The sequence below is a fragment of the Corallincola spongiicola genome, assembly GCF_004284785.1.
Lineage (GTDB): Bacteria > Pseudomonadota > Gammaproteobacteria > Enterobacterales > Neiellaceae > Corallincola > Corallincola holothuriorum.
Genome location: NZ_SHLY01000002.1, coordinates 403,701 through 519,043, shown reverse-complemented (window position 1 = coordinate 519,043; position 115,343 = coordinate 403,701). Strand labels below are relative to the sequence as shown.

Below are 115,343 nucleotides of genomic sequence, written 5' to 3'. Positions count from 1 at the left end.
ACTGGTGGGCTGCTGCGCCCCAAGCCGACACCAGCTGGCCAGGCGTCACCATGGAACATGTCATTGAAAACTGGTACCAGTTCAAGTTCGACGACGGCGTCACCAGCGCCAATATGATCTTCAACGATGGTGCAGGTCAGCAAACCACAGATCTCTACCGTGAAGGCGATGGCTGTTACACCATTGATGCCGGTTGGCAAGACAGCTGCGATCTACCAGAGCCAGGGATCACCCTTTACTTCAAGCAGCCTGATGGCTGGGCCGATACCATAAACCTCTATTATTGGAACGCTGCCCCTGCGGATGACGCCAGCTGGCCTGGCGTTGCCATGGAGCTCATCGGCGAAGGTTGGTACAAATACCAACTGCCTACCGATGTCGCCATGGCCAACATGATCTTTAACGATGGTAGTGGTAATCAGACCGGCGATCTCTATCACGAAGGAGACGGCTGTTACGAAAATGACGCCTGGATCGTCGACTGCGAGCCACCCCAAGCAGGCATAAAACTCTACTTTAAAAAGCCTATCGACTGGACCGATGGCATTAATCTCTACTACTGGGATGCAGCCCCTGCGCCAGCGGTTGACTGGCCTGGCGTTGCGATGACTGATGAGGGCAACGACTGGTACAGCTACCAGATGCCGTTAAACGTGACCATGGCTAACATGATCTTCAACGATGGCAGCGGCAATCAAACCAGCGATCTATACCGAGATGCTGACGGCTGCTACGAAAACAGTGAGTGGATAGACAGCTGCGATATTACAGGTTCAGAGCCTGGCTTCACTGTCTATGTTCGCCGCCCATTAAGCTGGAACGTACCCAATATCTATTTCTGGGGCACAGCCAACGATCCCGCATGGCCCGGCGCCGAGATGACAGCCATTGGTGATGATTGGTATAGCTACCAGTTTGCCGACGGTGTGTCAGCTGTCAATGTGATCTTCAATGACCTCACCGGCAATCAAACCACCGACCTCTATCGTGATGCTGATGGCTGCTACGACATCGAAACCAACGAGTGGAGCGACAGCTGTGCTATTCCAGGTTTTACTGCCTACCTAGAGAAGCCAGACGTCTGGGCAGCACCCAACCTCTATTTCTGGAGTCCTGGGCCAACAAATGCACCGAATGTTGGCTGGCCAGGTGACGCCATGACCGATCTAGGCAGCAACTGGTTTAGTTACCAGTTTCCTGCGGGCGTGCAATACGCCAACCTGATCTTCAATGACGGCACAGGTCAACAAACATCGGATCTATTCCGCGAAGGTGACGGCTGCTACAGCGTTGCAGATGGCGATTGGACTGATAGCTGTGACTATCCAAAGCCGGGGCTAAAGCTCTACTTCAAAAAGCCCGGCGATTGGGGTGGCGACGTCAACCTCTACTATTGGGAAGCGGATCCCGCTCCTGCAGTTGACTGGCCAGGAGCGGCCATGACCAGCCTTGGCGATGACTGGTACCTGTTTGAGTTCCCACAAGGTGTGGACAGCGCTAATCTGATTTTCAATGATGGCGCAGGTAATCAAACAACCGATCTGTTCCGCGACGGTGATGGCTGTTTCGGTGAGTTCAGCGAAGATTGGCGCAACAGCTGTATCACGCCAGACTCAAGTACAGACGTTGAGATCCAGAATGCTTCGGCCCACTGGGTGGCGCTGAACAGTCTTCTCTGGACTCCATCGGACAGCCGCTGGGCTCGAGTCGAGCTGGTTTCCGCGCAATCTCAATCCATTGTTGTGGTTGATAACCAACTGCAAAATGTAGAGACCTCTGTCACTCTGAGTGCAGGCGCATCCATTCCTGCAGATATTGCAGAAAAAGCACCGCACCTGACCGGACTAGATGCTTGGTCAATCGACGCTATCGATGCGACAGTCGCAGACCAGTTGCTTAAAGGTCACCTGCTGTTGGCGGCGTATGACAGCAATGACTTCCTACTGGAAGTCACCCGCGTACAAACACCTTGGGTATTGGATCAGCTCTACGCATACGACGGCCAATTAGGTCTCTACTTTGAGCAAGGACAACCCCATATTTCAGTATGGGCGCCGACGGCGCAAAATGTTCAGCTGATCCCCTCTAGCGATGCAGTTTCTGATGGCACAGCGATTACCGCATCATCAGTCGCTAACGGGGTCTGGCACTTTGTAGGCGACGCCAGTTGGGACCTGATGTACTACCAGTTTGAAGTCAGTGTGTTCCATCACCTGAGTGATCAACTGGAGACCTTCCGCGTCACCGACCCTTACTCCGTCAGCCTGAGCACAGACAGTCGTTACAGCCAGGTGGTCAACCTTAACGATGCCAGCCTCAAGCCTGCCGGCTGGGATGGTATTCAAAAAGCGCTGCCACCCCACAGTGATATCACTGTGTATGAAGGCCATGTTCGCGATTTCAGTGCGTTTGACACGGCAGTACCCGCAGCACATCGCGGTAAATACTTGGCGTTCACCTACAATGGCGTTGACAGCGCACCACTGTCAGCGGGTATGGCCCATCTGCAAGCGCTGCAAGCTGCAGGCCTGAGCCACTTCCATCTGTTGCCGGTGAATGATCTAGGCTCGATCAGAGAAGACGGCACCATGCGTGCAGATCTCGATGACCCCTACAGCAAGCTATGTGCGCTGGTAACCACACCTGCGGTACAAGCACGCTGTGGCGATTTCGACGGACTGACACTTGGCGAAGCCCTAACGCAGTTAAAAGACGCAGATCCACTCAATGCTGAGATCCAGGCGATCTTGTACGAGCCTCGTAGCGATGCAGCGGTATCAGTAGATGGCTTCAACTGGGGTTACGATCCCTATCACTTCAACGCGCTGGAAGGCAGTTACGCCACCGATCCGCAAGGCACGGCACGTATTGTTGAGTTCCGTGAGCTAGTGAAGGCTCTGGACGAAGTCGACCTGAATGTGGTCGTTGATGTGGTCTACAACCACACCTTCGCTTCGGGTCTGTCTAACCAGTCAGTTCTGGATAAAGTGGTTCCGGGCTATTACCACCGTCGTAACCCATTCAGTGGCGATGTCGAAATGAGCACCTGCTGCGACAACACCGCCACCGAGCATGAAATGATGGGTAAATTGCTCACCGACACCTTGGTTCACTGGGCTAAGCACTACAAGATTGATGCGTTCCGCTTCGATCTGATGGGCCACATCCCTAAAGCGGTGATGGTAGAAGCACAAGCCACACTGCAAACCCTCACCCTAGCCACTGACGGTGTCGATGGCGCCAATATCTACCTGTATGGCGAAGGCTGGGACTTCGGCGAAGTGTCTGGCGACCAACGCTTTGAACAAGCCACCCAGTTCAACATGGCAGGCACGGGCATTGGTACTTTCAACGACCGTTTGCGTGATGCGGTACGTGGTGGCAACTTCACTGACCGCGGCGCAGCACAAGGGTTTGCCAACGGCAATGAGCTATTCTGGAATGGCCGTGCCCCCGGCGCTTCCAGCTTAGTTGACCAAGCTGACCGCATCCGTATCGGCATGGCTGGTAACCTGCAAACCTACCCGTTTGTTGACAACACAGGCACCACCACCGATGGCCTGAGCTACAGCGGTGTCGGCTACAACCTGGATCCACAGGAAGCGGTCAACTACGTCGACAAACATGACAACGAGACCCTTTGGGATAACACCCAGGCGAAACTGCCAGACGATATCAGTATCGCTGAACGTGTCCGTGTTCAGGCGCTGAGCCAGTCATTTGTCAATCTGGGCCAAGGTATTCCTTTCCATCAAATGGCGTCCGACTTAGCGCGCTCTAAATCGATGGATCGTAACTCGTTTGATTCCGGCGACTGGTTCAACAAAATCGACTTCACCAAACAAAGCAATAACTGGGCTGTCGGTCTGCCACCAGCAGAAGCTAACGAAGTACGTTGGACGCGTATGGCTGAGATCATGAGCAACAGCAACACCGTCGCTCAGGCTTCTCACATCGACATGGCCACCAGTCTGTTCCAGCAACAGCTGCAACTGCGCTACGACAGTAAACTGTTCCGCTTAGACACAGCAGAACAGGTGGAACAGCGCCTTGCTTACTGGAACACCGGTCCAGATCAGGCCGCAGGTATCATTGCCATGAGCGTCAGCGACGGTGTCTGTTCAGGTAACGACCTCGACCCAAGCTATGACGGCATTCTGGTGCTGTTTAATGCCGACCGCGTGAACCGCGACATCACACTGAATGAACTGCCAGGACTAACCCTGCATAGCATCCAGCAAAATGGCGCAGACGCGGTAGTAAAAACAGCCTCAGTAGACGGCGCGACATACAGCCTACCGGCGTTAACTGCCGCCGTTTTTGTTCAAGAGCAAAGCGCGGCGCAAGGCGAATTCCCTTGTAACCCCAGCTATGGCGCAGTCACCGAGCCAGGCTTCACGGTTTACTTTAAAAAGCCTGCGACCTGGGCGGATCCCAACATTTATTACTGGGATACGGCACCTGAGTCATACAGTGTCGACTGGCCTGGCGCGGCGATGCTGCCACTGGGTGATGACTGGTTTAGCTTCGAGATGCCTGCTGGTGTCGAAAGCGCCAATATGATCTTTAATGACGGCGCGGGTAACCAAACGGGTGATCTCTACCGCGAAGGAGAAGGCTGCTACGAAGCTGACACCTGGAGCGACAGCTGCACCCTGCCCGGTCTCAGCTTCTGGTTCGAAAAGCCAGCTGACTGGACGGATGAAGTGTACCTCTACTTCTGGGGCGCATCTGTCGATGGGCCAGGCTGGCCTGGTATTCAGATGACAGATCTGGGCAACGGCTGGTTCTTCTTCCAACTGCCAGAAGGCGCCCGCTCAACCAACCTGATCTTTAATGATGCTAACGGTTCGGGCAACCAGACCAGTGATCTGTTCCGCACCGCCAATGGCTGTTACAGCACAGTGAGTGGCTGGAGCGATAGCTGCGATTTGCCTTAACCAACAGGCAGTTATTCAGTTAAAAAAGGCCGCATCTGCGGCCTTTTTCGCATACAACCTAATCTCACAACGCAAGCGCTTAGATTAAGGGGGATGACAAGAGCACATCAGAAACCCTAAGTATCGGCAATCAGTGTTGTAAGAGCTCTTTCTACTCTCTGCATCGTTAGAAAAGACCACGCACAAACACTCGCTAATTTATTAATAAAACCAAAGCAAATTTAGCCAAAGCTTTATATAAAACAATAGCTTAACCTCAAAGGAAGAATGCATTAACATCGCGGTTACAACACCAAAACCAAGATCCATCATGTCGATAAAAAGAATACTGTTATCTCTTACTCTTTGTTTTATGAGTCTCACCACCTCTCTCTCCGCTGCTGCTCAAAGCCGTCACATCACCCTTGAGCTTTTTAATAAGCAGGCAGGTGTACAGCAACGAACCAATGCGCCAATCAGCAGCCGAACCATTGACAATAAGGTGAGTGACGCGACGCCACGAACCAGCAGTCAATTGACCAATGAGGAATCTCAGTTGCTCGTTGTCGCGGTAAATAAAAGTGGCGACGCACTGTCTGAAACCGTCATTCAAAATCCATTGCGCAAAAACGTGGAATCATTCAATCCAGACACGGGGGAAATAGAACACGCCCAAGTCGTTGAACTCCCCAAAGGCGTTGTTGATATCACCTTGCCTGAATCTGCAGATATCGAGCAGTTGATCATCTATCAACAAAGCGAAGGTAAGCTGGTTGAGATCGACCGGATCACCGTGGGAAAGTCCACCATTAAGGCACAGAGCCGTGTGGCAGCGATGAGCGATGATGTATTTCCGGTGCTGTATAACGGCGATTCAGACAACCGTTCTGATCTTATCATTGTCGCCGACGGCTATACCGCCAGCGAGCAAGGTAAATTTGAACAGGACGTTCAGCGGGTTGTTGAAGGCTACTTTAAAGAAGTGCCCTATAACGAATACAAGAAGTTTTATAACGTCTGGGGCGTAAAAGCGGTGAGCGCCGTGTCCGGTGCAGGCGTCAATGGCCAGCAGATCAATAACGCTTTTGGTGGCCATTTTGGCTGCTACGGTATTGACCGACTGCTGTGTGTCGATGAATCGAAAGTTCAGAGCTACGTGCGCGCGCGTATGGATGCCAATGCACGTGACCAGATTTTGGTGGTCGTCAATACCACCAAATATGGCGGTGCTGGCGGCACCGTGGCCACCATGTCTCTGGCCAGTGCCGCGATTGATCTGGCTTTGCACGAAATTGGTCACTCATACGGTGGTCTGGCTGACGAATACGACTACGGCACTTGTTACGGTGGCGAGCCCAGCGAGCCAAACTCAACTTCCCGTCGTGGTCAGAAGTGGGATTATTGGAGCGATATCAGCAGAGTCGATTGGTTTGAAGGCTCAAGCTACTGTGCCACCGGGAAATATCGCCCCACCAACAACTCGATGATGCGCTCGCTTGGTCAGCCATTTGAAGAGATTAACAACGAAGTTTTAGTTCTAAAGACTTATCAATACGCCGATGCCATTGATAGCTTCAGCCCCACACAAACCTCTTTGTCTGTTGATGGCAGTCAACGGTTCGAGCTTGAAACCGTTGACCCCGCGCTGAGTACACAACAGATAACCTGGTACGTGGATGGCAGTGAGGTGGCAAACGGTAGCCAGTTTACGTTATCAAAAAATAACTATAGCGATGGCAGCTATCTAGTCAAAGCGGTTGTGCAAGACAGCACCAACCGCGTACGCCGCGATCCAAGCAACCTGTTGAGTGACTCGATCAGCTGGACGGTCACACTCAGTGGTGACGACACACAGTGCCCAGAGCTCACCGATGCCCCTAGCGGTTTAACCGCAACGCAAATAACGACAAACGCTTTCACCGCAACATGGGAGCCATTGGCAGATGCCAAGCAATATCAAATTGACCTGTTCAGCAACGATGTATGGGAAAGTTTCAGTACCTCAGCAACCAGCTATCAATTCACCGGCCTCGCTGAAGGCAGCGACGCTCAGGTGCGTATCAAAGCCAGCAACGCCTGCAGTAGCACAGGTTTCAGTGCCGCTGTCGCGATTAAACTGGACGACAGTCAAGATTGCGACGTTCCCCAAGTGGTTGGCCAATTGGCGATCAGTGCCGTCACTGAAACCTCTTTCAATGTCAGCTGGGACGCAACGCAGAGCAGCAGTTCATACCTGATTCAGTTATGGGATGAAGGCGCGAAGAAGTGGGTTGATCACGGCACCACCCAAGCCACCGAGCTGACAATCACCAATCTGCCTTCAGGCACCACCCAGTATGTTCAAGTCATTGCGCTCAATGCCTGTGGCGATCAAGCGAGTCCGTCTGCTTGGGTAACCATCGAACTGTTAACCGAGACTCAACCCTGTGAGGCGCTAGCCGCCCCAGAAAAACCTTGGGCAACCGATATCACAGCCACAGGATTTACTGGTCAATGGAACGCGCTGGCTGGCGCTGCGTCCTACGAACTGCAACTATGGGATGAAGCCAACCGCCGTTGGTACGCTTACACCACCACCACAGACAATCAGGTGCAGGTCACCGGACAATCAGGTACCAGCTACTTCTTAATCAGAGGGGTCAATGCCTGCGGTGAGCCTGGTGAGTATTCACCATGGACAGAAGTCAAACTAACGTCTCAGTGTACTTCTGCGCCAGCGGCTCCCAGCATGGCAGTACAGGGAGCTACAGTCTCTTGGACTAAGATCTCTGGCGCCACCAGCTATGAGCTAAAGCGATGGACAGGCAGTGCCTGGGTTGATTACATGGAAACAGCCGCAACATCGCTGCAGGTAACCGCTTCAACCCCCACTTACTTGATCGTTCGAGCCACCAACAGTTGCGGAAAGAGTGGATACAGTAACTGGGTAAAAGCCCGCTAATCTATACCGCACTCAGCCTTCCCTAAGGCATTGAAAAAAGGCTGATATACCAAGGTATATCGGCCTTTTTTATGGGAACCAAATACTAGCAAAACATTAAAAAGGGCCTACATAGGCCCTTCATAGATCTGGCTTTTACTGGCGAGGATGAACTATCTACCTTGCACCATGATTAGTCGTGCTAGTTTGACTGGCTCATAGCTTTTTCAGCGTTAGATCGCCATTAACAGAAGTAAACTCGATCTTACCTGCGCCAGCACCCAGCTTGGTTGTGAGACTGCTACCTGAGCCATACTCTTCTTCAATCGCACGGTCATCGCTGATTTGGTTGTCTATATCCCCTCCCGCCACGGCACTGGCACGCACTCGGGCGCTGGTATTGGCGGGTAAATACAGCTCGGCATCCCCATTGACCGTAGCTATGGTCACTTCAGGCGCTTCACCGTTGCGAATTTTGGCTTCGACATCACCATTGACGACATTCATAAATATTTGTTGCGCCTGCTGAATATCCGCTGTGATATCGCCGCTGACCGCTTCAAACTTGACGCTTGTAGCCTGAGTATCTGACTCAATATCACCGCTGACCACTTGCAGCGCCAGTTTGCCAGCAGACTGCTTATCTTCAATATCACCGCTTACGGTGGTTAGACTAATGTCACCGTCACAACGCATGCAAGTGAGATCTCCACTCACGGATTCAATCTTCAGTTCACCCATCACTTGAGTAGCAACCACATCCCCGCTGACGGTGTTGATCCGGCTGCGGTTAGTAAAGCCACTAATATCGACATCAAATGAAGTACCGGCAATAGACAACACACTGCCATTGGGAAGCGATATTGTAAGTACCGAGCCGGGGTCGTTAACGCTGTACTCGCCAGACTTCGATTGCTTGATGACAAACGTAGTCACGCCATTTTCTGATGCAAAATCATAGCCATCAGCCTTCGGATCGATCGTGCCCGAAATAACCACTTTGTTATCGTCGCTGGCGCGTATCTCGGCCTTGCCAGCAGGCACCACTATTTCAATTTTTTCATTGCCAGTGACCTCTCGCTCGATACTGATTGGCTCGGCGCAGACCGACCAAGCAAACAGGCTGGTGACTGCGATCGCTAGCCATTGGTGAGTCAGTTTCATTGTTGTTCTCCCTCTATTCCGTCGATCTGCCCTGCCATTTAGGCAGTAAATCGAATCAATGTGTTTAGTAACTGGATCTGCTTGTTATTCAGGTCTCGCAACATGCTCAAAAGCTTCTGGTTGTCGGGCTGCAGCGTCAGGGCTTTCTGAAGATCTTGCTCTGCGCTGTCCATCAGTATCAACTCCGTTTGCCAAGGGGAGATATCCAAACCCACGGCAGCAATGGTTTTCAGCAACGCATTCTTTTGCAGGCTGAAGTTAGCCACAATTTGCTCTGCCGCCGTGCGCTCGATATTGATGACGATTTCAATATCAGGATCATCGCTGGGCTTAAACATAAAATTCCAGCTACTAAAGGTCAACAAAGCCAAGGCCGCCACAGCCAGCCAGCGACGCTTTTCCGCAGGGGTCACTTCCGTCTCTGGGTCAACCAACTGGTCTTCAATATCAGGCCATAGATCCCGTTGTGGTTGCTGTTCTGTTGGCAACTGCGCCAGCAGTGCATCAAGTTGTTTATCATTCATCTTTTAACCACTCCTTGAGCAACTGTCTTGCTCGATGGAACTGGGCTTTGCTGCTACCTTCTGCGATCTCAAGCATCTCTGCGACTTGTCGATGGCCAAATCCTTCAATGGCGTACAAAACGAATACCGAACGGGCTTGCGCAGGCAGTCGTTGGATCGCTTGCTCTAATGCCAATGTCAGGTGGTTTTGTGGGTCATTGCCACGGTTGAGTTCGCCTTCGTGCAATTCACCGACTAAGTGCCAGTTTTTGTGTTTGCGGCAATGATCGCTGATCCGAGCCGTCGCGATGCTGTAGAGCCAGGTACTGAATTTACTTTCGCCACGAAAGTGAGCCAGCTGTTTCCATGCGCTGATAAACACCTCTTGCGTTACGTCTTCCGCTTGTGAGCGATTACCCAGCATACGCAACGCCAGCGCATACACACGCCCGACATTGTCGTCATATAGCGCTTTAAATGCTGCCTTATCGCCATGTTGAGCTTGCTGAACCAATGGCTCTCTCAAAGCTGTCCCTTCGTTGCGTAGATTATGTTTCTGCTGGGTTAGTCGTTACAGATGATGAAAAGGTTTAAATCGTTTTCTGTTTTTTCTCAAAAATTTTCTTATATAAGAAGAGAAGATAGGCGGGTAGTTCTCTCTTCGTCACAAAATAAGCATCGGGGGTAATACGGTCCTTCAAAAACAAAAAAGCTTCCCAGAGGAAGCTTTTCACAGACAGAAGTGATGAACTCTGGTTATCCGTTCACAACTTGGGGCTCATCTTTGGTTGCGGTCGCTAGTTTAAGCTCTGGCTTAGCCGCTTGTTCTGACTTTGCCTGTTCGGCCTCATCGGCGCTAGGTGTATCTAGTGGCACATCAGGCTTGGCATGTCGCTCATGGAGGAAGCGCAGCACTTCCGCGCGATAGTGGTTGTAAGTCGGATCATCGGCCAGCGCCAAACGCTCACGAGGGCGTGGCAGATCGATATCGAGGATCTGACCTACCGTCGCTTCAGGACCATTGGTCATCATCACAATACGGTCTGACAGCAATACCGCCTCATCCACGTCGTGGGTGATCATAATGACGGTGTTGTTGAGTTCGTTCTGGATCTCCATCAGCGAGTCTTGCAAATGGGCACGAGTTAGCGCGTCCAGTGCACCAAACGGCTCATCCATCAGCAACACTTTTGGCTGCATTGCCAGCGCGCGGGCAATACCGACACGTTGCTTCATACCGCCGGAGATCTCATCTGGACGCTTGTGCATGGCGTGGTCCATGTGCACCAGTTTCAAATGATGCTCGATCCAGTCACGCATCTCCGCTTTGCTCATGGTTTTGTTAAACACGGTCTTAACCGCCAGTTCAACATTTTGGTAAGCGGTGAGCCAAGGCAGCAGTGAATGGTTCTGGAACACGACTGCACGCTCGGGGCCGGGTTCATCAACCTCTTTACCGTCCAAAATAACGCCGCCATCGGTGGCCTGATAAAGACCCGCGACAATATTCAATACGGTGGATTTACCGCAACCGGAGTGACCAATCAGGGAGATAAACTCGCCTTTGTTAATTTTCAAATCAACCGAGTCCAACGCCTTAAATGGGCCGTTGGGCGTGGGGAACTCAATCGATACCCCTTCAATGCTTAAGTATGAGCTGCTCATAATTCTGTTCCTCAATAAAAGTGGCACTTCCGTGTGCCGCCATCGTCCCTGAGGGGGCTTGGCATCTTATTCTGCTGTTTTACAAACCACAGCAGGGCTTAACGAAGGACCGCGGACTTGTCCCAGGAGATCCAGCGTTGCAGCGCCAGCATGCCGCGGTCCAAAATGAAACCAATAAAGCCGATGGTAAATACAGCGACCATGATCCGACCAAGGGAGTTGGAACTGCCATTCTGGAATTCGTCCCAAACAAACTTGCCTAAGCCAGGGTTCTGCGCCAGCATCTCTGCGGCGATCAATACCATCCAGCCCACACCAAGGGATAACCGCAAACCGGTGAAGATCATTGGGATAGCACTGGGTAAAACGATCTTACGGATCTGAGTAAACCAGCTCAGGCGTAGTACTTTAGAGACGTTAATCAGGTCTTTGTCGATACCCGATACGCCAACGGTCGTGTTCAGCAGGGTTGGCCATAAGCAACACAGAGTCACTGTAATGGCTGAGGTAACAAAGGATTTGGCAAACATCGGGTCGCTGGAAACATACACCGCAGACACCACCATGGTGACAATAGGCAACCAGGCTAAAGGTGACACCGGTTTAAAGATCTGAATAAGTGGATTGAGCGCGATATAGAGTGTTTGATTCAGGCCACAAAGAATACCAATCGGAATAGCGATGATCGATGCAATCAGGAAGCCAGTGAACACGGTCACTAAACTGGTCCAGATCTGATCAATATAGGTAGGGCGACCATTATAGGTACGCCACTTAACCTTGGCATCAGGATCTTTGGCTAACTTAGCGGCGTTGCGTTTTTCCTGACGTTCGTAAAATGCGACCGCTTTTTCACGTTCCGCTTTATGCTCCTGCCATAAGCCACTCGCCTGCTCTATCACTTGCGAAGGACCAGGCAGTTGCCCCAGGCTGGTTTGTACCTTGCCCGCCGCCCACGACCACAACAACAAGAACACCAAAAAGGCGAGGATCGGAACCCCAATATTGCGGAAGATAGTGTTAATTTGTGCCAACGGCTGGTCGCCTCGGCACAGCTTTACCAATGGCGTGATCCCGCCAATAGATTCGAGTTTATCTAATACTGCTGTTGCCATCATTGCCCCCTTGCAATTCCTTGTGGGTGGCCTCGCGTATGAAACCTCAAGGCACACCCACTGGCTTAGATAACGCGCCGTGTTACAGCTGCGTCTTACCCTTCAGACCAATTGCGAACTTGTTCAAGTAAGCGTTAGGCTGAGTACCGTCATAAACGATATTGTCGATAAAACCTTTCTGTGGTGGCTTGAAGCCATCTTCATCCAGTGCTGGGAAGTCAGACGCTTTCGCTTTACCCTCTTTAATCAGCTCTTGCGCAGCAGCCATGTAGATATCAGGGCGATACACCTCTTTCGCGACATCCATGTACCAACTGTCTGGCTTCTCTTCCGAGATCTGGCCCCAACGACGCATCTGTGTCAGGTACCAGATAGCATCGGAGTAGAACGGGTAAGTGGCGTTGTAACGGAAGAACACGTTGAAATCAGGCACATCACGCTTATCGCCTTTTTCATACTCAAAGGTGCCGGTCATGGAGTTAGCGATCACGTCATAGTCAGCACCAACATAGTGAGACTGAGATAAGATCTTCACCGCTTCTGGACGGTTGGCGTTATCATTTTCATCCAACCACATCGCTGCGCGGATCATCGCTTTTACGACACGCTTATGGGTTTCAGGGTATTTTTCAGCCCAGGCTTTGGACACACCGAACACTTTTTCTGGGTTGTTTTTCCAGATCTCGTAGTCAGTGATAACCGGTACACCGATACCTTTAAACACTGCCTGTTGGTTCCAAGGTTCACCAACGCAGTAACCGTAAATAGTGCCCGCTTCTAGCGTTGAAGGCATCTGCGGTGGTGGTGTCACTGACAACAGGGCTTCAGCATCAATCTGGCCTGAGGTGTCACCTTTATGTGGTGCATAGTAACCAGGGTGAATACCGCCAGCCGCTAGCCAATAACGTAACTCGTAGTTATGCGTTGATACCGGAAAGACCATGCCCATGTTGAATGGCTTACCTTCATCTGCATATTTTTCGACAACAGGTTTCAGCGCATCAGCCTTAATCGGATGCACTGGCTTGCCATCAGCCTGCATAGGAATATGTTTTTTCATCTCCTTCCAGACATCGTTGGAAACGGTAATACCGTTACCGTTCAGGTCCATGGAAAATGCAGTGACGATATGCGCCTTGGTACCGTAGCCAATGGTTGCACCCAACGGCTGACCCGCCAACATGTGCGAGCCATCCAGTTCACCGGTAATGGTACGATCCAGTAACACCTTCCAGTTTGCCTGTGCTTCCAGCTCTACAAACAAGCCCTCATCTTCAAAGAAGCCCTTTTCTTTTGCGACAGCCAATGGCGCCATGTCGGTCAATTTAATAAAGCCGAACTTAAGATCTTCTTTCTCTGGCTCAGCCGCGAACGCGCTGGTGGCTAATGCGCTGGACACTAGGGTCGCCACGCTAAGTTTTGCAAACCACTTTTGTTTTGACATGAATCTCTCCCAAAGCTGTTGTGATGCGTAAAAGTGCGAACTGTTTCTGGGTAGAGGTAGTACACAATGCGTACCAACTTTTTATAAAAACAATTAACTCATTGTTAACAAAGGAATAAACACAAGTTTCAGGGGGTAACAAAGGCACCCCTAAAGGGGTATGAAATAGAAAGCGAGGCGAACCACGAATGCTCAAATAGGGATAGAAGCTGGACTTGAATGGTGCGACACATAGATCAAATGAAAGAAAAAGTGCCCCGCCTAGGGATCAATAAAAATAGAAATTTGACGAAAAGTCATACGTTAATTGCAGCAAGAATAGAACCTAAAAAAAGCAAAAACCGCGCTATTAAACGCGGCTTTGTCATTCAGAACCCTTAAAACTATATCGCAGCTATAATGGTAACGCCTGACCATTCAATTGCAGCTGACCTTGTTGCAGCTCCGCTTCAGTACGGTATTGCTCCGTGGTTTCATCAAAACCGATATAGCCCAATGCAACCATCTGCTGAATGAAATCGGGGGGTATTGGTAGCAATTGCAATAAACGGTGATCAACAACAAGCTTGCCATCACCTGTTAGCTCTTCTTTCAACAGTGGAAGTTGCGAAAACTCCGTTAACTGGTTAGGCGGGAGCTTGAGATGCAGTTGCGCGGTTAGGTTCGCATCCTGCAAATTAAGCTTCAACGCATTGATGTCAATTGCCAGTCCTTTTTGCAACAGTGCTAATAACAACTGTTGTGCATCTTCAGCACTGAGCTCGGCTTGCTGCGATGCGTTTTTGGCATTCATCCAAGCGCCTTTGTCGAGGCCGCTAACACTCATCTTCAGGTGACTCTGCGCTGAATGATAAAGCCCCATCCCCGGATTAATGGAGATCGCCTGCCACCCCAGATTAATACGTTGTTCAAGTCGATCGGCCTGCTCGGTTAATCCGTTTTCAACGGCGAACTCCTTCAGCGACAGCTGCATCGTATCGTCTGAGGCATCAAAGCTGGTGATAAACAGATTACTTGAGCCGGTATAAAAACCGCCTCCCAAAGGCACAGCGTCTACTTCGAGTCTCAGCCCGGCCAAACGCGCTTCACCCGCTAAGCCATTGATGCTGAATCCATCCCAGTTCAGATCCAACAACAGCGCTTCAACTCCCCCCTGATAGCTCATCAACGCTGGTTGAAACTGTACCACGCCCAGCATTGGGTCTTCGATCAACCAGTTGTCCATCGTCACTTCGCCGTTAATCTCACCCAGGAAATTAACTTCGGTAATGGCTTGGATTGGCAAGCGCTCGTTATCGAGCTGGCTTTGCCAGGCCGCAGGGGCGACTAGCTCTGTGGTGATCTCGACCTTGTGTGGCCAATAAACGGCACTGTTTACAAATTCTAGTGGTGATGAGGCTACTGGCGTAGCTTGTTCCTCTTCAGGCATCTGCAGGTGATAGCGATGTTCACTACCAAACAGTGAAAACTGCTTCGAAACCAAGCGCAGTTCGGCATTGACACTGTCCGTCATCCGAACCAACTGCTGATGTTGAAGATTGAGGTAATACTGTCCATGGATGAAAGTAGCACCTAGCAACAAGGCACCACCGGTGACCAACAGCGCAAACAGACTAATTAGCGCTTTTTTCAACATACCGACTCCCGAAATAGTCATCACATCCTGTTAGCTACAGCCCGTCACGTTATGCGTTCGCCATACTGGAAACAAGCATCAAACACACAGTTTTGAATACCGCTGCTGAAAAAAACTACAGAAAGGCGATCTCTTGCCGATTTGGATCATAAGGAGTAAACATAATATATGAATAAGCCATTATTATGGTTGGCTTTGCTCTGCCTTGTTTCTGCCGAGATCCACGGCAAGCAGATATCTGCCCAACAGCAATACACAGACACGGCACTTAACCTGAGTTTCAGTTGGCTTGACCGGCAGAAGAACACCCAGTCGCTTGCGTTCGCCATCAGTAATAAAGCATTACAGGATCAACAAGAGAAAGTACGCGCCTATCGTCCACAGATTGCCGATAGAAACACCTTCATTGCCCTGCAAAAAGCGGCCGCAAACTACGACTATAAGCAGGTGCAAATTAATATTACCCAACAGCCTCACCAATTAAGCTGGCGGGTAAAAGCCGACGATCCCGAACTACGCAGCAAGGTGAAAGCGGAGCTGGCGCAAGCCGCAAAAGAAGCGCAACAAGCCTACTATAAAAGCAACCATTACAAGCTATATACCAGCCCTTGGGGGGAAGAAGGTGTGATCCCGGATCACGCCTATTACATGGAGCTGAGCATGGAAGCGATGAAACCCTTAGGGCGTTTACTCAAGGAGAAATTTCCAACGATATCCGCCAGACAGATGGCTGATTTCATTTTGCCCTTTGTCCAGTCGATCCCCTATGTCACCCAGGATTCTCGGATCACATCGGCAGGGTTAGGTTACTTACCCCCACTCAGGGTGTTAGCTGAAAATAGAGGGGATTGTGATAGCAAAGCGGTATTGATGGCGGCGATCTTAAAGGCTGTCTATCCGCAGCTAAATGCCGTAATGATCTATATGCCTAACCACGCCATGCTGGGCTTACGTATGCCCTATTTGGAATCAGATATAAAGATCACCGCCGATGGCATCAATTACTTGGTGGCGGAAGTGGCTGGCCCTGGATTATTTCCCCTGGCAGAGGCGAGCGATTCGAGTAAAAACGCGATAGCAAATAATCACTTTAGTGTGCTCGAACTGCCCTAACGTCTGCCTCTATGCCTCTGGCCAAAGGCTATCATCAGCCACTAACACTGGGTAGAAACCACCCGATTACGTCCCGCTTGCTTTGCCTTATACAATGCCTCATCAGCCGTCTGAATAAGCTGCTCAGGCGTGCGTTCCAGAGAAGGTACCGTCGCAGCGACTCCGACGCTTAGCGTCACCACGGAAGCGACCTCTGAATACTCGTGGGGCACCTGTAGTGCTTCGACTGCGGCACGCATCTTTTCCGCCAAAGCCACCGCTGCGTCTTCGGTTGCCTCTGGCACAATCGCCACGAACTCCTCACCACCATAACGGGCAACAAAATCCGCCGGACGTCGCAACGCATTAGCTAACGCTGCAGCCGTCGCTCGTAAGCAGTCATCACCTTCGGTATGACCATAGTTGTCATTAAACAGCTTAAAACTGTCTATATCCATCAACAGCACGGCGATAGGTGTGCTGTTACGACGAGCTCTAAGCCACTCAGCCTCTAACAGCTCATCAAAGCGACGACGATTGGGGATCTCTGTCAGGCCATCAATAAACACCAACTGCTCAAGCAGGTCATTCTTCTTTTTCAGCGCAATATGGTTCTTCACCCGCGCCATCACGATAGGCAGATTGAATGGCTTGGTAATATAGTCAACCGCGCCCAACTCTAGCCCTCTGGCTTCGTCTTCACTGCTATTTTTACCTGTGATAAACACCACCGGCGTATTTTTGGAGCGCGCATCCTGCTTTAACTGTCGGCATACCTCATAGCCATCCATCTCTGGCATCAACACATCCAGCAGGATCAGATCGGGCGGATCGTCAGAAATAGCGATCTGTAGCGCTTTTTCACCACTGGTGGAGGTTTTAACCCGATACCGTGGAGATAGCGCCTGCGCCAACAACTTAATATTAATCGGCTCATCATCAACGATCAGTACCGTTGTTTTAGTGATTAAACTACTCATTCACTGACACCTTCAGCTTCTCGTGGCTGTTGTTTTAAATATTCTAAAAGTAACAATGCCTTAGCAATGGCCTCATCATTATCAAACGCATTAAGTGCTTGCGAAAGGGCGTTGACGAACGCCAAACCATCCCCAGTAAGTTCCTCTTTTAGTGGCTGCAATGCTTGCTCATCAACATACTCGCTAGACTCCAACGCACCAATCATCTGTTCTACCATCAGAACCGCTTGCGAGCCAAACGCCTCATCGACCACGGATGCTTTCCGCGGAGAAACTGAGGGCGACAACCCAGTAGCGGCAACACTGTCGTCTGTGGCAATAAGTTTTTCCATCGCGGCAATGGCATCTGCTAGCGCTTGCCCCAACGCAGACAATGGAACCTGCTGCTCATCGGCGGCCTGTTCCCAGCTAACACATTGCTCTGCCAATATAGTTGCTCCCAGATTACCTGCCACACCTTTTAGTGTATGCACATCGCGCTTGAGCTGGTCGCTTTCCAACGTCTCTGCCGACACCATCTGCGCGGCAAGCGCTCGGTAGCGATCGCAGAACTGCGTTAGCGCGCTCAATAGCGCAGTCTCGTTGCCACTGAACTGACGCAGCGCAAACACTCTATCCAGCACCACTTTAGGTTTAATAACGGCAGGCTCTATAGGCTCGCCATCGGAGGCAAGCTCTTCGCTAAGTAACCAACGCTTTAACACCTGATCAATCGCCTCTGGGCTAATCGGCTTGGTGATATGGTCATTCATCCCAGCGTTAATGCTCTTCTCTCTGTCTCCTGCCATGGCATGAGCCGTCATCGCTACAATCGGCAAATCACCCATTTTGGGTAAGGCGCGTATGGTTTCGGTCGCCGTCAAACCGTCCATAACTGGCATTTGGATATCCATCAATACTAGGTCAAATGATTTTTGTTGCACCATGGTCACTGCTTTCGCGCCATCATTGACTACATCGATCTCTAATTGATAATCCCCCAACAGACTCAGCGCGACATCCTGATTTAGCGGGTTATCTTCCACCAGCAGCACACGTTTTCCTTGCAGATTACGCAGCGTTGTCGCATCAGACTCACTGCTTTCAATCTCTCCACGGGATAAACGAGATAACTGGCGATGTAATCGATTGGGTAACAGAGGCCGCAGCAATAGCTCCGCTTTGCCTTTTAACACATCAGGTAGCAACAAATGGGAGTAACTACCCAAGACCAAAAGTAGCCAGTTTTTTTCCTGCTCCAACAGCTTAATCAGGCCAGCGTCATCAAGGTGAGACTGTTCCACAAACAGCAACACAGGCTCTGAGGATTGTCGCAACGCATCCGCCAGCCCCAAATGACCTAACACCGTCTTGGCATCGATACCCAGCAGCCCCAGCATCGTCCGTAAACGCGCTTGCTCTTCATGGTCTTCAAGCCACATCAAGGCGGTAGAATAGGGTAAGGCTGGACGCGTTACTTCCACTTTCTCTGGCGCAACAAAGATCGCATCAAAACTAAACGTGCTGCCATGACCTGGGGTACTTTCAACCTGAATTGTGCCAGCCATTAGTTCCACTAACTGACGACAGATAGATAAGCCTAAACCGGTACCACCGAAGCGACGGGTCATTGAACCATCCGCTTGACGAAATGCATCGAACAGGTGCTCCTGTACCGCAGGATCGATACCGATCCCGGTATCCGCCAGGCAGACATTCAGCCTCACCTTGTTTCCGCCGATCTGCTCGCCGCTAAGGGTTAATCGAATCTCCCCCTGCTCGGTAAACTTGAGTGCATTACTTAACAAGTTGTTGAGTACCTGACCAAAACGCAGCGGGTCGCCTATCAATATGCCTGGTAGCGACGGTGCCAAATCGACAAGCAGCTTGACCTGTTTCTGCTCCGCTCGCACCACCACATGACTAAGCGCCAGTTCAATCACCTCTTCTAACTGAAACTGGATCTGTTCCAGATCCATACGCCCAGCTTCAATTTTGGAGAAGTCTAAAATGTCATTAATAATCCCGAGTAAACCATCGGCAGCACCGCGCGCCTTCTCCAAGTAGGTCGACAATGGCGGTTCAGGGTGGTTTTTCAAACTAAGCCGCAACATACCGATAATCGCGTTCATTGGCGTACGGATTTCATGGCTCATATTGGCCAGGAATTCACTTTTATAGCGACTCGCCATCTCAGCGTCTTGCTTGGCTTTAACTAACTGCTGCTCAAACTGTTTACGTTGTGAAATGTCACTGTGGGTTCCCAACATACGCACCGGCGCACCATTTTCGTCCCACTCAACTACGCTACCACGCACACGCACCCAAACTGGCTGTCCCTCTTTACCAATCAACTCATACTCAAAGTCAAAGCGTTGGCTAGACCCCTGCATCGATCCCAACAGATACTCTTTCAACCTATCACTGAACTCGATACGATGACGCTCGCTTACCAACCCCAGCCAAGCATTACGCGTGAATGGCAGATCCCCCGGCTCATACCCCAACATGGTCCAAAAGCGGTCACTGGCAAACAGTGCGGTACCATCAACCTGAAAGTCCCACAAACCATCGGCCACCGCTTCCAATGCCGTACGGAAGCGCCGTTCGCTGGCATGGAGTTTCTGCTCCGCTTCATACTGTGCGCTCATATCCCTGGCGATACAGATCAACCCGAGGAAATCGCCGTTACTGTCGAAAAACGGGATCCGTAACGTATCCAACAGCATTTCAGAGTCATCGGACAACTGATACCAATCGCGTTTACTGACCTGCTCGCGACGCCGATAGACTCGGGCATCTTCGGCGGTATCATCACCGTTAACAGGATTTAATTGCGGCTCAAGAGCCCCCACCAAATCAACTTCCGCGACCCCGAGGGCCTGTTCATAAGCGCGGTTAGCCCCGAGATAACGCCCCTGTTCATCCTTGAAGTAGATAAGGTCAGGAATAGAGTCAATCAACGAACGCAGCAAGCTGTACTCTTTCTCGCGCTGCTCGCTGCGCAACCGCAGCTCCTTTGTCCGCTCCGCAACCTGCTTATCCAGATGGACATTCTGCTCTTCTAGCGCCCGAAGCAGCGCTCGTTTTTGCGCAAAGGTTTCACTAACAACATCAAACCACGCATTCCACCCCGTCGGCGATGGATAATCACGTTGAATATTTCCTTCGGAACAATTTTCGATGTGATGCAACAGTTCCGTTGCCGGCTGTACAAAGGTTAACTTAGATAAATGGTTGGTCACCGACACCAGCACAGATAAACCGGCAAACAGCAGAAACAGATTAAGTGCAAATTCGGTCTGCATTGGCGCGAGTAACTGCTCTTCTGGTGTCACATAAACCAGATGCCAAGGGGCATTCGGCAACCCCATTACTTTCAGATGATACCCTGCGACAACCTCACCGGAGATAAATAACTTTAACTCCTCCAGACTATACTGTTGTAACGCTTCCGGTAGGCCGGTACGCCAGTTATAAATCGTCAGCTCATTTTGCTTAACTAATTTTTCATGCGCCAACACGTTACCCTTAGCATCCACCAACATCGCACTGCCCGGCAACGCCTTCTGCTGATTCAGGTAATCGGTTAACAGAGCCAGCGGCAGCTCCATCGCCACCCGCCCACGTCGGTCATCGGTGATCTGAATCACCTCAGACAAGGTCACTACCAACTGACGCAGTACCTGTGACACATGGGGCTCTGACCAGCTCGCGTTTTGCTGCGCACAACTACGCACATTGTTGAGCAGAGTCGCCGCAACCGTTTCATATTTAGGTGACCAGGGGAACATGTTAACGAAGCCGCTATCTGAGCAGTAATACATCGCCCCAACTTGTGGTACCGCCATCTCTAACATCAGTAGGCCAGTATCAAGATCGGTGACCATCATCAGCTCACGATAAAACCACTCGTCCCGTCCCAACATGGAACCACGGCCAAGAATGCGGCCAAAATGCACCCCGGAAACCCGCCGATAACTGGATTCAGTGATCTCCTGGTAATGCAGCTCCAACTCATTGGTTTCAAAGTGACTTAACAGGTAGGGACGATTGATCAGTAATGGCTGGCTAAGGTGGTCAGCAGCAAACTGTGCTAACCCCCCCATGGCGCGGGCACTATTGCCCAACAGCTTGTCGACATATTCAGCGTAATCTTCAATGCCCGCATTATGGCGAGCAAAAGCTTCGTCGCTATGCAGACGATAGAGTACCAAAGACGCTATTAACGCCACCAAGAGAACGCCAAGATAGGCGAGTCGAATGGTGCGCGTATAGCGCTTTAGTATCCCCTGCTTCAAAAGCCTTCACGCTCCTCTGTCAGCGGTGGGGACTGCTGTGCTGGTTGCGTGATGACCCGTAACTCATGGTCTTGATGGTACCAATCAATAAAGAGTTCTCCCGGCATTGGATGGGCAAACTCAAAGCCTTGCCCCATCTCACAGCCCAAAAACAGCAGCAAATCACGTTGTTGCTGGGATTCTATCCCTTCAGCAACCACCCGCTTATCAAGTGACTGAGCAAACTGGATCAAGCTTTTTACCAACAGGCGCATGTCACTGTTGTCACAGGCTTGGGCAACAAAACGTCTATCAATCTTAATGGCGGACAAGGGCATTCGGATCAAGGTGCTGAGGTCCGAGCGACCAAAACCAAAATCATCCAGGATGATCTCCGCACCGGCACGGCGCAGCGATGACAATTGCTCTAGCTTGCGCTCCGTTGAGGTAAACAGCATCGACTCAGTGATCTCAAACTGCAGTTGATGCATATCCAGTTCGTGCGCTTCAACAACTGAGTGAACCCGATTGAGGAAGTCGACAGTGTCGAGCTGGAAGTTTGATAAGTTGATAGCAATCGATAATTGGATCCCCGCCTGCTGCCAGCACACTAAGGTCTGACATACCTGGTTAAGAATGTATTCACCCAGCTGCTCACCAAGACCTGCGGCATCAATCACGGGTAAAAAGTCGCCAGGTGAGATCAACCCCAACTCAGGCTCTTCCCAGCGCAGCAATGCTTCTGCACTGACAACTTTGGATGCCAAAAGATCAACAACAGGCTGGTAATACATAACCAACTGCTGCTCAGCGAGTGCGGTAGGTAAGCGTTGTTCCAGGGTTTGGCGATAATCAGAATCTTCCGCCATAAAGCGAGAATAGAGCATGACATCACCAACGCCACGGCTCTTCGCATGAAACATCGCAATATCGGCATGTTTCAATAGTAGCTCGGCGCTGTCACCATGCTCAGGGTAGATACTGATCCCCACGCTGGCACCTAAGGTAATGCGTCGCCCCTGCACTTCGAAAGGTTGCTCTAACACGCTAATCAGCCGTATCGCTAACTGCCGCGCCAAAGTCTCAGATGAGGCATCAGCCGGCAACAAGACCACAAACTCGTCCCCTCCATAGCGACACAATAGATGATCTTCAGGGATCTCCTGCGCCATCTGTATTGCCACTTCACGCAGCAATAGGTCACCAAAACTGTGTCCGTGCAGATCGTTAACGGCTTTGAAAAACTCCAAATCGACAAACATCAAAGCAAACGGCAACCCTTGCTGCTGGGCACTCTGCAACTGCAGCTGTAGCTGAGCCGTTAAACTTCGGCGATTAGGTAACTGCGTCAATGGATCAACCGTGCCTTGAGCCACGATCAATTGCCAAAGCCCTGACAATCGCTGCTGGAGTAACTCATTGGAAAGAGGCAGCGTTAAAACATCGACCGCACCGGCTTTTAATAACTCGGTTTGCTCATCGGGATCACTATGTTCAGTCACCACGACCACGCCAAAGCCAAGGCGTTTCCAGTGACCAATCGCAGCCGTGTCAGCCATAGCGCTATCAACCAACAATAAACTGACTGATCGCGGTGTCGCTGCGTCAACTTGCGCAACAGAATTCAGTGGATTCCACTGGCAATCGATCTCATTTAATTGCTGATCCCAGCCATTAGATGATTGCGAACATAGGGTTACAACTTCTGGCAGAATACTCATGACGGCCTTCATTATCTGTAGCGGGCGCGCAATAATTCCAGCAGTTGAGACAAATAGTTCAATGCGGCTTCCTGATCTAAGGAGATCAAACTAAGGCTCAACTGCTCAAATAACGCACTATCTTCACCAGCCCTAAAGCTGGCCTTTAATCTAGCGATCTCCTGATCATCAATATACTCACCGTCCTGAATCCGGACGCGAAGCGCTTCCAAGCGCCCCAATAACGCATCCCTTGGCACTGGCACGATACGTGACACAGGATCGGCGTTGTCATCTAAATAACTTTTTACTGATTGGATAGTCTGTTGAAACAGAGCACGGAAGTCGGTGACCCATCCCTCATATTCATCATCATAGTTACTCTGTTCGCACAGCTGTTGCCCCTGAGCCAAACTCGCTGACAACGGCTGCATCCCTAGGTTACCCGCGCTACCTTTGAGGCGATGCAACAAAGCAACAAGTTCCTCGCCCTGGCGGTTACGATGGAACTCGGCTATCGCCTCCATTGATTTTGCCGCTTCGCCAACAAAACTACGCAAGCTATTGCCCAGCAACACTTTATTGTCTGAACACTGACGGAGGGCAAAATCGCCATTGAAAATTTGTGATTCCTGTTGCTGCTTTTCTTGTGACTGAGACAGCCCCAGCCAGTGCGCGATGACAGAGAATAGATGGTCGGCGTCAATCGGTTTAGTGACGTGGTCATTCATCCCCGCAGCCAAGCTTTTCTCTTTATCTTCATTCATCGCATGTGCAGTCATCGCGATAATTGGCGTGTCGACGCCACGGTCACGCAGCTGCCGCGCCGCTTCGAGACCGTCCATCTCAGGCATCTGAATATCCATCAAGATCAGATCAAACTGCTCTTTAGCCTGCATTGACAACGCTTGCACGCCGCTGCTCGCTATCGACACATCAGCACCACGACTGAGCAACAGCTCGGCGGCCACCTGCTGGTTGATTGGATTATCTTCCACCAGTAACAATCGACAGCCAGTCAAATCGATATAGCACTCGCCCTGATGCTCATCGACCAAGGGTTGAACCTGGAACAACTCACAGAGCTGATCGAATAGTGCCGAGGGAGTAAACGGTTTATAAAGCGTGCGACTGGATAGCATATGGTGCTGACGGGCAAAATCATCTTCATAACCAAACGCCGTCATCATGAGCACCCGCGGCATGGCAAATACCGGGTTTTCATGTTGCATCTCAAGCAGGTGGTCGAGCAACTGCAGACCATCCATCTTCGGCATTTTCCAATCCACCAATAGCAATTGAAACGGCGTATTTGCCCTTGCCCGCTTCATAATCTCAGCTAACGCCACCTCTCCGTCCTGCGCCTCAACCACCTCCACACCAAAGCTTTGCAGCATATTGGCGTAGATGTTTCGAGCACCGGCGCTATCATCCACCACCAAAGCCAACTTGCCTTGCAACGCACGACTTAGCGAAATTGGTGCATCTTTCTCCAGGGTCACGAAATTCAAACAGAAGCTGAAACTGGTGCCTTTCCCAACATCGCTGTTGACCGAGATGTCACCACCCATCAGCTCAACTAAGCGCTTGCAGATTGACAGTCCCAAGCCGGTGCCACCAAACTGCCGAGTGGTCGAGCCATCGGCCTGCTCAAAGGGTGAAAACAGCGACTCTAAACGTTCAGCTTCAATACCAATACCGGAATCTATGACTTTAAATTCCAGGTTTGCGTTGCCCCGCTGCTCTTCAATACAACGCACTTGCAGGGTGATCTCTCCGTGGGGAGTAAACTTGCTGGCGTTACTTAATAGATTCGTCAGCACCTGTGTTAAACGCAGTGGATCACCAAGCAGCTGAGTCGGTACATCAGGATCTAGCGCTAACAACAGCTCGACATTCTTACCTACCAATTTATGGGAAGTTAAACTAACCGCTTGATCCAGCACCTTATCCAAGGAAAATTCAATCTTCTCTAGGGCCAGTTTGCCCGCCTCGATTTTAGAAAAATCGAGTATGTCATTGATGATCTGCAATAGAGATTTGGCTGAAAGCTGTGCCTTGTCGACGTAATCTTTCTGTTGCGCAGTCAGTGGGGTATTCAGCAGCAACTGCACCATCCCCAACACCGCATTCATCGGCGTGCGGATCTCATGGCTCATGTTGGCTAAAAACTCACTTTTCGCTTTATTCGCCTGGATCGCTTCTAGTGTTCGTTGTGCGACCCGCTGCTCCAACTCATCATTCAACTGGCGTAGCGCTTCGCGCAACGATGCCTCTTCGGTGACATCAATGGCAATAGCGCACAGCGCTTCAATACGACCTTCCAGATCGAGCAAAGGAAAGCGTATGGTGCGCAATACTTCTTGCTCATCAGCGAGGTGAAATGTTTCCTCAAACAGCTGCACCTGCGTTGTATCTAGCACCTCTTGATCATGTTTTCTCACTAAGCGCGCTTCAGGGAGCGAAAGAAACTGCTCAACCGTGCCACCCACAATGTTCTTTTTGTCCCGCCCATAGCGACTCGCTAACGCATCATTGACCAACAGATAACGCCCTTCCAGATCTTTAATAGACAACTGTATGGGGGCGCGATTAATCAGCTCGGTGAGCAATCGATCCTGCTTTTGAAAGCGGCGTCGATGGCGGATCATGATGATGGCAAAAGCCAAGGTGCCGGTAGCTAACAGGACAGTCCAACCAATCGCAGAAAAAATCCCCTGACGGGACAAGGTAAATGCTTCGGTGGCGTCCATCTCTACGGCAATACCAAAGCCTAACTTATCATCCCACTGCCATGCGCCAACCACTTCCACGCCACGGTAATCACGGTAGCCATCGACATCGATGCCTTGCTCCTGTTTAAGCGCCTGCTGCACCAAAAATGTCAGAGGCTGATTAGCCCCGACGGCGGCTTTTTGCTTTACAGTTAATGCTCTGCCAGGATCTGCCAGCTTAAGGTTTAAAGCGCTGCGCTGATCAGCATCCAGCAACCCCAGCGCGCGGAGCTGTTTTTCAAATCGACTATTGGACAGCATTAGCCCGTCACTGGTGAAAGCAAATGCTTCACCGCTCTTACCTTGGCGCGCCCGCTGTAATATTTGACCTAATCCCTGCTCTGCATCTTGCTGGATCAATAACGCCGCAAAAGGTTGATCGGCGCCGTCAAACAACGGTGTCGCCACATACTGATGGTACGAGAGATTGTCCCCGCGAGTTTTCAGCGGCAGGCTAATCAAGGCTTCACCACGCCAAAGACGAGAAACCAGTTCAGATTGCGCAAGCATAGGGGTGGCTTGACCAATCGCATCGAGCTCGTTGCTAGATAGCACCAGACCATCGCGATCTATCAGCTGGTAGCCTGTATAGCGCATCCGCGTCAGCATCGGCATAATCTGCATACTCAACGTCAGATGCGCTGGCGACGCTCGGAGCAATTCGGGCTCTGCTGGTAGCAGGTCCAGCTGATTGGCCAACGGCCGATAAATGGGGTTGTTTATCATCGCGGTCAGGGTATTGACCTGCTGCTCATACCAAGACAGCAACGCTTGATGGGTAATACGTAAAACGGTTTGTAACGACGCAACCTGCTGTTGCTTCGATATCTGAATATTATGTTCCGTCAGTCGCCAAACGGTCACAGACACCAACAAGATAAAAAATGCGGTGACTAAGTAAACACTGCGAGCGGTGCGAAAAAGGCTACTCATACTGACAACGGTGATCAATCCAAAGACCTAAACTAGCTCTAACCTTAGTCTAGTATTCAATGATTTATAAGCCATTCGGGCGACATTTAGACAACAAAAAGGCCGCTTCGCGACCTTATTTGTTTAAAACGTGAAAAGTAACCTATAAATGCTCTTCCGCGAAAGAGGCTAAGCGGCTTCTCACCACGCCATTTAGATACACATTGGCGCTACCTTCAAAATCTTTAAATCGCTCCACTATGTAAGTTAACCCGGATGTAACCGCAGTCAGATAGTTACTATCAATTTGCGACAAATTGCCGGAACAAACCAATTTAGTGCCCTCACCACAACGGGTGATAATGGTCTTGATCTGCGAAGCAGTTAAGTTCTGGCACTCATCAAGAATAACGAATGAGTTTTGAATGCTGCGGCCACGCATAAAGTTTATCGACTTAAACTGAATATTGGCCTTCTCCATGATGTAATGCATGCTGCCTTCAAAGTTTTCATCGCTCTTGTGCAGCACTTCCAAGGTATCGGTGATTGCTGCCAACCATGGCGCCATTTTTTCCTCTTCTGTGCCGGGCAGAAAGCCGATAGATTCGGCAATTTCCGGGGTGTTTCGGGTCACGATGACCTTGTCATACACCCCTGTTTCTACCACCTGTTCCAGCGCACAGGCCAGCGCTAGCAGTGTTTTGCCGCAACCGGCCGGCCCGGTCAGGATCACCAGATCAATCGCCGGATCCAATAACGCATTCAAGGCCATGCCTTGATAGATGTTTTTTGGCGAGACCCCCCAGGCGGTTCAGCTCATCAAACGCTCGCGCCCCAAATCGTGAAACTGCAAGCGTTCACCATCCGAACCGATGACACGACCACAAAATTGATCACTTTCATCCAGTAAATACTGGTTTGGGTAGGTGTTAGCAATTTCCGGTGCGGTCACTTCCTGCACCGTATCTCGGCCATCGGAGCGGGTTTCGCAGTCACTGACCTGCTCCCAAAAATTGCCGCCTAACTCTTGGAAACCTTTGGCTAACATGCTGACATCACTGATCAGCTGGTCAGTCCGGTAATCCTCTACATGGGTTAAACCGGCGCCTTTGGCCTTAAGGCGCATATTGATATCTTTGGTAACCAGCACCACTTTTTGTGGTTTGCGCTCCTCCTGCAGATAAAGCGCGGTATTAATAATCAGGTTGTCATTGGCACTGGTAGGCAAATGTTCCTGAACTTTCGGCAAAGCGTGATCAGCATAAATCGACAGGTGCCCACTGGCACTGCCTGCTTCAACGTTTGCGGTAGGTAGCGGTACGCCTTCAGTGATCTCTTCGGGTGAAGCATCACGCAATGCATCATCGATAGCGCGGATCGCAATCCGCGCATCCCGGCTGACATCTTTTTTGCGATCTTTAATATTGTCGAGTTCTTCCAAAACCGTCATGGGAACCATGACGTCATGCTCCTGGAAGTTGTAGATAGCTAGCGGCTCATGAAGCAGCACATTGGTGTCGAGGATATATAGAATCTTTTCTTCCTGTCCCATAGGCGGCTCTCCTTGGTGGCTTTAGCAAGCAGCAATTCAGCGGTTGATTGCCGTCATTTCCTAGCCTACTAAGCTCCGAGAAAAAATAAAACCGACTGATCGCACAATTCTTGGGCTGCGTGACGACTACACTTCGATTAACATAGCGCCCCTTTTGCCCCCCGCTTGGAAAAGACGACATGCCATTTGCACTTGGTCAACGCTGGATCAGTGATAGTGAAAGCGAACTTGGATTAGGGACACTGGTAGCAATAGATGCTCGCCAGATAACATTAATGTTCACCGCCAGCGGTGAACAGCGCCACTACGCCAAGCAAGATGCGCCGGTTACCCGCGTACGCTTTAATCCAGGCGACACCATAGAAAGTGGTGAAGGCTGGCAACTAACGGTTGCCAGCATCGAAGAGACTGCCGGCCTGATAACCTATCTAGGCAGTCGCGTTGACACGGGCGAAAGCACAGAATTAAGAGAAACCCTGCTGAGCCACGAGCTGCGCTTCAACAAACCACAAGACAAACTGTTTGCAGGCCAAATTGATAAGAGCGATCGTTTCGCCACCCGTTATCAATGTTGGCAAACGCAACTAAAGTGGCAACGCTCGCCATTACGCGGCTTGGTCGGCGCTCGTATCGGTTTGGTACCGCACCAACTGCATATTGCCCATGAGGCAGGAAAACGCCATGCCCCAAGGCTGCTACTAGCCGATGAAGTGGGACTGGGTAAAACCATTGAAGCTGGTCTAATCATCCATCAGCAGCTGCTCACCGGCCGTGCTCAGCGGATTATTGCTGTTGTACCTGAGGCCCTGCTCTACCAGTGGCTAGTCGAGATGCTGCGGCGATTCAATCTACGCTTCTCTATCTTCGACGCTGAGCGTTGCGAACAAGCCTATGACGAAGCCATTAACCCATTCGAAACCGAACAATTGATTCTCTGTACGCCCAAACTACTGCGCAAAAAACAGTGGTTAGAGCAAGCGGTTGAGGCGGGCTGGGATACCTTAGTGGTTGATGAAGCCCACCACCTGGCATGGGCGGAAGATAACCCCAGTCGCGACTATCAAGTGGTCGAAACCCTGGCCCAAGTGACCCCTAGCGTTTTGCTGTTGACTGCCACCCCCGACCAACTGGGACACGAGAGTCATTTCGCCCGTTTACGGTTACTCGATCCCGACCGCTTCTACAGCTATGACGCCTTTGTGTCACAAGAGAAAGGCTATCGTGAGGTCGCTGACGCGGCAGATGCCCTGCTTAACGAAGATGGCATGAGCAAAGCGCAGCAGGCACAACTGGCAGAGTTACTTACCGAGCAAGATATTGAGCCACAACTAAAATGCCTAAACGCTGACGTTAGTGCAGGTGAACAGGCCAGTGCCCGCAATGAACTACTATCGGCACTGTTAGATCGCCATGGCACCAGTCGCGTGATGTTCCGCAACAGCCGCTCGGCCATCAGCGGATTTCCCGGACGTCAGTTATGTCGTCACACCTTAACGATGCCGGAACAGTACCAAACCGCGATCAAGGTGATCAGCGCACTCAGTAAAAAAGCAGCCAGTGAGGTGCCCGATAGTCTCTATCCAGAGCGGGTATTCCAGCAGTTTGAGGGGGACGATGCCAGCTGGTGGCAGTTTGATCCCCGCGTTAGCTGGCTACTGGAACAGCTCAAAGGCGAACTGAAGCAGGAAAAAGTACTGATTATCTGCAGTCGCAAGCAAACAGCTGAGCAGTTGGAAACCGCCCTGCGACAAAAAGAGGGGATACGGACCGGCGTCTTCCACGAAGATATGAGTATTCTCGAACGCGATCGCGCAGCCGCCTATTTCGCCGATATGGAGGAAGGTGCACAGGTGCTGGTCTGTTCCGAAATTGGTAGCGAAGGTCGTAACTTCCAGTTTGCTGCACACCTTGTGCTATTTGATCTGCCTGCACATCCCGATCTGTTAGAGCAGCGTATTGGTCGCTTGGATCGAATTGGCCAAACCCGCACCATCAATGTTCATGCCCCCTATTTTGCTGACAGCAGTCAGGCTCGCCTGCTTGATTGGTATGATCAAGGCTTGCAGGCCTTCGAACAGATCAACCCTTGTGGCGACGCCCTGTATCGTGAGTTTGAAGAGCGTCTCTGGCCTGCGGCCTCACAAAGTGATGAAGCGGCGTGGACAACGTTACTGAAAGAGACAACGCAACGCTGCCAAATCCTTAAGGGACAACTGGAACAGGGACGGGATCGTTTGTTGGAACTGCACTCATCCGGCCACGGTTTAGCAGAACAGCTGGCTGATGCGGTTAAAGTCGAAGATATGAAAACCGACTTGCCCAGCTTCATGTTTTCCCTGTTTGATACCTTGGGGATCCACCAGGAAGATGGCAGCCAAAATGTGATGATCCTGCGTCCCAGCGAACATATGCTGCTGCCCCATGTTCCGGGTTTGCCCGACGACGGCGTGCAGATCACCTTCGATCGCCAAACCGCACTATCGCGGGAGGATGTGCAACTGATGACCTGGGATCACCCTATGGTCAGCGGTATTCTGGAACAGATCCTGACTGGCGACACCGGCAGCGTCACCGTCTCGATCCTCGCCAACAAGGCGCTACCCGCTGGGACCGTGTTAGTTGAGCTGATCTATGTGGCTGAAGCCATTGCGCCCAAGCATTTTCAGATGGGACGCTTTCTACCACCGACACCAATCCGCTTACTGTTAGATAAGAACGGTAAGGATCTGGCGGCCAATGTGCCGTTCGACGGCTTACAGAAGCAGCTTAGCCGCGTCAATCGTCATACAGGTTCTAAGCTGGCGATGACCGCACAAAGCGTGGTGCATCCACTGCTCGCGGGAGCAGAAACAACGGCACAACAGGAGATGGTTCAGATAACTAACGCAGCGAGACAACAGATCAACGATGTATTAGATTTGGAACAGGATCGCCTCCTGGCGCTCAAAGCGGTTAATCCGGCCATTCGTGACGATGAGATCGCCTTTGTGCAGGAACAAAAGCAATCTTTGCTTAATGCGGTAGACAAAGCACAGGTAAAACTAGATGCCATCCGCTTGATTGTAGTCAGTCACAACGGATAGCAGTCAGCCTGAGCCTATTGTATGCTGTCAGCCACGTTCGCCGTCGGCTGACAGCTCAATTTTGAGGGTTAACTTGCTCAGACGCCTTTTTGCCATGACTTCTAGCTCCGACCTTGCACCCAGGTTGGCCTGGTTGTTATTACCCGCACTACTGGTGCTCTCTCAGATCGCCAGCGCTTCGCATCTTATGCTCGCGGTTGGCGAAGACCGCCCTCCTTACATCATGGCTGGCGGCAAGCGCGGACTTGAGCTAGCAGTTCTCAAAGAAGCCTTTGCTTACAAAGGCCATACCTTTGAATCATTTCAGGTCTCTAGTCGACGCCTTAATCAGGTGCTAATTGGTGACGGTACTGACGCTGCAGCAGGCGTACAGGAAAGTCCTAATGGCGCTTACTACTCATTACCCTTTATCGCTTATCGCTATGTCGCGCTATCCAAACAGAAACAGCAACTAACCATCAACAAAATGGACGAGCTGCTCGCCATCAGCGTGGTCACCAGTCAAAATACCTATCAACAGTTAGGGGTTGATTTCGCCTCACTTTACGCACCTGCAAGGCGCCAGAACGACCCGATACCGGCCCGCTATTTAGAGCTGCCCAATCCGATCCAAGCCGTAAAAATGTTTTGGCAAGACAGGGCCGATGTGATCATCATTGAACTTAACGTATTTAAAGCGCTTACGAGTGAGTTAGATAACAATTTCAATACGAGCGATGCTTTGGTTGTACACCCGATTTTTCCTGCCGCCGCTCAATTCCAAGTGAGCTTCAAGGATGAACAGCTACGTAACGATTTTAATGCTGGACTAGCCATACTTCATAGCTCTGGTCGCTATCGAGAGTTAGTCTCACGTTATCTTAAATAAGGTTTAATCCCCTATGGTAGATCGTTCGCATCCCAAGCAGTCGATGGCAACCCAAGTCATCAAGATGATTTTTGGCGCTTATCTAGCAGTAGCCGCCATAACCATCTCTATCCAATTGACGGTTTCCCATGCCAGCACCACCGACCGCCTCGAAGAGCTAGTCAGCGGTATTCTCGAGAGCTTCGGTCCAGGTATTGCTAAGTCCCTCTGGACCTACGATGAAGCCTTGATGAACGCCCAGCTCGTCGGGCTCTATAATCTGCCCTATGTTGAAGGGGTAGAAGTGATCGATTTTGACGGCCACCGTATCGCCGAGGTCGGTGAAACCTCCTACTCCACGTCACAACAACTAGCAACATTGACGCCGCGGACGCTACCTCTCTATTTTAATCAGCAGCGACAAGACACGCCGCTGGGTCACCTGGTGATTTATGCTGATGATGAGTGGGTATCGGAGTTAATCCTCGAACGTGCCAGCTATGTGATCACTAACTCGATCATCAGCCTGCTGCTGATCCTCACCGTAGCACTATTAGTCATCAAGACACGCCTACATAAGCCACTGAAAGCTTTTACCGAACATGTCGCCCGCTTAAGCCAGCGCCAAGATCATCAAGATCTGCCCAACCAACTGCAACAATTGCAAGGCAACCTTGAGCTTAGCCAACTTGCACAAGCGTTTAATCGCCTGATTCATCGTATCGATATCCAAGTAAGCCAACTGGAAGAAGCGAGAGACACGGCACGCGCCGAAGTCACAGCCAGACAAAGCGCCGAAGATGCCCTACGCGACCTTAACGAGGATCTGGAAGCCAGAGTAACCCAGCGCACTGTTGAGTTAGAACAAACCAACCAGCTGCTTCACAGCGCCAAAGATGAAGCAGAACAAGCGAGTTTAGCCAAAGGGGAGTTCCTGGCTAACATGAGCCATGAGATCCGAACACCGATGAACGCAATTATTGGATTAACGGATCTGGCACTACGCACCGAGTTGGATGAAAAGCAGTTCGACTACCTTAAAAAAGTGAAGGTTTCCGCCTCGACGTTACTCGGCATCCTGAACGATATTCTCGATTTCTCTAAAATCGAGGCGGGTAAACTGGACATGGAGACCATCCCCTTTGAGGTGATCGACATATTGGACAACCTTTCCAACATGGTCTCCCTGATCGCAGAACAGAAAGGGCTCGAATTGATATTTCGTTGCCACCCCAACGTGCCACAGGCACTTGTTGGCGATCCATTACGACTAGGGCAAATACTAATAAACCTGTGTAATAACGCTGTGAAGTTCACTTCAGAGGGCGAGATCGAGGTTGTCATTCAATGTGACAACTGCGACCAAGAGATCGCGCAACTTCATTTCTCTGTACGCGATACCGGTATCGGCCTCACCCAACAACAACAGAAAAAGCTGTTCGATACCTTTTCCCAAGCAGACAACTCTACCACCCGAAAGTTTGGCGGAACGGGGCTAGGATTAGCGATCAGCCGCCGCTTGGTTGAAATGATGGGTGGAGAAATCTGGGTAGAAAGTGAATTTGGCCAAGGTAGTTGCTTCCACTTTACCGCCACTTTCCCGTTACCCATGCAGGGGCAACATCAACTCGAGCCACCAAAAGTACTGAACGCGCTGAATGTATTGGTAGTCGATGACAACGATGCTGCTCGGATCACACTGACTGAGATGTTAGCAAGCTTAAAGATGAGAGCGTATGCCTTGGATAGTGCCGAGGCCGCCCTTTCTCACTTAAAACTCAGTGACCAGCAGTACGATCTGATCTTGATGGATTATAAAATGCCCGGCATGGATGGTATCCAAGCCTGTGCCGAGATCCAGCAGATGGCAACTCATAAGCTAACGCCGACAGTGGTTTTAGTGACCGCCTATGGCCGAGAAGGTTTACAGGAAAAAGCGATACAGGCAGGCGCAGCGGCTACCTTGGTTAAGCCACTCAACACATCCTCCCTATTTGACACATTGATGGAGCTGAAAGGGGCTAAAATAGTCGCCCCAAACGCCATCGCGAACAGCAATGGTAACCAGATCGAGCAGCCGGATCTGCGCGGTTACAACCTACTATTGGCGGAAGACAATCCGATCAATCAGCAAGTGGCGCGGGAGCTTCTGGCTTGCTGTGGTGCCGATGTTGCGGTTGCCAATAACGGTACTGAAGCCGTCTGTATGGTACAAAACCATCACTTCGATGCCGTGCTAATGGATATTCAGATGCCAGAGATGGATGGTTACGAGGCAACTCGCGCCATTCGCAGTGATAGCCAACACCGCAAACTCCCCATCTTGGCGATGACAGCGAATGCGATGAAAGGTGATCGAGAAAAATGTCTAGCCGCAGGCATGGATGACCACATCGCTAAGCCGATCTGCCAGCGCCAGCTATTCACCACCCTCAGCCGCTGGCTTCCGGCAAAGTCGAACATAACCAGTACCAGCGACGAACAGTCGACAACACAAGCACCGCCATCATCCACCACGGCCAATGAGCCTGCCTTCGATGAAGCTCTGCTCAACAGCCAGGATGGTTTGGCCACACTGTTAGGCAATAAAACGGTGTACCTGCAAGCGTTACAGATGTTTCTCGATCATTACAGCTCGCTTGCAGAACAGGTTAACGAACTCTTGCGCTGTGGTGATAACGATGGCGCAAGAAAGCAGATGCATGCAATTAAAGGTGTCGCCGGCAATCTTGGATTAACTGCGCTTTATGAGCTGTGTAGAGACTTTGAACAAGACCTAAAGCAAATCGGCGAGGAGCAAAAAATAGCGTTGCAACGGGAGCGACTCGAACAGTTAATGCCCGATCAGCTCAGTGCCATCTCGCAATATTTAGCGTCGGAGTCGGTACAAACTGATGATTAACCCATCAATCAACAGCAAGCAAAGTAACCCTCCGGTCGCGTTAGTCACCGGTTGCGGCAGAAGATTAGGGCTGTTTATCGCGAAGCAGCTATTACAGCAGGGCTATCGGGTATTAGGGCACTACCGCAGTCGTTCAGCAGAACTTGAACAACTAGAGCGCGACGGCGCAGAGCTTTTTCAAGCAGACTTTACACAACCGGCTCAAATCAGCGCTTTGTCAGAGTGGGTCAACGCACGTTGCTCAATGCTCAGTTTACTATTACACAACGCATCTTCGTTTGCTGAAACTGCCTGCACAGCAAAAGAGATGGCCACACAGTTTACCGAGTTCTATCACGTGCATATGCTTGCGCCAGCACTACTCACAGAGCAGCTCAAAGCACTGTTAGTTAAAGCGGATAATCCGTCTATCGTCGCCATCACTGATATCTATATTCATCACCCCAACCCTGCGCTTGCGACCTACTGCGCGACCAAAGCTGGGCTAGATAACCTCTGCCAATCTTACGCCCGCAGTTTAGCTCCCCAGATCAGGGTCAATACCATTGAGCCTGGGCCTATCATGTTTCTCGATAGCCATGATGATGAGTATAAACAGCGTATATTAGCCAAAACACCACTGGCGCAAGAGGGCGGATTTGAGCCTATCTGGCAAGCACTGGCAATGTTAATCGCTAATCGATATATGACGGGTAGTCGGATCCAGGTCGACGGCGGTCGCTCGGTTGCCGAGCTTTAAACCGGCAACGTTCAACTCGGCAAACTCCACCCCTACTGGCAGCGCTTGGTCTGCAAATAGGCTCTGCACAATGGGTTGCAAGTAGCTTTCTGATGGTGCCTCAAACTGAGGCGTTGCAGACACCGCGATAATATCTAAGTCTAAGGTTCGGTCTTTAACACTGCGCTCTGAATCAGAGCGGTCACGACCGTGACTCTTTTCCAATGCATTAAACTGGGCTTTGACCGCTCCCTCGGGCTGTGCGGTATTAAACCAAAACAACGCATTCAGGAAGCGGCGCTGGCTTGCGATCCCTACAGGGTCGGTATAGATAAACGGGCTAAGGGTGACACGCCCAAAGCGTGTCACCAACTCAGTGATTACCTGCTCGACATGTAACTCTGGATCAATGTTGCTACCGATGCTACATAGGTAATAACTCGACACCGATTATCTGTCCAAAGCAATCGTTGGCGCCCACTTCAGCCAAGCTTCATCGGCTTCGGCACGCAACATAAAACTATCGCCATCCGCGGCTTGCTTACCAGGCTGCTCAGGTGTCGCAAACGCGATACCCCCAGCCAGAATGCTTTCCAACGATTCTGTCTGGATCTTAACGCCACTAAAAATACCGGCATCGACATTAATACCTGATGCGCTCCAAAACACCGAGTTATCACGCACCAAAGCTTGGTAACGGGGACGAATATTTACAAACACCCGCACATGATCAGCGGTATCTGCCAACTCGTATCCCATGACTTCACCAACTTCCACTTGACGATAGAGCACAGGATCACCGCGTTTCATCGAGTTCAGGCGCGGCGTTTTGATCACAACATTCAGACCTTCAGCAGTAAGTGTTCGCTGCGGCGCCCTTTGCAACCCTTCAAAGCTCAATCGTTGCTCACCGTCACCCGGTATCGTCTGCACATATACACCGCTAATCAGCGTATCTAAATTGGAGGTTTCAACCAGCCCGAGGTGCGGTTGCACGATCCAAAACTGGCTGCCATGACGGGCAATCTGCTCGGCGTATTTTTCTACCAACACCACAGCGTTAATACCTGATAGGGAATCATCCAGTGTGACCTTTTTAACCCGACCAATCACCATCCCCTCAAGCTTGAGCTCTGATCCGGCTTTAAGACCGACACCGTCGGCAAACTTAATACTGATCTCTAGTCCTTTTTCATGAGCAGCTTTGTAGCTATCAGCCAGCAGGTAGGTGGCTCCATTTTTCGCCAATGCCGACTGTAGATGCTCTTTTGGTGTATCAAAACTAACCCCCCCCAGAACCAGCGCAGCCAATGAAGGCGTACGAAGCGTAATGCCGTTTAAATCGCCAGAGACATCAATACCGCCACTACGCCAAAAATGACTGCCCTCACGAACCAGATGTGCAAAGCGCGGCTCAATCCGCAGATGTACACGTACACCGTCGTTAGCGTCATTTAATTCCAGCCCGATCACCTCACCCACGGTCAAGTTCAAGTAATCAACGGGCGCACCAATTTGCAATCCACCAGGCTCTGGCGTTTCCACCACCAGATATCGACCCGGCGCCGAGGTGTCTATCTGACTATCAATACGATCTGCATGAGCGTCACCATAGCTCTCAAATAAACTAAATTCGTGACCATTACGCACCGCCTTAGGGGCTTCTTTCGTTGGCGGCGTATCAAAAGCAAGACCACCAGAAAGCATCGAAACAAGAGAATAGGTGCGGATCTTAATGCCACTTAGCTTGCCTTCAATATCCACCCCGCCGGCATGCCAAAAGCGGGTCTTATCATTCACCAGATGTTGATAATTTTCGTGTATATAGATAGTTACATTGACCTGTTTACCATCGTCCTGCAGGTCGACACTCTGCACTGTTCCCACTTCGACACGCTTATAAAAGATAGGATTGCCACGTTCTAAAGAAGCGGCTGAGGGTGAGTTCAGAATTAGGTGCAGCCCCGGCACATCCCAACTGATCGGTGGCGCATCGTCCAAGCCAACAAATTCACGGGTCGCTTCACCAGTTAAGGCTGGAGCGACAGAAATATATGGCCCCGAGAGTAACGCATCCATCCCTTCTACAGCGCCGGCGGTTAACGTCGGGCGAACCACCCAAAACCGTGTGTCGGACATCAAGGCGCGCTCGGCCATGGGGTCTAGGTTCAAGACTGCTGTGGCACCACGTAGATCCTCGTTAAACTGAAGATCCTCCACGATACCAATATTATGTCCTTTGAACTTAACCTTGGTTTTATCTTCGATAATACCGCTGGCATCTTCAAAATGGACCTTAACGGAGATCCCCGTTTCAGCTTCAGAGAAATTTTTGAAAAGGCTGAATGTATCGCCATCTTCAGCGGCACTGGCGTCGCCAGTGCCGGAAGCATCACCAAACGCGATACCACCAGCAACGATGGTTGCTAGAGAACCGACATCCACAGAAAAGCCGTCTAGCCCTCCCTGAATATCGACGCCGGAGATATTCCAGAAGCGGGTTTTCTTCGTCACCAGCTTTTCGTATTCCGGTTCAACATGGACTTTGACGCTGACCTTAGAACCATCTTCTTCCAACTTGTAATCGGTAACTGAACCGACTTGCAACTGGCGATATAACAGCGGTGAACCTATAGCAAGAGAATCGAGTGTTTCCGAATAGAGAGTGATATGCAGACCCGGCGTGTTATCGTCCATCGGCGGCGCTTTCGGCAAGGCTACGAAATCTTTTGCTGGCTTACCATTACTATCACCCAAATCGACGGCAATGTAGTTGCCAGACAACAGAGTATCGAGACCAGACACGCCGGCCAAAGTCACCTCAGGCTTAACCAACCAAAACTGGGTGCCCTCGCGAAGGGCGCGCTCGGCATCGCGCTCAAACAGAACCACAGCGGTCACACCATCAAGCGTCTTGTTCATAATCAGGTCATCGACCACGCCGATAGTAAAGCCTTTGTAGCGGACTTCGGTTTTACCTTTGACAATCCCTTCACCCGTATCAAAAGCAATATTAACTGGCAGCTTAGCTTCGGTAATACTTTTGTAGACCAACCAACCGCCAATGGCCAACGCCAATAGTGGCAACAGCCAGACCATAGGGATACCTTTCCGCTTCTCAACTAACGCTTCGGCGATATCGTCGGAATTGCTTTGGTCGTTATTACTTTCAACGTCACTCATTGCGATTCTCTTCCTGATCCCAAATCAATCGGCTGTCAAAACTTTCAGCCGCAAAAATTGTAATCACCACCGCCAAACAAAATGCGGTAGCGCCATGGCCAGCTTCAATCGTCGCCAGCGCCCCTAAATTAACTAATGCAACTAGAATGGCGATAACAAACACGTCTAACATCGACCATTTGCCAATAAATTCAACCATCCGATACAACACGGTTCGCTGCCGAGGGCTGCTATTCCAGCCAAACTGCACCGACAAGCAAAGTATCCAGATCCCCAACAACTTCATCACGGGCACCGCCACCGAAGCGATAAACACCACTAACGCGATGGGGTACATCTCATAATGGATCAAAGCGATAACACCGGACATGATGGTGTCTGACTGCCCCTTGCCGAAACTGATAATGGTCATAATAGGCAGAATGTTGGCAGGTATCAGACACAGCGCTGCGGTGATAGACAAAGCCCAGGTACGCGCTAAAGAATTAGGTTTGCGAGGATGCATCTTGGCCCCGCAGCGACCACAACGCTGCGTTGCGTAAGCTTGTTTGATATCCCAGCGATTCAATTTATGACAATCGTGACACAACACCAATCCACGATGAATAGCCCTTCCACTGGCCGCTGGCGTTTCTGGATCAGTGTTTGGTTTCATCAACGATCTCCCATACTTCATGTGGATCAAAACTCGCGGCAGCGTAGGTTGAACAAAACAGCAAGCCACCGAAGCAGTAAAGCCCACCGTTGACCACTAAATCAGCCAGATCGACCAGTTTCACAATCGAAACCAAAATGCCGAACATATACACTTCCAACATGCCCCAACTGCGGATCTTCTGATAAACCTTGACTGCGCTGACCACAAATCCCATACCTCGTCGCAGTTTCGCCAGCACAGTAATGCTTAACAACAAACTCAACTCCAACAGCGGCACAATAAAAGCGGTGAGCACCACCATAAAGGCAACCCAGAAATACTCCGCTTGCCACATCAATTTGGCGCCTTGCAATACGGTTGTACTCTGCCCCATGTCGCCAATATTGATCGCCATAATAGGCAGCAGATTGGCAGGAATAAATAACAAAAGCGCAGCGAGGGAAGCGGCAAGGGTTTTGCCTAAGGCATCATAGCGAGTGTCAACTATCACATAACCACAGCAGGGACACTTAAGACGATAGCCAACCCGTTCATGGGGAAGATTGACTAATAGGTCACATTCGTGACACGCAGTGAGATGGCCATGTTCGGGCAAGGATTTTGTACTATGCGACACCGACGGCCCGCCTCAATTGCTGCCTGCCATACGCAAGCTATTAATCTTAAACAGACTATAGATAATAATCTTTATCTAGCTCAAGCACTATCTGTCAATTCGGGAGCATGATCTTACTTAGCAGTTAATTAACTAATTTTTTGGGCACGAAGCTTGCTTATCCAGAAGAGTGTCATCACTTTGACGGAATTGAATATCATGTCGCAACTAAGCTGGAATCAAATACTACAACCAAGAAAGCTATTGGTTTGGATCTGGGCACTATGCGCCTTAATGTTGTTTAGCCCAGCACGTATCATCGAGCGTTTTGGGTTGACCGAAATTATCCAAGAGATCTCTCCCATGTTGGGGATCGCTTTCTTTCTGGTGTCAGCAATTTTCATCTGCGAGACCGCCTCGGAAAGTTTTTCTTGGGTGCTCAACCGCCGACGTCGCCAAGAGATGAAGCAAGCGATCGACGAAAAAGTGACAATGTTAGATCACCAAGAGCGAGCTATCCTGCGAGAGTTTTTTATTCAACGTCGCAGCACCATTACGCTACCAGACCATGAGCCGGCGGTAAGAGCTCTACTCGAAGCGCATGTACTGCTGCGGAATCCAGCACCGGATGAGAAAGAAACCGATGCCTATAAAGGTTTCGCACTTCATCAATGGGCACGTCCGAAGCTGACCAGCCGCGTATTGCAGCTACCTGTCGGCGATATGACCGAAGAGCAAATTCGTTACCTGAAACAAACTCGTCCAGCATTTGTGATTAAAGATATGCGCATGCGACGTCGAAGAATTGCGGCCTGATTGAGTGGCCCAGACAATAGCCAAGTGCAGATGACAGCGCTATATTTGGCAGACTAGGTTCATGATGAGAAACAAACCATTGTCGCCAACGGCTAAATCGACTCCTCAGGGTCTGACACTAAAGCAGATCACGCAACAAAAATACAAAGCGACCTGGGGAGATGTACCTCCCCTTTTCCAAAAGATTGCCTCGGCAGCGGCAGATCTAGACGGCATGTTCAAACAGGGCTTTGATCATGCCCTTAAGCATATTTTAAATCGTCGACATTGGAATTCAGAGCTACTCACAGATCCTGCCACCAGACAACTACACAAGCCCCGCTTGGCGGTCTATCAACTGTTTACTGATTGGGGCTTTGAAGTTCACTGCTTTCCCTACCTTGGCGACAACGAAATAGACGAATATCAGCGCCTAAATCCCAAGATGGAGTTTAGCTTGTGGGATCCAGCCAACATGCGTCGCTTGATCCATGTTCGCCATCTTAAAGAGTTTATTGAGTATGCCCACAGAACAGGCGACCGCAACGATAAAGCCTTGCTTGCATTTACCAACGCGGCAGTAAACAGGGTAATGCGCCACTTATCAGAACAGATAAGGATCACCAAGGTTGGAGGGCTATCAATCCCCAAATACCTCAAGCTAGTGGTCGAGCAGAAAGGGGATTATCTTTTGGATGATTTGCCGCCCCACGTCAGTAAACGACTAGGAAGTGACACCTTGTACCTATTGCGGCAAGCGGAAAAAAGAAAAGTGCGTGAGCAGCAACAAGCTCAAATAGAGCAAGCACATGGATCAGAAGCGCCAGTTAGCACAGAAACAACAGAAGAAACAGAGAACCCCACTAACGACAATGACATCTCCTAAAACCATAACGACGCGCAATCAGCCAAGCCAACGGCCGTCGATCAGATGCTTATCAATTGCGATCATCAACTGCAACTCATCGATTGGCCGACATATAAAGTAGCCCTGCCCATAGCCGCAGCCTCTTTCCGCCAGAAAGTCGATATGACTATGTTTCTCAATCCCCTCTGCCACGACATCCATATGCATATTTTTCGCCATCGCCAAAATAGTTTGTACTAATTGCCGATCCGTTTCATCGTTGTCCAGATCCATCACAAAAGAGCGATCAATCTTCAGAATGTTTACTGGTAAGCGACGCAAATACTCTAGTGAAGAGTAGCCCGTACCGAAGTCATCAATCGCCAGGGAGACCCCGCGCTTTCTCAGCTCCTGCATCTGGGTCAGCACTTTATCGATATCCCCAATCAAGGTATTTTCAGTCAGTTCCAGTTCAATCTGCGCTTCTTTCAAACCATATCTGGCCAGGTTATCTGAAATAAAGGCCCCCAATTTTTCATCATCAAACTGATGCGAGGTTAAATTGATAGCGATCTTAATATCGGGAAGTCCCTGCAGTTTTAGCTGTTGCAGGATCGCCATACTGTGCTCGATGGTCCAATAACCCACAGCGACAATATGCTCACTGTTCTCCAGTTGCGGAATAAACTCATCGGGAAATACCAGACCTTTTTCTGGATGACGCCAACGGATCAAGGCTTCAAAACCCACCAACTTTCGACCGGTCAAGGCAATTTGTGGCTGCAAAAACAGGCAAAACTCTTTCTCTTGTACAGCACGTCGCAGCTCCGACTCCATCGCCAAACGCTTATAAGCATCTGCAGCCATGACCGGATCAAAAAAGCGATATTGGTTCTTACCATTCGACTTGGCTTGATAAAGCGCGGTATCAGCCTGGCGCATTAACTCCTCAGCCGTTAGCTGCCCGGAATCAGCCAATGCAATGCCTAAGCTGCCGTTAATCACCAGCGTCTCGTTACGTAAATTAACCGGCTCTCTTATTACCTCTCGGATCTGTTGTAACTGGCGAGTCAGCTGCTCATCGTCTTGCAGTTTAAGCAGCAGGGTGAATTCATCATCACCAAAACGACCCAAAAACACGGTCTCACGAGCGAGGTGCTCAAAGCGCTGCAGGCGTTGAGCGATATCTTTCAACAGCTCATCCCCGGCATCATGACCCAAAGTGTCATTGATCCGTTTGAACTCATCGAGATCAATAAGCACCACAGCTAACTGTTGATAATCAGTGCCGATATTGAGTACGTCGTCTCGCAGCGTTTGCAACAGTAAGTGTCGATTAGGTAACCCAGTGAGCTCATCGTACATCGCCATCCGTTCAAGCTGATGAGTTCGTTTTTCTACTTTGTGCCCAAGGCTTTCAAGTTGTTCGTTAAGGGTTTCAGCGGCACTTTCTAATACTGTAAATTCATCACGATAAAGCCTAAGCCGGCGAGTCAGTAACGCCCGCACCTGTTCAAACTTTTGCTCGGCAACCATCGGCATCATCTTTGCCAGCACGTTGGTTCTGGCCACGACATGTGAAATAGGGATCAAGCCCAGCAGCAAACCACCCAACATCACCATGGCAGAAAGCAGTACGCTGTTATCGCGAAAACGTTCAATCTCCGCTTTCTGCTCAGAAATATCGTCAATCAGGATAAGATAGCCATCATTTAGATGCGCCACCTTGTCACTGATTTTGACCGCAGACAGCCGAATATTATCTTCTGCGACAGCAGTAATACCGCCCTCAAACAACCTATCTAATGGTACCTTTGCCGCAGTCTCTTCCAGTATGGGCAGAAAGCGATCCTTCGAAGAAAGTGAAGATATACCGACATTCCAACCATTCAAATAGGGGAGCTGATCCTGCGCAGTTGCTTGTCGCTGAGTGACGATGGCAACGTCAATCCGGTGTGAGTGACGCAGGGCGATCACCAGATCCATCAGTGACAAAGACACCACCAGCGCACCAATGCCTTGCTTGCCTAAATTCACTGGTACGCCGATGTAATAGACGCAGCGCTGAGCACAACCGATGCGAGAGACATAGTCAACTTTCACCATAATCTCTTCTAGCCAGATCCAAGGAGGGGGCTGCGAGACATCGCCCCAGCTTCCCCATTGCTCACGGTTAGCGCCAAACAACCAAGCGGACTCTAGACGCCAAATCAACTGATTGGCCGCCCAATAGTCGTCAACGGCCTGCAGTAGCAGCTGTTTACCCTGATCTGTACTCAACATATCCAGATCAGGTTCTCCAAGCACAATGTCGCTAAATTCGATCAGCCGATCACCCATCATCTCGGACAATGTCAGAAAAGTCTTTTGCTGCGCGATATTTGAATTGACCAACTGAGTTTCCAGCTGATCTTCCATACGAGAAATAGATAACAGGTGCAGGCTAACCACCAACACCGTAAGTAAAAAAACGAGACCGACAGAGAACTGCCAGCGAATACTGATGAATCGACGTTGCATACTCTTCCTAGTCGACACAGTTAAAAGCTATAGGAAACCTGTATAGCAAACAGATTCCAATATTTCTGATCATGGGTAACCACATCAGGGTAGAGATGAGGCGGTAGCCAGGCAGAGCCATCTACATAGTGATACTCACCGCGCACCAACCAATCTTCAGCTACCTCATAGGTTAGCCCGACAGTCCAATCCTTGCTGTACATAAAATAACTCGGCGCACCAGTGGCTTGCTCAAAGTCACTGCCATCACGATCATCTTTGTTTAAGTATTTCGCATCGTAACGCCCCAACAAGGTCAACTCAGGGGTGAGGAAATAGCGCAACTGCAGATAGTAACCATCACTGTGAGAACGGTCGCGAAACCCCGGATAGTAGAGACCATAAAGCTTGAATTGATCGTCAATATACTCAAAGGTCGCTTCCCAAGTCGCTGCACTATAACGTAGCGACGCGATTGACTCCCAAACGTAGGTTTGTCCGGAAAATGCTTGCGAACCATCGTCCGCATGAAAATCAAGATTGGAGCGGAGGACACTCAGCCCAGCCGTCCAAGCTCCGTCAGCGGTAGTGAAATAGCCGGAGCCCTGCACCACCCAGTCTTCCTGATATTTACCGCTTGACTCAGAACCAAGCACCCACTTTTCCATATCATCGTGAATATCTGTGGCACCACCACTGAACTGCCATTCGAAACTTCCCGCTTCGAGTTGATGAAAACCAAGCAGGGACAAGCCATCGGTATTTAAAGTTTGATCGCGGTACATATCCCAGTAGATAGACTGAGGTAAAAATATGCTCGGTTGTGCCGCAGGCACGTCACGACTGTCCCGATAGAGGCCATGTTGGTTTTTATACCGGCCTAATTGCAGATGAACCTCATCGTCCTCTCCGCGATAAGCTAATCGATCCAACAGAAAATAGTCTAAACGCACCCCTTCCGGATAGCGGTTACCGCCATTGAGATAAACCACCTGACCGGCCACACGCCAATTGTTATCAATTTGCCAGGACGCATTGACGCCAATCTCGGTTTGGCGTTCTGACCAACCGTTGTCATCTTCGACAAAACCGTTGTCGTCGGTATACACCGCCCCTTGCGAGAAAAAGCCATGGGTCTGCACTCTGTCTAACCAATCATTTTCCGCCGATGCGAACGATGAGTACAACGCAGTCAGGCTAATCAATAAGGATAATTTTGACACTGTCATCCACGTCCTCCTTCTTGATATAGCCAATAGCACCAGGGGTCGTTGCGACTGCGTCGCGCAGCTCTTCTGACGTCGCCATCTGCTTGGGCGCCTGACCAAAGCCTGAATAAACAAGTCGATTCCAAGATCGCTCCAATTGATAGCTGAACAACTCCAGATAGCTGCGACAGAATGTTTCATGAAGACGATTTTGTTTTGGCAACACGTAAACTGCGATCATCTGCCCTTCGGACCAGGCAGTCAGTCGCATGGAAAAAATGGATTTAAGTTCTTTAACGGTCAGCGCGTCAGTTTGTACGGATGGATGAGCCACAACAGCAATATCAGTCGCCCACGCTGTGGTGGGAACACAGAGCGATAGCAATAAGATAAATGGAAGCATCAATCCTTTCATCACCGTCCTTGGCTATGGCAGCCACAATCAAGACAAAGGGGAGCACACTTACTTAGATAATATCTCTATATTAGTTATCAACACCTTAACCGCCAACTATTGGCTTAATGTAGATCACAATTTGCAGATCTAGCAGACATTAGCGACAATCCCTAGCGCTTAAGCAGGAGCCCAACATGTCGTCGTTGTCACCAATCAGTGAGATAGTAATGCGTAATCTGGCGCAGCTAACTAAAGCGCCCTTATTATTCATCAACCCCCCTGCAGACAATTTATCGTTTGAACTCAAACAAGCTGATATTGCTGCCCATTTTTTCACCACTGACTTGATCACCGCGAAGCGGCTCGAAACCAATGGCGCGGACGTTAGCTTCGGCGATACGCCAGCCAATGACTGCCATCCTTGGTCACAGGCCATCCTATGCTGGCCAAAAGCCAAAGCGCATGCTGAATTACTGCTTACCCAAACACTCCCTCTGCTAGCTGATGGCGCAGAGCTTTGGCTCGTTGGTGAAAATAGAGGTGGCATTAATAGTGCCGCAAAAGTGTTAAAAAGCCTCGGCTATAGGTGTCACAAGAGTGACAGCGCAAGACGCTGCTCTCTATTTTTCAGCAACATCACCTCCACCGCAAAAAGCAGCTCTTATCAATTCCAATATTTTTCCGTGCCTTTTCAGCAACAATCGTTCGATTGCGCCAGCTTACCTGGGGTGTTTAATCATGGAAAATTAGACGCTGGCACCTTGCTATTGCTGCAGACGCTAGAGCAATCCCCACCATATCAAGGGCGCGCTGTCGATATAGGCTGTGGTGCAGGCGTGATCACAACGGCGCTGTATTACCACTCGCCCAAACTTGAGCTAACCAGCTGTGACGTCAACGCAATGGCCTTGGCAGCAACAAAGCAAACGGCCATTCACAATGGCTATCAAACGACCGTCGTCGCCTCAGATCTACTGACCAATACCGAAGATCAATTTGACCTGGTCATTTCCAATCCCCCTTTCCACCAAGGGCTAGCTACCGATTACGATATCAGCGCCAACCTGTTTAAGCAGGCATATGCTCGGTTAAACGCCTCAGGCGAATTGCGTATCGTCGCCAATGGATTTTTGCCCTACGCCGAGCAGATAGGTCGCATTTTTGGGAACTGCAGGGTGTTATCTGAAAATCGACAGTTTAAAGTGTACTCAGCGACCAAATCTTAGGCAGTCAGATCTGGCAGGATCCCCGCCTATTTGTGGCAAATAGAACAATACGGAGTGTTTTTCATGGCTGGTATTTTGTCCGTTATATTAGCCGGTGGTGCAGGGACTCGTCTCTATCCACTGACGGAAACCCGGACTAAACCCGCGGTTCCATTTGGCGGCGGGTATCGCCTCATCGATTTTGCTCTCAACAATTTCGTCAATTCTGATCTATTAAAGATCTATGTACTGACGCAATTTAAATCTCAGTCTCTCAACGTTCATCTGCGCCAAGCTTGGTACCTGTCCAGCCTGACCGATCACTTTATTGACCCTATTCCGGCGCAGATGCGCATGGGTAAACGGTGGTATGAAGGGACTGCGGACGCAATATACCAAAATATGCGTTTAATCGAGATCCACGATCCCGACCAGGTCTGTATTTTCGGCAGCGATCACATCTATAAGATGGATATACGGCAGATGATCGACTTTCATAAACGGCGCAGTGCTCAGCTCACCGTGGCAGCCATTAAAGTGCCCGTCGCTGAAGCTCATCTATACGGCGTCGTGCAGGTAGATGAACAGGGGCGGATGACAGGCTTCGTCGAGAAACCACAAAATAATCCACCAACCATACCCGGCGATCCAGAGCATGTACTGGCGTCTATGGGTAACTATGTGTTCGATACCCAGACCCTGTTTGCAGCATTAAAAGCCGATGCGAAAGAGCCTGGTTCTACCCATGATTTTGGCCTGGATATTTTAACCAAGCTTTACCAAACCCACCCTGTTTACGTCTACGACTTCGCATCCAACGTTATTCCCAATGAACCCAATAGCACAGCCTACTGGCGCGATGTCGGTACCATAGATAGCTTCTGGCAATCCAATATGGATCTGCTGGCAGACGATCCTCCGTTAGATCTGTTTAACCCCAAATGGCCGCTGCGCTCATATCACCCACCCGTGCCGCCGGCCAAATATCTCGACAGCACCGATGGTCAACGCAGCGAAGTCAGTAAGTCGATGGTGGCATCCGGCTGCGTCATACGTGGTGCCAAAGTAAGGCGTTGCGTACTTGGGTTTAATGTCGATGTACAACCAGGAACAGAACTTACCGATGTGGTATTTCTGGGGGACAGCGCCATCGGCCAGAATTGCCGTATCAGCCGAGCGCTTATCGATAAAGATGTCGAGATTGCCGATGGCGTGATAATAGGCGAAGACCTTGACGCCGATAAGGAACGCTATAAAGTGTCGCCGAGCGGTATTGTAGTCATTCCTAAAGGCAGTCGTATTGGTTTCTGACAGAAAGCTCAAGATCCTTTTTCTCGCTACTGAAGTTGAGGATCTAGCAAAAACAGGTGGCTTAGCGGATGTGGCAAAGGCATTGCCGCAAGCGTTGACTCGCCTGGGGCATGACGTGCGTATTGTCTGCCCCTTTTATCCCCAGGTACAAGAACGCCTGAAAGAAGATAACCACCTGCACAGTGAGCTGTCTCTCCAATTAGGCAATTTGCAGTATCTCTACAATATCCACCAATTGCACTTAGGTGATGTGCCTGTTTATAGTGTCGACTATCCGCCCTATTTCTCCCGCCAGGGGCTTTATGACAACGGTTATCACGCGTATCAGGATAATGGCGAGCGTTTTGCTTTCTTTTCGATGGCTGCATTACAAATCACCCAAAGTCTGGACTTTGCCCCAGATATTATTCACTGCAATGATTGGCATACGGCGATGGCGCCGTTTTTCTTACGTAATGAGTTAGCAGATAATCAATTTTTCTATCGCACGCGTACCCTGCTTACGCTGCATAACGCCGCCTATCAGGGGGTTTTCGACCTTGACAGCATCCCGTTCCATCAACGCTTTATCTCTGCTTTAAGTAGTGATCATATGGAGCAAGGGAATAAAATAAACTTCCTAAAATGCGGCTTGCTTACGGCGGATAAGATTAATGCCGTCAGTCCCTCTTATGCAGCAGAGTTACTCACGCCGTTAGGTTCCCACCATATATTGTCGCTGTTCCAACATCGCCACCGCGACTTCAGTGGCATCTTAAACGGCTGTAATTACGACGACTGGAACCCGGCCACAGACCCACTGCTTCCCAAAGCCTATGATCAACATAATTTAGCCGGGAAGGCTGAGTGTAAGGCACATTTACAACAGTACGTTGGCTTGCCTGAGCAAGCAGATACCCCACTGTTCGGCATGGTCAGTCGGCTTACCGGACAAAAAGGGTTTCATCTCCTGCTACCTGCTCTGCAGCGTTTTTTAGAGCAAAATGTCCAAGTTGTGATCATCGGCTCAGGCGAACAAGAGCTGGCAGATAATTTGCGAGCGCTGGAAGCCCAATACCCTGACAAATTAATATTTCGAGAAGGTTACACAAGCAAGATCGCACATTGGGTGCAGGCGGGCGCAGACTACTTCCTCATGCCATCCCTGTTTGAGCCTTGCGGCTTAACCCAAATGTATAGTCTGGCCTACGGCACGCCGCCCATTGTTCGCGGAGTCGGCGGCTTAAAAGACACGGTAAAACCGGTCAAGCCCAATGGCAGCATTGATGACGCCACCGGGTTTGTCTTCAGCCACCCCGAACCTGATGCGTTACTCGATCTGCTGATGCAGGCTCTGACTCTGTTTAATGACGCACCTGAAGCGTTCAAGCAACTGCAACAAAACGGCATGGCGTATCGTTTTTGCTGGGAAGAAACCGCCAAAAATTACGTTTCGCTCTACCATGAGATGCTCTTACCCGCCGCTTAACCTACTACGCCGACACGATCACCCGCTGGCTAAACGTACCGATATGCTCTTCACTCTGATCTTTCAATAAACATGGCGTTAGATAGAGCTGATTGGCATCTACCCAATAGATAGCATTTTGCTGATATGCCCGAGCAAGAGTGAGCATTATCGATTTGTCCGCCAGTACAGCCCAGCTTTTTTCCCGATGAGAGAGATCTGGCGCGCTACCCCATAACTCACGGTAGGGCACATTGAGTCGCACGATATCTTGCTGCAGTCGATAGTCGAGCAAACGATTATAGGTATCGCTGACTTTGTCGCCTTGTGGGTTATGGGCAGTGATCACAGCAAAGCTCAGTTCTGGAGCCAACGGCTGCGCCATCAAAAAACAGGTCTGTTTATACAGATCCCAATCACTCATCACTCTGTTCTCCTTATGTATCTCTATCGCGCTAACCATGCGCTTACCATTATAGTGATTAATGTGACGTTTCAGAGGCAAATGCTTTGCTTCAACAAAGACTTATTCGCTAGACTGAGATTAATCCCGTCTTTTATAGGAAAGCTATGGGCACAGGCGCTCCCAGCCGTTCTATCCGCGGCTCGTTGATCATGGTCGTTATGCTGATCACGACGAGCTCGTTAGCGATCGCGTTGGGTATCAACCAATACTTCGATTACCAAACCCAGCGACAAGACCTCCTTGAACAACTCCAGACCCTTGCCAAGTTAACGGCTGATCACGCCCAAGATACTATCGTTGATAATAAGCCGGCTTTAGAAACACGGCAGCTTAGAGCGCTTTCAGTTTATAAGTTTCTGCAATCTGCACAAACCTATCAGTTAGACAGGTACACGCAGCAACTCAATTTTTTCGCTGGCTACACCCGCAGCGGAGTGCTTCCCAATACGTTTACTGACAGTCAGCTACGCGCATTAAAACAGCCCAGGATCACAGCAGACACCATAGAAATAACATCAGAGATATCGTTTGAAGGTGAACTACTTGGCTTCAGCTATCTGCGTATTTCCCTCGATACTCTCAATCAACGGCTTTGGAACAACCTTTATCAGGTACTCACCATCATTCTCGTGGCTTCAATATTCGCCTTACTCATTACGCTACAACTACAGCGGCGTTTTAGTCAGCCTATCGACACGTTGATCAGCCTCGTGCAACAGGTCGACTTAAACAAAGATTATGCGCTCAGGGCACCGACCCTTGAGGTGCAAGAGCTGGACTTTCTTGGCAATGCCTTTAATCGCATGTTGTCTCGGGTATCCCGGCGTTTGGAGAAACAACAGCAAGCGGAACAAGAGATACGCCAGTTAAACCAAAGCCTGGAAGATAAAGTCACCGAGCGCACCTTCGCGCTGAAACAAGCGAACAGCGAACTGCTACAAACCTTAGAAAAGCTGCACCTGTATCAGGGACAGATGCTGGAAAAAGAGAAGTTGCACAAATTAGGGCAGATGGTCGCAGGCATTGCTCATGAATTAGATACACCGCTTGGTCTTGGCATCACAACATCAACTTCGATGCAGCAAGCGCTTAGCGAACTAAAGCACTCACTGGAGCACGGAGAGTTATCGCAACGACGACTGAACCAGTTTCTATCACTGTCGGACGAAGCCTTTAATATTCTCACCAGAAATCTGCAACGAGCCTGCCAATTAATCGAAAGCTTTAAACATGTCGCAGTGGACCAATGCTCAGAGCAGGATCGAACCTTTGAAGTTCATCACTTTATTGACGAAGTTTTGTTAACGCTCAAACCCAAATTAAAAAAAAGCAGGCATATTATTGAGGTGATATGCGACCAAGAGCTGACCATCACCAGTAAACCGGGTGCCATTAGTCAAATTTTAATCAATTTGGTCTTAAATTCACTCAAGCATGGCTTTAAAGATATCAGCCAAGGCACCATAGTTATTCAAGTAACCATGGATAAAGATTATTTAACGGTAATCTATGAAGATAACGGCCGCGGTATGAGCCAAGAAGTCAAAGCACAAGTCTTTTCGCCCTATTTCACCACAGCGAAAGAGAGCGGCGGTAGCGGTCTGGGCATGTACATAGTACAAAGTTTGGTACAACAAGTACTCGGTGGAAAGTTAGAGCTAGAGACTGAGCCGGAGCAAGGTATTCGACTCAAGATGGTGATACCTTTGGCCGATACAGAAACAAACCAGCCCTCTGTGGCGGATACAAATCAAACACATTTGTTAAGTTAATGTAACCAAGCTAAGATTGAATGACTATTGTTTGACCATGTTTACGTTTGCTAACAGTTGGTTATGGAACAATTAAAGAATTAGGCACTCTAACGTTGGGCATTACGTTAATGTAGTACCCGACCGGCCGGTCGAATTAACAGAAATTGACACGCGGAAAAAGACGCATGGAAATCCCAAAAATATTGATCGTCGAAGACGAACTGGTCACCAGAAACACGTTACGCACACTGTTTGAAGCCGAAGGTTATCAGGTCATTGAAGCCAGTGATGGCGAAGAGATGTACCAAAGCCTAGAGAAAGGCGTGGTAGATCTGGTGATCATGGATATCAACCTGCCAGGGAAAAATGGCCTATTGCTTGCTCGTGAACTCCGCGAAAAAACCGATATGGCACTCATTTTCCTGACAGGCCGGGATAATGAAGTTGATAAGATCCTTGGCCTGGAAATTGGCGCAGATGATTACATCACCAAGCCATTTAATCCGCGCGAGCTGACTATTCGGGCTCGGAACCTATTACAACGCACCTTGCACCAGTCTGAAATCGACGGTGACGAGCCAGACCAATATAAATTTGAAGGCTGGCTGCTCGATGTAAATAGTCGCATGCTGACCGGCTCTGACGGCAATGCGTTCAAACTGCCACGTAGTGAGTTTAGAGCATTACAACTGTTCCTGAAGAACCCTGGCAAGATCCTAACTAGAGCCCAGCTCTTAAAAGAGATGACTGGCCGCGAGTTACGTCCAAACGACCGTACTGTCGATGTCACCATCCGGCGCATTCGTAAGCACTTTGAAAGCGTCCCAGGCACCCCTGAAGTGATCGCTACCATTCACGGTGAAGGCTATCGTTTTAGCGGTTCACTAGGTTAGTTATCGAAAATTGATGGCATTAAAAAAGGGCCTGAGCAGGCCCTTTTTTATTGCTCGCTATCCGCAAGAGAGCATCATTCACTTTCAGCGGCTTCAGCCTCTGTCAGCCAACGCTTTAATACCACTAAATCTTGTGGGTAGTGATGCTTCATCGCATCCACCCAATCGGGGACATTTTCCCACCAAGCCGGTTCATCTTTCTGCTGAGCTTTAGCTGCGATCTGTTGTACCCGCTTCAATCCCACAGAGCCCGCTGCACCCTTAATCTTATGGGCTTCTGATGCCACTGCGCTCTTATCTTCAGCGGTTAAATTGGATTCCAAAATTTCCAGGTACTCTGGCATCAAGGTTTCCAGTAACTCAACACTGTTCAAAAGAGCACCCGCACCAATCACCTCACTGTACTGCTGCAACATTTCAATATCTAAAATGTCATCCAGCGCATCATCTGCTTGCGAAGCTGTTGGCACCGCAGTACCTGCGGGAGCGAATAGCTTAGCTAATGCACTGTGCAGCACGTTCATCTGAATTGGCTTAGTTACGATATCAACAATACCGCACTCCTCGTAGCGAGTTTTGTCCTTAACCGTATTGGCGGTCAAGGCAACAAGGGGAATATCAGCCGTCAGTGGATCAGCCTTAAGTTTCTCTGCCACATCAAAACCACTCATATCTGGCAATTGAATATCCAGCAATACCAGATCAGGTATCTCCGACGCCGCCGTCAACGCACTCTGACCATCCATGGCGACACTGATTGTGTGACCCATTTTCTCCAGTAGAGTTTTGGCAACCAGCACATTGAGTTCAATATCTTCGACCAACAGGATATTCAATGCTGGTACCTTTTTCGCTTCATCTGTTAACACATGACTCTCCGGTGCTTCCAGTTTTGGTAGCGTCAACTGAATAGAAAAACAGCTTCCCACATCCACTTCACTGCGAAGCTTAATCTCCGAGCCCATGGCTCGAACTAATTGCTGTGATATAGCTAAGCCTATACCACTTCCAGTGCCGGTGTGATGTCCTTGGCGGCTGCCCTGGTAATACATTGCGAAGATCTTTTTCTGCTCTTCGTCCGGTATTCCCAGACCAGTATCCTCGATCTCAAACTGCAAATAGACGTTGGTATCGTCCTCTCGCGTTAAGGTTGCACTCAGCGCAACAAACCCCTGCGGCGTAAATTTCACCGCATTACCAAGCAAATTCCACAACACTTGGCGCAATCTCGCACCATCCGCTTCCACATACTCTGGCAGCTCAGGATCCCAGCGGCAGCGGAAGCTGACGCCATATTGTTGTGCCAGCAGCACTCCCATGTTTTCAACTTCAGCCAATAACGCCTTAAATGCTACCCGCGTCGGATTAAGCTTAAGTTGTTGTCGGTCTAAACGGTCAAGATCAACAATGTCATTAAAGATGACCCCAAGGGTTTCTGCACTGAGATAAATCGTGTCGACATATCGCAACTGCTCGGCTGACAACTCGGTATCACGCAAAATACGACTTAAACCGACAATGCCATTTAATGGTGTACGCAGTTCATGGCTGATGGTGGCAATAAATTCAGCTTTCTCATTACTTGCTTTACTCAGTAAATCCGCGGCCTGTTTTCTTTCGGTAATATCACGACCGAATGCCACCAACCCAAGGCGCTCACCTTTAGCACCAAAAAAGGGTACTTTACTAAATTCAAATAAGGTCTTACGACCGTCGGGGTAACGCATCCACTGTTCAAACTTCAGCGGCCGATTACTCGCCATGACCGCTGCGTCAGTTTGAACCACTTGTTCAGCTAGCCGTTCGGGATACACATCAGCAGGAGTAAGACCCACAAGTTCCTCACGAGTTCGCCCCAAGAGCAATTCAGCAGCCCGATTGCAGCTAGAAAAATAGCCATTGTCATCACGATAGAAGATCACATCGGGTGAACTATCAATCAAAGATCCCAGTTTTGCACTCTGTTCTGCTGCCTTTATCTCTGCCTGACGGCGCTGCATCACTTCAGCTTCCATCTCAGCAACCACCTCAGCTAGCGCCTGCTCGGCCTTCACCCGTTCGGCATTTTCCGCTTCCAGCAAGATAAGTTGATGTTCCAGCTTCTCCGCCTTCTCACGATCTTTTACCCGCAGGCGATCAGTACGTCGACGGGACAGATCAAGTTCGCGCACTACTAGTACAAAAAGAAAAACCGTGGGCGGGGTCAGAATAAAGCCCAGTAGGAGAGCCCTGGCGATATCCAGAGTATCCACATCACCGCTAATCGCTAAGCGCAAAGAAACGTTGATCGCAATCCCCAAAACAATAATGGAGCCAGCAACAACCAGCGTCAGGCGCAATACGCCAATTTCCGTCATCAAATTGATAAAGCGTTGTGCCCACAATTTCATGGCACCATCCTTGAAACGTCGTTAATTGGAAAGTCGATCTTGTCGCCCTAAAAGCCACAAGATTCAGCGGTGTTTATGTTGGTCAAAGCCCTTTATAATAGCTGCCCCGAAACGGGGAGAGATTCAACAGCGTCTCATTTTTGTGATATAAAGACGCTCTTTTTTTAACCGCCATGGCAATTTAGCAGAAATTTTCGCCAGTTAGCGCCCAGTGGAGTACCCCGATGCCATCCATCATGCCAGATATCGCCAACCACGCCAGTGCCCAAACAGAGGGAACATTAGACTGGGTTGGAATGGACAATATCGAGCTACCACTGATGGTAGAAGTGCGCGGGGAAGCGCCACGGCAAGTCAGCGCTCATGTCGGTGCTTTCGTAAACTTGACCCGTCCGAAAGCAAAAGGGATCCACATGTCCCGTCTCTACCTGCTGCTGGATACCCTATCTACCGAAGGCACACTGAATAGTCAGGCACTGATGACCCTGCTGGACAACTTCATCACGAGCCATGATGAGCTTAGCGATCACGCCAAAGTCTCTTTTACCTTCGACTACCATATGCGCCGGAAGTCACTGATCAGCGGTAAGCAGGGCTGGAAAGCCTACCCGGTCACACTAACAGGTGAGCTTAAGCAGGGTGAACTCAGCATTGAGATGGGTGTACAAGTCCCCTATTCATCGACATGCCCTTGCTCCGCCGCCTTGGCACGACAGCTCATTCAGGACGCCTTTGAAGCGAAATTTAGCGGCCAAGGCAGCATTGATCGGGCAGAGATGCATGCTTGGTTAGGCACGACTGAAGGGGTTGTTGCAACGCCACATAGTCAACGCAGCATTGCTGACGTCAAGATTAAGCTGGATAACGCCAACTTAGGTTTCCCGTTACGCCAGCTTATTGACCAGATCGAAGATGCCTTACAAACACCCGTACAAGCCGCGGTGAAACGGGTAGACGAACAGGAGTTTGCTCGCCTGAACGGCCAGAACCTGATGTTCTGTGAAGATGCCGCCCGTCGCCTCAAGCATCTACTCAACCAACATGCCGAATACAAAGACTTTCTGCTGCGCGTGAATCACTACGAAAGCTTACATGCCCATGATGCGGTCAGCATCACCGCCAAAGGTGTTAAAGGCGGATATCACGCCTAAGTAAACCGCCGTTATAATTTTTTGCATGGTCAGGAACTCTCCTGACCATATCACCAACAATTTCCCTTTTGCCCCAGCAACAACAAACTTCAACCATTTGCCCTTTCAGCACGATAAAAGTTGTTATTTTTCATCTTTGCCCCGCTACGCTACTACCCAACAGATAACAACAAAGCAGCAAAACAAATAGGCTAACAACCTGTTTTAATGCAGGTTATCTTTGATCTGCCCCAAACAAAGCGGCCATTTTAAGTGATGGACTTCACATTGTTTTAACATTACATTAGTTGTACTAATGTAATGCCCTTTGCGGATCTTTCTTTTCATCAGCTCGAATTTCTACCGCAAAACTGGTCTAAAAATAGATAGTCAGCCGGAATAAATCATCGGGCTGCATTCTGCCTGCATGGGAGGTTTTATGAGCTTGTACGACCCGTCTTTAGTCAAAGACAACTGTGGATTTGGGTTAATCGCCCATATGGACGGCGAACCCAGTCATCGTTTGGTACGTACCGCTATCTCCGCTCTGGATCGAATGACCCACCGAGGCGGCATCGCCGCTGACGGTAAAACTGGCGATGGTTGTGGCCTGTTGATGCAAAAGCCAGATGCGTTTTTTCGCGCTATTGCTGAAGAAAACGATTGGCATTTAGGCAACCACTATGCCGTCGGCATGATTTTCCTCAGCCATGACGACAACAAAGCCCAAGCGGCGCGGGATGTTTTCAGTGAAGAGCTGCAACAGGAAACGCTGGAAGTCGTCGCCTGGCGTCCGGTACCGACAGATAATAGCTGTCTCGGTGAGATCGCCCAGCAAACAGTACCCTGTATCGAACAGGTGTTTGTCAATGCCAACCCAGGCTGGAGCATTCACGATATTGAACGTCGGCTCTATCTAGCGCGCCGCCGCGCGGAGAAGCGTTTGGCTGATGACAGTGATTTTTATGTGGCCTCGCTCTCCAACTTGGTGATTGTTTATAAAGGCTTGATGATGCCTGCAGACATCCCCAACTTTTATACTGATCTGGCGGATATACGCCTGCAATCTTCAATCTGCCTATTCCACCAGCGCTTCTCAACCAACACAGCCCCCCGTTGGCCGCTGGCACAGCCGTTCCGTTTTCTCGCCCACAATGGTGAAATCAATACCATTGAAGGCAACCGCCAATGGGCAAAGGCGCGGAGCTATAAGTTTAAGTCACCGCTGCTCCCAGATTTGCAAGATGCCGCCCCGTTTGTCAACGAGTCCGGCTCTGACTCATCGTCCCTCGACAACATGCTAGAACTGTTTTTGGCTGGCGGGATGGATCTGTTCCGTGCCATGCGTTTGTTGATCCCACCAGCATGGCAGTCTCATCCGAAGATGGATAAAGAGCTGAAGGCATTTTACGACTTCAACTCTATGCATATGGAACCCTGGGATGGCCCGGCAGGTATTGTTATGACCAACGGTCGCCATGCCGCCTGTAATCTGGACCGAAATGGTCTGCGCCCCGCCCGTTACGTGATCACCAAAGATGGCTTTATTACTCTGGCCTCAGAGGTGGGGATCTGGGATTACACCCCAGACGAAGTGGTGGATAAAGGGCGCGTCGGCCCCGGTGAATTGCTGGTAATCGACACCAAAACCGGAAAACTATGGCGCTCCCGCGAGATCGATGACGATCTAAAAACTCGCCACCCTTATGCCCAGTGGCTCGATAAGAGCTGCAAGCGCCTGATCCCATTTGAGGAGCTCTACGCTAAACAAGCGGTTAAGCGACAACTCGACGACGACCAGCTGAAAACCTATCACAAGCAGTTTGGCTTCAGTTTCGAAGAGGTGGATCAGGTGATCCGCGTACTCGGCGAGGCTGGTCAGGAAGCCACAGGCTCCATGGGCGATGACACACCAATGGCGGTTCTTTCCAGTCGCTCACGGAGCATTTATGATTACTTCCGGCAGAAATTTGCTCAGGTAACCAACCCGCCGATCGATCCGCTGCGGGAAAACCACGTGATGTCGCTGGCTACCTGTATTGGTCGTGAACAAAACGTGTTTAACGAAACCAGTGGTCACGCCAAGCGCGTATTGTTCGACTCCCCTGTGCTGCTCTATTCTGATTTCCAGCAGTTGCAGGACTTAGATGACACCCATTACAAGCCCTGCACTCTGGATCTTAACTACGACCCAGGCAAGCAGGATCTGCAACAGGCGATACAGGCGTTAACCGACGAAGCCGCAGCCAAAGCAAGTAATGGCTCGGTGCTATTGATCCTTTCCGATCGTCAGCTCAACAAGGATACTCTGCCTATTCCTGCAGCGATGGCGGTGGGTGCCGTACAACGGCGTTTGGTCGATGACAATCTGCGCTGCGACTCCAATATCGTAGTAGAGACCGCCTCTGCCCGTGACCCACATCATTTTGCCGTGCTACTCGGCTTCGGCGCGACAGCTATCTACCCCTATCTGGCGTATGAAACGCTGGCCGAACTGGTCGACAGAGGCACGCTGGATATCTCGAAACAGCAAGCGTTGGTCAACTACCGTAAGGGGATCAATAAGGGGCTGTTTAAGATCATGTCGAAGATGGGGATCTCGACCATTGCTTCTTACCGCTGTTCGCAGCTATTTGAAGCAGTTGGCCTGCACCAGGATGTCGTCAACCTCTGCTTTAAAGGTGTCGTCAGCCGAATTCAGGGCGCCAATTTTGACGATTTCCAACAAGATCTGACCAATCTCGCCCGTGTTGCCTGGCTGAAACGTAAGCCGATCGAACAGGGCGGATTACTTAAATATGTCCATGATGGCGAATACCACGCGTACAACCCTGATGTGGTCGCGACCCTGCAACAAGCCGTAAAGACAGGTAGCTACAGTGACTATCAGGAGTATTCACGACTGGTGAATGAGCGTCCGGTAGCCACTCTACGTGACTTGCTGGAGCTTAAGGATGACTGTCAGCCGATCGAGATCGACGCCGTAGAACCGGCGGAAGAGCTCTACAAGCGCTTTGATAGTGCCGCCATGTCGATAGGTGCCCTATCCCCGGAAGCCCATGAAGCACTCGCTATCGCCATGAACCGTCTAGGCGGCAAATCCAACTCAGGTGAGGGTGGTGAAGATCCCAAGCGCTATGGCAATGAGCGGGTCTCCAAAATCAAGCAGGTCGCTTCTGGCCGTTTCGGGGTCACTCCGCACTACCTGGTCAATGCCGAAGTGATCCAGATTAAGGTTGCCCAGGGGGCGAAGCCCGGTGAAGGTGGTCAGCTACCTGGTGAGAAGGTTAATCCATATATTGCCAAACTGCGTTTCTCAGTACCTGGCGTCACGCTGATTTCACCACCTCCGCATCACGACATCTACTCCATCGAGGATTTGGCGCAGCTGATCTTTGACCTTAAACAGGTCAATCCCACCGCCACCATTTCGGTCAAATTGGTCTCGGAGCCAGGGGTAGGCACGATCGCCACCGGCGTCGCAAAAGCCTACGCCGATCTGATCACCGTCTCAGGCTACGATGGCGGCACGGGGGCAAGCCCACTGACCTCAGTGAAATATGCTGGCAGCCCATGGGAGCTTGGCTTGGTTGAAACGCAACAGGCGCTAGTTGCCAACGGATTGCGACATAAAGTGCGGCTGCAGATCGATGGCGGCATGAAGACCGGCCTGGATATCATCAAAGCCGCCATTCTCGGTGCCGAAAGTTTCGGCTTTGGCACCGCACCTATGGTCGCTTTGGGTTGTAAGTACTTGCGTATCTGTCATCTCAACAACTGTGCCACCGGCGTAGCAACACAAGATGAAAAGTTACGCCGCGACCACTTTATTGGTCTGCCTGAGATGGCGATGAACTACTTCAAGTTCGTCACGCAGGAAGTGCGGGAGATCATGGCCAGCCTCGGGGTCGCAAAACTCACCGATCTGATCGGTCGTACCGATCTGTTGGAGGTTGTTGATGGCTTTACCGCCAAGCAGAGCCGCTTGGCATTGGAGCCGTTACTGGAAACCTTTGAACCAAAGAACGGTGCTGCACCCTATCATCAGGAGCTAAACCCACCGCACGATAACGGTGATCTCAACAAACAGCTACTGGCCGATATGCAAGACAGTATCGACGGCAAATTGGGCGGTTTTGGCAATTATCCAATCCGCAATACCGACCGTTCAGTGGGAGCCCTGCTCTCTGGCTATATCGCCAGCAAGCATGGCAACCAAGGCATGGCAGGTACTCCGATCCAGTTATCATTTACCGGTACAGCAGGTCAAAGCTTCGGCGTCTGGAATGCGGGCGGCCTAGAGATGGTACTGACCGGTGATGCCAACGATTACGTCGGCAAAGGGATGGCGGGCGGTAAACTGGTTATTCGGCCACAAAAAGGTTCGGAGTTCCTCTCCCACCAAGCCACGATTTGCGGCAACACTTGTCTCTACGGTGCTACCGGCGGCCGCCTCTATGCTGCGGGTAAAGGCGGCGAACGATTCGCCGTACGTAACTCTGGCGCCATTGCTGTGGTTGAAGGGATCGGTGATAACGGCTGCGAGTATATGACCGGCGGTATTGTCACCGTACTGGGTAAAACGGGTGTTAACTTCGGCGCAGGAATGACCGGTGGTTTCGCCTATATCTTTGATGAGCGCGATAACTTCAAAGTGCGGATGAATCCAGAACTGGTCGAGATCGTCGACATGAGTAAGATTACCATCCACCACGAACACCTGCGTGGCATGATCAATCAGCATTTAGATGAGACAGGCAGCTCGCGAGCCCAGGAGATCCTGGATAACTTCGAAGCCTACCTGCCACTGTTTAAGCTGGTGAAGCCAAAAGCGGCAGATATTAAAGCCCTGCTCGGCCATCGTAGCCGCAGTGAAGCAGAACTCATCGTCGAAGCGCAGTAAGGTAGGAATACAGATGGCTAAGAATGTTTATCAGTTTGTCGACGTCGATCGTGTAGACCCGCCAAAAAAGGCGATAGAAACGCGACGAGTAGAGTTTGTCGAGATCTACGAACCGTTCAAAGATGATCAGGCCCGTAATCAGTCTGATCGCTGCCTTGAGTGCGGTAACCCCTATTGTGAGTGGAAGTGCCCGGTGCACAACTACATCCCCAACTGGTTGAAGCTGGCCAACGAAGGGCGAATAGAGGAAGCAGCAGAGCTGTGTCATCAAACCAACAGCTTGCCCGAAGTCTGTGGTCGGGTCTGCCCGCAAGATCGCCTGTGTGAAGGCGCTTGTACGCTCAATGATCAGTTTGGCGCAGTCACCATCGGCTCGGTGGAAAAATATATCACCGACAAAGCGTTTGCCATGGGCTGGCGCCCTGATATGTCGAAGGTAGTGTGGACAGATAAGAAAGTCGCTGTCATTGGTGCTGGTCCTGCAGGTTTGGCCTGTGCCGATATTCTTATCCGCAACGGTGTAAAACCCGTGGTATTTGATAAGTACCCAGAGATCGGTGGCCTGCTAACCTTTGGTATTCCAGCGTTTAAGCTAGAAAAAGAGGTGATGACCCTGCGCCGTAAAATCTTTAGCGAGATGGGCATCGAGTTCCAACTGGAAACCGACATCGGCAAAGATATCCCGTTCCAACAACTGTTGGACGATTACGATGCAGTCTTTTTGGGCATGGGCACATACAAGTACATGACCGGCGGTTTTCCTGGCGAAGAAGCTACTGGCGTTTATGACGCGCTGCCTTTCCTGGTTGCCAATACCAATCGCCAAATGGGTTTCGAAAAGGATCCAGCTGACTTTATCGACATGGCAGGCAAGAAGGTCGTGGTGCTTGGTGGTGGTGATACCGCCATGGATTGCGTGCGTACCTCGGTACGCCAACAAGCGGAGCGTGTGATCTGTGCCTACCGTCGTGATGCGGCCAATATGCCGGGGTCACGGCGAGAAGTCGTCAATGCCCGCGAAGAGGGCGTGGAGTTTATGTATAACCTGCAGCCCACCGAGATTGTGGTAGATAGCGCAGGCAAAGCAACCGGAGTGAAGATGGTGAAGACCCAATTGGGAGCACCAGATGAACGCGGCCGTCGTCGACCAGAGCCGATCCCAGGATCAGAGCATATTCTGGAAGCTGATGCCGTGATTCAAGCATTTGGTTTCCAACCCAGCCCCTCGCCTTGGTTTGCTGATTTTGGCATTGAGCTGGACGATTGGGATCGTGTGAAAGCACCGGAAAATGGTGAATACAAATTCCAGACATCAAATCCGAAAGTATTTGCGGGTGGCGATATGGTGCGGGGCTCAGATCTAGTCGTCACAGCGATCGCTGAAGGCCGTAACGCCGCCGAAGGGATAATGGATTATTTAAACGTCTAACACGACCTGGCGATGGCCATAGTTAGCATGGCCATCAATAAAAAAGCCCGCCAATACACTGGCGGGCTTTTTGTTAACGAAGAAGCGGTTCACCCAGACCAAAATGAACCAACAACGTCACGAACTTAGGTTTTAAAACTGACCCTCAGTCTGATAATGGCTATCAGTGCCAATTGTCAGCTGATTATTGTCACCAGATTGCCACTCCACGCCAGCAGTCGGGTTGTTTTCCTCACGCTTAACACACTTCCACGCCAACGCAGTGTTGGTCGGCAGCGATAGTGCCCCCTGCCATGTCGGATAAGCGTCAGAGCTCAACAGGAGAGCAGCAGCTGGATCCCAGTTTCCAAGCTCGGGCTGATTACCCACGACATAGACGCTCTGCCCTGGATATGTTTCACCGTTGAAACAGCGGAAAGTCACCTCACTGGTCGGCGCCGCATTCACATCGCGCCATGTCACTGTCAGAGGCGCTGATACACTGCTCCCTTCAGTAACAACAAGGTAGTAACTCCCCGCTGGCAAAGTGATGCTGGCATTGTCACCACCGCTAGTCAGGGTCGCTGATGCACCGATAGCACCGCCACCCCAGTTAGTAGCCCAGTCATTATTCAGCACTAACTTGTAAGGTGACGCATTCAGGCCACCAGTGGCAACCACCAACTTGCGCCACTGACCGTTTCCGATATAGGTCAATGCCCAAGCTTCGTTATCCATCATCCAATCATCGAAATCAGCACCACTGATTTTCAGATTAGCTGAGGCACCAAACACACTGTCACTCTGATCAGCGGAGATCACCTGCCAATCAACCTGCAGTGGCGCATTGGCATTATCACCTTCCGTCACCGTCAGACGGTACTCACCTGCAACCAAAGAGACTTTGGCATTGCCACCATCTCTTGCCAGCGCAACGCTCACACCGTCACCACTGCCACCCCAGTTCGTTGCCCAGTTCGCATCTAATACCAACTTATACTCACTGTCCGTCAAACGCTCAGGCACGGTCAAGGTCAGTTCCCAAGTGTGGTCATCAACCAAAGTCAGTTGATTCTGCGGCACATACAATGTCCACTCACCAAAATCAGCACCGGCCAATGTGAGTGATGGTGCATCACCAAGCACAGAGTCAAAGCCCTGCTGCGGCTCTAAGAGCGAATCAATCGCTGTCTGCAGGTTAGGTAGAGGCCCGATACGACGTGCTAGATCGCCGGTTTGAGGCGTCCCTGTTTCGCTAACCAAAGCGCGTACTTGCTCGGGCGACAAAGGGGCACCTAGCTGCGACTTGGCGATCCCTTGCAGTACGGCAACAGAGCCAGTCACGATAGGAGAGGCACTTGAGGTGCCACTAAAGTATGCGGTATACCAGAACTGTTCATCTATGCTCTGCAGGTCACCATAGCCCATGGTTGTCACAAACTGACCCCAGCCGTGGGCATCAATACGCTCACCATGGTTAGAGAAACAGGAGGGTGAGCGTTGGTCGTAATCACTGGCACCGACCATAATCGCGCCAGAATCACGCACCTGCTTATCAAAGATACCGTTGAAAACCGGCGCATCCAGATTCACATCACCGTTACCGGCAGCTTCCACCACCGTGATCCCCATATCCGTGACCATACGGATGGCATCGAACACCGCTTGGTAATACTCCATCGGAACATAGTGACACTGCCCCTGGTTACAGGTACAGGCGGTGCCATCATCAGGGCCACGGCTATGCAGCTCAATCAAGATCACATCACCTGGTGACAGATGGCCTGCGGCCTGCAAAATAGCGTTGGAGGTAGAGTAGCTACCAATGCTGACGTAACCCATTTCAGCCTGATTCGCGATCCCCGTAACACCGTAGTTGTTATCCATGCCACCGATAACGCCTAACACTGCGGTGCCATGGTTGCGCCAACTCGAATTACTAATCTGTGTGCCCATGGTTAAGAACAGCGCAGGCATATCTTCGTGGGTAACATTCCAGCCCCCTTCGATATCGACCACTTTGATCTGCTCACCGCGGCCACCAGGGAAATCCCATGCATAACGCGCATTAATGCCGTTGCTGCCGCTATTCAGATAACCCTGACGAGATTCAAAATCTGGGGTAAAGATCAGCGGTGTGACGACACTGTCAGAGTCTGTTGTAGCCAGCTCAGGTACAGGTTGCACATAGGCCAGTTCAACTTCTGGCAGCAGTTGTAACTGCTGATAGAGTTCAGCCAGTTTCTGCCGGTCAGTTTGAGGACTCAGCGGTAACTCGTAATAGCCTCCCAGACGAGTCATGGGGTCGAGTATCGGCGCACTGATATTTTGTTGCAGCCCCGACAGTTCGGTGGCGGTAAACAGCGGCTTTGCTTCAAGCTCCGCAGACGCAAACAGCGCGCCCATATTAGCCACCAGATCCTCATTACTGGGCCCACCGATACCGCCAGCCGAATGAGCTAGCTTGAACACCAGGCGTTGCAACGGGACATCAGCACCATAACCTAAAATTTCGTTACTGTTATCTGGGGGATCGTTCGCCCAAACGGAACCGGCGAAGATCAAAAGTGACAATATGATTGAAGGTAACATCAAACATTTCATAGAAAGCTCCTTGCTTAAAACCGCGACATGTATTTCCACTACAGAGGTTTCTGTTCACGCCCCAACAAAATACAGCCGTGACAGCGTTCCCCTTATCTGGGGCTTTCGTCGCCACGCTCTCGTTGTAGGTCGCTCAAGCACGCGTTCTTTGACACGTTCAATCTTTGAGGCTTGTCACAGTTCCAAAAAATGTGAGCGATATCAACTCCTACCAGTTATTGATAATTAACTAATAAATAATAAGTTAACTGAAAAAATGTTCGATAAACCATTTGTTATCAGGCTGTTAATGGGATCGCTACCATAGAGATAACAAGCTAAATAAGTGTATGATTTTTTTATGTCAGAGCAATGTCATTTCGCTTTCAAGCAGCATTTCATAGAAGAAATTCAACCATCTATGTTCACAACCCCTTCTAATAGCTAAAATAGTCAGATACTTATCTAAGAGACTTAGCCCTATGAAAATCGGCATTATCGGCGCCATGGATCAGGAAGTGACTCAGCTGCGTTCACAATTAACGCCAAGCGACAACGTGATCAAAGACGCAGGCATTGAGTTTTATCCTGGCGAGCTGCACGGGCATGAAGTGATCTTGCTTAAATCGGGTATTGGCAAGGTAGCTGCAGCCATCTCCACCACCCTGTTACTGGAGCGTTTTGCTCCCGATATTGTCATCAATATCGGCTCTGCCGGTGGTTTTGACCCGGCACTTCAAGTCGGCGATGTGGTGATCTCCAGCGAAGTGCGTTACCACGACGTTGATGTCACGGCCTTTAACTATGAGCCGGGACAACTGCCAGGGCAGCCTGCAGCCTTTACCCCTGCGGCAGATCTGGTGGCGCTTGCCGAACAAAGCCTCAACGCCGTTGGTGAAGCCAAGGCGGTCAAAGGACTGATCTGTAGCGGTGATATCTTTATGGCCGATCCGGCACGGGTAGAACAGGCTCGCGCGTTATTTCCAACCATGGCCGCTTGTGAAATGGAAGCCGCTGCAGTAGCGCATGTCTGCCATCAATTTTCTGTGCCCTTCGTGATTATTCGGGCGCTTTCAGACATCGCAGGCAAGTCCAGTCACCTCTCGTTTGAGCAGTTCCTCGACAAAGCTGCTCATCACTCCTCATTGGTGGTCGCTGATATGCTCAAGCGATTGGCATAGAAGATCGGTAAAGCAACACTGAACAGGTGGTAAATAGGGCGTGGATCAAGCATTGTTCATCGGCTGGTTAGGTTTTCTAACCACACCACTAACAATATTGGCTGTACTGGCCTTAAGCCGTGTCGCGCCCATTCCCCCCCACTACCACCCACTGACCCTGCTAAGTGGCCTCGCCAGCAATTTACAGAAAAAAGTCTATCCCAATGCTGAGCGCCCCGTACTGCAGCAGCAGATCGCCGGCGCGCTCGGCACATTGATGCTGATTGCGCCATCATTAATCATATTGGCAATCATCGGCATGGTGTCTGAGTTCCCTGTGCTGTGGAATGCACTGTTGCTGTACCTGGCTTTGGATTGGGAACAAACTCGGCGCACCGCCATACGAATAGCCGCGCAATTGGAGAAAGGCTACAAGCTGCAGGCCAGAGAGAGCCTCAACAGCTTGGTGCTACGACAATCGGGACGGCTATCCTCCATGGGGATCGCAAAAGCCTGTATAGAAACTCTGTTACAGCGTGCAAACCTGCAGCTGTTTGCCGTACTGTTTTGGTTTGCTGTCGGCGGTGGTTTGATGGCCGTGACTTACCGCGCTCTGCGCGAACTGGCGATGGTATGGAATGGCAAAGATCCTTTCTTTAAACAGTTCGCCTCGTTGCCTGCCGCACTGACGATTCTGATGGATGCCATCCCTACGCGACTGTTGGCCTTTAGCTACGCGCTATCCGGATCACTCAAGCCTTGGTTTAAACTCAGCTACCACTGGCAAAAAACGTTTCCTAACAATCACGCAGGATTGCTGCTCAGCTGCGGTGGCAGCGCCCTAAAGCTAGGCTTAGGTGGACCGCTGTACTACCAACAACTGAAACAGCAGCGGCCGCGACTGGACACGGGGGCCGAGCCACAAGCCCTCGACATTTTGCGCACCCTGCGCCTAATTAATAACGCCATCAGCTTTTGGCTGGCGATCACTCTGGTTATCGCTCTGACCATTGGTCTGCTTAGCCAATTGTTACCATCTCTACCCAGTTGACAAAAATGATTCACTTTTCAACGGCTCAGGCACTAAACTCATCGCAGGCAGTTCAGTTTTTGCAACTGCGCTGGTCACATATAAGTTTGGTATAGCGGACATTGCGACAAGCAAACGCAGCGATAGTTTTGCAGTAGACGATCAGGTATAGCAATGACAATTCTTTATTGGCTCAACGTAATTGGTCTTGCGGTGTTTGCCATTTCAGGTGCACTGATGGCGGCACGATTAAAAATGGATCCCTTTGGTGTGGTGGTTCTGGCGGCGCTCACTTCAATCGGTGGCGGTACCATTCGAGATATCATTTTGGACGTGCCACAGGTTTTCTGGATCGAAGACCCTAGCTATTTAAACACCATCATCATTACCGCCTTAGTCACCATGGTGTTTGTTAATTATCTACACCGTATTCCCGAGAAATTACTACTGATCGCCGATGCTGCCGGTTTAGCACTTTTTTCCGTACTCGGTGCGCAAAAAGCGCTGTTGTATGGTGCGCCAGGAGAGATAGCCGTGGTTATGGGGGTTATTACTGGCGCTGCAGGCGGTATCTTACGGGACGTTGTTTGTCGACAGATCCCTATGGTATTGCGCAAAGATATATACGCCACGGCCTGCTTACTCAGCTGTGTTACCTACACCGGCTTGCTTCTAATCGATGTCGACGATCTTACCGCGTCGTTAGTGGGGATTGGCGCTGGTTTTATCTTAAGATTGGCCGCGATCCAGTGGCATCTGCAACTGCCAGCCTATCAGTTGAGAAGACGATCATGATCAAATTGCTTAGGATTTCCTGCAACTCTCGCGCACTGCTGTGGTCTACCAACCAGACTTAATTTTTGCTGGTGGAAACCAGCCCATGGTTGTATGCGCACAATGATTATCAGTTGTACTTTATTGTTATCCTGGTTTGCAGCCGCGGACTCATGGATGCCGCTATCTTATGCCGAGCAACCCACTCGCGGTTTCAACCGTCTGATCTCTGAATCTGAAGCTAAGCAAGAGAATTGGGTCAAAGACAGCGAACAGGTAGCATTGCACTACCTTGGAAATCCAGATGAACTGGAGATCCTGCAGCAACAGGGCGACGGCAAACAGCTTGAACTCACGGTACGCCAACCACTGGATCGAGCCGGGGTTGAGTCCGCTCTGTACCTGCTGCAGTTAAAGAAAACCGCACAAGGCACCTGGCAATTACAGAACGCCCGCATGGCTTGGCGTTGCAAAAACAGCAGCAATTTTGATACCCGCCGCTGTCAGGCGAACTACTAAGTCACAGTTAACAGAGCACGATATTGACCGCTAACCCCCCTAAAGCGGTCTCTTTGTACTTTGACTGCATATCAGCGCCTGTCTGTCGCATAGTTTCTATCACCGCATCCAACGACACCCGATGTTGACCATCACCCAACAATGCCAAGCGAGCGGCATTGATCGCTTTGATCGCCCCCATCGCATTCCGTTCAATGCAAGGCACCTGTACCAATCCTTTGGCGGGATCGCAGGTCATGCCCAAATGGTGTTCCATCGCCATTTCCGCTGCATTTTCAGCTTGCGCCACGCTGCCGCCTAACACCGCACACAGGGCGCCTGCGGCCATCGAACTGGCGACACCAATCTCACCCTGACACCCCACCTCCGCCGCTGAGATCGAGGCGTTACGCTTGTAAAGCCAACCAATCACCGCCGCAGTCAGCAGAAACTCCCGTGCTCCGGCATCTGTCGCCCCTGCGACAAAACGCAGATAGTAGGCTAATACCGCAGGGATCACCCCCGCCGCCCCGTTAGTCGGCGCCGTTACCACTTGCCCACCATTGGCATTTTCTTCATTGACCGCCAACGCAAACATGCTAACCCAGTCCATCAATGCCAATGGATCTTGCTGCAAACTACGTACTTTTAAACGTTGATGTAGCTGCGGTGCCCGACGCACCACCTGCAAACCACCAGGCAAGATCCCCTCCTGTTCACAGCCTCGTTCGATAGCACTGAGCATCACCCGTTTGATCAGATCCAGATGTTGATCAATAGCCGCATCGTCACAACCTAATGCCCGTTCGTTGCGCCGAGCAATCGTTGCTAATCTCACCCCTTCGTTTTGGCAGATTGTCAGTAGTTGGGCAGCGTTATCAAACGGGAAAGCTCGATGATCAAACTGCTCAGCTTGATCAAGATTAGCAATATCATCGGCAGAAACGATGTAGCCCCCTCCCACCGAAAACCAGGTTTCCGTCAACAAGCGATTACCGGCTTTATCGTCCGCGGAAAGGCGCATGCCATTGGGGTGGGCAGGAAGAAAAACATCACAATGGTAAAGAATATGACGCTGTGGATTGAAATGGATCGGCAGGCGATCAGCCAACCGTAATTGATGCCCGACTTTCACCGCAGCATAGGCTGCTTCAGCAACATCAGGTTCAAGGGTTTCCGGTTGCATCCCCAGCAACCCCAAGATCAACGCCTTGTCAGTGGCATGCCCCTCTCCGGTTAATGCCAGCGAACCAAACAGTTCACAAGAGACCGAGTAGACCTGCTCCCCGTGCTCCGCCATCAGGCGTTCGGAGAAAGCGGCGGCTGCGAGCATTGGCCCCAAGGTATGAGAGCTTGACGGGCCAATACCCACCTTGAACATAGGCAACACACTGAACGGTTCCATCAGACCAACCTCATCAACACACAAAAGCAACGTGTTTAAGTTTAGACAGCAGAATCAGCTTATCTTTCTGTGATGACTCTATATAGCTCTGACGGAAAAGGCAGGGGAAGAGGTAAACATTGCCCGTTGCAATAGCAGGCTCTGACGGCAAGTTGCCGTTACAAATCAGCCTGCAACGGCTCTACTGGGGGAGATCAGCCACGGCAGACAACAGCCAGTTCAACTGGTTTCCAGTGTTACCAACAGCAGGTCGCTGATCACATGGCCAGCCAGTGATTGTCCGGTATGCTGAGTAAACCAACGATGATCCATATGCTTACCCGCAACTAGCAGATCGGCTTCAGTGGCAGTGATCACTTTATTCACCTGACGATTCATCTCACCACTCATGAGCCATTGCCCAGTCACCGGATAGTCGACATTGTCGCTAATAAACTCGGCCATCATCTGTTGGCGTTTAGGTTGAATACGCGCTGACAGGTCGAGTCCTAACTCAATCTCTTCCAAAGAGGAGTCGCCGATCCCGGGTTCCACCATCACAAAGGAGAGTTTAGCGCCGTAGGCACGCGCCAGCGCCGCCCCACGTAAAGCCACTTTTGCCGAATCCACACCTAAATCGATGGCGACTAAAATATGTTTGTATATCACCGACAGCTCCCCCTGTTTAGACGCCCGCCGATTTGGCAAACAACTGATAACCAGCCCAAGCGGCAAACACACAGCCCACAACATTCAAGCCAATATTCATCGCGAACTTCAGCCACTCCCCCTGCTGCATCAACACCACATTGTCCATAGAGAAGGTAGAGAAAGTGGTCAAAGCGCCTAGAAACCCCAGTCCAACCACAGGACGCCACGGCGCAGCCACCAAGGTACCGTTTTCCAGCAGGGCAAACAGGCCTCCCATCATCAGGCTACCGGCAATATTCACCGTCAACGTGCCATAGGGAAACCCTTTACCAAACAGTGCCACACACCATTGTGAGACAAGAAAACGGCCACAGGCACCGAATGCGCCGCCCAGTGCAACAAAAGCTAAGGTGGTCCACTGCGACATAAAGGCAGGCTCCTGAATTGCAAAGATAATGTACGAGATGAATCGCTTAACAACCCGCTTGGCCAATGATAATGACCAATTTACAACGAGTTGCAATCACTGGATCATAGCATCCCAGCAAAGCGATGCAGTGACAACGCCAAGATCGAGAAACAAAAAACGGGCCGTAGCCCGTTTATCCAGTCAACGTGCCTGATTAAGCGAGTGTAATGCGGGCAAACTTACGCTTACCAACCTGATAAACCGCCGTACCGGCAGTCAATTCCACTTTCGCGTCAGCCACTTTGTCGCCATCAATCTTCACTGCGCCCTGTTTGACCATCCGCAACGCTTCCGATGTACCACCTACCAAGCCCGCTTCTTTCAGCAGGTTCGCCAGCGGTAAGCCGATGTCAAAACTGAACTCAGGCATCTCATCAGGTATCGCGTTCTTCTGAAAACGCTGAATAAAGTCCTGATGCGCACCCTCTGCTGCGGCTTCGTCGTGGAAACGAGCAATGATCTCTTTCGCTAACAAGATCTTATAATCACGCGGGTTAGCACCATTGGCGATCGCCTCACGGAACTCCGCCAACTCGCCCAACGGACGGAAGCTCAACAGATCAAAGTAATCCCACATCAAATCATCAGAGATAGACATGATCTTACCGAACATATCGTTCGGCGCGTCACTGATGCCGATGTAGTTATTCGCCGATTTGGACATCTTCTTGACGCCGTCCAAGCCAACTAACAGCGGCATCATCACCACACACTGGGCTTTCTGACCGGCATCTTTCTGCAGTTCACGCCCCATCAGCAGGTTGAACTTCTGATCGGTACCGCCCAGTTCAACATCCGCTTTCAACGCTACTGAGTCATAGCCCTGCAATAACGGGTACATAAACTCATGGATGGCAATCGGTTGGCTATCGGCATAACGCTTCTTAAAGTCATCACGCTCTAACATGCGCGCCACGGTTTGCTTGGAAGCCAAACGGATCATCCCCTCAGCACCCAGCTCGTTCAACCAGCTTGAGTTAAACTCGATGCGGGTTTTATCCGCATCCAGGATCTTAAAGATCTGCTCTTTATATGTTTCCGCGTTCCGCAGTACGTCTTCACGAGTCAAAGGGGGGCGCGTGCTGTTTTTGCCTGAAGGATCACCCACCATGGCAGTAAAATCACCGATCAGGAAAACCACCTCATGCCCCAGCTGCTGAAACTGACGCAGCTTATTCATGATCACCGTGTGACCCAGATGAATATCCGGCGCAGTCGGATCGGCACCCAGCTTAATAATGAGTGGGCGACCTTCTTTGAGCTTGGCCACCAACTCCTCTTCTACCAGGATCTCTTCGGCGCCTCGCTTGATTTCGGCCAATGCCGCTTGCCAGTCACTCATTAGGATATTTCTCCGTGAAAACTATCAATTCAAAATTCAGGGGGGGATTGTACGAAATGGCGCCGCAAAGGGAAACAGTGTATGCTGGGCGCGATAGTTGCATTGGCGTTATACTAGTCAATGTACCGGTTTTATAGCGATGTACAAGCAAGATCCTGATATGAATGCTTATATTGAACAGCTGCCTAAACAGCACAAAGTACTGGTAGCCATTATCAGTGTCATTACCCTACTGCTGCTTTTTATGCCGGCAGAAGACGCCAGCGCTTCCCGTAACACTGAAGCGTCACTAGAGCTTGGCAAGCGTTATCCCCTGCCGCTGGAAATCGCCCCCGTTGACGATGCCGTGCAACAACAAGCGAACCAGCCTGCACCACTGCCAGAACTCAGCTGGCAAACCTTTACCGTGAAAAGCGGTGATTCACTGGCAAAGATCTTCCAGCGTGCCGGTTTCAGCCCTCGCACCCTGCACAACATTGCCAACTTAGGTGACAGCACCAAGGCACTGAAAAAAATCCATCCCGGCGACCAGCTTAAATTTGGCGCCGATCGTGATGGCCAATTGATCCAGCTGGTTTATCCGCAGGACAAGATCAACACCTTGACGGTGACCCGTTACGACGACACATACGTTGCAGAGCAACACGCCAAACAGGTCGAAACCCGTACCAATTTTGCCGCCGCAACCATCACCAGCAATTTCTATAATGCCGGAGTGGATGCAGGCCTTAGCCCAAATCAGATCATGAGCCTGGCAACCATTTTTGGCTGGGATGTGGATTTTGCTTTGGACCTGCGTAAAGGCGATAGTTTTAGCGTGATGTACGAAGAGCGCTTTGCTGATGGTGAGATGGTTGGCGAAGGCGCTATTGTTGCCGCAGAGTTTATCAACCAAGGCGACAGCTTTCAGGCAGTACGCCATACCGACGGCGTATATTACTCTCCTGACGGTAAAGCGATGAAGAAAGCTTTCCTCCGAGCGCCGGTTAACTTCAAGTACATCAGTTCCAGCTTTAATCCGCGCCGCTTGCATCCGGTCACCGGCAAAGTGCGTGCTCACAATGGCATCGATTACGCAGCTAAAACCGGTACGCCCGTCATGGCTGCGGGTGATGGCCGGGTAACCAAATCAGGTTACAACAAGCTCAATGGTAATTATGTTTTCATCAAACATGGCGAAGGCGTGATCACTAAGTATCTGCACCTGCATAAGCGTCATGTAAAAACCAACGCCAGAGTCAAACAGGGACAGAAGATTGGTACTGTCGGTGCAACAGGCCGTGTGACTGGCGCGCACCTGCATTATGAATTCCTGGTAAACGGCGTGCACAGAAATCCTCGCACCGTGAAGTTGCCCGATGCTAAACCGATCAAAGCCAGCGATAAAAAGTCATTTATCGCCCATGCCGAGACCATGATCTCGCAACTCAATGCTAACCGTCGCCTACTACTGGCAATGCAGCAGGGGTAATGGCCGGTTACTATATTGGCCTAATGTCCGGAACCAGCATGGATGGTATTGATGCCGTGCTGGTGGACTTTTCACAACCCCAACCCGCTATTCTCGCTAGTCACCAGCATCCGCTACCGGAACAGCTGGTGTCTGGTTTACACCAGTTATGCCAACCCGCAGCCAATGAGATCAATCGCCTCGGCGCGATGGATCGAGAGCTAGGGCAGTTGTTCGCTGAAGCGGTTAATGCCCTTCTGGCAAAAACCGATATTCCAGCCAGCGAGATCATCGCCATCGGCAGTCATGGCCAAACTGTACGTCACCACCCCCACAGCTGTAAGGGCTTCACGCTACAACTGGGCGATGCCAACACTATCGCCGTAGAAACCGGTATCGATGTGGTCGCCGATTTCCGCCGCAAAGATATTGCGCTGGGTGGCCAGGGCGCACCGCTGGTGCCCGCTTTTCACCATGCGCTATTGGCTAGCCCTGAGTGCGACCGCGTTATTCTGAACATAGGTGGCGTCGCCAATATCACCTGGTTACCCGCCACTGACCACACCGTATTAGGGTTTGATACCGGCCCCGGAAACACCCTGATGGATCAGTGGTGCTTAAAACATCAAGGCAAGCCCTACGATAATAATGGTGAATGGGGCGCCACAGGGACGGTGAGCAAGCCGCTGCTGAAACAGCTATTAAGTGAAGATTACTTCGAGCTGCCAGCACCAAAAAGCACTGGCCGTGAACTGTTCAACCTGTCCTGGTTGCAGCACCGATTAGACACCTTCAGTGCCTTACCAGCGCAAGATGTACAAGCTACATTGTGTGCTTTAACCGTACACAGTATCGCCGAACAGATAGCACAACTGCCGCTCGCGGATAACAAGCAACCCGCGGAACTCTGGATCTGCGGCGGCGGTGCCCGAAATGCACAACTGGTATCAGGGTTGCAGCAAGCCCTGCCGCTGCTGAGTGTCGCGCCACTGGACGCCCTAGGTGTTTCTGCCGACGATCTCGAGGCCCTGGCGTTTGCCTGGCTGGCCTACCGCCATATTCACCGCTTGCCCGGTAACCTGCCGGCGGTCACTGGCGCGAGTCGCCCAGCCATCTTAGGCGCGCTATTCCCCGCGGGCTGACATTTCCCGCAAACTGACATTCCCTGCAAACTGACATTCCCTGCAAACTGACAAAGCAACTTCTACCTTCTAGGCTTCTGATACAACACCACACATAACCCAAACAAGGTGGTTGTTATGCAACGAGACACACCGAATAAATTTAGTCCCAAGACACTCGCCTTGCACTGGATCGTTGGACTGATGATGATCGCACTCTTAGCCATCGGCGTTTTCATGGTCGAAACAAAAGCCTATGCCCTCTATCCATGGCACAAATCATTTGGCTTTATCATCTTCTTCATTGTCCTTATTCGCGTGTTCTGGCGAGTCACCAATGGCTGGCCAACCCCCGCCGGGAAATATAGCCAGATAGAACACCTGCTGGCGAAAGTAGTTCACTGGGCGCTGATCCTCGGCACTGTGTTTATGCCCATCTCCGGCGCTATCATGTCGACAATGGGTGGCCATGGCTTAATGGTATTCGGCATGGAAATCGTAGCAATGAATCCCGATCCTGCGGATCCGAGCAAAGTGCTCCCCCACAATGCGGCTATCGCTTCTTTTGCTCATGCCTGCCACAGCTGGCTCGGCTATCTGGTTATCGCCGCCGTTGTGCTGCATATCGTCGGCGCACTTAAGCACCACATCATCGATAAAGACGGCACCCTGAAGCGCATATTTGGCGCAAAAATCTAGCCCTTGATTTAGCTTCTGGATGTGACATCAGCCAATACACAGGTAAAAACAGCAGGTTATGATGCGATTATGAAACCTAATGAGACGTGATAGATAGCATCGGTGGGATCGATAGACATAGATCCATTATCTGATTAGGCCTACGATGTATAGCTATCTAGCGTTATGTGTTTGAGGAATCCCGAGGAATCTAATGTCAGCGAAAATCAGCAAGATGCGACAGGATTCATTGAAGCCGGCCTTCAAATCTGAAGGGTTCAAAAAGAAAGGCGCTGCATGGGGTCTTGTAACCGACGAGATGGGAAAACTCTTCAAAATTCAATGCTCTCAAAACAGCGATAGGATTTACTTCAACATCGGTATTTACTTGCAAGCTCTTGGTAAGGTTGAGTTTCCACGCGAGGTTGATTGCCACGTGCGCTGCAGGCTTGAGCAATTTTTGGCATCCAAAGAAGACATCTTATCTTTCTATGAATTAACGGATTTCGAGAACTGCCCTGACCCGCAGGAAAGGGTTAAGGAAATATCCAAGCTAGTGACTAGCAAAGTGATGCCTTGGTTTAGAAAGCTAAACTCGCCCTCAGACATAGTAGCGTTGCAAGAAGTCGCTCCAACTATGTTCTGGAATAATGGTAAAGAATTACTTGAAAAGCTTAGTGAAAAACACACATAGCAAACCAACTCACGCGGACGGCTTTTCGCAGGCTTTCGTCGCAGCGCTCCTTAGCTTAGCCTGCTCAATCCGCCCATGGTTGGGGCGTTATATTTTTGGTGCGTAGATTGAACGATTCACAGCTATTTATTCTTTTTATCTCTATGTTTTTTGGTTTTTTTGCCGGTACGAAAGCGGTAAGAAATCTAAAGTCACAACCGAAAGGTGCGGCCAAAGTGTTTGCGTTATGTATTGGACTGATTGCTTTTACTGCTTACCAGTATTTTCAATATCAAGCAGCGCTCGAAGTTGGCGGGGAGATCGTTCAAATAATGAAGCCGTTCTTTTTTGGGTCAGTAGGTTTTGGCGGTATTCTCGCCTGTGCTGGATACAGAATGGTCAAAATATAACAAAGCAAGTCACTAACTCGTCGCTTTGCTCCTCGGGGACAACGAACACGACGCGGCAAGCCGCTGTCCGTGCTTGCGGCGTTAGGCATCTAAAAGGAACTTAGACATTGAAGCTATTTGCAGCACTAATTAGTTTTTTAGTTTGTACCGGTTGCTCCACCCTTAGTAAAACAACAAACTTCGAAATTGAACCCTCTCCACAGTATCAGAGAACCTATGTTTACGATTGGTGTGAAGAAAACCAGTCTGCATTAGGTGTATTTGGCGAGCATTGTTTTGGAATTTACAACCCTCCTCTATATTCTTTCCCAGTCGATGACGGTTTTCTGGTTATCTACCCACTACTTTTGAGCCACGAAGAGCTTTCAGCTGGTCCATTGGGTTTACCGATCATCCCTTTAGGAAGCAATGAGGCCTCGGGTAGTGAGGAACAAAATTTGTACTTCCGGTTCAGAACCTACTCAAAGGCCGGAAACTTTGATATTGCTCCGGTGAAGATTTCGATTTCGAATGCTAATAATGGATCTTGTGATATTACCGAAAGCTCGGAGGATGCTATTGGCAAAGTTTATACCTGCGTGGTTAGCCTTAAAGCTGGCGAACACCAAAGACTAAGTGTTAACTTGAAGCTCAACAATAATTCTGCTTTTGATATCTCCTATGTTTTGTCGGAATTTACTAGTTACCGACCTGTTGTTGCACCCAATGGACCCGCTAGAGATGAGAAGCCATTCATTACAGTAGTCGGTCCCGATGCCTAACAAACCAACCCATGCGGACGGCTTTTCGCAGGCTTTCGTCGCTTCGCTCTGTAGACTAGCCTGCTCAATCCGCCCATGGTTGGGGCGTTAAATGTACTTGCAGATGAATGGCGTTGACTTAAAACCCGCAGCAATAATGCTCACTGCATGCCTCTTAATTGGTTCAGGGATCCAGTACTTCACTGGGTTCTACTGGCTAACAGCAACATTGCTGGTTATGGTCGCAGTTTTGATTAATGGCCTCATCATGTTCAACGAAGATCTTGATGAAGGAGGATTTAATCATCAAGAAGGAGTGACTGACACGCCTGAAGCGAAAGCAGAGCAAGGTAAAGCCAACAAAATTCAGCTGGCAATAATAGTTCTACTTATCATAGGTGCGGTGTGGTCATACATTTAACAAGTGAAAGCACACGAACTGGGCAACCTTGTCGCTTTTTTTGTACCAAAAAAACGCCAGCGTCATTCAGCTATCACATCAACTCAATGCAACTGCTCAATCAAGAAACCCAATGTAGCCCTGCAACACAATCAAATTCACGATATCGATAAAGAAAGCGCCCACCACAGGGACAACGATAAATGCCTGCGGTGAGGGCCCATTGCGCGCGGTGAGCGCACTCATATTCATCACTGCCGTCGGGGTGGCGCCCATACCAAAACCACATTGTCCGGCAGAGATAATCGCGGCATCGTAACTTTTACCCATGGCTCGAAAGGTCACGATAACCACGAAAGTGATAACCAGCAGGGTTTGTGCGACAAGAATAACCAACAAGGGCAATGCGAGGTTAAACAGTTCCCACAGTTTCAAACTCATTAGCGCCATCGCCAAAAATAGCGTCAGGCATAGGGTACTCACCACATCCAGCACTTCGTTGTTAATAGTGTAGAGCTTGCTAACGTCGAGCAGATTGGAGAGCACCACACCAATAAACAAGGCGTAAACAAATTGCGGCATATTTAGCCAAGGAATATCGAGTGACACCACCCAGGTTTGCAACTCCATTGCACCCACAGCACAAAGCAGCAACAAAAACAGTATTTCAGCCAAATTGGTGGCCGACACACGGTCTTCTTCGCGGCGGTCGTAGGTCATCACCTTTTTATCTTTCAGGTGGTGATTCTCTTTGTGGTTATAGCCTTCCCTGAGTTTATATTTGTTGATCAAACCCTGCCCTACAGGGCCACCCACCACACCACCAATGATCAAGCCAAACGTTGCGGCTGCCATGGCGAACTCCATCGTATTCAGGCCATAGTTTTCAGCAAACGTCTGCGACCAAGCCGCACCTGTTCCGTGGCCACCAGAGAGGGAGATAGAGCCCGCCACAAGTCCCATCAAGGGATCTAACCCAAGAGTTGCAGCTAACCCCACGCCGACGGCGTTTTGCAGGATCAGGAATAGCATCGCCAGCAGAAGTAAGACAAAGACCTGACGGCCCCCTTTTAGCAGCATTTTATAACTGGCAGAGAGCCCTACCGCGCTGAAAAAGAACAGCATTAAAATATCTTTCATCGGCACACTGAATTCGACCTGGATCCCCTGATACTTCAGCACCGTAACCAGAACCGCGACCACCAAACCACCGACAATCGGCTCAGGGATATTAAACTTCTTCAGTGCTGCAATCGAAGAGCAAAGGGCTCGACCGATAAATAAAACGAGGATGACAAGAATAAAAGAGTGCAACGCGCCGATCTGATAAGTGGTTTCCATCGATATCTCTCAAAGACAATGAGCTAAGCGTAACGAGAGCACCAACAAACTAAATAGTGCAGTGGTGATTTAAGCGTAGCCCAAAACTAAAAGTGATTAAGTTAAGTCTCCGGTTAATATAGGAATTGTTGAGCTAGCGCGGCTCTATCGCAGATCGTTGCAGGCAAACCGTTGGCAGGCAAATTGATGAGTGCAGCACACCAAGCCTAAGGCTCGGTGTCCCCACCTAAGCCAATAACCGCTAGCCACAGCACTTTTTATATTTCTTGCCGCTGCCACAGATGCAGGGCTCGTTGCGGGCAGGCACTTTCTCAACTTTAACCGTGTCACTTTTAGCCAATAACACAGTCAGTGCGGCAATCGATTCTTCAGCACCATCACGCGTGTCGACAGTGACTTGACCATACAGCTTTGCCTCCGCCAGTTGCGCTTCGATCTCTTGTTTGCGCTCCTCACTGGTGACCACCAAGCTAAGAGGAAATTTCTTGCTGCCAGGCTTTTGGTTGGCTTTGGTCTGGTAACCTGACTGAACGTGGTTAACCCGCGCATCCTGACGCCCTTTGAAGAAAAATTTATCTGACATGTTCTGTTCCTGATCGCTGAAAATGGGTGGTTTAAACAGTTAAAACGGACAAACGCTACGGCCATGGATCGGCAAACCACTGGTGGGATGCGCAAACTGTAATTCTGTCGCATGCAGCAATAGCCGTTCAGCCATAGGTTCACTGCGTGAATTTTTATACAGATCGCAACCCAGTATAGGGTGCCCTATGGCTTGGCTGTGGATCCGCAATTGATGAGTTCGGCCAGTTTTTGGGGAAAAACGCACACGGCAACGATCTGGCTGCTGCAGGCGTTCTAGCACTTGATATTCACTTCGCGCGGGCTTGCCGCTCTCTGAGCATACCTTGAGCAACGGAAAATTGGGCTTGTCTTTGGCAATAGGAAGGTCGATAACGCCCTGCTCATTCTCCAATTGCCCCTCTAAAATAGCGATATAGCTTTTGCTGACACTACGGGCCTGAAACTGCTTGCTGAGCTCAGCCGTGGCCCGCTTGTGCAACGCTGCCACCATGATCCCCGACGTGCCAAAATCTAAGCGATGAACCAGCGCGGCAGTTGGGAAAGCTTGCGCCTGATGTTCATCGCTGACTTTCTCTGATAAGCCCTGTAGCTGTCCCGTTACCAATCGGTAATGCACCGAGTCTTTATTCAGCGGATTTTTTCCGGACAAGCTAAGTAAGCCACTGGGCTTATCGAGCAACAGAATGTCATCATCCTGATAAAGAATGCGGATCTCACCATGACATGGTGGCGCAATAAACTCATCGACAGGAGCTGATGGCGAAACAGTCACAATCACAAGCGCCTATAGGCAGCAGAAAGGGCGCGCATTATCGCACGGACTTGCCTCACTCGGCTAAAAAACAAACCAGCGGCTTGCTAAAGGAGAAAATCAAAAGGCCGCCAAAGCAATGGCAGCCTATGGAATTTAGACTGAGAACGAAGAGCCACAACCACAGGTCGTGGTAGCGTTGGGATTATTAACAAAGAATCGAGAGCCTTCCAGGCCTTCGGTGTAATCCACTTCCCCACCCACAAGATATTGCAGGCTCATCGGGTCGATCACCAAGGTGACGCCCTCTTTGTCGATGGTGGTATCACCTTCGTTCACTTTTTCATCAAAGGTGAAGCCGTACTGGAATCCAGAACAACCACCACCAGTAACATAGACCCGCAGCTTCAGTGCTGGGTTTTCTTCCTCTTCGATCAGGCGCTTCACTTTATGCGCAGCTGATTCAGAGAATCCGATCGGTGTGGCCTCGGCGGCTAACGACATTTTTAAACCCTTTTCATCAAACAACGGCGAAATTATCTAATACCTGAGTGTTACGTTCAAGTATTGTCCAACAATTGTTGCCAGGTATACATCTTGGCGGTACTACTGGCTTTGCGGGAGCCACGCTTTGGCAGGCTCGCCCGGATCTCTACCCGCTCAGGCACAAAGCCCTCCGGCAGGGTAAAAGCACCTTCAATTTCCTGGAAATAACGGAAGCTGAATTTTTGCTGCTTATCGGTTAATCCGGCCAGTTCAGCGAGATTGAGCGTCGCAGGCTCGCCCGTCTGGCTGCCCTCAATGCGTAACTCTATCGCGCCTTTAGCAAACTGCTTCGAGCGTTTTAACTGCATCAATACCAGTCGAAAGCGGAAAAAGCCAGCGCTGGCAGTAGCACTAATGCCAAACTCATCGATCACCACGCCACTGGCTTCTTTTTCCGGTGCCATGATCTTGCGGTAGAAGGTCAGCTCGCGACGCTGCTCATAGATCTCGTTAAGGTGAGCAACCATCTCCTGCTGCATCGCGGCATTGGCCGCTTGCTCCACTTGCAATTCAGCGGTCAATCCTTCGATTTGGCTTTCTAACCTGACCTGCGTGGTAGCACCTTGGTCGGCTTGCGTCTGCCAGCCGTTCAATTGATTAAACAGTGAGGTTTTACCAAACTCACCGATCATCAGCCCCACCATTAGCGCACACCACACCCCCAGCAAGGGTTTGCGATGATCTCGCACCCACTGGAGAAAACTGATCGTCCCGTTACGAAAACGGTTTAAATTATCGTTATCATTCACTGATTCATGTAATCTATTGTTAATGTTGACTCATTATTGCCAGACTATGCACCTAATTAGGCATACAACACAGTCAAGCAGATACTGACAAAGGCATGGATAAGCTACCACTAATCAAGCATCTGAGATATTCGCTCTCTTTCCCTAGTGTAACGGTTTATCACTGTTTCATGGGATTGGTTGGCGGAATTTCTGCTGCCACACTTATCCTGATATTTCGCTTTCTTGTAGAATTTTGCCAGCACGCCATTCTTGGCGCCAATAAAGACTTTACCACGCTACCCGGCTGGGCGAACTTTATCTTACCCCTCAGTGGCGCTGTACTGATCTTGATCCTCGCCCTGACCATGGGGGTAAAATATTATCGACTCGGTATCCCCTTTGTCATCTATCGCGTTAAGTTTCATCATGGATTAATTCCTCTACGCAATACCATTAATCAGTTTCTTGGCGCCGCACTGTCTCTGATTTGTGGCTTCTCCGTCGGGCGAGAAGGCCCTGCGGTACATATGGGCGCGGCGGGCAGTGCAATGATCGGCCACTACCTCCGCCTGCCTTACAATGCCACCCGGATAATGGCAGCCAGCGGCATCGCCGCGGGTATCTCCGCATCATTTAATACCCCACTGGCCGCGGTCATTTTCGTTATGGAGGTGGTACTTCGCGAATACAAAGTACACATGTTCTTGCCGATTATGCTGGCATCGGCCTGTGGTTCGATCATGAGCCGCCTGGCCTTCGGCGAGTCACACACTTTTGAGGGGCTGGATTTTGTCATCCTCGATCAGTTGCATCACGTGCCGTTTTTACTCCTTTCCGGTGTCATCATTGGCTGCATGGCGGCACTGTTTAATCAGTTATTACTGATATGCATGCGCAGTGGTCAAAAGCTGCCCTTTTCAGCGCGGATCTTGACGGCGGCCATCGCGACTGGGGTGTTAGCGACAATGTTCCCAGAGATCATGGGCACAGAGGACGCATCGCTGGGTTTGGCGTTAAGCGAATCACCGGGGATGACACTGCTTATTGGCGTGTTTGTCGGCAAGATGGTGGCAACGGTGCTAGCCATTGGCTTGGGTATTCCTGGCGGGATCATTGGCCCACTATTCGCACTTGGGGGGCTGGCCGGAATGATTGCGCTGCAGATCATGCTACCTATCGCTCCTGATCTCGCTTCTCATCAGGGAGTCTATGTGGTGATAGGCATGGCTTCGATGATGGGCGCGTCACTGAATGCACCGATGGCAGCCTTGGTAGCGATCCTGGAGCTGACCAACACACCGGCAGTTATCGTACCGGCGATGCTGGTATTAATTTCAGCACAGTTGGTCGCCAGTCAGGTGTTTCGATCCCGCTCCGCCTTTTTAACCCAGATGGAGCTGCAACGTCTGCCGTATCAGATCTCACCTGTGGTACTTAACCTGCAAAAGATTGGTGTGCAGGCTGTCATGCGCAAAGACTTTGTTCTGCTGGAGCGCCCCGATGACAGCGTGATCCAGCATGCGCTGGAGCGCTCTGGCGATCGCCCTGTTCTCCTGATCAATCAAGGAGACCAGCCGTGGCGACTGGCGACGGCTGACAGCACCCAAGAGTGCGGTTACCTGTTAGAGCCGATGCCAGAATTAAGTGTTCGTCGCACGCTCGGCGATGTATATGAACGGCTATCAAAGAATCGCCGAGGCGCAGTGATCATCCATGCCGGCGACACTAACACGCCGATTGGTGTGGTGAATTGGCAGCACCTGACCCAACGTCTGCATACAGATCTCGGCTAGGGTCAATTCTCGCTGTCGATTTAGTTTGCTATAGTCCCTGCTTGTTGTTTAATTCCCCCAGTTAATATCTGGCTCATCCTGTTGAGGTATCCATGACTCGTTCTGCCGAACTCTTTTCCCAAGCTAAGCAATATATCCCTGGAGGCGTGAATTCTCCGGTACGCGCTTTCAACGGTGTCGGCGGCACACCTCTCTTTTTCCAACGGGCGGATGGCGCACGCTTATATGATGTCGATGACAACGCCTATATCGATTATGTAGGCTCTTGGGGACCGATGATCCTGGGTCATAACCACCCTGCCATCAAACAAGCGGTGCTCGATGCCGCTGAAAATGGTTTGAGCTTCGGCGCCCCTACCGAAATCGAAGTAACCATGGCCGCCAAAGTGGTTGAGCTGGTTCCTTCGATCGAGAAAGTACGCATGGTCAGCTCAGGCACAGAAGCGACCATGAGCGCGATCCGCTTGGCACGAGGCTATACCGGCCGTGACAAGTTACTCAAATTTGAAGGCTGTTATCACGGCCATGCTGACTCGCTGCTGGTAAAGGCGGGATCTGGAGCGCTGACATTGGGCGAGCCGACTTCTCCGGGCGTGCCGGAAGATTTGGCAAAACACACCCTGACCGCAACTTTCAACGATATCGACAATGTGAAGCAGTTCTTTGCCGAATATGGCGATGAGATCGCCTGTGTCATTGTCGAGCCAGTCGCTGGCAATATGAACTGTATTCCACCCCTGCCAGGCTTTCTCGAAGGGTTGCGGGCGCTGTGCGATGAGCATGGTAGCGTACTGATATTTGATGAGGTAATGACCGGCTTCCGCGTCGCCCTCGGCTGTGCCCAAGCTCATTACGGCGTCACCCCAGATCTAACCACCTTAGGTAAGGTGATCGGCGGCGGTATGCCGGTTGGTGCGTTTGGCGGGAAAGCGGAAATTATGGCCCATATCGCTCCGCAAGGTGCGGTTTATCAGGCAGGCACGCTGTCGGGAAATCCGGTCGCAATGGCTGCTGGCTTAGCCTCGCTGACCGAGTTACAACAACCCGATCTGCACCTTGCGTTAAGCGCCAAGGCGAAGATGTTGGCAGACGGGTTTAAAGCCGAAGCAGACAAGGCGGGGATCCCACTGGCTATTAATCAGGTGGGGGGGATGTTTGGCTTTTTCTTTACCGAGGCCGCCGAAGTGAGCAGCTTTGCCCAGGTCACCCAGTGTGATTTACAACGTTTCCAACAGTTCTACCACCTGATGTTGGCTGAGGGGGTCTATCTGGCTCCTTCTGCCTATGAAGCAGGGTTTATCTCTACCGCTCACTCAGAAGCTGATATTCAGGCCACCATTGCCGCTGCAGGCCGTTGTTTCGCTAAGCTGTGATACTTGGTTAGAAGCCGCTGAAAACAAAAAAGGGAAGCCATTAGCTTCCCTTTTTTATTCAGCGGTTAGACCAATTGCTTATTCCGGACTGACTTCTACCCGACGATTGAGGTAACGGGCACCCAAATCGTTATTGTCAGCCACAGGGTTAGAGTCACCATACCACTCAACGCGGATCATGCTCTCTTTAACGCCTTGGCTAATCAGGTAGTCTCGAGCGGAATTCGCTCGTCGCTGAGACAATCGTTTGTTGTACTCTCGATCACCGACAAAGCAGGTGTAACCATCCAGCTCCAACGGGATGCTGGTCTCTTCATAGACCGCGGCCACACAGCTCAACACTTGTTGACCTTGCGCCTTGATCTTGGCGGAATCAAAATCGAACAAGATATGTTTGAAGCCAACAATACGCGGACCATCCATCATGATCATATCACCGCACGCTGCCACATAAGCCGCAGGGCCAGCTTGGGCTGGGGGACAGCCAAACTCATCTACCGCAGTATTCGGCGGTGTATTCGGACATTGATCTTTATAGTCAGGGACACCATCGCCATCACTGTCCAGTGGGCAGCCCATGCTGTCGACTTTAACGCCTGTCGGTGTACCAGGGCACTTGTCCTGATAATCCGGCACGCCATCACCATCACTGTCGATAGGGCAACCTTTTGCGTCAACCTTTACCCCTTCGGGGGTCATGGGACACTCATCATCCTGATCGTAAACGCCATCGCCATCTTCGTCATTATTACAAACAAAGTAGCCTAATAAAGCACCCGCTGCAGCACCTGCCCCCGCAGCACCGGCACTATCAATCGCGCCTAATAAACCACCGCCGACACCGCCAGCCATGGCACACCACCCTTTTGTTGAAACCTGTCCAGTACTGGTACAACCCGTTACCCAGACAACCGACAGGAGTACAAACCATTTTAATATTTTCACGTGTCTTCCTCCGTGCCCTAACTCAAGTGATTGAAATCACATTTTTTAGTATTGCACACGGGAGAAATTTTGCCCGTTATCGACCAAACATTCGCGTCCACCAACTCTTCTCTTTGTTTGGTTGGCAGCCTCGGTTGGATGGCAAGGCCGAAGTTATCGCTGGCACCTGGGTAACATCCTCACAATGTTCACCTACGGCGGTACCGCTGGCGGTATCAAAATAGGTCAATTGCACCCCCGCAGGCGGTGTCATCTCTAAAGACACCGCGCTGCGCCGTTTCAGGTAGTCTGCATACAGATTCAACGCACCGCTGGAACCGGTAAGACCAATAACGGCGTTATCATCACGTCCAATCCACACGGTCACCACATCACGGGCATCAAACCCTGCATACCAACTGTCGCGATTATCGTTACTGGTACCCGTCTTACCCGCCAACGCATAGCTAGGGAAACGCTTGCCCAAAGACTTAGCCGTGCCACGCACGGTCACGTCATGCAGTGCATAATTCAGTAGGTAAGTGGCCTTACGATCCGCACGTTGTATACGGCCAGGTGAAAGCTCAGCCAGCACTTCATCATCGCTAGATAACACTGAACGGATAAGATGCAATGGTTGATAACTGCCCTCTGCCGACAGCGAGCTATAGAGCTGTGCCACCTCCAGTGGCGTCATGCTGACAGAGCCAAGCAGTGATGAAGGATAGAAACGCTGCGGGCTCTCTACCCCTAAGTTTTCCATCTGCAGTGAAACTTTATCTAGCCCTAAGCTCATACCCAAGTTGACTGTCGGTACGTTCAACGACATCACCAAGGCATCCATCAGACTGACATTGCCACGGAATTTATGATCATAGTTTTGAGGCTGCCAACGCTTACCTTGCTGATTCACCATAGATACAGGACGATCAGCCAGCACGGTCGCCAGCGAATACTTCTTCGAGTCGGTTAGCGCGGCCAGATAGACCACCGGCTTAATCAATGAGCCGATCGGCCGGCGTGCATCCATCGCACGGTTAAAACCCGCATAGCCCGGTCTGCGATCACCCACCAAGGCGCGAACACCGCCGGTGGCGGCGTCGGTCACCACAATAGCGGTCTGCAATTTACTGATGTTGTGTCGTTTTTCGAGGGTAGGCAGGGTGGCCACAGCGGCTTTCTCTGCTGCTTTTTGGGCTAAAGGATCCAACGTGGTATAGATCTTCAGGCCATTTTTAGCCACCAGCTGCGGTGCTAATTGACTCAGTTCACGGCGCAACAACGTTGTTAAAGCTGGCTTCTTCGCCATTGCGGCTTCAGAGCGCGGCAGCACTTTAGTTGGCTGATTTACCGCCAGCTTATACTCTTCGGTTTCAAGAAAATCATGCTCAAGTAGCAGCCTCAAAATCAGATCCCGACGTTCTAACAAGCGCTCAGGGTGGCGCCATGGATCGTAATAGGAAGGCCCTTTGATCATCGCCACCAACGAGGCCAGCTGCGCCACATTCAACTCCGCCAAAGGACGGCCAAAATAGAACTGACTGGCTAGACCAAAACCATGCACCGCTGTGGCGTAGTTCTGCCCTAGGTAGATCTCATTGAGGTAGGCTTCAAGGATCTCATCTTTACCGTAACGGGCATCAATAATCAGCGCCATATAAGCTTCGCGCAGCTTGCGTATGATGCTGCGTTCACGGGTGAGGAAGAAGTTCTTCACCAGCTGTTGTGTCAATGTGCTGCCACCCTGCACTGTGCGTCCCGCTTTAATGTTGGCAACCAGCGCTCGCGCAATAGACACCGGCGATACGCCATAGTGATGGTAGAAATCACGATCTTCCACCAGCAACAAGGCTTCAATCAGCATCTGTGGCACTCGCTCCAGATCCACCAGTACGCGGTCTTCACCTAAACCGCTCTGCATCCTGTCTATCAAGTACGGCTCTAGATAAGCTTGATTCACGGCCTGACCATTCTGCTCCAACACAGAAATACGCTTGCCGGTATAGCGCACCATCAGACGCCGCGCAGGATCGGTTCGGTGACCGTCGCGCATCGGACGCGCATAGATCTGTACCGCATATTCAGAAGCAGCATATTCCCCAGGCGTTACCACCTTGGCGACCCGACGATAACCGAGCAGCTCTAACTCCTGCAGTAGCTCGCCATGGGAGACCGGCGCGCCCGCGGCCAATCGTAAAGGGCGGGCGTAGATCTGCGCAGGCAGTTCCCAACGTTCACCTTCAAATTTGGTCTTTATCTGACTATCGAGATAAACCCCATAACCCGCGATGGCTACCACCATCACCAATGACAGCTTAAACAGGGTAGAAAGGAGATAGCGCTTAATCGGCCGTGCTTTCTTCGCTGCAGCAGATGACTTCCCTCGTTTACTGGGGCTGCGTTTACGCGAGGTTTTAGCGCTGCGTTTTTTCGGTTGGCTGCCTTTTTCGGCTTTCTTAGTCATAGTGTTCCGGATCACTGATTGTTCATTGCCCGCTTGGTTTTACGGGTCGCTTGAGCGTTGCCGGGATCATCCGGCCAGTAGTGCTTGGGATAACGCCCTTTCATCTCTTTTTGTATCTCTCGGTAACTACCCAGCCAAAATGCCGCCAGATCTTGGGTTACCTGTAACGGCCGGCCTGCTGGGGAGAGTAGCTCCACCACCACGGGCACATCTCCAGCCACTGTTGGCGAGCTTTGCTGACCATACATCTCCTGCATTCTCACAGCAATACGTGGCGGACGGCCATCATCATACTGCAATGCGATCCGCGTGCCTGTGGGCGCTGTCCAGTGGGTAGGTAACATCTGTTCCAGACGCTGCCCCAAATGCCAATCTAAACAGCTTTTCAACGCTTGCGCTAACTGCGACGAGGTCAATTTATCAGGATGACGAACCGCCGTCAGAAACGGCGCCAGCCAATCCCAATTCTCCGCCAGCGTTTGATCATCAAGTTTCGGCCAAGGATCATTCGGTAGCCATTGTGCAGCCATCATCACACGTTGCTGCCACTGGCGCAGCGCCGGTGTCCAGGGCAGCCGTTCTACGCCACGCTGACGCAAACCATCGAGCACCCCCTGTTGCCAACGCGGGTCATCAGCACCAATAGCCAGCGGTTGAGTTTCTAGGGGCAACGCCTGAAGGTAACGCCCTTCGGTCGCAACAACCCGCCCCAAGCGCTGATCCCATCCGACGTTGACCTGCTCCGAAATGAGCTCGGAGCAGTAGTGAACGAGATCGGCCTGCGTCAGCGGCGCCGCCAGGGCAACAATAGGATCGCCAGCAAAGCCATCACGCATGTCAGCCACCGCCAACAAGCTGGCCTGCTGCCAATGCGAGTCTCGACCTAACTGCGCACCGAAGCCGTGGGCAGCTAAATAGCTGGCGCCCCGTTGACCAAGGATCCAACCGGGATATGCCACCGCAACGAGTACACCGCTCCATGCACTATCAATCTGTTGCGCCTGCCACCGGCCAGCATTCGGCAGCAACTGCTGCCAAAGTTGCGAGCTGCGCGTTAAGATCCGCGAACGCAACTCCTGATGCGGCGCTCCTTTGGCCTTTATCCAATCAAGCCAACGGGGCAGATCATCAGCGAAAGGTTGTTTGGGTAACCGCTCTTCCAGCAAAGCCACTAACGCCACGGCAGTTGCCTGAACGCCAGATAATGCGCTGTTTTTCATTGCCCATAACAGCAGCTGCGCAAACTCAGGGGTCGTGCCTAATTGCGCCAATGCCCGGCCATGGGCAGTGAGTTTGCCGACAGCATCAAGGGCGCCGAAACCTTGCAGTCGTGTAACCGCACTGCGCCACAAACTGGCCGATGGTAGCTGCAGCCAATGCAACTGCTCAGGCTCGTGTACACCCCACTGGGCAAGCTCAAGCACCATGGCGGTTAGATCCACCGTCATCACATCCGCTGGCGTTTGTTTGGCCTTACGACTCTGCAACTCTTCCGACCATAAACGATAAGCGTGCCCCGGCATCAAACGCCCAGCCCGACCTGCCCGCTGCGTAGCTGATGCTTGTGAGATCTCCACCGTATCTAAGCGGGTATGGCCAATTTTATGGTGATAACTGGCTTGACGATGCAAGCCACTGTCGATCACCAAAGAGATACCGTCGATGGTTAAACTGGTTTCAGCAACATTGGTCGCCAACACCACTTTGCGTCGACCTGGCGCGGCAGGCGCTATCGCAGCAATCTGCTCGGCAGCGGTCAAACCGCCGTAGAGGGGAACAATATCTATCTGCTGATGCGCAAGTTGTGCTTGATTGCTCAGACGATCAGCGAGCGCTCGCTGTGTTTGCTGGATCTCATACACGCCGGGCAAAAACACCAGGGCCGAGCCCTCGTGCGCTAGCAGTGCTTGTTCAGCTAACTGCGCCAGTTGAGGTGCCAACGGTGCGCGCCGCTCACGACTTTGGTAATGCAATGAAACGGGGAAGCTGCGCCCCTGACATTGCACTAATGCAGCATCAGGAAAACGCTCGGTCAGCGGCATCCCTTCCAACGTGGCAGACATCACTAACAGGATCAGATCATCACGCAGTCCCTGTTGCACATCATAAGCCAGCGCCAACCCCAGATCCGCATGCAAGCTGCGCTCATGGTATTCATCAAAAATAACCAGATTGACACCGCTCAGCTCTGGATCACGCTGCAATAAACGCGTTAATACGCCCTCGGTCACCACCTCCAAGCGTGTACCGGCACTGACCTTGGTCTCTTGCCGCATCCGCAAACCAATGGTTCTACCCACCGTTTCACCCAACTGTTTGGCCAGAAAGCCAGCCACATTGCGCGCCGCCAAACGTCTGGGTTCCAGTAGCAGGATCTTACCGTCAGCAAATGCTGGATCTTGCAACAGCTGTAACGGCAGATAGGTCGACTTACCGGCACCTGGCGGCGCTTCGAGAATAACCATGCTGTGGCTGTTCAGCGCGCGGCAGATCTCGTGGGTTTGGCTGGCGATCGGAGGAAGTGGCACGGAGTTTAGTCATTCCAATTTCTATCAGGCTTGGCCTATTCTAACCTAACCGTCAGCGACAACTGAGTGCTTGTGATGACAAATCAGGGCAAACGCCTGTTTTTAGCTTTGGGCTTTAACCGAAAAACCCAGCGACAGATCAGCCAATATCAAAACCAATTTGCCACTTGGGGCAGTTTAGTAAGTACAACCAACCTGCACCAAACGCTGGCGTTTCTTGGTCAATTAGGGGAAGAGCAAGAACAGCAGCTGCGCCTGTGGTGCCGACAAATATCGGCAGCCGGATTTAAGCAAACCTGCGATCATTTCGGTTACTGGCGCAAGCCGCAGATCATCTATCTCGCGCCCGGCGTTCCGCCACCGCAATTACTCTCGCTGGTGACAAGCCTGCATCAGATCACCGATGCACTGGGCATAGAGCGAGAACAACGCCCCTACCAGCCCCACATTACTTTGTGCCGAAAAGTGCGGCAGCCACCAGAGCTGGCCGACCTCGCCGTCGATATCTCATTTCACGCCGACCATTTTGCGTTATTTCAATCGCGCAGTGACGCAACTGGCGTCAGATATATTGAGCTAGAAAGGTGGCCACTGCTTAGCAACTAGGTTAACAGCGCAGTCGCTACTCCCATCGTGTATCTAAAAGCGCTAAGCATCTCGCTTCGCGTCTTCGTCAGCCGAGTATTCACACAACAGATGAGCAATGGTCTGTACGCCCTGCGCGGTAGCGCCAGTATCCCACAGCGCATTGCCACTGCTATTAAAAGAGGCGGCCAAATCAAAGTGTAACCAGCCTTTGCCTTGGTTCGGCACAAACCGTGACAGGAAACCCGCCGCATTTGAGGCGCCGCCTGCGCCACCACCTTTCACCGCACGGCTATTGGCGGTATCAGCATAAGCCGAAGGGCAGCTATGCTGATGCCAGAGCGCTAAGGGCAAACGCCATAACGGATCTTGCTCTGCGACTGAAGCCGCTAACGCTTTCTGCGCAGCCTCGTCGTCAAGGGCGAACAGGGCGTTGAACTCACGCCCCAAAGCAGCAACTGCAGCGCCGGTCAGCGTCGCCGCATCAATCAGCAGTGGTGGATTTATCTCTGCCGCCTTTAGAAGACCATCCGCCAACACAATGCGCCCTTCCGCATCGGTATTTACCACTTCGACAGTGACACCGTTGCGATAAGTCAGCACATCACCCAGTTTATATGCCTCTCCACTGACTAAATTTTCGGCGCAGCAAAGTATCAATTGCACACGTTTATCCAAGCCCCGCTGGATCGCCAAAGCCAACGCTGCGGTGACAGTAGCGGCGCCCCCCATATCGGCTTTCATGGTCAGCATCCCTTCGCTACTTTTCAGGCTGTAACCACCGCTATCAAAGGTGATCCCCTTGCCCACCAATGCCACTTCGTATGGTTCATCCGATTCGCCACTGGGGTTGAAATCCACCACCAACATCACCGGCGGATGCTGACTCGCACGCCCGACGCCATGCAGGCCAATCCAGCCTTGCTCCAACAGCTCTTCGCCCTGCAGCCATTCATAAGCGATGGCGTCGCCCGCCACCTGCTGCAGATAGGTCAGCGCCCGTTCGGCAAGCACCGTCGGTGTACATTGTTCAGGCCCTAGATGAGTGACCTCTTTCAGCCAGCGAAAGGCGCTATCTCTGGCAAGTAGCTCTTCATGCCCAGAAGCCTCCATCGGCGCCCATTGGATCTGATAATCCCCCTGCGTCGTGGCAAACCCTTGGGCAAATGCCCATTGCTCAGCAAGCTGCCAATGGTGACCATGCAGCTGTACTTGACGGATCCCCAGAGCAGAAAGCTGTCGCGCGGCTTTCTGGATCTGGCGTAACGGACACTCATCGTCGTTTTTCAGATGCAGCTTAACCAGCTCACTTTCAAAACTAAGGCCATGATTGCCCCAGCGCTCAGCAGCGGGAAGCTCGGTTAACTCAACGACGATCTGCTCTGTCATGGTTCGTTCCTTTGATTTTTCTGGTTAGCTAGTATTCAAGCGCCATCAACGCTGCTGGCAATTCGCTATCGACAGCACGCCCGCTTGTCTGTAATGCTTATCTGCCCGAGATGACCTAAGTGTAGCGACAGCGAATGAAGTTTACCCCCCCACTGGAAAAAGCACGGCTATTACAGCGATATAAACGCTTTCTTGCTGATGTTGAGCTTGAAAATGGCGAATTGATGACGCTGCACTGCGCTAATACCGGTGCAATGACTGGCTGCATCGGTGAGCACTGGCCAGTATTTTTCAGCCTAAGCGATGATCCCAAGCGCAAGCTGCCCGGCTCACTTCAGTTGACTCAAAATCCGGCTGGCGATCTCATCTGCGTCAATACCGCCTTGGCGAACAAGCTGGTGGCAGAAGCTCTCGCTGACCAGCGCATTAGCGAACTGCGCGGCTATGCCACAGTGCGCCGCGAGGTTAAGTATGGCAGTGAGAACAGCCGGGTCGATTTCCTCCTCAGTGACCATAGCGACTCTGCCGACTGCTATCTCGAAGTAAAGATGGCGACCCTATTGCAAGAGGGCCAAGGTTATTTTCCAGATGCTGTGACCACGCGCGGTCAAAAGCATCTGCGAGAACTGGTTGAGCAAGTCAAGGCGGGCTACCGTGCAGTACTGCTTTTCTGTGTCACTCATACGGGGATCCATTCGGTCAAAGCGGCAGCTCACATCGATCCCGTTTATGCAAAAACATTGGATGAAGCAGTGGCGGCAGGGGTTGAAGTTATCTGTTACGGCTGCGATATTTCGCGCCAGCAAATAGTGCTCGACCGTTCATTAACATTTGGTTGATCAATCACCAACTAAAGCAAACTTGATCGCCAAGCTGTAGAGCCACTAACAAAAGCATGCAATCGAAATTGCGGGAAACTACACTTTCTGGTATAGATAGCGCCCTAATTTACTTAGGTACTGTTGTTTTAACGAAGGAGAATGGGCATGCCTCAAGGCAAAGCAGCTAGCAGTCTGGGCATTCTTTCGCTCGCAGGGGTTGAGCCTTATCAAACCAAGCCTGGTGAAGAATACATGGGCTTGCCTCAGCTTGAGCACTTCAGAAAGATCCTCGAAGCCTGGCGCAATCAACTTCGCGAAGAAGTGGATCGCACTGTAACCCACATGAAGGATGAAGCAGCAAACTTCCCTGACCCAGTGGACAGAGCAGCTCAGGAAGAAGAGTTCAGTCTGGAACTGAGAACCCGTGATCGTGAGCGTAAGCTGATCAAAAAGATTGAGAAAACTCTGCAAGCCATCGAAGAAGATGACTTCGGTTTCTGTGATCAATGCGGTGTTGAAATCGGTATTCGTCGCTTGGAAGCTCGTCCGACGGCTGATTTGTGCATCGACTGCAAAACGCTCGCTGAGATCAAAGAAAAGCAGTTAGCTGGATAATGATGCTGGTGGCTCTGCCACCGCTCTGCTGATGTCAGATAACGCTGAATCACAGCCGCTAATTAAAACGGCCGCGCCCTATCGCGGCCGTTTCGCTCCCTCACCTTCTGGTCCCCTCCATTTTGGCTCTTTAGTTGCCGCTGTCGGTAGCTACATGCAAGCGCGTGCTAACCGTGGGCAATGGCTCGTCCGTATCGAAAACATCGATCCGCCACGAGAGATGCCCGGCGCCACTGATATTATCCTGCGTCAACTGGAACTGTTTGGCCTGCACTGGGACGAGTCACTGCTCTATCAGAGTGACCGGAGCCAAGCGTACGACGAAACTCTGCAACGACTGGCCGACGCAGGCCTCAGCTATCACTGCGACTGCACCCGCAAAAGCATCATGGCACGCGGTGGTTACTACTCCGGCCACTGCCGTAAACGCGACCTTGGCCCAGACAACACCGCCTTACGTTTTGTAAATCACCATCCGGTGGCAGAATTTGACGACCAGTTACAGGGCAAAATCATCCTACCCAGCGACTTCGCCAACGAAGATTTCATTATTCGCCGCCGCGACGGCCTCTATGCCTATCAGCTCGCCGTGGTGGTGGATGATATTGACACAGGCATTACCGAAGTCGTGCGTGGGGCTGACTTGATCACGCCAACCGGGCGCCAAATCGCATTTTTTAATGCGTTGGGAAGCACTGCACCTGACTATTTGCATCTACCGCTCGCCACCCACGCCGACGGCCATAAACTCTCTAAGCAAACCCATGCCCCAGCCCTAAGAGAAGATCAACGAGTATTAGAGCTAATAGATGCATTGAGGTTTTTGGGGCAAAAAGTGCCCAACGAGTGTCAGGATGGCAGTGTCGATGAGGTTTTACAGTGGGGAGTAGCGCATTGGCAGCTCGATCAGGTAGCAAAATGTGAGAAAATTGCCATCGACTGATCCTTGCCAGTTTTACCCAGCTACACTCTGGTATATCATTAGCGCCCAAATTTTCAGCGTAATTTAGAGGTTAGCTATCCTTTCCCGCATCATAAAACTGTGCAAGCAAGCTGTTGGCAGTCAAGCCGGCGATAAATCTGGCGAAAAACTTTCGGCCACGGTGATCCCGCGCTCCGCACATTCTATCTCGCGAACGGATATCAGTGATAATGCACTGAAGGTACTCTATCGTCTGAATAAAAATGGCTACCAAGCCTATTTAGTCGGCGGTGGTGTCCGCGACCTCCTGCTGGGGCTCAAACCGAAAGATTTCGATATCGTCACCGATGCCAGCCCTGAGCAGGTAAAAAAACTGTTTCGTAACTGCCGTCTTGTCGGTCGTCGCTTTCGTCTGGCGCATATTCTGTTTGGTCGTGACATCATTGAAGTGGCAACCATGCGCGGTCACCACAGCAATGCCGAAGACGACACAGTTGGCACAGCCCACGCCGAAACAGGCATGATCCTGCGAGACAACGTCTATGGCACCATCGAAGAGGATGCCGAGCGCCGCGACTTCAGTATCAACGCGCTGTATTACGATATCTCAGACTTTAGCGTGCATGACTTTGCTGATGGCATTAAAGCGATCAAGAAGCGTCAAATAGAACTGATTGGCGATCCAGAAACGCGTTACCGTGAAGACCCAGTGCGCATGCTGCGCGCCGTCCGCTTCGCCGTCAAACTCGATATGAGCATCACGCCACGCAGCGCAGCGCCAATCAAAGAGCTTGCCAACATGCTGGCGCAGATCCCCGCCGCTCGTCTGTTTGAAGAGATCCAAAAACTGTTCCTGTCAGGCAAAGCGTTAGCTACATACAAAATGCTACGGGAATACAAGCTGATGCAGCAGCTGTTTCCTGCGCTTAAAAGCTGTTTCACCAAAGAGGGTGACAGTGACGCCGAGCGTTTTCTGGAAGCCGCACTGGCAAACACAGATCGCCGAATTGCCGAAGGCAAACGTGTCACCCCAGCTTTCCTGTTTGCCGCCCTTTACTGGGGACCGGTACAACGCCGTTGTGATGAGTTGATGCTAGAGAGCGATCTGCCCTACGTCGATGCCCTTGGCCTTGCCAGCAGCGACGTGTTGGACAGCTCACAGAAACGTATCGCCCTGCCAAAACGCTTTTCTGTACCAGCCCGCGAGATCTGGCAGCTGCAGTTAAGGCTACCGAAACGTATGGGTAGCCGAGCGGCGAAACTGGCTGGTCATCCACGCTTCCGTGCCGCCTACGACTTCTTGTTACTGCGTGGTCAGATCGCTGGCGGTGAAGTAGCACAGCTGGGTCAGTGGTGGACCGACTACCAAAGCAGCGATGAAGGTCAGCAGCAGAAGCTAGTAAAAGAGTTGAAGTCCCGTGGTCCGCGTCGGCGCAATACCCGCCGTCGCCGCAAACCCGCTGAGCCAAAACAGTAATGACACGCTGTTATATCGGGATCGGCAGTAATCTGTCTGATCCCGTCGCTCAAGCCAAAACCGCTATCGATGCGCTTGCACAGATCCCACACACTGAGCTGATTACCGTTTCCGGCCTATATCGCAGTCGCCCGCTAGGGCCGCAAGATCAACCGGACTACGTCAATGCGGTCGCTGCACTGCAGACACAACTCGCACCTCTCGCCCTACTTGATGCCTTACAGCATATTGAGCAAACGCAGGGGCGCACTCGCAAAGCGGAACGCTGGGGGCCAAGAAGCCTGGATCTGGATATCCTGCTGTTTGGAGATCAGTTGATCCAATGCGAACGTTTGACGGTACCCCACTATCATATGCGTCAACGGGAGTTTGTCATTACGCCACTGGCGGAGATCGCAGCAGAGCTAGAGATGCCCGATGACCGTACGCCGATCAAAGCACTACAAAAACAGTTACCCGATAATGGGCTGCAAAGATTTGCGTACTATACTCCGCAGCATTGTCAGCTGGGCAAATAGTCCGCTGGCTTTAATCATCCATAAACCACTGATATAGTTTGCCGCCCTGATAACGGGCTGATTTGAAGTTAATTAATTCGGTTGAACGGCATGAGCAAAACAACAGTTTCGACATTGCAACAATACAAGCAAGATGGCAAAAAATTTGCCACCCTGACCGCCTACGATGCATCATTCGCCAAGCTCTTCTCTGAAGCAGGCGTAGGTGTCCTGCTCGTCGGTGATTCATTAGGCATGGTGTTGCAAGGCCACGCTGACACCGTCCCAGTCAGCGTTGACGATATGGCTTACCACGTTGCCAGTGTCAGCCGCGGCGCTGTCGATGCCTTGGTGATCGCCGACATGCCATTCATGAGTTACACCACGCCAATCCAGACCTATGAAACCGCCACCAAGCTGATGCAAGCAGGCGCCAACATGGTCAAGTTAGAAGGTGGTGAATGGCTATATGAGAGCATCAAAGGGCTGACTGAGCGCGGCGTACCCGTGTGTGGTCACCTTGGCCTGACACCTCAGTCAGTGCATCTGTTTGGCGGTTTTAAAGTACAAGGTCGGCAGCAGAGTCAGGCGGACAAGCTGCTTAGCGATGCCAAAGCCCTAGAAGCCGCTGGCGCACAGTTATTGGTATTGGAGTGCATTCCTACCGAATTGGCCGCCACCATCACGCAAGCACTCTCCATTCCTGTGATTGGTATCGGCGCGGGTCCGGTCACCGATGGTCAGATCCTGGTAATGCATGATCTGATTGGCCTAACGCCGGGTAAACCGCCCAAGTTCAGTAAAAACTTCCTTACCGACGGCCGCGATGTACGTGGCGCGGTAGCAGCCTATATCGACGCTGTCACTGACGGCAGCTTCCCCGGTCCGGAACATAGCTTCTCGTCATGATGCAAACAGTCAAAGATATCGCCGCGCTCCGCGCGCAGATCAAAGCTTGGCGCCAGGCTGGATCCACTATCGGTTTTGTCCCCACCATGGGTAATCTGCATCAGGGGCATTTAACCTTGGTCGAGGAGGCGAAACAGCGTGCCGATAAAGTGGTGGTTAGCGTTTTCGTTAATCCGATGCAATTTGATCGCCCCGACGATCTGGATCGCTACCCCAGAACACTGGAAGCCGACCAACAAAAATTGATCGCCACCGGCGTAGACCTGCTGTTTACACCCACCCCAGAGATCATGTATCCCAAAGGCCTAGATCAGCAAACCTATGTCGACGTACCCGGCCTATCCAGCTTATTAGAAGGCGCCAGTCGCCCAGGTCATTTCCGCGGCGTATCCACGGTGGTGACTAAACTGTTCAATTTGGTGCAACCCGATGTCGCTTGCTTCGGTCAAAAAGATTATCAGCAGCTAGCTTTGCTTAAGCAGATGGTGATCGATCTGGCGTTAGACATTGAAGTCATTGGCGTACCAACGGTTCGCGATAGCGATGGCCTCGCCATGAGCTCACGCAATGGCTACCTGACCTCCGACCAGCGCGATCTGGCACCCTTGTTGTATCAACATCTGCAATATTTGAGTGAATCGATTTCAGCGGGTAAAATACCCTTAGAGCAATTACTCGAACAAACCCGTGAACAGCTAGATACTCATGGCTTTCACACCGACAGTATTGATGTGGTGGATGCGGAGAATTTACAGCCGTTAACACCGGACAGTCAGCGTGCTGTTGTACTGATCGCGGCCTTTTTAGGTGCAGCCCGCCTGATAGATAATCAGGTGGTAGAATTGCAGACAGCCGCAGATTGATCTATATTTGCGCGCCTCGTCGAATTTCTCGGTTTTTTGACGCCGATTATGCACACGGGGATAGCAATAAGGGGAAACTGAATGCAAACCACAATGTTAAAAGGTAAGTTACACCAGGCACGTGTAACCCACGCAGAACTTGAATATGAAGGTTCGTGCGCGATCGACCAGGATATGCTGGATGCCTCTGGTATCCTTGAATTCGAACAGATCCAGATCTACAACATTGATAATGGTAAGCGCTTCACTACCTATGCGATAGCCGGTGAGCGAGGCTCTAAAATCATTTCAGTGAATGGCGCTGCCGCCCATCAGGCTGAAGTTGGCAACCGTGTGATCATCTGTGCTTATGTTGCCATGAGCAACGCCGAAGCGATGACCCACAAGCCAAGCTTGGTCTATCTGGATCAAGGCAATAATATCGTTCGTACCAGTAAGGATTTACCAGTACAGGTCGCCTAACCTAGGCTCCTCCTACTGCTGGCTCAGAACAAACGAAGGCGAGATGCTGCAAAAGCACTCGCCTTTTTCGATCTAAGCTGCCTACCAGCTCATCTAGCCCAACTCACACACCAGTTGCCATAACGTCTGACCACTGTCTCGATATTTACGCTCAAACGGCGTCAGCGCCTCTGTGGCGTCAGTTAATGGCACCACCGGATGTTGCCCTTGGCCTGCGAGGGCTAATGCCCGTGCAAACTCTTGCAGATAGATAGGCCAGTTACTGCGTAACTCCAGTTGGCCACCGATCTTAATCAGATCAGGAAATACACCAGCACCATGCCAGCGCCGTTGCAGATGTTTCGATTTCGGCCAGGGGTTGGGATACAACAAGTAGTGATGGGTGATGGGCCAATCGGCGGCAGCAATTAAGCGCCACAGATCATTGAGATCGGCCCTTGCCAGCAGGTAGTTATCAGCGCTGATTGCCAGATCAGATTGCCGTTCAATACGGTCAGCTGATTTGTCCATGCCGATCACTAATGCCTGCGGATGGCGCAAAGCCAAGCGGCGGGTACTTTCACCCACGCCACAACAGGAGTCCAACACCACAGGGCCACCATGCTGCTTCACCTGCTCGGAAAGTTGCGCAAACAGTGCCAATGAACGCTCGGCTTGTGGCTTTAAGAACGGTTCCGCAAGGTGTTTCAACACCACTTCATCGAGGCGTTCATGCAAACCGGCCTGATTACTCTGTACTGCACGGGAGTTACCTGCAGTTTCGCTGCCATCGCTCATCTAACTACGTAATCCTGTGCCTTTGCGAAGTAGATGCATCACCCAAGCAAACAGTAGCAAAATCATCGCTGACAAAACGGCCAGCGCGACGCTCACAGAGATATCTGACACACCGAGAAAACCATAACGAAACGCATTAACCATGTAGAGGATTGGGTTGATCTGGGATACGCCTTGCCAAAACTCCGGCAGCAGCTTGATCGAGTAAAATACGCCACCCAAATAGGTCAGCGGCGTCAATATAAACGTTGGGATAATGCTGATGTCGTCGAAGCTGCGGGCAAAGATCGCATTTGCTAGACCACCTAGCGCAAATAAGACCGAGGTCAGCACTCCGGTGATAAAAAGAATGCCGATGTTGTGCAACGGCAATGAGGTAAAAAACATCGACACCAGCGTGACAATAAAGCCAACTAACAAACCTCGCGCCACACCGCCACCAACAAAACCAGCAACAATCACCCAATTGGGTACAGGGGCAACCATCAACTCTTCCACGTTACGCTGAAATTTAGCGCTATAGAATGACGATGCCACGTTTGCGTAGGAGTTGGTGATCACTGACATCATGATCAGACCTGGCACGATATAGGACATGTAATCAAAACCGCCCATCTCGCCAATACGGCTGCCGATCAGGTTACCGAAAATGACAAAATAAAGACTCATGGTGATCACCGGAGGCACGAGGGTTTGCACCCAGATCCGCATAAAGCGAATAACCTCTTTACGCCAGATACTCTGCAGCGCGATCACATGACGACGATGGATCATCATTTGGCCTCCCTCCCCGCTTCAACTAAACGCACAAACAGTTCTTCCAAGCGGTTGGCCTTATTCCGCATCGACAACACTTCTACGCCCTGCGCTGCCAGTTGTGCAAAAACGTCATTCAATCCCTGCTCTTTCTCCACATCAACCTCAAGGCATGTCGCGTCTAAGCGGCGACAGACAAAGTTATTTAACGTTATTTCAGGACTGTTGGGAGCCAGATCTAACAAGAAGGTTTCCACATTTAGCTTAGAGAGCAGCGATTTCATCGAGGTATTTTCGACAATACGGCCATGATCAATAATCGCGATATTACGACACAGCATCTCTGCCTCTTCCAGATAGTGCGTTGTCAGGATAATGGTGATCCCCTGCTGTTCATTAATCTGCTTGAGGAATTCCCACATCGAACGGCGTAGTTCGATGTCCACCCCCGCGGTGGGCTCATCGAGGATCAATAGCTTAGGCTCATGCATCAAGGCGCGGGCGATCATCAATCTACGCTTCATGCCGCCAGAAAGTTCGCGGGCGCGCTCGTTGCGCTTCTCCCATAACCCCAACTGCGTCAGGTATTTCTCTGCCCGCGGCTTGGCCTCTGCACGGGTGACACCGTAATAGCCCGCTTGATGCATGACGATCTGCAATACCGTTTCAAACTGATTGAAGTTGAACTCCTGCGGTACTAAGCCGATCTCGAGTTTGGCGAGCTCTGGTGCATGTTCAATGCTATGGCCAAATACCTCAACATCGCCCTCGGTTTTATTGACGAGCGCACAGATGATGCCGATAGTAGTGCTCTTACCTGCCCCATTGGGGCCTAGTAATGCGAAAAAATCACCTTGCTGAACATTGAGGTTTATCCCCTTCAATGCTTCAACACCACCTGCGTACGTTTTCGCTAACGCATTGATACGCAAAGCATTCATAATTGATAACTACCTTTGGGAATGGGTGCAGTGGCTGATCCGTCCAGCAACAAAGAGTTTGACCTTAGGATAAAACACGCTAGCCTGCTGATAACCCACCAGATATGGAGTGTATCTTGGCAAATATCAAGCAGCTATTCGAAAATAATCGACTCTGGGCAGAGCGTCGTGTCAAAGAAGATCCCGATTATTTTCAGGAGCTGGCAAAAGGTCAGAGCCCGAAATACCTCTGGGTTGGCTGCTCTGACAGCCGCGTTGCCGCAGAACGGTTAACCGGATTAAAACCAGGTGAGCTGTTTGTCCATCGCAACGTCGCTAACCAGGTCATTCATACCGATCTAAACTGCCTGAGCGTATTGCAGTATGCGATCGATGTACTGAAGGTGGAAGAAGTGATTATTTGCGGCCATTACGCTTGTGGTGGCGTCACTGCCGCAATGCAAAATGCCAAAGTGGGGTTGGTCAATAACTGGCTGCTGCACATACGCGATATCTACCTAAAGAACCGCAACCGTCTTGATATGATTGAGGATGACACCGAGCGAACCAACCGCCTTTCGGATCTCAACGTCATTGATCAGGTGTTTAACACATGCAACTCAACCGTTATTCAAGATGCATGGGCCCGAGGTCAGAAAGTGAGGGTACATGGTTGGATCTACGCTGTTGAAGATGGGCATTTAAAAAATGTCGGTCTCACCATCGATAGTCCAGACGACTGCGAAGCCAAATATCGGCTCGCCTTAGACTCGGTCTTTGCCGACTAACAACTCAAGATCTGCGGCGCGGGTGACTAACGAGCGCCGCCATATCCCCAGCGCTTTACCAAGTCATGCTCAACCCCAAGGTGATCCAATATCCTAGCGACCATAAAGTCGACCAGATCTTCGACCGAAGCAGGTTGATGATAAAAGCCTGGCGACGCAGGCATGATAGTCACCCCCAAGTTCGCCAGCTTTAACATATGTTCTAGATGGATAGCAGATAGAGGAGCTTCCCTGGGTACCACGATCAATTGCCCACGCTCTTTAATCACCACGTCGGCAGCACGCTCTATCAGGTTATCGCTGCAACCGAGCGCAATCGCAGCCAAACTCCCTGTGCTGCAAGGGCACACCACCATTTTTTTCGGCGCAGCAGAGCCTGACGCTACCGGCGAAAACCAGTCATCACGACCATACGCCTTAATCAATCCAGGCTTAGCCCCTACAGCGTCGGAAAATACTTTCCCCATGGCGTCAGGGGCGGATGGCACTTTTAACTCATGCTCTGTTGCAAGTACAACACGGGCAGCCGAAGAGACCAACAGATGCACCCGCCAGTTCGTCTGGCAAAGCACCTGCAACAAACGCAACGCATAGGGAGCGCCGGAAGCGCCGGTAATTGCCAGCGTCACCTCCGCCTCAAATTCCGCGACGCCGGTTAGCTCTTTTGAACAATTCTCTGTCACGCGATCACTCCCGCTTGCAGCCCTGCAATCAGTTTGTTGTGCAAACCGCCAAAGCCACCATTACTCATCACCAAGAGCTGATCTCCCGCAGCGGCTTCTGCCAACACCGAAGCAGCCAGCGCATCAACATCCTGATGTACCTGCACCGGAGCAGTTAACTGCTCCGCCACCGCCTCCAATGACCATTCAATACCGGGCGGTTGAAACAGAAACACTTGGTCAGCCTGCTGCAACGCTTGCGCAAGTTCTTGCTTGTGGATCCCCAGTTTCATGGTGTTTGAGCGCGGCTCAAGGATCGCCAATATTCGTTGTTTGCCCACTTTTGCCCGTAAACCATTTAACGTGGTAGTGATGGCAGTGGGGTGATGAGCAAAGTCGTCATACACAGCAACACCAGCAATCTCCGCTTTCAACTCCATACGGCGCTTCGGGCTGACAAACCGACTCAGCGCATCCACCGCGACATCCGGCGTCACTCCAACATGACGGGCTGCGGCGATCGCCATTAGGCCATTATCAACATTGTGTCGTCCGATTAATGGCCAGTTCACCTGTCCTACCAACTCACCCGCCAATAACACATCGAACTGACTACCATCAGCACTGACATTAGCCACATCCCAATCGCGGCCACTACCGATCACCTGCTGTTCACTCCAGCAGCCCATTTTGATCACGTCAGCGAGAGCGGTTTCTTTTTCCGCCCACAAGATTTGACCAGAGCCCGGAACAGTACGAACCAAATGGTGAAACTGACGCTTAATCGCTTTCAAATCATCGAAAATATCAGCATGGTCGAATTCAAGATTGTTCATCACCAGGGTACGGGGGTGGTAATGAACGAATTTGGAGCGCTTATCAAAGAATGCGCTATCGTACTCATCCGCTTCTACTACAAAGAAAGGGCTATCTCCGAGTCGCGCAGAGACATTAAAATTGCCGGGCACACCACCAATCAAAAAGCCGGGGGCAATGCCTGCGTCTTCCAATATCCAAGCCAGCATACTGGCTGTGGTTGTTTTGCCGTGGGTGCCAGCTACCGCCAACACCCAGCGATCGCGAAGTAAGTAATCGCCCAACCACTGCGGGCCAGACATGTAGGGAAGTCCGTGCTCTAGCGTATATTCTACGGCGGGGTTACCCCGAGACATGGCATTGCCAATCACCACCAGATCTGGCGCAGGCTCAAGTTGGCTGGGGTCATAGCCTTGCACCAACTCAATGCCGAGGGCTTCTAGCTGCGTACTCATTGGCGGATAGACATTGGCATCAGAGCCGGTGACCTTATGTCCCAATGACTTTGCCAAAGCGGCAACACCGCCCATGAAGGTGCCACAGATACCGAGGATGTGGATATGCATAGAAATTTCGCGGTCAGTCGTTTTGTCGGGAGTGTAACAATACTACCATCGACAAACGTCAACGGTTGTCATATTTCCTGCTATTTTGCGCCACCCATAAAACAGTCTGAGTCGGGGTGATCGGGTTGCAAACACTGCGTTTTAAAACCAGTGACGCCATCCTCCTCGACCCAATACAGAGCACCTTTGCCAATAGCAAAACCATCGATACATGGTCCTTTCCACTCAACCGACACAGCATCAGGCACATAATACCTATTAACCTTGCAACCGTTGTCTGATGGCAACCAGCCGGACGGATCATCATAAGAGGCCCAATCTCCAGGTTGTGGCTGGTAACTACAACCCATCACCACCAAAATCAACAATGGAATCAATATGCTCTTCATAGTGCGCCTCAATTCTTAATAAAGCTTTGCTGACCTATTTTCTATTTGTAAAAAGCCTCAACTCCCGCCACCTACAATCATCTAACGTAAATAATAGGTTTTAAGATCACCTCAGTGTCGAACGAGAACCAAGACCATCGTACTCAAAAAACTAGCTAGTCAAAGTAGGCTATCATGCTCGATTTAAGGAGGTGAAATAGGCGCCATTGGCTTTTCTGGTGGCGGTAATGTCTCTTTTTCAAGCTGCTCTCTTCCCGGCTCCCGTTGCGACATATCTCGCAACTGCTGTTCATTCATCTGCAAATAATAGGTGCTGTTTGCCCCCCTGTATGGCCAGTAAAAACGACCGCCACAATCATAGTTACCACCTAGATCCTTGCGAATAATACAACCTGCCGGCAGTTGCGAGATCCAATACCAATCCTGCTGATGGCGCAGCCATTGCTCAAACTCTTTCTCCTGTTTCAGCTGCTCCCGCAACTCCCATATGCTGGTTTCACGGGGCTCAGAGCTCTTTCTCACCACCACTTTATCTTCTAACGAAACAGCTTCGGCTATGAATACCGGCAGTAGAAAAAACGCCACAGCCAAGCTCAGTAAGCTTTTCATCGGTTTAATCATGGTTAGCACCTCCCTTGTTTAGCCAAGCAAAATTTATCACTTTGTATACATTATGATTGGCTAATTATGAATCAGACCACAGTCTCATTTTCTGGTTCACTGTAAGCTTGAAACTATCTGATTGAACTAGACTTAACGCAATCCCCCGACTTTGGAGTGACCCCATGCGACTGTTCACACGCCTACTGGTTCTCTTGAGCTTTATGTCAGGCTCCTTGCACGCGGCAGAACTAGAATTATGGCATGCACATCAGGCTCGTGCATTTATCGAGCAAGTTGTCGAAAACTTCACCAAGGAAACTGGCGTAACCGTCAATATCACACCATTTGCGCCAGCCAAGGTGAAAGGGGAATTACTGCTTGGTGCGGCCAGTGGCCTTACCCCCGACGTAGTGTTGGTGCCCTCCGACTTTCTCGGCCTACATAACGAGCTAAAGCTGACGGCGCTAAACAGTGAGTGGAACGATCCCGCTCTTGACGAATCAGCCCGCCAGACCACGGTGATCGCAGGCAGACAATACGGCGTGCCGATTATTCAGGGTAATCACCTGATGATGTTCTACAACAAGAAATATATTCCACAACCCGCGGCAAGCTGGAAGCAACTGGCAGCACAGCAGAAAGAGTTAAAGCAGCGTGCAGTCAAAGCGATCGGCTGGAATTATGGCGAAATGTATTGGTTCGTTCCCTTTCTCGGTGCTTTCGATGGCTGGCCAATGGACAGTGACAAGGTCACACTGAATACACCCGCCATGATTAAGGCGCTCAATTTTTACCGTAGCCTGAGCGACCAAGGCTTAGTGCCGAAAGGCTGCAATTACGATTGCGCACAGGGGCAGTTCCTTTCGGGCGAGTACGCCTACTCTATTAACGGGGACTGGGCCTACAGTGATTTTAAAAAGGAGCTTGGAGACAGTTTAGGGGTAGCTCTGTTACCAACGATTGATGGCAAGCCCTTGAAGCCGATGTCCTCTAGTTTTGTGTTAGCGTTTCCTCGCATGCAGGAGAAAAGTGAGACCGCTGAAAAATTGCAGGCCCTGGCTAGATTCTTTCAACAAGCTGAAAACCAACGCTATATCTACGAGCAGTATCGCTTGCTACCAGTCAACGACACGGTGTTTTCACAAATTAGAGACAATGCTAAAGGTGATGAGAAAGTGATCCTTGAACAGCTCGCACTAACCAAAGCGATGCCCAGTGAACCCGCGATGGCAATTACTTGGGAGGCCTTAGCCAAAGGCTACAAACGCTTTATGGATCACGGCTATTCGGCGGAGAAAGCCGCCGCTTATATGCAATCCTTAGCTGATCGCGAACTTAAAAAGTATCAAGGTAAGTAGGTAAACCGTGGCGTTTAAAGTTCGTAGTTTACTGGCGTTGGTGATTGTATTGGTGGCCATAGTGCCATCAATCACTATCTCCTTGTTGCTACTCGATGAGCAGTACAAAGCGAACGATGCCTCGATGCAGCGCAGCCTTAATCGTGCTCTAGACAACACCATCCAGGATCTGGATTTCAAATTTTCCATCTTTTCCACTAACTTCAAGCTATTTTCCCGCGAGCGCTACCTGATCCAAGCATTAGATAGCTTTCTCTTCAGCAGTCACGCATTCACGTCGATGAAGGATTTTGTCGAACAAACCACCTTGGTCAGCTCTATCTACTTGCTTGATACTGACCTGCAGATAGTTGAAGAGTATCAGGGATCAATTATCGGTCTGGAAGAGAGTGAACTGCTGACGCGGATGCAAGCCGCCATCGACGAAGATGATGTCAAAGATGGACGGCAACTGCTGTTTCAATTCAAAGATCAGAGAATGACCAGCGGTGCAGAAGGCGAACAAAAGCTAAGTGATTACGGTGTTGCCGTGCTGATGCCACTCTACCTGCATGTACTGCAGGAGGGTGTCAGCAGGGAGGCAGAAGGTTATATTCTGGCTGTACTGCCATTTGATGCTGTTTACAAAGTGATCAGTGCCCACTTACAGGAGGGGGAAGCGGTCGAAATCGTGCAGGGACAGGTTCCTATTGCCGCACATCCCAACGCGAAAAAGCTCCGGCAGGAGCTGGATCACCAAATGGCGATTAAAAGCCTGAAAATAGGTGCCAACGTAACGGAAAACACACTGGAATACGCCATATTCCTGCACGTACGTAAGTCAGCCCGTATGGCAGAGATGGCGCAAGCACAACAAACACTGAGCAGTAGCATCATCATCGCCATTATTCTCGCCATGGTGATCGCTTTTCTTCTCGCCCGCTTGATCGGACAACCTTTCAAAATCCTTTCATCGGTGCTGGAACAATACAAAGCAGGTAACTACATTGCCCCTACACTAAGGTTCAAATTTTTGGAATTTGAACAGGTGAGACAGCTGATTGCAGGGATGGGAGATACGATTACCCGCCAACTGACAAGCCTGAAGGATAAGAACAGAGAACTGCAGCATCTCAGTGAGTTGAAGGATGATTATCTAAGCAAACTGACAGCACTCAATGAGCAATTGGAACAACGGGTAGACGAAAAGACTGCCGAGCTGCGTAACTCGCTGAGTCGTGAAGAACTTAGCCGGCAGTTTATGCAGAGCCTGCTTAAGCTGTCGATTGAGCTGCAACAGTGTGAAAACAATGTCGCGGTGATTGAATTGAGCTTGCAGTTGATGTCAGACCTGTTCCCCAACGTCAAACTGGCGCTCTACTTTGCCCCCAGTCGCTATCAACCAGCCCATTTCAGCAGCGAGGGGATGACACTGACGGTGCAGACGCAGCTTCGCGATGAGCTGGAGACATATAGTGATAATAGACTCGCCCAGTTGCCAAAAACCATCAACTTACATGACGCTCATTGTTACCTGTTCCATCTCGGTTCGGTGAGCAATCAGTTTTTAGGGGCTCTGGTAGTACAAAGCGACACGCTGGAGAACGAGCAACAAAACAACTTCCGTCTGTTTGTTAAACAGATCAGTGCCATTGTCGAAACGCGCCTATTGACCGAAGAGCTGGGCGTCATCGCCAGAACAGATGAGCTGACAGGGCTACCCAACAGGAAAGCCTTTGAAGAGGCATTTGATAACTACGCCAGTATTTTTGAGCGGTACTCAGACCGCCACTTCGGCCTGTTTGTGGTTGATGCCAACGGGCTCAAACTTGCCAATGATAAGTATGGTCACCAGGCAGGTGATTCCTTACTCAAAGCCTTAGCCGCCTTGCTGTCTAAGATTTGCCGTAAAAGCGACAGTGTCTATCGACTTGGTGGCGATGAGTTCGCACTGTTGGTACAGAAAGGCACCCTAGAAGGGTGCCAGTTGCTTACGGATCGCTTGGTGCAAGAGCAAGGACGACACTCTGTCACACTCACACTGGATGGCGATAAGATCGAGTACCTCATCTCATTCAGTACAGGTTTCGCCTCAACAGAAGAGTACCCACCCAATCGTCTGTTTAAACTGGCCGATGAGCGGATGTATGACCAGAAACAGACCCATTACAAAATGCAACGGTTAGGTAAAACCTCCAACGCCGCATCAGACAGCGAAATCGATCCGAAGAATGAGCGATAAGTCAGGTCATCAGCGCACCACCGAGCCGCCCAGTGTTCGCGCACTGACACAAAAGTCGTTAGCCAAATTGGGCGTCATGACTGGCGACACACTTGAACAGCGAACTCTTGGCGAGCGCACCCGCTACCGAGAGCAACTGCTACAACAACAAAAGCAAAAAAATATTGAACAGGTCGTGGCGATTGCGCTGCAACACAGTTCCGACTCGGACGCTGGCACTGTCCTGGATCCAGATTGGCTGCAACATTTTGTCGAACTCGCCGAAGCGACACTCAACCCGCAAATGCAGCAGTTATGGGGAAAAATTTTGGCTGAAGAGGGGCGTAGCCCCGGCAGTTTTTCGCTGAAAGCCTTAGACACATTGCGCAGTATGACGATAAAAGAAGCCCACTACTTTCAACGCTTGTGTGCACTGCGTGCCAGCTGGGGAAGCGGCGGTCGAAGGATATTGCTGGGATGGATCGACCACCAACATTGGTGGCAAGTGATCAAAGGGGAAGTGGCGAAAACAGTCTCTTTAGGTGCCCATGGTATCAGCTACTCAGCGCAGCTGGCGTTAGCCGATATCGGCCTGCTTTATCCAACCGAGCTGGAATCTGGAGAGCTAAGCGCTGAGCCATTGGCACTCAATATTAACGGCCAGCGTTTTATTATCACGCCTAAGCGCAATGGACTGAAGCTGGTCTATCTTCGCTTTTCTCCGGTTGGCGACGAACTAAGCCAGCTGCTACCGGAGAACGGACGCCAAAGCTATCTTGATGCGCTGCATAAATTACTTTCTGAAGCGTTCGAAATTAAGTAATTCAGAAAGTTACTTCTCAGAAAACCAAGCCAACTTATCAGCCAATGCCACCACTTCACCAATAATAATCAGTGCCGGCGAGCCCACCTCTGCATCTGCGACAATCTCAGCCAACTGGTTTAGCTGACCTTTCACCACCCGCTGCCGTGGGGTTGTTCCTCGCTCAACAATCACGAATGGGGTCGTCTCATCACGGCCATGAGCGATCAACGCCTGTTGGATATCCTGCGAGCGCAGTACCCCCATATAGATAACCAGAGTGTGAGACGACTTGGCCAGGATCTGCCAATCCAACTCCGCACCGCCCTGTTGCCGATGACCCGTAATAAACATCGCAGTCTGCGCATAGTCTCTGTGGGTTAACGGGATACCAGCATAGGCTGCACAACCGGAAGCGGCAGTGATCCCAGGAACCACCTCAAACGGCACCCCTTTTTCGACTAACAGCTCCAGCTCCTCGCCACCCCGACCATAGATAAACGGATCGCCACCTTTCAGTCGTACCACTTTGTCGCCATTTACAGCCCGCTCAGCCATTAGCAGGTTAATCTCGCCCTGCGGCACGCTATGATTTCCCGCGCGCTTGCCCACACACACCTTCTCAACATGGGCGGGCACCAGTGACATGATCTCTTCTGAAACCAGGTAGTCATACATCACAACATCTGCTTGTTGCAGGCGAATGAGTGCTTTGATGGTTAACAATCCTGGATCGCCGGGCCCGGCACCAATCAGCGATACCGGCACAGGCGGCCAAGCCTGAGCCATGTTTTCAGCAAGGTTGGGCGCTAATTGACGCAGTGGGGCCATACGTTCAGTCATTACTTCATACTCCAGAAATAGCAAAGGGCCTATCGGCCCTTCTATTCGTTCAGCATTAGAACAAATTAAATACCGTCACCCATCACATTGGTATCGTGCAGACCACACTCTCGTTTCAGACCAAAGAAGCGAGTTTCCTCTTCCGTCATGCCCGCTTCGAGTGGCCGGCTGGTGTGGTGATCTCCCACTGAGACATAGCCCTGATCCCACAATGGGTGATAATCCAGGCCATTCTCTTGTAAGTAATAGTGAACGTCTTTATTGCTCCAGTCGATGATCGGCAACACCTTAAACCGTGTATCGATCAAATCAACCACTGGCAGTTCTGCACGAGTAGATGACTGACTGCGCCGTAAACCAGAGAACCAGGTGCCAACACCTAAATCACGCATAGCACGCTGCATCGGCTCAACTTTGTTCATCTTGTTGTAACGGTCAATACCCTCAACGCCTTGTTCCCATAATCGACCATGACGCGCTTCCTGCCAGGCCGCACTTTCAGGGCTGCGGTACACTTGCAGATTGAGGTCTAGCTGCTCTGTGAGGCCATCAATAAACTGATAAGTCTCTTTGAACAGATAACCGGTATCCACCAAGATCACGGGAATATCAGGTCGCTGACGTGTCACCATGTGCAACATCACCGCGGCTTGAATACCAAAGCTGGAGGAGAGCACAATCTCCCCAGGCAGGTTTTCCAGCGCCCAGGCAACCCGCTGTTCAGCAGTTTTCTGCTCCAGACTCTGATTCACCTCGGTCAATGCAATGCGCCGCTGCGCGGTCGGCAGCGTTAACAAGCTATCAGGAGTTATCATGGAAATCCCTCGCTGAGTCGATAACCGGACGCACCACACCAGCACGGATAACGAAGTCACCAAAACGCTCGCTACCATCGCGCTCTTTTGACCAGCGGCCAATTAAACTATCCAGTTCTGCTTTAATTTCGGTATCGCTGATGTTTTCGCGGTACATCCGCGGAATACGGGTACCGTTATGGTTACCACCCAGATAGAAGTTGTACTTATTGGGACCTTTACCCACTAAGCCAACTTCCGCCAACATGGCGCGACCACAACCATTCGGGCAACCGGTGACGCGAGTAATAATCGATTCTTCGGCAATACCGTGCTTAGCCAGCATCCCCTCAATATCGGTCACAAACTCCGGCAACATGCGCTCGGCTTCCGCCATCGCCAATGGGCAAGTCGGTAAAGCCACACAAGCCATTGAGCTCTGACGTTGCTCGGAGACGGAGCTGTCCATCAGGCCGTGGCTAACTGCGAGCTGCTCGATCTCAGCTTTTTGCGCTTCAGGTACACCGGCAACCACTAGATTTTGGTTCGCCGTCATACGGAAATCGCCCTGATGGATCGCAGCGATCTTTGCCATGCCTGTTTTCAACGGCTTGTTAGGGAAGTCGAGGATACGGCCGTTTTCAATAAACAGCGTCAAATGCCACTTGCCATCGATCCCTTTGACCCAGCCAAAGCGATCGCCACGTTCAGTGAACTCATACGGGCGGCTCGGCTCAAACTTCACACCAGCACGTTTTTCGACTTCCGCTTTAAACACGTCAACACCAACACGCTCAAGGGTGTACTTAGTTTTCGCATTCTTACGGTTAACCCGGTTACCCAAATCACGTTGCGTCGTGACCACAGCTTCAGCAAACGCCAGCGTGTGCTCCACCGGAATAAAGCCGAAATCATCCGCTTTGCGTGGATAAGTCGCCGTATCACCGTGGGTCATGGCTAAGCCACCACCAACCAACACGTTAAAACCGACCAACTTGCCATTATCAGCGATAGCAACAAAGTTCAGATCATTGGCATGCACATCGATGTCGTTGTGCGGCGGGATCACCACGGTTGTTTTGAACTTACGCGGCAGATAGGTTGACCCCAGGATCGGTTCTTCGGTCGATAAATGCTTTTCACCGTTCAACCAGATCTCTGCGTATGCCTTGGTTCGCGGTAACAGATGTTCTGAGATCTTAGTCGCCCATGCATACGCTTCTGCGTGTAGCTCAGACTCAACCGGATTTGAGGTACACAGTACGTTACGGTTGACGTCACCCGCCGTCGCTATCGAATCGATGCCCATGGCATCCAGCGTTTGATGCATCAGCTTCAGGTTGCGTTTGAGTACACCGTGAAACTGAAACGTCTGCCGCGTGGTCAGGCGAATACTGCCGAACATGGTGTTTTCTTCGGCGAACTTATCGATCCCCAGCCACTGCTGCGGCGTGATCACACCGCCGGGCATACGGGCGCGCAACATCATGGTCTGCAGCGGTTCCAGCTTCTGCTTGGCACGCTCAGCACGGATATCGCGATCATCCTGCTGATACATTCCGTGAAAACGGATCAACTGGAAATTGTCAGAGGTAAACCCACCGGTCAAACCATCGTTAAGATCTTCAGCAATGGTGCCGCGCAGGAAGTTACTCTCACCTTTGATTCGCTCGTTGTCTGCCAATTTGCCAGACACTTTCAATTCATTCAGATCGCTCATTAGTAAACATCCCGTTGATAACGCTTCGCGCGACGTAGCTCGGTAACATAGGCTTCAGCATCTTCCTGGCTCTTTCCACCATGCTCTGCCACTACACTGATTAATGCTTCATGCACATCTTTAGCCATACGACTGGCATCGCCACACACATAGAAATGTGCGCCGCTTTCCAACCACTGATACAGCTCTGCACCCTGTTCACGGATCTTGTCCTGCACATAGATCTTATGCGCTTGATCCCGAGACCAGGCCAGATCCACTTTCGACAACACACCACTCTTTACGTAGCGCTGGATCTCGGTTTGATAGAGGAAATCTTGCGTAAAGGTCGGGTTACCGAACAGCAACCAGTTATCGCCTTCAGCATCAGTTGCTTCCCGTTCCTGAAGAAACGCACGGAACGGCGCGATGCCGGTTCCAGGGCCAACCATAATCACTGGCGTATCACCGTTTTCAGGTAGACGGAAGTGGTCATTGTTTTCAATAAACACTTTTACGTCGCCACCCTCTTCCAAGCGTTCTGCCAAGAAGCCAGAGGCGCCGCCCAAATGCTCAGAACCAAATGCGTCGTAGCGCACGACACCAACCGTCAGATGCACTTCCTCTTCCACCTCTGACTGGCTGGATGCAATAGAATACAAACGCGGTGTAATGCGACGGAGACTGCTTTGCAACTGTTCAGCTGTCAGCTTAGCCGGATGCTCACGCACGACATCAATCACCTGTCGGTCACCGATAAATTCGCGCAACGCAGTAGCATCATCAGCCAACCCTTTCAGTGTCGCGTTGTCAGCCGATTCGGCGTAGCTTTTCACAAAACTAGGCACCAACTGCGTAAGTTCATACTTACTGATCAACGCATCTTTCAAACTGAAAGTTTCGTCGTCCAACTTCACTTCGGTCGTACCATCAAGGCCAAGCAAAGTAAGTAGCTCATCGACTAACGCAACGTCATTCTCAAACCAGATCCCCAGCGAATCACCGGGACGATAGGCCAAGCCGGAGCCTTCCAGATCGATCTCGACGTGACGGATATCTTTAATAGAATCACGACCTGTGATCTTCTGGTTCGCCAACAAGTTGGCCGTAAATGGATGCTTTTTGTCATATTGACTTGCGGTGGCAGACACGGCGGT

General features: G+C 50.8%; 88 protein-coding genes and 1 pseudogene (2 of these 89 cut by a window edge). 43 read left to right on the top strand and 46 right to left on the bottom strand.

Features of this window, described 5'->3' with window-relative positions; all coding sequences use genetic code 11:
* Positions 1–4,940: the 3' portion of a pullulanase-type alpha-1,6-glucosidase gene (gene pulA, locus EXY25_RS07990; protein WP_130566361.1), read on the top strand. It extends 2,080 nt beyond the left edge of the window; the window shows 4,940 of its 7,020 coding nt (coding positions 2,081–7,020); the start codon falls outside the window, past its left edge; its stop codon occupies positions 4,938–4,940.
* A 310-nt stretch (positions 4,941–5,250) separates the two neighbouring features.
* The gene (locus tag EXY25_RS07985) at positions 5,251–7,860 is read left to right on the top strand and encodes a M64 family metallopeptidase (RefSeq protein WP_130566360.1); all 2,610 of its coding nucleotides are present in this window, start codon (positions 5,251–5,253) and stop codon (positions 7,858–7,860) included.
* Positions 7,861–8,055: 195 nt separating this feature from the next.
* On the opposite strand, the gene EXY25_RS07980 is transcribed toward EXY25_RS07985, so the two are convergent.
* The 7 genes from EXY25_RS07980 to EXY25_RS07950 form a co-directional block, all read right to left on the bottom strand.
* Complete coding sequence (locus EXY25_RS07980; protein WP_130566359.1) at positions 8,056–9,003, bottom strand: DUF4097 family beta strand repeat-containing protein; 948 nt, start codon at positions 9,001–9,003, stop codon at positions 8,056–8,058.
* A gap of 38 nt (positions 9,004–9,041) precedes the next feature.
* Positions 9,042–9,527 carry a hypothetical protein gene (locus EXY25_RS07975; RefSeq protein ID WP_130566358.1) on the bottom strand — a complete coding sequence of 162 codons (486 nt, stop codon included), beginning with the start codon at positions 9,525–9,527 and terminating at the stop codon, positions 9,042–9,044.
* On the bottom strand, positions 9,520–10,032 hold the full coding sequence (locus EXY25_RS07970; protein ID WP_130566357.1) for an RNA polymerase sigma factor: 513 nt from the start codon (positions 10,030–10,032) through the stop codon (positions 9,520–9,522). Before EXY25_RS07970 ends, EXY25_RS07975 begins: the two co-directional genes overlap by 8 nt.
* Positions 10,033–10,262: 230 nt before the next feature.
* Positions 10,263–11,171 (bottom strand): ABC transporter ATP-binding protein, encoded by a 909-nt coding sequence (locus EXY25_RS07965; protein ID WP_130566356.1) that lies wholly within the window; start codon positions 11,169–11,171, stop codon positions 10,263–10,265.
* Between the two features lie 98 nt (positions 11,172–11,269).
* Positions 11,270–12,286: an ABC transporter permease gene (locus EXY25_RS07960; RefSeq protein WP_114337380.1), complete on the bottom strand. Its 1,017-nt coding sequence runs from the start codon at positions 12,284–12,286 to the stop codon at positions 11,270–11,272.
* Positions 12,287–12,368: 82 nt separating this feature from the next.
* On the bottom strand, positions 12,369–13,730 hold the full coding sequence (locus EXY25_RS07955) for a CmpA/NrtA family ABC transporter substrate-binding protein (RefSeq protein WP_114337096.1): 1,362 nt from the start codon (positions 13,728–13,730) through the stop codon (positions 12,369–12,371).
* A 394-nt stretch (positions 13,731–14,124) separates the two neighbouring features.
* On the bottom strand, positions 14,125–15,366 hold the full coding sequence (locus tag EXY25_RS07950) for a DUF945 family protein (protein WP_165419300.1): 1,242 nt from the start codon (positions 15,364–15,366) through the stop codon (positions 14,125–14,127).
* Between the two features lie 168 nt (positions 15,367–15,534).
* Between EXY25_RS07950 and EXY25_RS07945 the strand changes: the two genes are divergently transcribed.
* A complete protein-coding gene (locus tag EXY25_RS07945; protein ID WP_130566354.1) occupies positions 15,535–16,479 on the top strand; it encodes a hypothetical protein in 945 nt (314 codons plus the stop codon).
* A gap of 41 nt (positions 16,480–16,520) precedes the next feature.
* On the opposite strand, the gene EXY25_RS07940 is transcribed toward EXY25_RS07945, so the two are convergent.
* From EXY25_RS07940 to EXY25_RS07920, 5 genes and pseudogenes are all read right to left on the bottom strand, one after another.
* On the bottom strand, positions 16,521–17,438 hold the full coding sequence (locus tag EXY25_RS07940; RefSeq protein WP_114337093.1) for a diguanylate cyclase domain-containing protein: 918 nt from the start codon (positions 17,436–17,438) through the stop codon (positions 16,521–16,523).
* Complete coding sequence (locus EXY25_RS07935; protein WP_130566353.1) at positions 17,435–21,718, bottom strand: ATP-binding protein; 4,284 nt, start codon at positions 21,716–21,718, stop codon at positions 17,435–17,437. The genes EXY25_RS07940 and EXY25_RS07935 overlap by 4 nt, the downstream gene beginning before the upstream one ends.
* Positions 21,715–23,418 carry a putative bifunctional diguanylate cyclase/phosphodiesterase gene (locus EXY25_RS07930; protein WP_158537955.1) on the bottom strand — a complete coding sequence of 568 codons (1,704 nt, stop codon included), beginning with the start codon at positions 23,416–23,418 and terminating at the stop codon, positions 21,715–21,717. Before EXY25_RS07930 ends, EXY25_RS07935 begins: the two co-directional genes overlap by 4 nt.
* Positions 23,419–23,429: 11 nt before the next feature.
* Positions 23,430–27,104, bottom strand: coding sequence for a response regulator (locus EXY25_RS07925; RefSeq protein WP_130566352.1), 3,675 nt, complete (start codon positions 27,102–27,104; stop codon positions 23,430–23,432).
* A 142-nt stretch (positions 27,105–27,246) separates the two neighbouring features.
* A pseudogene (locus tag EXY25_RS07920) lies at positions 27,247–28,635 on the bottom strand (PhoH family protein).
* A gap of 179 nt (positions 28,636–28,814) precedes the next feature.
* Between EXY25_RS07920 and rapA the strand changes: the two are divergent.
* From rapA to EXY25_RS07900, 4 genes are all read left to right on the top strand, one after another.
* On the top strand, positions 28,815–31,718 hold the full coding sequence (gene rapA, locus EXY25_RS07915) for an RNA polymerase-associated protein RapA (protein ID WP_130566351.1): 2,904 nt from the start codon (positions 28,815–28,817) through the stop codon (positions 31,716–31,718).
* Between the two features lie 94 nt (positions 31,719–31,812).
* A complete protein-coding gene (locus EXY25_RS07910) occupies positions 31,813–32,586 on the top strand; it encodes a type 2 periplasmic-binding domain-containing protein (protein WP_130566350.1) in 774 nt (257 codons plus the stop codon).
* A gap of 13 nt (positions 32,587–32,599) precedes the next feature.
* Complete coding sequence (locus tag EXY25_RS07905; RefSeq protein WP_130566349.1) at positions 32,600–35,467, top strand: response regulator; 2,868 nt, start codon at positions 32,600–32,602, stop codon at positions 35,465–35,467.
* Positions 35,460–36,206, top strand: a complete 747-nt coding sequence (locus EXY25_RS07900) for an SDR family oxidoreductase (protein WP_130566348.1) — start codon at positions 35,460–35,462, stop codon at positions 36,204–36,206. The genes EXY25_RS07905 and EXY25_RS07900 overlap by 8 nt, the downstream gene beginning before the upstream one ends.
* Here EXY25_RS07900 and EXY25_RS07895 read toward each other — a convergent pair.
* Genes EXY25_RS07895 through EXY25_RS07880 form a run of 4 tightly spaced genes read right to left on the bottom strand, consistent with a single transcriptional unit; the run spans position 36,135 to position 40,642 of the window.
* Positions 36,135–36,632: a 2-amino-4-hydroxy-6-hydroxymethyldihydropteridine diphosphokinase gene (locus EXY25_RS07895; protein ID WP_114337084.1), complete on the bottom strand. Its 498-nt coding sequence runs from the start codon at positions 36,630–36,632 to the stop codon at positions 36,135–36,137. The two genes, EXY25_RS07900 and EXY25_RS07895, sit on opposite strands and share 72 nt — an antisense overlap.
* Positions 36,633–36,635: 3 nt before the next feature.
* Complete coding sequence (locus EXY25_RS07890; protein ID WP_130566347.1) at positions 36,636–39,368, bottom strand: MlaD family protein; 2,733 nt, start codon at positions 39,366–39,368, stop codon at positions 36,636–36,638.
* Positions 39,361–40,023, bottom strand: a complete 663-nt coding sequence (locus EXY25_RS07885; protein ID WP_130566346.1) for a paraquat-inducible protein A — start codon at positions 40,021–40,023, stop codon at positions 39,361–39,363. The genes EXY25_RS07890 and EXY25_RS07885 overlap by 8 nt, the downstream gene beginning before the upstream one ends.
* Positions 40,007–40,642: a paraquat-inducible protein A gene (locus EXY25_RS07880; RefSeq protein ID WP_130566345.1), complete on the bottom strand. Its 636-nt coding sequence runs from the start codon at positions 40,640–40,642 to the stop codon at positions 40,007–40,009. The genes EXY25_RS07885 and EXY25_RS07880 overlap by 17 nt, the downstream gene beginning before the upstream one ends.
* 198 nt (positions 40,643–40,840) lie before the next feature.
* Here EXY25_RS07880 and EXY25_RS07875 point away from each other — a divergent pair, with 198 nt between their 5' ends.
* Both EXY25_RS07875 and EXY25_RS07870 read left to right on the top strand, forming a co-directional pair.
* Positions 40,841–41,437, top strand: coding sequence for a superinfection exclusion B family protein (locus EXY25_RS07875; protein WP_114337080.1), 597 nt, complete (start codon positions 40,841–40,843; stop codon positions 41,435–41,437).
* Between the two features lie 61 nt (positions 41,438–41,498).
* The gene (locus EXY25_RS07870) at positions 41,499–42,302 is read left to right on the top strand and encodes a hypothetical protein (protein WP_130566344.1); all 804 of its coding nucleotides are present in this window, start codon (positions 41,499–41,501) and stop codon (positions 42,300–42,302) included.
* 18 nt (positions 42,303–42,320) lie between these two features.
* Here EXY25_RS07870 and EXY25_RS07865 read toward each other — a convergent pair whose 3' ends face one another.
* From EXY25_RS07865 to EXY25_RS07855, 3 genes are read right to left on the bottom strand one after another with little or no spacing between them, the layout of a single operon-like run.
* Positions 42,321–44,783 (bottom strand): putative bifunctional diguanylate cyclase/phosphodiesterase, encoded by a 2,463-nt coding sequence (locus EXY25_RS07865; protein WP_114337078.1) that lies wholly within the window; start codon positions 44,781–44,783, stop codon positions 42,321–42,323.
* A 20-nt stretch (positions 44,784–44,803) separates the two neighbouring features.
* Positions 44,804–45,991, bottom strand: a complete 1,188-nt coding sequence (locus tag EXY25_RS07860) for a porin family protein (protein ID WP_114337077.1) — start codon at positions 45,989–45,991, stop codon at positions 44,804–44,806.
* Complete coding sequence (locus EXY25_RS07855) at positions 45,960–46,385, bottom strand: substrate-binding domain-containing protein (RefSeq protein ID WP_130566343.1); 426 nt, start codon at positions 46,383–46,385, stop codon at positions 45,960–45,962. Before EXY25_RS07855 ends, EXY25_RS07860 begins: the two co-directional genes overlap by 32 nt.
* Before the next feature lie 176 nt (positions 46,386–46,561).
* Between EXY25_RS07855 and EXY25_RS07850 the strand changes: the two genes are divergently transcribed.
* The 3 genes from EXY25_RS07850 (at position 46,562) to glgA (ending at position 50,351) form a co-directional block, all read left to right on the top strand.
* Positions 46,562–47,593 carry a methyltransferase gene (locus tag EXY25_RS07850; protein ID WP_130566342.1) on the top strand — a complete coding sequence of 344 codons (1,032 nt, stop codon included), beginning with the start codon at positions 46,562–46,564 and terminating at the stop codon, positions 47,591–47,593.
* A gap of 63 nt (positions 47,594–47,656) precedes the next feature.
* The gene (glgC, locus tag EXY25_RS07845) at positions 47,657–48,883 is read left to right on the top strand and encodes a glucose-1-phosphate adenylyltransferase (RefSeq protein WP_114337074.1); all 1,227 of its coding nucleotides are present in this window, start codon (positions 47,657–47,659) and stop codon (positions 48,881–48,883) included.
* Complete coding sequence (gene glgA, locus EXY25_RS07840) at positions 48,873–50,351, top strand: glycogen synthase GlgA (RefSeq protein WP_114337073.1); 1,479 nt, start codon at positions 48,873–48,875, stop codon at positions 50,349–50,351. Before glgC ends, glgA begins: the two co-directional genes overlap by 11 nt.
* Positions 50,352–50,355: 4 nt before the next feature.
* On the opposite strand, the gene EXY25_RS07835 is transcribed toward glgA, so the two are convergent.
* Complete coding sequence (locus tag EXY25_RS07835) at positions 50,356–50,754, bottom strand: DUF3293 domain-containing protein (protein ID WP_114337072.1); 399 nt, start codon at positions 50,752–50,754, stop codon at positions 50,356–50,358.
* Between the two features lie 146 nt (positions 50,755–50,900).
* Between EXY25_RS07835 and EXY25_RS07830 the strand changes: the two genes are divergently transcribed.
* Both EXY25_RS07830 and arcA read left to right on the top strand, forming a co-directional pair.
* Entirely contained in the window at positions 50,901–52,568 is a 1,668-nt protein-coding gene (locus EXY25_RS07830; RefSeq protein WP_130566341.1) for a HAMP domain-containing sensor histidine kinase, read from the top strand.
* A 167-nt stretch (positions 52,569–52,735) separates the two neighbouring features.
* Positions 52,736–53,443, top strand: coding sequence for a two-component system response regulator ArcA (gene arcA / locus EXY25_RS07825; protein ID WP_130566340.1), 708 nt, complete (start codon positions 52,736–52,738; stop codon positions 53,441–53,443).
* 74 nt (positions 53,444–53,517) lie between these two features.
* Here the strand turns inward: arcA and arcB are convergent, their stop codons facing one another.
* On the bottom strand, positions 53,518–55,833 hold the full coding sequence (arcB, locus tag EXY25_RS07820) for an aerobic respiration two-component sensor histidine kinase ArcB (RefSeq protein WP_130566339.1): 2,316 nt from the start codon (positions 55,831–55,833) through the stop codon (positions 53,518–53,520).
* Positions 55,834–56,057: 224 nt separating this feature from the next.
* On the opposite strand from arcB, the gene folE2 reads away from it, so the two are divergent.
* From folE2 to EXY25_RS07805, 3 genes are all read left to right on the top strand, one after another.
* On the top strand, positions 56,058–56,984 hold the full coding sequence (folE2, locus tag EXY25_RS07815) for a GTP cyclohydrolase FolE2 (RefSeq protein WP_114337068.1): 927 nt from the start codon (positions 56,058–56,060) through the stop codon (positions 56,982–56,984).
* A 418-nt stretch (positions 56,985–57,402) separates the two neighbouring features.
* Positions 57,403–61,866, top strand: a complete 4,464-nt coding sequence (gene gltB, locus EXY25_RS07810; RefSeq protein WP_114337067.1) for a glutamate synthase large subunit — start codon at positions 57,403–57,405, stop codon at positions 61,864–61,866.
* A 13-nt stretch (positions 61,867–61,879) separates the two neighbouring features.
* Entirely contained in the window at positions 61,880–63,295 is a 1,416-nt protein-coding gene (locus tag EXY25_RS07805; protein WP_130566338.1) for an FAD-dependent oxidoreductase, read from the top strand.
* A gap of 132 nt (positions 63,296–63,427) precedes the next feature.
* Here EXY25_RS07805 and EXY25_RS07800 read toward each other — a convergent pair whose 3' ends face one another.
* Positions 63,428–65,878: a carbohydrate-binding module family 20 domain-containing protein gene (locus EXY25_RS07800; RefSeq protein ID WP_130566337.1), complete on the bottom strand. Its 2,451-nt coding sequence runs from the start codon at positions 65,876–65,878 to the stop codon at positions 63,428–63,430.
* A 461-nt stretch (positions 65,879–66,339) separates the two neighbouring features.
* Between EXY25_RS07800 and mtnN the strand changes: the two genes are divergently transcribed.
* From mtnN to EXY25_RS07780, 4 genes are all read left to right on the top strand, one after another.
* Complete coding sequence (gene mtnN / locus EXY25_RS07795) at positions 66,340–67,038, top strand: 5'-methylthioadenosine/S-adenosylhomocysteine nucleosidase (protein WP_114337064.1); 699 nt, start codon at positions 66,340–66,342, stop codon at positions 67,036–67,038.
* Positions 67,039–67,078: 40 nt separating this feature from the next.
* Positions 67,079–68,068, top strand: coding sequence for a cobalamin biosynthesis protein CobD/CbiB (locus EXY25_RS07790; protein ID WP_130566336.1), 990 nt, complete (start codon positions 67,079–67,081; stop codon positions 68,066–68,068).
* A 153-nt stretch (positions 68,069–68,221) separates the two neighbouring features.
* The gene (locus EXY25_RS07785) at positions 68,222–68,842 is read left to right on the top strand and encodes a trimeric intracellular cation channel family protein (protein WP_114337062.1); all 621 of its coding nucleotides are present in this window, start codon (positions 68,222–68,224) and stop codon (positions 68,840–68,842) included.
* 156 nt (positions 68,843–68,998) lie between these two features.
* Positions 68,999–69,340, top strand: coding sequence for a hypothetical protein (locus EXY25_RS07780; RefSeq protein WP_130566335.1), 342 nt, complete (start codon positions 68,999–69,001; stop codon positions 69,338–69,340).
* Between the two features lie 7 nt (positions 69,341–69,347).
* Here EXY25_RS07780 and EXY25_RS07775 read toward each other — a convergent pair whose 3' ends face one another.
* The 4 genes from EXY25_RS07775 to tyrS all read right to left on the bottom strand — a co-directional run bounded on the left by EXY25_RS07775 (position 69,348) and on the right by tyrS (position 73,165).
* On the bottom strand, positions 69,348–70,724 hold the full coding sequence (locus EXY25_RS07775) for an L-serine ammonia-lyase (protein WP_130566334.1): 1,377 nt from the start codon (positions 70,722–70,724) through the stop codon (positions 69,348–69,350).
* 219 nt (positions 70,725–70,943) lie between these two features.
* The gene (locus EXY25_RS07770) at positions 70,944–71,372 is read right to left on the bottom strand and encodes a universal stress protein (RefSeq protein WP_158537954.1); all 429 of its coding nucleotides are present in this window, start codon (positions 71,370–71,372) and stop codon (positions 70,944–70,946) included.
* A gap of 16 nt (positions 71,373–71,388) precedes the next feature.
* Entirely contained in the window at positions 71,389–71,781 is a 393-nt protein-coding gene (gene crcB, locus EXY25_RS07765) for a fluoride efflux transporter CrcB (protein WP_114337058.1), read from the bottom strand.
* Between the two features lie 196 nt (positions 71,782–71,977).
* A complete protein-coding gene (gene tyrS / locus EXY25_RS07760) occupies positions 71,978–73,165 on the bottom strand; it encodes a tyrosine--tRNA ligase (RefSeq protein WP_130566332.1) in 1,188 nt (395 codons plus the stop codon).
* A gap of 139 nt (positions 73,166–73,304) precedes the next feature.
* On the opposite strand from tyrS, the gene EXY25_RS07755 reads away from it, so the two are divergent.
* The 7 genes from EXY25_RS07755 (at position 73,305) to EXY25_RS07725 (ending at position 78,658) form a co-directional block, all read left to right on the top strand.
* A complete protein-coding gene (locus EXY25_RS07755) occupies positions 73,305–74,636 on the top strand; it encodes a peptidoglycan DD-metalloendopeptidase family protein (RefSeq protein ID WP_407642901.1) in 1,332 nt (443 codons plus the stop codon).
* Positions 74,636–75,757 carry an anhydro-N-acetylmuramic acid kinase gene (locus tag EXY25_RS07750; RefSeq protein WP_130566331.1) on the top strand — a complete coding sequence of 374 codons (1,122 nt, stop codon included), beginning with the start codon at positions 74,636–74,638 and terminating at the stop codon, positions 75,755–75,757. Before EXY25_RS07755 ends, EXY25_RS07750 begins: the two co-directional genes overlap by 1 nt.
* A 117-nt stretch (positions 75,758–75,874) precedes the next feature.
* Positions 75,875–76,435 carry a cytochrome b gene (locus EXY25_RS07745; protein WP_130566330.1) on the top strand — a complete coding sequence of 187 codons (561 nt, stop codon included), beginning with the start codon at positions 75,875–75,877 and terminating at the stop codon, positions 76,433–76,435.
* Positions 76,436–76,628: 193 nt separating this feature from the next.
* Positions 76,629–77,108 (top strand): DUF4304 domain-containing protein, encoded by a 480-nt coding sequence (locus tag EXY25_RS07740; RefSeq protein ID WP_130566329.1) that lies wholly within the window; start codon positions 76,629–76,631, stop codon positions 77,106–77,108.
* Positions 77,109–77,215: 107 nt separating this feature from the next.
* Entirely contained in the window at positions 77,216–77,497 is a 282-nt protein-coding gene (locus tag EXY25_RS07735) for a hypothetical protein (RefSeq protein ID WP_130566328.1), read from the top strand.
* Between the two features lie 107 nt (positions 77,498–77,604).
* Complete coding sequence (locus tag EXY25_RS07730) at positions 77,605–78,258, top strand: hypothetical protein (RefSeq protein ID WP_130566327.1); 654 nt, start codon at positions 77,605–77,607, stop codon at positions 78,256–78,258.
* 91 nt (positions 78,259–78,349) lie between these two features.
* Entirely contained in the window at positions 78,350–78,658 is a 309-nt protein-coding gene (locus EXY25_RS07725) for a hypothetical protein (protein ID WP_130566326.1), read from the top strand.
* 96 nt (positions 78,659–78,754) lie between these two features.
* Here EXY25_RS07725 and gltS read toward each other — a convergent pair whose 3' ends face one another.
* The 5 genes from gltS to EXY25_RS07700 form a co-directional block, all read right to left on the bottom strand.
* Positions 78,755–79,978 (bottom strand): sodium/glutamate symporter, encoded by a 1,224-nt coding sequence (gene gltS, locus EXY25_RS07720; RefSeq protein WP_130566325.1) that lies wholly within the window; start codon positions 79,976–79,978, stop codon positions 78,755–78,757.
* A 241-nt stretch (positions 79,979–80,219) separates the two neighbouring features.
* Entirely contained in the window at positions 80,220–80,561 is a 342-nt protein-coding gene (locus EXY25_RS07715; protein WP_130566324.1) for a PBPRA1643 family SWIM/SEC-C metal-binding motif protein, read from the bottom strand.
* A gap of 39 nt (positions 80,562–80,600) precedes the next feature.
* Entirely contained in the window at positions 80,601–81,335 is a 735-nt protein-coding gene (locus EXY25_RS07710; protein WP_246019525.1) for an RluA family pseudouridine synthase, read from the bottom strand.
* 135 nt (positions 81,336–81,470) lie between these two features.
* On the bottom strand, positions 81,471–81,818 hold the full coding sequence (gene erpA / locus EXY25_RS07705) for an iron-sulfur cluster insertion protein ErpA (protein ID WP_114337047.1): 348 nt from the start codon (positions 81,816–81,818) through the stop codon (positions 81,471–81,473).
* Between the two features lie 56 nt (positions 81,819–81,874).
* Positions 81,875–82,609 carry a DUF6776 family protein gene (locus tag EXY25_RS07700; protein WP_114337046.1) on the bottom strand — a complete coding sequence of 245 codons (735 nt, stop codon included), beginning with the start codon at positions 82,607–82,609 and terminating at the stop codon, positions 81,875–81,877.
* Between the two features lie 95 nt (positions 82,610–82,704).
* Here EXY25_RS07700 and EXY25_RS07695 point away from each other — a divergent pair, with 95 nt between their 5' ends.
* Together EXY25_RS07695 and hemL are read left to right on the top strand one after the other, a co-directional pair.
* Positions 82,705–84,384: a chloride channel protein gene (locus tag EXY25_RS07695; RefSeq protein ID WP_130566322.1), complete on the top strand. Its 1,680-nt coding sequence runs from the start codon at positions 82,705–82,707 to the stop codon at positions 84,382–84,384.
* 92 nt (positions 84,385–84,476) lie between these two features.
* Positions 84,477–85,757 carry a glutamate-1-semialdehyde 2,1-aminomutase gene (gene hemL / locus EXY25_RS07690; RefSeq protein ID WP_130566321.1) on the top strand — a complete coding sequence of 427 codons (1,281 nt, stop codon included), beginning with the start codon at positions 84,477–84,479 and terminating at the stop codon, positions 85,755–85,757.
* Between the two features lie 78 nt (positions 85,758–85,835).
* Here hemL and EXY25_RS07685 read toward each other — a convergent pair whose 3' ends face one another.
* From EXY25_RS07685 to hrpB, 3 genes are all read right to left on the bottom strand, one after another.
* The gene (locus EXY25_RS07685; RefSeq protein WP_207232126.1) at positions 85,836–86,702 is read right to left on the bottom strand and encodes an OmpA family protein; all 867 of its coding nucleotides are present in this window, start codon (positions 86,700–86,702) and stop codon (positions 85,836–85,838) included.
* Positions 86,703–86,778: 76 nt separating this feature from the next.
* Complete coding sequence (mrcB, locus tag EXY25_RS07680) at positions 86,779–89,145, bottom strand: penicillin-binding protein 1B (protein WP_130566320.1); 2,367 nt, start codon at positions 89,143–89,145, stop codon at positions 86,779–86,781.
* An 11-nt stretch (positions 89,146–89,156) separates the two neighbouring features.
* The gene (hrpB, locus tag EXY25_RS07675; protein ID WP_130566319.1) at positions 89,157–91,673 is read right to left on the bottom strand and encodes an ATP-dependent helicase HrpB; all 2,517 of its coding nucleotides are present in this window, start codon (positions 91,671–91,673) and stop codon (positions 89,157–89,159) included.
* Between the two features lie 75 nt (positions 91,674–91,748).
* On the opposite strand from hrpB, the gene thpR reads away from it, so the two are divergent.
* The gene (thpR, locus tag EXY25_RS07670) at positions 91,749–92,279 is read left to right on the top strand and encodes an RNA 2',3'-cyclic phosphodiesterase (RefSeq protein WP_246019538.1); all 531 of its coding nucleotides are present in this window, start codon (positions 91,749–91,751) and stop codon (positions 92,277–92,279) included.
* A gap of 42 nt (positions 92,280–92,321) precedes the next feature.
* Here thpR and pepB read toward each other — a convergent pair whose 3' ends face one another.
* Positions 92,322–93,647 carry an aminopeptidase PepB gene (gene pepB / locus EXY25_RS07665; RefSeq protein WP_130566317.1) on the bottom strand — a complete coding sequence of 442 codons (1,326 nt, stop codon included), beginning with the start codon at positions 93,645–93,647 and terminating at the stop codon, positions 92,322–92,324.
* 134 nt (positions 93,648–93,781) lie between these two features.
* Here pepB and sfsA point away from each other — a divergent pair, with 134 nt between their 5' ends.
* The 8 genes from sfsA (at position 93,782) to panD (ending at position 100,213) form a co-directional block, all read left to right on the top strand.
* Positions 93,782–94,486, top strand: coding sequence for a DNA/RNA nuclease SfsA (gene sfsA / locus EXY25_RS07660; RefSeq protein ID WP_130566316.1), 705 nt, complete (start codon positions 93,782–93,784; stop codon positions 94,484–94,486).
* Between the two features lie 147 nt (positions 94,487–94,633).
* Complete coding sequence (dksA, locus tag EXY25_RS07655; RefSeq protein WP_114337037.1) at positions 94,634–95,083, top strand: RNA polymerase-binding protein DksA; 450 nt, start codon at positions 94,634–94,636, stop codon at positions 95,081–95,083.
* A 31-nt stretch (positions 95,084–95,114) separates the two neighbouring features.
* Positions 95,115–96,026 carry a tRNA glutamyl-Q(34) synthetase GluQRS gene (gluQRS, locus tag EXY25_RS07650; protein WP_130566315.1) on the top strand — a complete coding sequence of 304 codons (912 nt, stop codon included), beginning with the start codon at positions 95,115–95,117 and terminating at the stop codon, positions 96,024–96,026.
* A gap of 160 nt (positions 96,027–96,186) precedes the next feature.
* On the top strand, positions 96,187–97,482 hold the full coding sequence (pcnB, locus tag EXY25_RS07645) for a polynucleotide adenylyltransferase PcnB (protein ID WP_246019524.1): 1,296 nt from the start codon (positions 96,187–96,189) through the stop codon (positions 97,480–97,482).
* On the top strand, positions 97,482–98,000 hold the full coding sequence (gene folK / locus EXY25_RS07640) for a 2-amino-4-hydroxy-6-hydroxymethyldihydropteridine diphosphokinase (protein WP_130566313.1): 519 nt from the start codon (positions 97,482–97,484) through the stop codon (positions 97,998–98,000). Before pcnB ends, folK begins: the two co-directional genes overlap by 1 nt.
* 90 nt (positions 98,001–98,090) lie before the next feature.
* On the top strand, positions 98,091–98,888 hold the full coding sequence (panB, locus tag EXY25_RS07635) for a 3-methyl-2-oxobutanoate hydroxymethyltransferase (RefSeq protein WP_130566312.1): 798 nt from the start codon (positions 98,091–98,093) through the stop codon (positions 98,886–98,888).
* On the top strand, positions 98,888–99,751 hold the full coding sequence (panC, locus tag EXY25_RS07630; protein ID WP_130566691.1) for a pantoate--beta-alanine ligase: 864 nt from the start codon (positions 98,888–98,890) through the stop codon (positions 99,749–99,751). The genes panB and panC overlap by 1 nt, the downstream gene beginning before the upstream one ends.
* 81 nt (positions 99,752–99,832) lie before the next feature.
* Positions 99,833–100,213, top strand: a complete 381-nt coding sequence (gene panD / locus EXY25_RS07625; protein WP_114337032.1) for an aspartate 1-decarboxylase — start codon at positions 99,833–99,835, stop codon at positions 100,211–100,213.
* 93 nt (positions 100,214–100,306) lie between these two features.
* Here panD and trmB read toward each other — a convergent pair whose 3' ends face one another.
* Genes trmB through EXY25_RS07610 form a run of 3 tightly spaced genes read right to left on the bottom strand, consistent with a single transcriptional unit; the run spans position 100,307 to position 102,687 of the window.
* Positions 100,307–100,990 (bottom strand): tRNA (guanine(46)-N(7))-methyltransferase TrmB, encoded by a 684-nt coding sequence (gene trmB, locus EXY25_RS07620; RefSeq protein WP_130566311.1) that lies wholly within the window; start codon positions 100,988–100,990, stop codon positions 100,307–100,309.
* Positions 100,991–101,764: an ABC transporter permease gene (locus tag EXY25_RS07615; protein WP_114337377.1), complete on the bottom strand. Its 774-nt coding sequence runs from the start codon at positions 101,762–101,764 to the stop codon at positions 100,991–100,993. It abuts the gene before it with no gap.
* Entirely contained in the window at positions 101,764–102,687 is a 924-nt protein-coding gene (locus tag EXY25_RS07610; RefSeq protein ID WP_114337030.1) for an ABC transporter ATP-binding protein, read from the bottom strand. Before EXY25_RS07610 ends, EXY25_RS07615 begins: the two co-directional genes overlap by 1 nt.
* A 116-nt stretch (positions 102,688–102,803) precedes the next feature.
* Here EXY25_RS07610 and can point away from each other — a divergent pair, with 116 nt between their 5' ends.
* Entirely contained in the window at positions 102,804–103,454 is a 651-nt protein-coding gene (can, locus tag EXY25_RS07605) for a carbonate dehydratase (RefSeq protein WP_114337376.1), read from the top strand.
* A gap of 26 nt (positions 103,455–103,480) precedes the next feature.
* On the opposite strand, the gene EXY25_RS07600 is transcribed toward can, so the two are convergent.
* From EXY25_RS07600 to EXY25_RS07585, 4 genes are all read right to left on the bottom strand, one after another.
* Entirely contained in the window at positions 103,481–104,137 is a 657-nt protein-coding gene (locus EXY25_RS07600; protein WP_246019523.1) for a flavin prenyltransferase UbiX, read from the bottom strand.
* A complete protein-coding gene (gene mpl / locus EXY25_RS07595; RefSeq protein WP_114337028.1) occupies positions 104,134–105,498 on the bottom strand; it encodes a UDP-N-acetylmuramate:L-alanyl-gamma-D-glutamyl-meso-diaminopimelate ligase in 1,365 nt (454 codons plus the stop codon). The genes EXY25_RS07600 and mpl overlap by 4 nt, the downstream gene beginning before the upstream one ends.
* 80 nt (positions 105,499–105,578) lie before the next feature.
* Entirely contained in the window at positions 105,579–105,887 is a 309-nt protein-coding gene (locus EXY25_RS07590) for a hypothetical protein (RefSeq protein ID WP_130566310.1), read from the bottom strand.
* A gap of 183 nt (positions 105,888–106,070) precedes the next feature.
* Complete coding sequence (locus tag EXY25_RS07585) at positions 106,071–106,508, bottom strand: hypothetical protein (protein WP_114337026.1); 438 nt, start codon at positions 106,506–106,508, stop codon at positions 106,071–106,073.
* Positions 106,509–106,672: 164 nt separating this feature from the next.
* Between EXY25_RS07585 and EXY25_RS07580 the strand changes: the two genes are divergently transcribed.
* The 3 genes from EXY25_RS07580 to EXY25_RS07570 are packed head-to-tail and all read left to right on the top strand — an operon-like array spanning position 106,673 to position 110,871.
* Positions 106,673–107,848, top strand: a complete 1,176-nt coding sequence (locus EXY25_RS07580; RefSeq protein WP_130566309.1) for a sugar ABC transporter substrate-binding protein — start codon at positions 106,673–106,675, stop codon at positions 107,846–107,848.
* Between the two features lie 7 nt (positions 107,849–107,855).
* Positions 107,856–110,069 (top strand): GGDEF domain-containing protein, encoded by a 2,214-nt coding sequence (locus tag EXY25_RS07575; RefSeq protein ID WP_130566308.1) that lies wholly within the window; start codon positions 107,856–107,858, stop codon positions 110,067–110,069.
* Positions 110,059–110,871 carry a TIGR03899 family protein gene (locus EXY25_RS07570; RefSeq protein WP_130566307.1) on the top strand — a complete coding sequence of 271 codons (813 nt, stop codon included), beginning with the start codon at positions 110,059–110,061 and terminating at the stop codon, positions 110,869–110,871. Before EXY25_RS07575 ends, EXY25_RS07570 begins: the two co-directional genes overlap by 11 nt.
* 9 nt (positions 110,872–110,880) lie before the next feature.
* On the opposite strand, the gene cobA is transcribed toward EXY25_RS07570, so the two are convergent.
* The 4 genes from cobA to EXY25_RS07550 all read right to left on the bottom strand — a co-directional run.
* Positions 110,881–111,693, bottom strand: coding sequence for a uroporphyrinogen-III C-methyltransferase (cobA, locus tag EXY25_RS07565; RefSeq protein WP_130566306.1), 813 nt, complete (start codon positions 111,691–111,693; stop codon positions 110,881–110,883).
* Positions 111,694–111,758: 65 nt separating this feature from the next.
* Entirely contained in the window at positions 111,759–112,508 is a 750-nt protein-coding gene (locus EXY25_RS07560) for a phosphoadenylyl-sulfate reductase (protein WP_130566305.1), read from the bottom strand.
* A complete protein-coding gene (gene cysI, locus EXY25_RS07555; RefSeq protein WP_130566304.1) occupies positions 112,495–114,207 on the bottom strand; it encodes an assimilatory sulfite reductase (NADPH) hemoprotein subunit in 1,713 nt (570 codons plus the stop codon). The genes EXY25_RS07560 and cysI overlap by 14 nt, the downstream gene beginning before the upstream one ends.
* Positions 114,207–115,343 carry the 3' portion of an assimilatory sulfite reductase (NADPH) flavoprotein subunit gene (locus tag EXY25_RS07550; protein ID WP_130566303.1) on the bottom strand. 678 nt of this gene lie beyond the right edge of the window, so 1,137 of the gene's 1,815 nt are visible here — the last part of the coding sequence; its start codon lies beyond the right edge, outside the window — the gene reads right to left on this strand; the stop codon is at positions 114,207–114,209. The genes cysI and EXY25_RS07550 overlap by 1 nt, the downstream gene beginning before the upstream one ends.

Bases quoted from the DNA above. Each gene is read 5' to 3' on its own strand.
- EXY25_RS07985 (WP_130566360.1), top strand. From the start codon at position 5,251: ATGTCGATAAAAAGAATACTGTTATCTCTTACTCTTTGTTTTATGAGT.
- EXY25_RS07980 (WP_130566359.1), bottom strand. From the start codon at position 9,003: ATGAAACTGACTCACCAATGGCTAGCGATCGCAGTCACCAGCCTGTTT.
- EXY25_RS07975 (WP_130566358.1), bottom strand. From the start codon at position 9,527: ATGAATGATAAACAACTTGATGCACTGCTGGCGCAGTTGCCAACAGAA.
- EXY25_RS07965 (WP_130566356.1), bottom strand. From the start codon at position 11,171: ATGAGCAGCTCATACTTAAGCATTGAAGGGGTATCGATTGAGTTCCCC.
- EXY25_RS07960 (WP_114337380.1), bottom strand. From the start codon at position 12,286: ATGGCAACAGCAGTATTAGATAAACTCGAATCTATTGGCGGGATCACG.
- EXY25_RS07955 (WP_114337096.1), bottom strand. From the start codon at position 13,730: ATGTCAAAACAAAAGTGGTTTGCAAAACTTAGCGTGGCGACCCTAGTG.
- EXY25_RS07950 (WP_165419300.1), bottom strand. From the start codon at position 15,366: ATGTTGAAAAAAGCGCTAATTAGTCTGTTTGCGCTGTTGGTCACCGGT.
- EXY25_RS07945 (WP_130566354.1), top strand. From the start codon at position 15,535: ATGAATAAGCCATTATTATGGTTGGCTTTGCTCTGCCTTGTTTCTGCC.
- EXY25_RS07940 (WP_114337093.1), bottom strand. From the start codon at position 17,438: ATGAGTAGTTTAATCACTAAAACAACGGTACTGATCGTTGATGATGAG.
- EXY25_RS07930 (WP_158537955.1), bottom strand. From the start codon at position 23,418: ATGAGTATTCTGCCAGAAGTTGTAACCCTATGTTCGCAATCATCTAAT.
- EXY25_RS07925 (WP_130566352.1), bottom strand. From the start codon at position 27,104: ATGAGTAGCCTTTTTCGCACCGCTCGCAGTGTTTACTTAGTCACCGCA.
- rapA (WP_130566351.1), top strand. From the start codon at position 28,815: ATGCCATTTGCACTTGGTCAACGCTGGATCAGTGATAGTGAAAGCGAA.
- EXY25_RS07910 (WP_130566350.1), top strand. From the start codon at position 31,813: ATGACTTCTAGCTCCGACCTTGCACCCAGGTTGGCCTGGTTGTTATTA.
- EXY25_RS07905 (WP_130566349.1), top strand. From the start codon at position 32,600: ATGGTAGATCGTTCGCATCCCAAGCAGTCGATGGCAACCCAAGTCATC.
- EXY25_RS07900 (WP_130566348.1), top strand. From the start codon at position 35,460: ATGATTAACCCATCAATCAACAGCAAGCAAAGTAACCCTCCGGTCGCG.
- EXY25_RS07890 (WP_130566347.1), bottom strand. From the start codon at position 39,368: ATGAGTGACGTTGAAAGTAATAACGACCAAAGCAATTCCGACGATATC.
- EXY25_RS07885 (WP_130566346.1), bottom strand. From the start codon at position 40,023: ATGAAACCAAACACTGATCCAGAAACGCCAGCGGCCAGTGGAAGGGCT.
- EXY25_RS07875 (WP_114337080.1), top strand. From the start codon at position 40,841: ATGTCGCAACTAAGCTGGAATCAAATACTACAACCAAGAAAGCTATTG.
- EXY25_RS07870 (WP_130566344.1), top strand. From the start codon at position 41,499: ATGATGAGAAACAAACCATTGTCGCCAACGGCTAAATCGACTCCTCAG.
- EXY25_RS07865 (WP_114337078.1), bottom strand. From the start codon at position 44,783: ATGCAACGTCGATTCATCAGTATTCGCTGGCAGTTCTCTGTCGGTCTC.
- EXY25_RS07860 (WP_114337077.1), bottom strand. From the start codon at position 45,991: ATGACAGTGTCAAAATTATCCTTATTGATTAGCCTGACTGCGTTGTAC.
- EXY25_RS07855 (WP_130566343.1), bottom strand. From the start codon at position 46,385: ATGAAAGGATTGATGCTTCCATTTATCTTATTGCTATCGCTCTGTGTT.
- EXY25_RS07850 (WP_130566342.1), top strand. From the start codon at position 46,562: ATGTCGTCGTTGTCACCAATCAGTGAGATAGTAATGCGTAATCTGGCG.
- glgC (WP_114337074.1), top strand. From the start codon at position 47,657: ATGGCTGGTATTTTGTCCGTTATATTAGCCGGTGGTGCAGGGACTCGT.
- EXY25_RS07835 (WP_114337072.1), bottom strand. From the start codon at position 50,754: ATGAGTGATTGGGATCTGTATAAACAGACCTGTTTTTTGATGGCGCAG.
- EXY25_RS07830 (WP_130566341.1), top strand. From the start codon at position 50,901: ATGGGCACAGGCGCTCCCAGCCGTTCTATCCGCGGCTCGTTGATCATG.
- arcA (WP_130566340.1), top strand. From the start codon at position 52,736: ATGGAAATCCCAAAAATATTGATCGTCGAAGACGAACTGGTCACCAGA.
- arcB (WP_130566339.1), bottom strand. From the start codon at position 55,833: ATGAAATTGTGGGCACAACGCTTTATCAATTTGATGACGGAAATTGGC.
- folE2 (WP_114337068.1), top strand. From the start codon at position 56,058: ATGCCATCCATCATGCCAGATATCGCCAACCACGCCAGTGCCCAAACA.
- gltB (WP_114337067.1), top strand. From the start codon at position 57,403: ATGAGCTTGTACGACCCGTCTTTAGTCAAAGACAACTGTGGATTTGGG.
- EXY25_RS07805 (WP_130566338.1), top strand. From the start codon at position 61,880: ATGGCTAAGAATGTTTATCAGTTTGTCGACGTCGATCGTGTAGACCCG.
- EXY25_RS07800 (WP_130566337.1), bottom strand. From the start codon at position 65,878: ATGAAATGTTTGATGTTACCTTCAATCATATTGTCACTTTTGATCTTC.
- mtnN (WP_114337064.1), top strand. From the start codon at position 66,340: ATGAAAATCGGCATTATCGGCGCCATGGATCAGGAAGTGACTCAGCTG.
- EXY25_RS07785 (WP_114337062.1), top strand. From the start codon at position 68,222: ATGACAATTCTTTATTGGCTCAACGTAATTGGTCTTGCGGTGTTTGCC.
- EXY25_RS07780 (WP_130566335.1), top strand. From the start codon at position 68,999: ATGCCGCTATCTTATGCCGAGCAACCCACTCGCGGTTTCAACCGTCTG.
- EXY25_RS07775 (WP_130566334.1), bottom strand. From the start codon at position 70,724: ATGGAACCGTTCAGTGTGTTGCCTATGTTCAAGGTGGGTATTGGCCCG.
- crcB (WP_114337058.1), bottom strand. From the start codon at position 71,781: ATGTCGCAGTGGACCACCTTAGCTTTTGTTGCACTGGGCGGCGCATTC.
- tyrS (WP_130566332.1), bottom strand. From the start codon at position 73,165: ATGAGTGACTGGCAAGCGGCATTGGCCGAAATCAAGCGAGGCGCCGAA.
- EXY25_RS07755 (WP_407642901.1), top strand. From the start codon at position 73,305: ATGTACAAGCAAGATCCTGATATGAATGCTTATATTGAACAGCTGCCT.
- EXY25_RS07750 (WP_130566331.1), top strand. From the start codon at position 74,636: ATGGCCGGTTACTATATTGGCCTAATGTCCGGAACCAGCATGGATGGT.
- EXY25_RS07745 (WP_130566330.1), top strand. From the start codon at position 75,875: ATGCAACGAGACACACCGAATAAATTTAGTCCCAAGACACTCGCCTTG.
- EXY25_RS07740 (WP_130566329.1), top strand. From the start codon at position 76,629: ATGTCAGCGAAAATCAGCAAGATGCGACAGGATTCATTGAAGCCGGCC.
- EXY25_RS07725 (WP_130566326.1), top strand. From the start codon at position 78,350: ATGTACTTGCAGATGAATGGCGTTGACTTAAAACCCGCAGCAATAATG.
- gltS (WP_130566325.1), bottom strand. From the start codon at position 79,978: ATGGAAACCACTTATCAGATCGGCGCGTTGCACTCTTTTATTCTTGTC.
- EXY25_RS07715 (WP_130566324.1), bottom strand. From the start codon at position 80,561: ATGTCAGATAAATTTTTCTTCAAAGGGCGTCAGGATGCGCGGGTTAAC.
- erpA (WP_114337047.1), bottom strand. From the start codon at position 81,818: ATGTCGTTAGCCGCCGAGGCCACACCGATCGGATTCTCTGAATCAGCT.
- EXY25_RS07695 (WP_130566322.1), top strand. From the start codon at position 82,705: ATGGATAAGCTACCACTAATCAAGCATCTGAGATATTCGCTCTCTTTC.
- hemL (WP_130566321.1), top strand. From the start codon at position 84,477: ATGACTCGTTCTGCCGAACTCTTTTCCCAAGCTAAGCAATATATCCCT.
- mrcB (WP_130566320.1), bottom strand. From the start codon at position 89,145: ATGACTAAGAAAGCCGAAAAAGGCAGCCAACCGAAAAAACGCAGCGCT.
- thpR (WP_246019538.1), top strand. From the start codon at position 91,749: ATGACAAATCAGGGCAAACGCCTGTTTTTAGCTTTGGGCTTTAACCGA.
- pepB (WP_130566317.1), bottom strand. From the start codon at position 93,647: ATGACAGAGCAGATCGTCGTTGAGTTAACCGAGCTTCCCGCTGCTGAG.
- sfsA (WP_130566316.1), top strand. From the start codon at position 93,782: ATGAAGTTTACCCCCCCACTGGAAAAAGCACGGCTATTACAGCGATAT.
- dksA (WP_114337037.1), top strand. From the start codon at position 94,634: ATGCCTCAAGGCAAAGCAGCTAGCAGTCTGGGCATTCTTTCGCTCGCA.
- gluQRS (WP_130566315.1), top strand. From the start codon at position 95,115: ATGTCAGATAACGCTGAATCACAGCCGCTAATTAAAACGGCCGCGCCC.
- folK (WP_130566313.1), top strand. From the start codon at position 97,482: ATGACACGCTGTTATATCGGGATCGGCAGTAATCTGTCTGATCCCGTC.
- panB (WP_130566312.1), top strand. From the start codon at position 98,091: ATGAGCAAAACAACAGTTTCGACATTGCAACAATACAAGCAAGATGGC.
- panC (WP_130566691.1), top strand. From the start codon at position 98,888: ATGCAAACAGTCAAAGATATCGCCGCGCTCCGCGCGCAGATCAAAGCT.
- panD (WP_114337032.1), top strand. From the start codon at position 99,833: ATGCAAACCACAATGTTAAAAGGTAAGTTACACCAGGCACGTGTAACC.
- trmB (WP_130566311.1), bottom strand. From the start codon at position 100,990: ATGAGCGATGGCAGCGAAACTGCAGGTAACTCCCGTGCAGTACAGAGT.
- EXY25_RS07615 (WP_114337377.1), bottom strand. From the start codon at position 101,764: ATGATCCATCGTCGTCATGTGATCGCGCTGCAGAGTATCTGGCGTAAA.
- EXY25_RS07610 (WP_114337030.1), bottom strand. From the start codon at position 102,687: ATGAATGCTTTGCGTATCAATGCGTTAGCGAAAACGTACGCAGGTGGT.
- mpl (WP_114337028.1), bottom strand. From the start codon at position 105,498: ATGCATATCCACATCCTCGGTATCTGTGGCACCTTCATGGGCGGTGTT.
- EXY25_RS07590 (WP_130566310.1), bottom strand. From the start codon at position 105,887: ATGAAGAGCATATTGATTCCATTGTTGATTTTGGTGGTGATGGGTTGT.
- EXY25_RS07585 (WP_114337026.1), bottom strand. From the start codon at position 106,508: ATGATTAAACCGATGAAAAGCTTACTGAGCTTGGCTGTGGCGTTTTTT.
- EXY25_RS07580 (WP_130566309.1), top strand. From the start codon at position 106,673: ATGCGACTGTTCACACGCCTACTGGTTCTCTTGAGCTTTATGTCAGGC.
- EXY25_RS07570 (WP_130566307.1), top strand. From the start codon at position 110,059: ATGAGCGATAAGTCAGGTCATCAGCGCACCACCGAGCCGCCCAGTGTT.
- cobA (WP_130566306.1), bottom strand. From the start codon at position 111,693: ATGACTGAACGTATGGCCCCACTGCGTCAATTAGCGCCCAACCTTGCT.
- EXY25_RS07560 (WP_130566305.1), bottom strand. From the start codon at position 112,508: ATGATAACTCCTGATAGCTTGTTAACGCTGCCGACCGCGCAGCGGCGC.
- cysI (WP_130566304.1), bottom strand. From the start codon at position 114,207: ATGAGCGATCTGAATGAATTGAAAGTGTCTGGCAAATTGGCAGACAAC.